At 65.6% G+C, this 109,794-nt stretch carries 111 protein-coding genes and 1 pseudogene (1 of these 112 running past the window's edge); 51 read left to right on the forward strand and 61 right to left on the reverse strand.

The genetic code is table 11. The features are described 5' to 3' along the window. Positions 1-683: the 3' portion of a DNA polymerase III subunit delta gene (gene holA / locus WBP06_RS16410; protein ID WP_395329887.1), read on the forward strand. Its footprint begins 382 nt before the window's first position; the window shows 683 of its 1,065 coding nt (coding positions 383-1,065); its start codon lies off the left edge, out of view; it ends in the stop codon at positions 681-683. A gap of 140 nt (positions 684-823) precedes the next feature. Then, the gene (locus WBP06_RS16415; protein ID WP_395329889.1) at positions 824-2,224 is read left to right on the forward strand and encodes a sugar transferase; all 1,401 of its coding nucleotides are present in this window, start codon (positions 824-826) and stop codon (positions 2,222-2,224) included. 233 nt (positions 2,225-2,457) lie between these two features. Here WBP06_RS16415 and WBP06_RS16420 read toward each other — a convergent pair whose 3' ends face one another. From WBP06_RS16420 to WBP06_RS16430, 3 genes are read right to left on the reverse strand one after another with little or no spacing between them, the layout of a single operon-like run. Next, a complete protein-coding gene (locus WBP06_RS16420) occupies positions 2,458-2,967 on the reverse strand; it encodes an LptA/OstA family protein (RefSeq protein WP_395329891.1) in 510 nt (169 codons plus the stop codon). After that, on the reverse strand, positions 2,964-3,611 hold the full coding sequence (lptC, locus tag WBP06_RS16425) for an LPS export ABC transporter periplasmic protein LptC (protein WP_395329893.1): 648 nt from the start codon (positions 3,609-3,611) through the stop codon (positions 2,964-2,966). The genes WBP06_RS16420 and lptC overlap by 4 nt, the downstream gene beginning before the upstream one ends. 25 nt (positions 3,612-3,636) lie before the next feature. Next, a complete protein-coding gene (locus WBP06_RS16430) occupies positions 3,637-4,260 on the reverse strand; it encodes a ribonuclease D (protein WP_395329895.1) in 624 nt (207 codons plus the stop codon). Between the two features lie 94 nt (positions 4,261-4,354). On the opposite strand from WBP06_RS16430, the gene ung reads away from it, so the two are divergent. After that, the gene (gene ung, locus WBP06_RS16435; RefSeq protein WP_395329897.1) at positions 4,355-5,044 is read left to right on the forward strand and encodes a uracil-DNA glycosylase; all 690 of its coding nucleotides are present in this window, start codon (positions 4,355-4,357) and stop codon (positions 5,042-5,044) included. A 21-nt stretch (positions 5,045-5,065) separates the two neighbouring features. Here the strand turns inward: ung and WBP06_RS16440 are convergent, their stop codons facing one another. The 5 genes from WBP06_RS16440 to WBP06_RS16460 all read right to left on the reverse strand — a co-directional run bounded on the left by WBP06_RS16440 (position 5,066) and on the right by WBP06_RS16460 (position 15,456). Then, the gene (locus tag WBP06_RS16440) at positions 5,066-5,374 is read right to left on the reverse strand and encodes a putative quinol monooxygenase (RefSeq protein WP_395329899.1); all 309 of its coding nucleotides are present in this window, start codon (positions 5,372-5,374) and stop codon (positions 5,066-5,068) included. 150 nt (positions 5,375-5,524) lie between these two features. Then, a complete protein-coding gene (locus tag WBP06_RS16445; protein ID WP_395329901.1) occupies positions 5,525-6,958 on the reverse strand; it encodes a glutamate synthase subunit beta in 1,434 nt (477 codons plus the stop codon). 16 nt (positions 6,959-6,974) lie between these two features. Further along, entirely contained in the window at positions 6,975-11,612 is a 4,638-nt protein-coding gene (gltB, locus tag WBP06_RS16450) for a glutamate synthase large subunit (protein ID WP_395329903.1), read from the reverse strand. Between the two features lie 441 nt (positions 11,613-12,053). Continuing rightward, complete coding sequence (locus tag WBP06_RS16455) at positions 12,054-14,165, reverse strand: hypothetical protein (protein WP_395329905.1); 2,112 nt, start codon at positions 14,163-14,165, stop codon at positions 12,054-12,056. Positions 14,166-14,214: 49 nt separating this feature from the next. After that, a complete protein-coding gene (locus WBP06_RS16460) occupies positions 14,215-15,456 on the reverse strand; it encodes a TIGR04063 family PEP-CTERM/XrtA system glycosyltransferase (protein WP_395329907.1) in 1,242 nt (413 codons plus the stop codon). A 66-nt stretch (positions 15,457-15,522) separates the two neighbouring features. Between WBP06_RS16460 and WBP06_RS16465 the strand changes: the two genes are divergently transcribed. The 10 genes from WBP06_RS16465 to WBP06_RS16510 all read left to right on the forward strand — a co-directional run bounded on the left by WBP06_RS16465 (position 15,523) and on the right by WBP06_RS16510 (position 24,951). Continuing rightward, on the forward strand, positions 15,523-15,729 hold the full coding sequence (locus WBP06_RS16465; RefSeq protein ID WP_395329909.1) for a hypothetical protein: 207 nt from the start codon (positions 15,523-15,525) through the stop codon (positions 15,727-15,729). Beyond that, positions 15,722-17,110, forward strand: coding sequence for a putative O-glycosylation ligase, exosortase A system-associated (locus WBP06_RS16470; RefSeq protein ID WP_395329912.1), 1,389 nt, complete (start codon positions 15,722-15,724; stop codon positions 17,108-17,110). The genes WBP06_RS16465 and WBP06_RS16470 overlap by 8 nt, the downstream gene beginning before the upstream one ends. Positions 17,111-17,304: 194 nt before the next feature. After that, positions 17,305-18,000, forward strand: a complete 696-nt coding sequence (ctrA, locus tag WBP06_RS16475; RefSeq protein WP_132389726.1) for a response regulator transcription factor CtrA — start codon at positions 17,305-17,307, stop codon at positions 17,998-18,000. Between the two features lie 221 nt (positions 18,001-18,221). Continuing rightward, positions 18,222-19,433, forward strand: coding sequence for a PepSY-associated TM helix domain-containing protein (locus WBP06_RS16480; RefSeq protein WP_395329914.1), 1,212 nt, complete (start codon positions 18,222-18,224; stop codon positions 19,431-19,433). A gap of 33 nt (positions 19,434-19,466) precedes the next feature. Further along, positions 19,467-20,183, forward strand: a complete 717-nt coding sequence (locus tag WBP06_RS16485) for a tRNA (guanine(46)-N(7))-methyltransferase TrmB (RefSeq protein ID WP_395329915.1) — start codon at positions 19,467-19,469, stop codon at positions 20,181-20,183. Positions 20,184-20,244: 61 nt separating this feature from the next. Beyond that, positions 20,245-21,783: a peptide chain release factor 3 gene (locus tag WBP06_RS16490; protein WP_395329917.1), complete on the forward strand. Its 1,539-nt coding sequence runs from the start codon at positions 20,245-20,247 to the stop codon at positions 21,781-21,783. Positions 21,784-21,903: 120 nt separating this feature from the next. Continuing rightward, positions 21,904-22,608 (forward strand): endonuclease/exonuclease/phosphatase family protein, encoded by a 705-nt coding sequence (locus tag WBP06_RS16495; RefSeq protein WP_395329919.1) that lies wholly within the window; start codon positions 21,904-21,906, stop codon positions 22,606-22,608. Positions 22,609-22,759: 151 nt separating this feature from the next. Then, the gene (locus WBP06_RS16500; RefSeq protein WP_021232713.1) at positions 22,760-23,098 is read left to right on the forward strand and encodes a P-II family nitrogen regulator; all 339 of its coding nucleotides are present in this window, start codon (positions 22,760-22,762) and stop codon (positions 23,096-23,098) included. A 29-nt stretch (positions 23,099-23,127) separates the two neighbouring features. Next, positions 23,128-24,429 carry an ammonium transporter gene (locus WBP06_RS16505; protein ID WP_395329921.1) on the forward strand — a complete coding sequence of 434 codons (1,302 nt, stop codon included), beginning with the start codon at positions 23,128-23,130 and terminating at the stop codon, positions 24,427-24,429. A 183-nt stretch (positions 24,430-24,612) separates the two neighbouring features. Then, complete coding sequence (locus WBP06_RS16510) at positions 24,613-24,951, forward strand: P-II family nitrogen regulator (protein WP_395329923.1); 339 nt, start codon at positions 24,613-24,615, stop codon at positions 24,949-24,951. A gap of 26 nt (positions 24,952-24,977) precedes the next feature. Here the strand turns inward: WBP06_RS16510 and WBP06_RS16515 are convergent, their stop codons facing one another. Next, entirely contained in the window at positions 24,978-25,406 is a 429-nt protein-coding gene (locus tag WBP06_RS16515) for a TIGR01244 family sulfur transferase (protein ID WP_395329925.1), read from the reverse strand. Between the two features lie 300 nt (positions 25,407-25,706). Here WBP06_RS16515 and WBP06_RS16520 point away from each other — a divergent pair, with 300 nt between their 5' ends. From WBP06_RS16520 to queC, 6 genes are all read left to right on the forward strand, one after another. Then, positions 25,707-26,456 carry a cold-shock protein gene (locus WBP06_RS16520; RefSeq protein WP_395329927.1) on the forward strand — a complete coding sequence of 250 codons (750 nt, stop codon included), beginning with the start codon at positions 25,707-25,709 and terminating at the stop codon, positions 26,454-26,456. A 145-nt stretch (positions 26,457-26,601) separates the two neighbouring features. Continuing rightward, a complete protein-coding gene (locus WBP06_RS16525; RefSeq protein ID WP_395329929.1) occupies positions 26,602-27,792 on the forward strand; it encodes an aspartate aminotransferase family protein in 1,191 nt (396 codons plus the stop codon). Continuing rightward, entirely contained in the window at positions 27,792-28,718 is a 927-nt protein-coding gene (gene argF / locus WBP06_RS16530) for an ornithine carbamoyltransferase (RefSeq protein WP_395334227.1), read from the forward strand. The genes WBP06_RS16525 and argF overlap by 1 nt, the downstream gene beginning before the upstream one ends. Then, positions 28,715-29,623, forward strand: a complete 909-nt coding sequence (locus tag WBP06_RS16535) for an Hsp33 family molecular chaperone HslO (RefSeq protein WP_395329931.1) — start codon at positions 28,715-28,717, stop codon at positions 29,621-29,623. The genes argF and WBP06_RS16535 overlap by 4 nt, the downstream gene beginning before the upstream one ends. Positions 29,624-29,675: 52 nt before the next feature. Then, on the forward strand, positions 29,676-30,125 hold the full coding sequence (locus tag WBP06_RS16540) for a hypothetical protein (protein WP_395329933.1): 450 nt from the start codon (positions 29,676-29,678) through the stop codon (positions 30,123-30,125). A gap of 39 nt (positions 30,126-30,164) precedes the next feature. Next, positions 30,165-30,863 carry a 7-cyano-7-deazaguanine synthase QueC gene (gene queC / locus WBP06_RS16545; RefSeq protein ID WP_395334229.1) on the forward strand — a complete coding sequence of 233 codons (699 nt, stop codon included), beginning with the start codon at positions 30,165-30,167 and terminating at the stop codon, positions 30,861-30,863. A 147-nt stretch (positions 30,864-31,010) separates the two neighbouring features. On the opposite strand, the gene WBP06_RS16550 is transcribed toward queC, so the two are convergent. From WBP06_RS16550 to WBP06_RS16640, 19 genes are all read right to left on the reverse strand, one after another. Beyond that, entirely contained in the window at positions 31,011-32,054 is a 1,044-nt protein-coding gene (locus WBP06_RS16550) for an OmpA family protein (protein WP_395329935.1), read from the reverse strand. Between the two features lie 191 nt (positions 32,055-32,245). Further along, on the reverse strand, positions 32,246-32,704 hold the full coding sequence (locus WBP06_RS16555; protein WP_395329937.1) for a DUF2793 domain-containing protein: 459 nt from the start codon (positions 32,702-32,704) through the stop codon (positions 32,246-32,248). A 42-nt stretch (positions 32,705-32,746) separates the two neighbouring features. Continuing rightward, a complete protein-coding gene (locus WBP06_RS16560; RefSeq protein ID WP_395329939.1) occupies positions 32,747-34,942 on the reverse strand; it encodes a phage tail protein in 2,196 nt (731 codons plus the stop codon). Positions 34,943-34,951: 9 nt separating this feature from the next. Next, positions 34,952-35,347 carry a hypothetical protein gene (locus WBP06_RS16565; RefSeq protein ID WP_395329940.1) on the reverse strand — a complete coding sequence of 132 codons (396 nt, stop codon included), beginning with the start codon at positions 35,345-35,347 and terminating at the stop codon, positions 34,952-34,954. Then, complete coding sequence (locus tag WBP06_RS16570) at positions 35,344-36,168, reverse strand: DUF2163 domain-containing protein (protein WP_395329942.1); 825 nt, start codon at positions 36,166-36,168, stop codon at positions 35,344-35,346. Before WBP06_RS16570 ends, WBP06_RS16565 begins: the two co-directional genes overlap by 4 nt. Continuing rightward, positions 36,165-38,522 (reverse strand): TIGR02217 family protein, encoded by a 2,358-nt coding sequence (locus tag WBP06_RS16575; protein WP_395329944.1) that lies wholly within the window; start codon positions 38,520-38,522, stop codon positions 36,165-36,167. Before WBP06_RS16575 ends, WBP06_RS16570 begins: the two co-directional genes overlap by 4 nt. 14 nt (positions 38,523-38,536) lie before the next feature. Next, entirely contained in the window at positions 38,537-39,121 is a 585-nt protein-coding gene (locus WBP06_RS16580) for a tail tape measure protein (RefSeq protein WP_395329945.1), read from the reverse strand. Next, positions 39,111-39,320 carry a phage tail assembly chaperone gene (locus tag WBP06_RS16585; RefSeq protein WP_395329947.1) on the reverse strand — a complete coding sequence of 70 codons (210 nt, stop codon included), beginning with the start codon at positions 39,318-39,320 and terminating at the stop codon, positions 39,111-39,113. The genes WBP06_RS16580 and WBP06_RS16585 overlap by 11 nt, the downstream gene beginning before the upstream one ends. Further along, entirely contained in the window at positions 39,317-39,631 is a 315-nt protein-coding gene (locus tag WBP06_RS16590; RefSeq protein WP_395329949.1) for a gene transfer agent family protein, read from the reverse strand. The genes WBP06_RS16585 and WBP06_RS16590 overlap by 4 nt, the downstream gene beginning before the upstream one ends. Continuing rightward, a complete protein-coding gene (locus WBP06_RS16595) occupies positions 39,628-40,035 on the reverse strand; it encodes a phage major tail protein, TP901-1 family (RefSeq protein ID WP_395329951.1) in 408 nt (135 codons plus the stop codon). Before WBP06_RS16595 ends, WBP06_RS16590 begins: the two co-directional genes overlap by 4 nt. Before the next feature lie 101 nt (positions 40,036-40,136). Next, positions 40,137-40,526 carry a DUF3168 domain-containing protein gene (locus tag WBP06_RS16600; RefSeq protein ID WP_395329953.1) on the reverse strand — a complete coding sequence of 130 codons (390 nt, stop codon included), beginning with the start codon at positions 40,524-40,526 and terminating at the stop codon, positions 40,137-40,139. 3 nt (positions 40,527-40,529) lie between these two features. Then, a complete protein-coding gene (locus WBP06_RS16605; protein ID WP_395329955.1) occupies positions 40,530-40,712 on the reverse strand; it encodes a hypothetical protein in 183 nt (60 codons plus the stop codon). Further along, positions 40,709-41,269: a hypothetical protein gene (locus tag WBP06_RS16610; RefSeq protein WP_395329957.1), complete on the reverse strand. Its 561-nt coding sequence runs from the start codon at positions 41,267-41,269 to the stop codon at positions 40,709-40,711. The genes WBP06_RS16605 and WBP06_RS16610 overlap by 4 nt, the downstream gene beginning before the upstream one ends. A 127-nt stretch (positions 41,270-41,396) precedes the next feature. Next, positions 41,397-42,536 (reverse strand): phage major capsid protein, encoded by a 1,140-nt coding sequence (locus WBP06_RS16615; RefSeq protein WP_395329959.1) that lies wholly within the window; start codon positions 42,534-42,536, stop codon positions 41,397-41,399. A gap of 76 nt (positions 42,537-42,612) precedes the next feature. Beyond that, positions 42,613-43,038, reverse strand: coding sequence for an HK97 family phage prohead protease (locus WBP06_RS16620; RefSeq protein WP_395329961.1), 426 nt, complete (start codon positions 43,036-43,038; stop codon positions 42,613-42,615). After that, complete coding sequence (locus WBP06_RS16625) at positions 43,011-43,319, reverse strand: DUF6127 family protein (RefSeq protein ID WP_395329963.1); 309 nt, start codon at positions 43,317-43,319, stop codon at positions 43,011-43,013. Before WBP06_RS16625 ends, WBP06_RS16620 begins: the two co-directional genes overlap by 28 nt. Continuing rightward, positions 43,316-44,488 carry a phage portal protein gene (locus tag WBP06_RS16630; protein ID WP_395329965.1) on the reverse strand — a complete coding sequence of 391 codons (1,173 nt, stop codon included), beginning with the start codon at positions 44,486-44,488 and terminating at the stop codon, positions 43,316-43,318. The genes WBP06_RS16625 and WBP06_RS16630 overlap by 4 nt, the downstream gene beginning before the upstream one ends. A gap of 52 nt (positions 44,489-44,540) precedes the next feature. Beyond that, entirely contained in the window at positions 44,541-45,869 is a 1,329-nt protein-coding gene (locus WBP06_RS16635) for a DNA-packaging protein (RefSeq protein WP_395329967.1), read from the reverse strand. Next, positions 45,856-46,365 (reverse strand): hypothetical protein, encoded by a 510-nt coding sequence (locus WBP06_RS16640; protein ID WP_395329969.1) that lies wholly within the window; start codon positions 46,363-46,365, stop codon positions 45,856-45,858. Before WBP06_RS16640 ends, WBP06_RS16635 begins: the two co-directional genes overlap by 14 nt. A 186-nt stretch (positions 46,366-46,551) precedes the next feature. Between WBP06_RS16640 and WBP06_RS16645 the strand changes: the two genes are divergently transcribed. The 3 genes from WBP06_RS16645 to WBP06_RS16655 all read left to right on the forward strand — a co-directional run bounded on the left by WBP06_RS16645 (position 46,552) and on the right by WBP06_RS16655 (position 48,467). After that, positions 46,552-47,190, forward strand: coding sequence for a YqaA family protein (locus WBP06_RS16645; RefSeq protein ID WP_395329971.1), 639 nt, complete (start codon positions 46,552-46,554; stop codon positions 47,188-47,190). A gap of 70 nt (positions 47,191-47,260) precedes the next feature. Further along, a complete protein-coding gene (locus tag WBP06_RS16650; RefSeq protein ID WP_395329973.1) occupies positions 47,261-47,806 on the forward strand; it encodes a nuclear transport factor 2 family protein in 546 nt (181 codons plus the stop codon). A gap of 112 nt (positions 47,807-47,918) precedes the next feature. Beyond that, complete coding sequence (locus tag WBP06_RS16655) at positions 47,919-48,467, forward strand: NADPH-dependent FMN reductase (protein ID WP_395329975.1); 549 nt, start codon at positions 47,919-47,921, stop codon at positions 48,465-48,467. Positions 48,468-48,474: 7 nt separating this feature from the next. Here WBP06_RS16655 and WBP06_RS16660 read toward each other — a convergent pair whose 3' ends face one another. From WBP06_RS16660 to WBP06_RS16675, 4 genes are all read right to left on the reverse strand, one after another. Further along, positions 48,475-49,254 carry a GDSL-type esterase/lipase family protein gene (locus tag WBP06_RS16660; protein ID WP_395329977.1) on the reverse strand — a complete coding sequence of 260 codons (780 nt, stop codon included), beginning with the start codon at positions 49,252-49,254 and terminating at the stop codon, positions 48,475-48,477. A gap of 34 nt (positions 49,255-49,288) precedes the next feature. Continuing rightward, complete coding sequence (gene spt / locus WBP06_RS16665) at positions 49,289-50,527, reverse strand: serine palmitoyltransferase (protein WP_395329979.1); 1,239 nt, start codon at positions 50,525-50,527, stop codon at positions 49,289-49,291. Positions 50,528-50,538: 11 nt separating this feature from the next. Continuing rightward, the gene (locus WBP06_RS16670) at positions 50,539-50,778 is read right to left on the reverse strand and encodes an acyl carrier protein (RefSeq protein ID WP_395329981.1); all 240 of its coding nucleotides are present in this window, start codon (positions 50,776-50,778) and stop codon (positions 50,539-50,541) included. A gap of 135 nt (positions 50,779-50,913) precedes the next feature. Continuing rightward, complete coding sequence (locus WBP06_RS16675; RefSeq protein ID WP_395329983.1) at positions 50,914-51,276, reverse strand: response regulator; 363 nt, start codon at positions 51,274-51,276, stop codon at positions 50,914-50,916. Positions 51,277-51,339: 63 nt separating this feature from the next. On the opposite strand from WBP06_RS16675, the gene WBP06_RS16680 reads away from it, so the two are divergent. The 5 genes from WBP06_RS16680 to WBP06_RS16700 are packed head-to-tail and all read left to right on the forward strand — an operon-like array spanning position 51,340 to position 54,624. Next, on the forward strand, positions 51,340-51,615 hold the full coding sequence (locus WBP06_RS16680; protein ID WP_395334231.1) for a DUF3572 domain-containing protein: 276 nt from the start codon (positions 51,340-51,342) through the stop codon (positions 51,613-51,615). Then, positions 51,612-52,250, forward strand: coding sequence for an HAD family hydrolase (locus WBP06_RS16685; protein WP_395329985.1), 639 nt, complete (start codon positions 51,612-51,614; stop codon positions 52,248-52,250). The genes WBP06_RS16680 and WBP06_RS16685 overlap by 4 nt, the downstream gene beginning before the upstream one ends. Before the next feature lie 16 nt (positions 52,251-52,266). Continuing rightward, positions 52,267-52,740: a RidA family protein gene (locus WBP06_RS16690; RefSeq protein ID WP_395329987.1), complete on the forward strand. Its 474-nt coding sequence runs from the start codon at positions 52,267-52,269 to the stop codon at positions 52,738-52,740. Beyond that, a complete protein-coding gene (locus WBP06_RS16695) occupies positions 52,721-53,491 on the forward strand; it encodes a glycerophosphodiester phosphodiesterase family protein (protein WP_395329989.1) in 771 nt (256 codons plus the stop codon). Before WBP06_RS16690 ends, WBP06_RS16695 begins: the two co-directional genes overlap by 20 nt. Next, positions 53,488-54,624, forward strand: a complete 1,137-nt coding sequence (locus WBP06_RS16700; protein ID WP_395329991.1) for a GNAT family N-acetyltransferase — start codon at positions 53,488-53,490, stop codon at positions 54,622-54,624. The genes WBP06_RS16695 and WBP06_RS16700 overlap by 4 nt, the downstream gene beginning before the upstream one ends. Positions 54,625-54,632: 8 nt before the next feature. On the opposite strand, the gene WBP06_RS16705 is transcribed toward WBP06_RS16700, so the two are convergent. Continuing rightward, entirely contained in the window at positions 54,633-54,968 is a 336-nt protein-coding gene (locus tag WBP06_RS16705; protein ID WP_395329993.1) for a hypothetical protein, read from the reverse strand. 320 nt (positions 54,969-55,288) lie between these two features. Between WBP06_RS16705 and dksA the strand changes: the two genes are divergently transcribed. The 5 genes from dksA to WBP06_RS16730 all read left to right on the forward strand — a co-directional run bounded on the left by dksA (position 55,289) and on the right by WBP06_RS16730 (position 58,762). Further along, positions 55,289-55,747 (forward strand): RNA polymerase-binding protein DksA, encoded by a 459-nt coding sequence (gene dksA / locus WBP06_RS16710; RefSeq protein WP_395329995.1) that lies wholly within the window; start codon positions 55,289-55,291, stop codon positions 55,745-55,747. 296 nt (positions 55,748-56,043) lie between these two features. Then, positions 56,044-56,409 (forward strand): PilZ domain-containing protein, encoded by a 366-nt coding sequence (locus WBP06_RS16715; protein WP_395329997.1) that lies wholly within the window; start codon positions 56,044-56,046, stop codon positions 56,407-56,409. Between the two features lie 132 nt (positions 56,410-56,541). Then, positions 56,542-58,113: an ABC transporter substrate-binding protein gene (locus WBP06_RS16720; protein WP_395329999.1), complete on the forward strand. Its 1,572-nt coding sequence runs from the start codon at positions 56,542-56,544 to the stop codon at positions 58,111-58,113. 83 nt (positions 58,114-58,196) lie between these two features. Beyond that, complete coding sequence (locus tag WBP06_RS16725) at positions 58,197-58,586, forward strand: DUF4112 domain-containing protein (RefSeq protein ID WP_395334233.1); 390 nt, start codon at positions 58,197-58,199, stop codon at positions 58,584-58,586. Continuing rightward, positions 58,586-58,762: a hypothetical protein gene (locus WBP06_RS16730; protein ID WP_395330001.1), complete on the forward strand. Its 177-nt coding sequence runs from the start codon at positions 58,586-58,588 to the stop codon at positions 58,760-58,762. The genes WBP06_RS16725 and WBP06_RS16730 overlap by 1 nt, the downstream gene beginning before the upstream one ends. Before the next feature lie 45 nt (positions 58,763-58,807). Here the strand turns inward: WBP06_RS16730 and arfB are convergent, their stop codons facing one another. From arfB to pabB, 4 genes are read right to left on the reverse strand one after another with little or no spacing between them, the layout of a single operon-like run. Then, positions 58,808-59,224, reverse strand: a complete 417-nt coding sequence (arfB, locus tag WBP06_RS16735; protein WP_395330003.1) for an alternative ribosome rescue aminoacyl-tRNA hydrolase ArfB — start codon at positions 59,222-59,224, stop codon at positions 58,808-58,810. Continuing rightward, positions 59,221-59,874 (reverse strand): RluA family pseudouridine synthase, encoded by a 654-nt coding sequence (locus tag WBP06_RS16740; RefSeq protein ID WP_395330005.1) that lies wholly within the window; start codon positions 59,872-59,874, stop codon positions 59,221-59,223. The genes arfB and WBP06_RS16740 overlap by 4 nt, the downstream gene beginning before the upstream one ends. A gap of 1 nt (position 59,875) precedes the next feature. Beyond that, positions 59,876-61,060 carry a pyridoxal phosphate-dependent aminotransferase gene (locus WBP06_RS16745; RefSeq protein WP_395330007.1) on the reverse strand — a complete coding sequence of 395 codons (1,185 nt, stop codon included), beginning with the start codon at positions 61,058-61,060 and terminating at the stop codon, positions 59,876-59,878. Between the two features lie 13 nt (positions 61,061-61,073). Then, on the reverse strand, positions 61,074-62,888 hold the full coding sequence (gene pabB, locus WBP06_RS16750; RefSeq protein WP_395330010.1) for an aminodeoxychorismate synthase component I: 1,815 nt from the start codon (positions 62,886-62,888) through the stop codon (positions 61,074-61,076). A 161-nt stretch (positions 62,889-63,049) separates the two neighbouring features. On the opposite strand from pabB, the gene WBP06_RS16755 reads away from it, so the two are divergent. From WBP06_RS16755 to WBP06_RS16765, 3 genes and pseudogenes are all read left to right on the forward strand, one after another. Beyond that, positions 63,050-64,648 carry a helicase HerA-like domain-containing protein gene (locus tag WBP06_RS16755; protein WP_395330012.1) on the forward strand — a complete coding sequence of 533 codons (1,599 nt, stop codon included), beginning with the start codon at positions 63,050-63,052 and terminating at the stop codon, positions 64,646-64,648. 275 nt (positions 64,649-64,923) lie between these two features. Beyond that, positions 64,924-65,832: pseudogene (locus WBP06_RS16760) on the forward strand (M1 family metallopeptidase); the annotation flags it as partial. A gap of 109 nt (positions 65,833-65,941) precedes the next feature. After that, on the forward strand, positions 65,942-67,309 hold the full coding sequence (locus WBP06_RS16765; RefSeq protein ID WP_395330014.1) for an ERAP1-like C-terminal domain-containing protein: 1,368 nt from the start codon (positions 65,942-65,944) through the stop codon (positions 67,307-67,309). Positions 67,310-67,459: 150 nt separating this feature from the next. Here the strand turns inward: WBP06_RS16765 and WBP06_RS16770 are convergent, their stop codons facing one another. The 7 genes from WBP06_RS16770 to WBP06_RS16800 all read right to left on the reverse strand — a co-directional run bounded on the left by WBP06_RS16770 (position 67,460) and on the right by WBP06_RS16800 (position 74,016). Beyond that, positions 67,460-67,642, reverse strand: a complete 183-nt coding sequence (locus WBP06_RS16770) for a hypothetical protein (RefSeq protein WP_395330016.1) — start codon at positions 67,640-67,642, stop codon at positions 67,460-67,462. Between the two features lie 84 nt (positions 67,643-67,726). After that, positions 67,727-68,236, reverse strand: coding sequence for a MarR family transcriptional regulator (locus WBP06_RS16775; RefSeq protein WP_395330018.1), 510 nt, complete (start codon positions 68,234-68,236; stop codon positions 67,727-67,729). Positions 68,237-68,540: 304 nt separating this feature from the next. Further along, positions 68,541-69,995 (reverse strand): sensor histidine kinase, encoded by a 1,455-nt coding sequence (locus tag WBP06_RS16780; RefSeq protein ID WP_395330020.1) that lies wholly within the window; start codon positions 69,993-69,995, stop codon positions 68,541-68,543. 13 nt (positions 69,996-70,008) lie between these two features. Next, entirely contained in the window at positions 70,009-70,743 is a 735-nt protein-coding gene (locus WBP06_RS16785; RefSeq protein WP_395330022.1) for a response regulator, read from the reverse strand. A 21-nt stretch (positions 70,744-70,764) separates the two neighbouring features. Further along, the gene (locus tag WBP06_RS16790) at positions 70,765-71,370 is read right to left on the reverse strand and encodes a hypothetical protein (protein ID WP_395334235.1); all 606 of its coding nucleotides are present in this window, start codon (positions 71,368-71,370) and stop codon (positions 70,765-70,767) included. Positions 71,371-71,700: 330 nt separating this feature from the next. Beyond that, positions 71,701-72,102 carry a cupin domain-containing protein gene (locus WBP06_RS16795; RefSeq protein ID WP_395330024.1) on the reverse strand — a complete coding sequence of 134 codons (402 nt, stop codon included), beginning with the start codon at positions 72,100-72,102 and terminating at the stop codon, positions 71,701-71,703. A gap of 81 nt (positions 72,103-72,183) precedes the next feature. Continuing rightward, positions 72,184-74,016 carry an aminopeptidase P family protein gene (locus WBP06_RS16800; protein WP_395330026.1) on the reverse strand — a complete coding sequence of 611 codons (1,833 nt, stop codon included), beginning with the start codon at positions 74,014-74,016 and terminating at the stop codon, positions 72,184-72,186. Between the two features lie 315 nt (positions 74,017-74,331). Here WBP06_RS16800 and WBP06_RS16805 point away from each other — a divergent pair, with 315 nt between their 5' ends. Together WBP06_RS16805 and WBP06_RS16810 are read left to right on the forward strand one after the other, a co-directional pair. Beyond that, positions 74,332-76,428 carry a S9 family peptidase gene (locus tag WBP06_RS16805; RefSeq protein WP_395330028.1) on the forward strand — a complete coding sequence of 699 codons (2,097 nt, stop codon included), beginning with the start codon at positions 74,332-74,334 and terminating at the stop codon, positions 76,426-76,428. Continuing rightward, a complete protein-coding gene (locus tag WBP06_RS16810) occupies positions 76,425-76,823 on the forward strand; it encodes an acyl-CoA thioesterase (protein WP_395330030.1) in 399 nt (132 codons plus the stop codon). Before WBP06_RS16805 ends, WBP06_RS16810 begins: the two co-directional genes overlap by 4 nt. Here WBP06_RS16810 and WBP06_RS16815 read toward each other — a convergent pair. From WBP06_RS16815 to WBP06_RS16825, 3 genes are all read right to left on the reverse strand, one after another. Continuing rightward, complete coding sequence (locus WBP06_RS16815; RefSeq protein ID WP_395330032.1) at positions 76,810-78,546, reverse strand: diguanylate cyclase; 1,737 nt, start codon at positions 78,544-78,546, stop codon at positions 76,810-76,812. The two genes, WBP06_RS16810 and WBP06_RS16815, sit on opposite strands and share 14 nt — an antisense overlap. Before the next feature lie 51 nt (positions 78,547-78,597). Further along, on the reverse strand, positions 78,598-79,713 hold the full coding sequence (gene ald / locus WBP06_RS16820) for an alanine dehydrogenase (protein ID WP_395330034.1): 1,116 nt from the start codon (positions 79,711-79,713) through the stop codon (positions 78,598-78,600). Positions 79,714-79,933: 220 nt separating this feature from the next. Next, positions 79,934-81,688 carry a cation:proton antiporter gene (locus WBP06_RS16825; RefSeq protein WP_395330036.1) on the reverse strand — a complete coding sequence of 585 codons (1,755 nt, stop codon included), beginning with the start codon at positions 81,686-81,688 and terminating at the stop codon, positions 79,934-79,936. A gap of 170 nt (positions 81,689-81,858) precedes the next feature. On the opposite strand from WBP06_RS16825, the gene WBP06_RS16830 reads away from it, so the two are divergent. Then, positions 81,859-83,466: a M20/M25/M40 family metallo-hydrolase gene (locus WBP06_RS16830; protein ID WP_395330038.1), complete on the forward strand. Its 1,608-nt coding sequence runs from the start codon at positions 81,859-81,861 to the stop codon at positions 83,464-83,466. Positions 83,467-83,827: 361 nt separating this feature from the next. On the opposite strand, the gene WBP06_RS16835 is transcribed toward WBP06_RS16830, so the two are convergent. Together WBP06_RS16835 and WBP06_RS16840 are read right to left on the reverse strand one after the other, a co-directional pair. Beyond that, a complete protein-coding gene (locus WBP06_RS16835) occupies positions 83,828-86,281 on the reverse strand; it encodes a DNA translocase FtsK (RefSeq protein ID WP_395330040.1) in 2,454 nt (817 codons plus the stop codon). Positions 86,282-86,367: 86 nt separating this feature from the next. Further along, positions 86,368-86,940: a thiamine phosphate synthase gene (locus WBP06_RS16840; protein ID WP_395330042.1), complete on the reverse strand. Its 573-nt coding sequence runs from the start codon at positions 86,938-86,940 to the stop codon at positions 86,368-86,370. Between WBP06_RS16840 and WBP06_RS16845 the strand changes: the two genes are divergently transcribed. After that, positions 86,939-87,601, forward strand: a complete 663-nt coding sequence (locus WBP06_RS16845) for a YggS family pyridoxal phosphate-dependent enzyme (protein WP_395330044.1) — start codon at positions 86,939-86,941, stop codon at positions 87,599-87,601. The two genes, WBP06_RS16840 and WBP06_RS16845, sit on opposite strands and share 2 nt — an antisense overlap. 146 nt (positions 87,602-87,747) lie before the next feature. Here WBP06_RS16845 and WBP06_RS16850 read toward each other — a convergent pair whose 3' ends face one another. After that, positions 87,748-88,377, reverse strand: coding sequence for a LysE family translocator (locus tag WBP06_RS16850; protein ID WP_395330046.1), 630 nt, complete (start codon positions 88,375-88,377; stop codon positions 87,748-87,750). A 7-nt stretch (positions 88,378-88,384) separates the two neighbouring features. Beyond that, complete coding sequence (gene pyk / locus WBP06_RS16855; protein WP_395330048.1) at positions 88,385-89,860, reverse strand: pyruvate kinase; 1,476 nt, start codon at positions 89,858-89,860, stop codon at positions 88,385-88,387. A 77-nt stretch (positions 89,861-89,937) separates the two neighbouring features. On the opposite strand from pyk, the gene WBP06_RS16860 reads away from it, so the two are divergent. Then, positions 89,938-90,249 (forward strand): DUF1244 domain-containing protein, encoded by a 312-nt coding sequence (locus WBP06_RS16860; RefSeq protein ID WP_395330050.1) that lies wholly within the window; start codon positions 89,938-89,940, stop codon positions 90,247-90,249. Between the two features lie 114 nt (positions 90,250-90,363). On the opposite strand, the gene sugE is transcribed toward WBP06_RS16860, so the two are convergent. Continuing rightward, complete coding sequence (gene sugE / locus WBP06_RS16865) at positions 90,364-90,681, reverse strand: quaternary ammonium compound efflux SMR transporter SugE (RefSeq protein WP_395330052.1); 318 nt, start codon at positions 90,679-90,681, stop codon at positions 90,364-90,366. 270 nt (positions 90,682-90,951) lie between these two features. Here sugE and WBP06_RS16870 point away from each other — a divergent pair, with 270 nt between their 5' ends. Next, positions 90,952-91,188 (forward strand): DUF2312 domain-containing protein, encoded by a 237-nt coding sequence (locus WBP06_RS16870; RefSeq protein ID WP_142636167.1) that lies wholly within the window; start codon positions 90,952-90,954, stop codon positions 91,186-91,188. A 114-nt stretch (positions 91,189-91,302) separates the two neighbouring features. Here the strand turns inward: WBP06_RS16870 and WBP06_RS16875 are convergent, their stop codons facing one another. Further along, positions 91,303-92,046, reverse strand: a complete 744-nt coding sequence (locus WBP06_RS16875) for a CPBP family intramembrane glutamate endopeptidase (RefSeq protein ID WP_395330056.1) — start codon at positions 92,044-92,046, stop codon at positions 91,303-91,305. Positions 92,047-92,333: 287 nt separating this feature from the next. On the opposite strand from WBP06_RS16875, the gene WBP06_RS16880 reads away from it, so the two are divergent. The 4 genes from WBP06_RS16880 (at position 92,334) to WBP06_RS16895 (ending at position 94,656) form a co-directional block, all read left to right on the forward strand. Continuing rightward, entirely contained in the window at positions 92,334-93,098 is a 765-nt protein-coding gene (locus WBP06_RS16880) for a YebC/PmpR family DNA-binding transcriptional regulator (protein WP_132468669.1), read from the forward strand. A gap of 146 nt (positions 93,099-93,244) precedes the next feature. Then, complete coding sequence (locus WBP06_RS16885; RefSeq protein WP_395330059.1) at positions 93,245-93,658, forward strand: hypothetical protein; 414 nt, start codon at positions 93,245-93,247, stop codon at positions 93,656-93,658. Positions 93,659-93,662: 4 nt separating this feature from the next. Next, positions 93,663-94,139, forward strand: a complete 477-nt coding sequence (ruvC, locus tag WBP06_RS16890) for a crossover junction endodeoxyribonuclease RuvC (RefSeq protein WP_086492366.1) — start codon at positions 93,663-93,665, stop codon at positions 94,137-94,139. Positions 94,140-94,158: 19 nt separating this feature from the next. Beyond that, entirely contained in the window at positions 94,159-94,656 is a 498-nt protein-coding gene (locus tag WBP06_RS16895; RefSeq protein ID WP_395330063.1) for a nucleoside deaminase, read from the forward strand. 25 nt (positions 94,657-94,681) lie between these two features. Here the strand turns inward: WBP06_RS16895 and WBP06_RS16900 are convergent, their stop codons facing one another. Further along, positions 94,682-96,193: a hypothetical protein gene (locus WBP06_RS16900; RefSeq protein WP_395330066.1), complete on the reverse strand. Its 1,512-nt coding sequence runs from the start codon at positions 96,191-96,193 to the stop codon at positions 94,682-94,684. Positions 96,194-96,326: 133 nt separating this feature from the next. Here WBP06_RS16900 and ruvA point away from each other — a divergent pair, with 133 nt between their 5' ends. Then, positions 96,327-96,935, forward strand: coding sequence for a Holliday junction branch migration protein RuvA (gene ruvA, locus WBP06_RS16905; RefSeq protein ID WP_395330069.1), 609 nt, complete (start codon positions 96,327-96,329; stop codon positions 96,933-96,935). A gap of 41 nt (positions 96,936-96,976) precedes the next feature. On the opposite strand, the gene WBP06_RS16910 is transcribed toward ruvA, so the two are convergent. Beyond that, positions 96,977-97,357, reverse strand: a complete 381-nt coding sequence (locus WBP06_RS16910; protein ID WP_395330072.1) for a GIY-YIG nuclease family protein — start codon at positions 97,355-97,357, stop codon at positions 96,977-96,979. Between the two features lie 95 nt (positions 97,358-97,452). Between WBP06_RS16910 and ruvB the strand changes: the two genes are divergently transcribed. Next, positions 97,453-98,487, forward strand: a complete 1,035-nt coding sequence (gene ruvB / locus WBP06_RS16915) for a Holliday junction branch migration DNA helicase RuvB (RefSeq protein WP_395330075.1) — start codon at positions 97,453-97,455, stop codon at positions 98,485-98,487. A gap of 547 nt (positions 98,488-99,034) precedes the next feature. Here the strand turns inward: ruvB and WBP06_RS16920 are convergent. From WBP06_RS16920 to WBP06_RS16930, 3 genes are all read right to left on the reverse strand, one after another. After that, positions 99,035-99,541: a hypothetical protein gene (locus WBP06_RS16920; RefSeq protein ID WP_395330077.1), complete on the reverse strand. Its 507-nt coding sequence runs from the start codon at positions 99,539-99,541 to the stop codon at positions 99,035-99,037. Between the two features lie 372 nt (positions 99,542-99,913). Next, on the reverse strand, positions 99,914-102,586 hold the full coding sequence (gene acnA / locus WBP06_RS16925) for an aconitate hydratase AcnA (RefSeq protein ID WP_395330080.1): 2,673 nt from the start codon (positions 102,584-102,586) through the stop codon (positions 99,914-99,916). Between the two features lie 174 nt (positions 102,587-102,760). Beyond that, positions 102,761-103,672 carry a DMT family transporter gene (locus WBP06_RS16930; protein WP_395330082.1) on the reverse strand — a complete coding sequence of 304 codons (912 nt, stop codon included), beginning with the start codon at positions 103,670-103,672 and terminating at the stop codon, positions 102,761-102,763. Between the two features lie 181 nt (positions 103,673-103,853). On the opposite strand from WBP06_RS16930, the gene WBP06_RS16935 reads away from it, so the two are divergent. The 3 genes from WBP06_RS16935 (at position 103,854) to WBP06_RS16945 (ending at position 106,141) form a co-directional block, all read left to right on the forward strand. Continuing rightward, positions 103,854-105,380: a L,D-transpeptidase family protein gene (locus tag WBP06_RS16935; protein ID WP_395330084.1), complete on the forward strand. Its 1,527-nt coding sequence runs from the start codon at positions 103,854-103,856 to the stop codon at positions 105,378-105,380. Positions 105,381-105,527: 147 nt separating this feature from the next. Then, positions 105,528-105,809, forward strand: a complete 282-nt coding sequence (locus tag WBP06_RS16940; RefSeq protein WP_395330086.1) for a hypothetical protein — start codon at positions 105,528-105,530, stop codon at positions 105,807-105,809. Positions 105,810-105,841: 32 nt separating this feature from the next. Further along, on the forward strand, positions 105,842-106,141 hold the full coding sequence (locus WBP06_RS16945) for a hypothetical protein (protein ID WP_395330089.1): 300 nt from the start codon (positions 105,842-105,844) through the stop codon (positions 106,139-106,141). An 11-nt stretch (positions 106,142-106,152) separates the two neighbouring features. On the opposite strand, the gene WBP06_RS16950 is transcribed toward WBP06_RS16945, so the two are convergent. Both WBP06_RS16950 and WBP06_RS16955 read right to left on the reverse strand, forming a co-directional pair. Continuing rightward, on the reverse strand, positions 106,153-106,605 hold the full coding sequence (locus tag WBP06_RS16950) for a YaiI/YqxD family protein (protein ID WP_395330092.1): 453 nt from the start codon (positions 106,603-106,605) through the stop codon (positions 106,153-106,155). A 45-nt stretch (positions 106,606-106,650) separates the two neighbouring features. Next, positions 106,651-107,136 (reverse strand): hypothetical protein, encoded by a 486-nt coding sequence (locus WBP06_RS16955; protein WP_395330094.1) that lies wholly within the window; start codon positions 107,134-107,136, stop codon positions 106,651-106,653. A gap of 123 nt (positions 107,137-107,259) precedes the next feature. On the opposite strand from WBP06_RS16955, the gene WBP06_RS16960 reads away from it, so the two are divergent. Next, the gene (locus tag WBP06_RS16960) at positions 107,260-107,910 is read left to right on the forward strand and encodes a glutathione S-transferase family protein (protein ID WP_395330096.1); all 651 of its coding nucleotides are present in this window, start codon (positions 107,260-107,262) and stop codon (positions 107,908-107,910) included. A 5-nt stretch (positions 107,911-107,915) separates the two neighbouring features. Here the strand turns inward: WBP06_RS16960 and recQ are convergent, their stop codons facing one another. Beyond that, positions 107,916-109,703 carry a DNA helicase RecQ gene (gene recQ / locus WBP06_RS16965; RefSeq protein ID WP_395330098.1) on the reverse strand — a complete coding sequence of 596 codons (1,788 nt, stop codon included), beginning with the start codon at positions 109,701-109,703 and terminating at the stop codon, positions 107,916-107,918. Positions 109,704-109,794: the final 91 nt, after the last annotated feature.

Here is a 109,794-nt window from a genome sequence, read left to right on the forward strand (position 1 = left end):
ACGATGCGCTGGTGACGATGTTTCATCCGCCCGATCTTGGCACCGTGGCCGCCGCCGTGCGCACGATGGCGAACGGCGCGGGGTTGAAGCTGGGCAGCGAACTGGCGGAACGGATCGCCCGCGGCGCCGGGCTCGACACCCGCCTGGCGCGCTCCGAAGTGACCAAGCTGGCGCTTTATCTGGATGCCATGCCGGAAACGCCGCGCGCGGTGTCGTCGGCCGATCTGGACGAGATCGGCGCATCGACCGAGGACGACGATTTTTCGCCGCTGGTCGACGCCGTGCTGGGCGGAAAGCGGGCCATGGTCGGTCCCGAACTGAAGCGCATGAAGGACCAGGGGATCAACCCGGTGGGGCTGCTGCTGGCTTTCGAACGCCGCGCCGCACAACTTGCCGGGCTCAACGCCCGACTCGGGCGCGGGGGGGATGTCGGCGCGCTGCTGGAGGCGGAAGCCGCAGCCCGCCGCGTGTTCTGGAAGGACAAGCCCGCGCTTTCGGCTCAATTGCGCATCTGGCGCGGCCCACGACTCGCGCGATTGGTGGCCCGCCTTGTTGCGATGCACCAATCCCTGCTTGGCAATAGTCAGGATTCGGAACTGTTATTGTCCCAGGGGTTACTGGAAATAGCGCGTACGGCCTGTCTTGATGTAGAACATCGGACAAATAGAACGGCTTACCCCTAAGCTTCTTCCCCAATAGATGCAGGCCTTATAGGGTCGTACACCTACTGCAATGCAGCATAATTCCCGTTCGCGTTGGTCGCGATAAGGAGTGGACGATGTCGTCTCCGAAACGGAGGTCGGCAATGGGGAGTGTTGAACGAGTGAACGCGCCATTCGCGGTATCTCAACAGGCACGACAAAGGTCGGAAGCGGACGAACTGTTGGTCGCTCCGTCGCTCGAACGTCGTCGTCTACAATGCTACCTCGTTCTAATTGTTTCCGATATTGTCGCACTGTCCTTGGCCTTCGTCGTTGCCGGCTGGCTTTACGACATGAACGATGGGGCGGTGCGATCGCTGGTCTATGGCCAGGTGCTGCTGCCGATCTTCCTCACTCTCGCGCTCTACAACGGTTCTTATTCGACCTGTTCGCTGCGGCAGGGCTGGCGCGGGGTGTTGCGGGCGCAGGCTGCGATAGTCGTTGCCGTGGCGGTGGTGGTCTTCGTCCAGTTCCTGATGAAGTCGTCCAGCGAATCGTCCCGCGGCGCTTTCAGCGGCGGCGTCATCCTGGCGATGGTGCTGGTGGCCTGGTCGCGGCTGCAACTGCGCAGTTTCGTGCGTTGGCGCTGCGGCGCCAATGTGATCAACGAACTGGTCATCGATGACGGCGGCCCGCAGCTTCGCCTGCCCGGTGCGATCCGGGTTTCCGCTGCGGCGATGGGGCTGCGGCCCGATCTGAACGATCCCAATGCGCTGGACCGACTGGGGCTGGTGCTGCGGAACATCGATCGCGTGGTGATCAGCTGCCCGGCGGATCGCCGCAGCAACTGGGCGATGATCCTCAAGGGCGCGAACGTCGACGGCGAAGTGCTGGATGACGAGGTTGCGCGGCTGGGTGCCCAAGGCGCGCGGGTGGCGGCCAATCACGGCCTGCTGCTGGTTTCCGCCGGGCCGCTGGGCCTGCGCGAACGCGCGATCAAGCGGATTTTCGACGTGGCTTTCGCTGGTTCCGCGATCCTCGCGCTGTCGCCGCTGATGCTGGTCGTCGCGCTAGCGGTGAAGTTCCAGGATGGGGGGCCGGTGTTCTTCACCCAGCGCCGGATGGGCCGCGGCAATCGCTTCTTCAACATGTACAAGTTCCGGTCGATGTCACAGGCCCTGTGTGACGAGAACGGCAATCAGTCCGCCTCCAAGGACGACCAGCGCATCACCGCGATCGGCCGGTTTATCCGCCGCACCAGCATCGACGAGCTGCCGCAGCTGTTCAACGTGCTGCTGGGGGACATGAGCCTGGTGGGCCCACGCCCCCACGCAACGGGATCGCTGGCGGGGGACAAGCTGTTCTGGGAAGTGGACCTGCGGTACTGGCAGCGCCATTCGCTGAAGCCGGGCCTGTCCGGGCTGGCGCAAGTGCGCGGGTTCCGTGGGGCAACCGATCACGAATCGGATCTGGTCAACCGCCTCCAGTCCGACCTTGAATATCTGGAAGGCTGGACGATCATGCGCGATCTCCAGATCCTGTTCCTCACGCTGCGGGTGCTGGTGCACGACCGGGCATTCTAGGCCGAGGCCAGCGCCCTGAGATCGTACCGCCCTGATTGGGCCTGGGTTCCCAAAACCGATCGCGAGAGGCGGTGGCGTAGCCACCGTGCATCTGGATGGGATTACTGGACATCGGGCACTCCTTTTCGAAGGGGCCCGACTCCAGATATGCACATCGCTAAGTGCAGGAAAATTCTTCAGCCTGACGCGACGAACGGCGCGTCTGCCCTTGCGAATGCCCCCTTAGGACGCGTTCAGTTCTTCTTGGGTACGTTGAAGGTGCCGGTAACGCGGCCGCCGGAAGCGGAGGAGACGCCGCTCTTCAGGTCGATCACGAAGCGGCCGCCGCGCAGGGTGTCGCCGCCGGCGCGCTTGAGCGTGGCGTTGCCGACCATGGTGATGATGCGCTGGTTCAGGTCGTAGATCGCAGTGTCGCCAGTGGCCGTCTGGTCCTGGCGGGTGACGACCACGCTGCCGCTGGCGGTGATGCGGTTGACCTGAAGCTGCTTGGCATTGGCCAGATCGATCACCGTGCGGGCGGCACGCATGCGCAGGTCGGTCTGCGTGATGTCGACATTTCCGGTCAGGACCACGCGGTTCTGCTTGTCCTGCATCTCGATGCGGTCGGCGCCGAAATCGACGGGCGCATTGCTGTCATGCCCGGAAAGGGCCTGGGCGCCGAGCTGCTGCGAGGCGGCAAGGATGGCAAGCCCCACAACCGGCAGAGCGACAGCGGTACGGAGGAGGCCGGAGCGAACGGTCATTGGGGAATCCTCAGCTTGCCGGGCGTGATGCGCATCCGCGCATTGCCTTCGAGCGTTACTGTACGGTTGTCGAGATCGGCGTGCATCGAATTGCCGCTGAAGGTGCCGCTGGGGCCACTGCCGGAGACGCCGCCTGTGGCAACCGCGGTCTTCTGCTTGACGTCGATGTCCACCTGCTTGGTGGTCATCTGGTAGCCGCCGGCGCCATTGAAGTTTACCGGGCCCGACACCTTCATGGTGTCCTGGTCGAAGTTGTAGGCCCCGCGCGGTGCGGCGATCGTCGCGGGGCCGTCCTTCATGTTCATCTTGGCGACCAGGTCGAGCATGTCCACCACCGGAATGTCCGGCGAATGCTGGACGGCGGTGCCGGCAGTGACGACGAAGTCGCGGCCCGAATTGTCCTGACCGCGATAGGCGGCGTTGGATACGGCGACGCGTTCCTGCGTCACCGCAACCTTGTTGCGATCGAGCAGGAAGCTGATCTCTCCGCGTGGAGAGAGCGGGATCAGGATCATCACCGCCGCGACCAGGCCGATCCCGGTGGGCAGCGCTTTGGCCAGGAAGCCCACCAGGCGATCGTGCGAACCGCCGGGCGCGGCGAAATGCCGGCGGCGATTGCGGATCTGGATGGCTTCTTCGGACATGCGCGCGTGCTCTCCGGTTTAAGGGTCAGGCGGCTTCGTGGCTGAAGATGTCATGGTCGGGCCAGCCGGCCAGATCCAGCCGCGCGCGGGCGGGCAGGAAGTCGAAACAGGCTTGCGCGATCTCGGTGCGATTCTCGCGCGCCAGCCGCACGACCAGGATTTCGTGCATGGCGTGGAGGTAGCGCACGTCCGACGCCGCGTAGTCCTTCTGGGCGTCGGTCAGTTCGGCGGCGCCCCAGTCGCTGGACTGCTGCTGCTTGGACACTTCCTTGCCCAGCAGTTCGCGCACCAGATCCTTCAGGCCGTGGCGGTCGGTATAGGTGCGGACCAGCTTGCTGGCGATCTTGGTGCAGAACACCGGCGCAGCGGTGACGCCCAGGTAGTGTTCGATCGCGGCAAGATCGAATCGCGCGAAATGGTAGAGTTTCAGGCGCGCGGGATCGGCCAGAACCGCCTTCAGGTTCGGCGCGTCATAGGCGCTGCCGGGGGCGAAGCGGACGAGATGCTCATCCCCCTTGCCGTCGGAAATCTGGACCACGCAAAGGCGGTCGCGCGGGGTGATCAAACCCATCGTCTCGGTGTCGACGGCAACGGGTCCCGGCGCAAGCACGCCTTCGGGGAGATCTTCTTCGTGGAGATAGACAGCCATGGTCCGGAAATGCTTAGGGACTGGCCCAGGTTTTCGCAATGGTCGGATGCCCCTGCGGGTTGCCCGATATCGACAATTCGGGAGTAAGTCAGCGATGGAAGCAGCAGAAGCCATGCAGGGCGTGCCCCCATCCTGGCAGGATGCGCTGGGTCCGGTGCTGGCAACGCCCGAGTCGCGCCGGTTGGGCGGCTGGCTGAAAGCGGAGGAAACCGCCGGCAAGACGATCTATCCTCCCCGCGAAAGCCGGCTGCGCGCGTTCGAGTTGACGCCGCTGGACGAAGTGCGGGTGGTGATCCTGGGGCAGGATCCCTATCACGGCCCCGGCCAGGCGCATGGGCTGGCGTTTTCGGTGATGAACGGCGTCAAAGTGCCGCCCTCGCTGGTCAATATCTACAAGGAACTGGCGACCGATTGCGGCGTCACCGCGCCGGGCCACGGCAATCTGGAGCATTGGGCGCGGCAAGGCGTGTTACTGCTGAACAATGCGCTGACGGTGGAAGCGGCGCAGGCCGGATCGCACCAGAATCGGGGTTGGGAGGCGATCACCGACGCCGCCGTCGCCGCCGTTGCCGCCAAGCCGGAGCCTTGCGTGTTCCTGCTCTGGGGCAGTCATGCAAAGAAGAAGGCAATGCGCGTGCCCGGACTGGCATCGAGCCACCATCTGGTGCTGACGGCGCCGCATCCCAGCCCGCTGTCGGCCTATGCCGGCTTTTTCGGATGCCGCCATTTCAGCCGTGCCAACGACTTTCTGGAAGCCAACGGACGCGGCCGGATCGACTGGTAGGCGCCGATTGGCCGGGGGTAGTCAGGCGGAGAGTCCGGCTACCGCGTCATCCATTTCGTAGTGGTGCATGGTGCCGCCGATGGCTGCGTCGCCGAAAGCGGCACGGAAGCGGTCGAAACTGTCCAGTTTGCGCGCGGCGATATGCGCATCCATCGATGTCCAGACGACATTGAAGGTGAAGCGCGAAGGATTTTCCACGCCGCGCCCGAAACGGATCGAGACCACGCCTTCGCAGGCCGCGAGTTCGGGAACGCCGGTTTCGCGCATGGCCTTGGCGAAGGCATCTTCCGCTCCGTGACGAACGTCGATTTCGGCGATTTCCAGCAACATCGTATCTCTCCCGTAATCACGGGAATCTCGGCCTCGGCCTCGCGCGGGTCAAGCATGGGGCCATCGCCCGGACGGCTTCCTGCGTCGCGCAGATAAGAAAAGGGCGCCCGGTGAGGGGCGCCCTTTCCTGATTGCGATGTCGCGATCCGATCAGCGGGGCAGTTCGGAAACGCCCATCAGTGCTTCGTCCACCGCGCGGGCGCACTGGCGGCCTTCGCGGATCGCCCAGACCACCAGCGACTGGCCACGGCGCATGTCGCCGCAGGACCAGATGGCCGGGTCGCTGGTGCGGTAGTCGGCCATGGTCGCCTTGACGTTGCCGCGCGCGTCCAGTTCGACGCCCGACTGGTCGAGCATCCCGGCCTTGCGCGGGCCGACGAAGCCCATGGCGAGGAAGATCAGGTCGGCCTGGAGCGTGAATTCGCTGCCGGCCACTTCCTGCATCTTGCCATCCTTCCACTCGACGCGAACGCATTCGAGGCCGGTGACGTCATTCTCGCCGACGACGCGCTTGGTCAGCACTGCCCAGTCGCGTTCGCAGCCCTCTTCGTGGCTGGACGACGTGCGCAGCTTCAGCGGCCAGTTCGGCCAGGACATCGCCTTGTTCTCGTGAACCGGCGGCTTGGGCATGATTTCCAGCTGGGTGACCGAAAGCGCGCCCTGGCGGTTGGAGGTGCCGACGCAGTCCGAACCGGTGTCGCCGCCGCCGATGACGATGACGTGCTTGCCGGTCGCCGAAAGCGTGCCGCGGGGGGCGGCGCGCATTTCGTCGTCACCGGCGTTGCGCTTGTTCTGCTGGGTCAGGAACTCCATCGCGAAGCGCACGCCCGGCAGTTCGAAGCCGGGGATGTTCAGCGGACGGGGATCCTCGGCACCGCCGGCGAAGACCACGGCGTCGAAGTTTTCCTTCAGCGAAGCCACCGAAACCGTCACGCCGACTTCGACCGAGGTGCGGAACTCCACGCCTTCGGCCATCATCTGCACCATGCGGCGGTTGATGAGGTGCTTCTCCATCTTGAAGTCGGGGATGCCGTACCGCATCAGCCCGCCGACGCGATCGTTTTTCTCGAACACCGTCACCGAATGGCCGGCGCGGGCCAGCTGCTGGGCAGCGGCCAGGCCCGCCGGGCCCGAACCGACGACCGCCACCGACTTGCCGGTACGCTTGGTCGCCACCTTCGGCGTGATCCAGCCTTCGGCCCAGCCCTTGTCGACGATCGCGCATTCGATCGACTTGATGGTGACCGGCTGGTCGATGATGTTCAGCGTGCAGGCCGCCTCGCACGGGGCGGGGCAGATGCGGCCGGTGAACTCGGGGAAGTTGTTGGTCGAGTGGAGGACTTCCAGCGCGTTGCGGAAGTCATCCTCGTAGACCAGGTGGTTCCAGTCCGGGATGATGTTGTTGACCGGACAGCCGGTGTGGCAGTGCGGCACGCCGCAGTTCATGCAGCGCGATGCCTGAGCCTTGAGCGTCTCGGTCGAGAGCGGAACGACGAACTCCTTGTAGTTCGTCAGACGCTCGGCCTTGTCGCCATACGTACGGTCCTGGCGGTCCAGTTCGAGGAAGCCGGTTTCCTTGCCCATTTCTATTACCTTCGAATTATTCTGCGGCCACCGAAGCGGCTTCAAGCCGCTCGGCCTCGAGTTGGCGAAGTGCCTTGGCGTAGTCGCGCGGCATCACCTTGACGAACTTGGAAACGGTCGTCGCCCAGTCGTCCAGCAGCGCACGGGCCCGCTTGGAACCGGTGTGCAGGTGGTGCCGTTCAAGCAGTACGCGCAGGCGTTCCGCGTCGTGGCGCAGCATGTCGCCCATGCCCAGGTCGGTGACGCCGTTAGTCCGCTGCTGCGGACGGCCGGCACCGTCTTCCTCGTCGGCTTCGGTCGAGAACTTCACGAGATCGACCATGGCGGGATTGCACAGCTTTTCGAACTGGCCGTCCTCGTCATAGACGTAGGCGACGCCGCCCGACATGCCTGCCGCGAAGTTGCGGCCGGTCTTGCCCAGCACGGTCACCACGCCGCCGGTCATGTACTCGCAGCCATGATCGCCGCAACCTTCGACCACCGTGACGGCGCCCGAGTTGCGCACCGCGAAGCGTTCGCCGGCGACGCCGTTGAAGAACGCTTCGCCGGAGATCGCGCCGTAAAGCACGGTGTTGCCGACGATGATGTTCTGCAGCGGATCGCGGTTCACGTGGCCCGGCTGGCGCACGATCACGCGGCCGCCCGACAGACCCTTGCCGACATAGTCGTTGCCGTCGCCGGTCAGGTCGAGCGTGACGCCGTGGGCAAGCCAGGCGCCGAAGCTCTGGCCGGCAACGCCGGTGAGCTTCACGTTGATCGTGTTGTCCGGCAGGCCGGCGTGGCCGTAGCGACGGGCCACTTCGCCCGAAAGCATGGCGCCGACGGTGCGGTTGACGTTGATCACCGGCTTTTCGATCCGCACCGGCTCACGCTTTTCCAGCGCGTCGGCGGCGGCTTCGATCAGCACGTTGTCCAGCGCGTGCTCCAGACCGTGGTCCTGCGTCTGGCTCCAGTTGAGCGACGGACTGTCACCCAGCGGGGCCTGATAGAGCACCTTGGACAGATCGACGCCCTTGGCCTTCCAGTGGGTGATCGCCTTCTTCATGTCGAGACGGTCGACGCGGCCGACCATCTCCGCGATCGTGCGGAAGCCCAGTTCCGCCATGATCGCGCGCAGCTCTTCGGCCACGAAGAAGAAGTAGTTGATCACGTGTTCCGGCTGGCCGGTGAAGCGCGCGCGCAGTACCGGGTTCTGGGTGGCCACGCCGACCGGGCAGGTGTTTAGGTGGCACTTGCGCATCATGATGCAGCCGGCTGCGATCAGCGGGGCGGTGGCGAAGCCGAACTCGTCGGCGCCGAGCAGCGCCGCGATGGCCACGTCACGCCCGGTGCGCAGGCCGCCGTCGGCCTGAACCACCACGCGGCTGCGCAGGTTGTTGAGCAGCAGCGTCTGCTGGGTTTCGGCCAGGCCGATTTCCCAGGGCGAACCCGCGTGCGTCAGCGAGGTCAGCGGCGAAGCGCCGGTGCCGCCTTCGTAGCCCGAGATCGTGATGTGGTCGGCACGTGCCTTGGAGACACCTGCGGCCACCGTGCCGACACCGACTTCGGACACCAGCTTCACCGAGACTCGCGACGTGGGGTTCACGTTCTTGAGGTCGTGGATGAGCTGCGCGATGTCTTCGATCGAGTAGATGTCGTGGTGCGGCGGCGGCGAGATCAGGCCGACGCCCGGCGTCGAGTGACGGGTCGCGCCGATCGTCTTGTCGACCTTGTCGCCGGGCAGCTGGCCGCCTTCGCCGGGCTTGGCACCCTGGGCCATCTTGATCTGGATGTCGTCGGCGTTGACCAGGTACTCGGTAGTGACGCCGAAGCGGCCCGAGGCAACCTGCTTGATCGACGAACGCATCGAATCGCCGTTCGGCAGCGGCTTGAAGCGGCTGGGATCCTCGCCGCCCTCACCGGTGTTCGACTTGCCGCCGATGCGGTTCATGGCGAGCGCCAGCGTGGTGTGCGCCTCCCACGAGATCGAGCCGTAGCTCATCGCGCCGGTGGCGAAACGCTTGACGATATTGGCGGCCGATTCGACCTCTTCGAGCGGTATCGAAGCACCGGGCACGAAGTCCATCAGCCCGCGGATGGTCAGCAGGCGGCTGGACTGGTCGTTGATCGACTGCGCGAATTCCCGGTACTTTTCGGGCACGTTGCCGCGCACGGCGTGCTGCAGCGCGCCGATGTTCTCGGAAGACCAGGCGTGTTCCTCACCGCGCACGCGCGATCCGTAGATGCCGCCCACGTCGAGCATGTTCGCGTAGATCGGATCGTCGCCATAAGCCGAAGCGTGGCGGCGGACGGTCTCTTCCGCGATCTCGGTCAGGCCGGCGCCTTCGATGGTGGTGGCGGTGCCGGTGAAGTACTTGTCCACGAAGGCGCTCGCCAGGCCGACGGCGTCGAAGATCTGCGCGCCGCAGTACGACTGGTAGGTCGAGATGCCCATCTTGGACATGACCTTACGGATGCCCTTGCCGATCGCGTAGATGTAGTTCTTGCGCGCCTGCTCGGCGGTTACCGGCAGGTTCTTGCGGGTGCGAATTTCCTCGATCGTCTCGAACGCGACGTAAGGGTTGATCGCTTCCGCGCCGAAGCCGGCCAGTACGCAGAAGTGGTGCACTTCGCGCGCTTCGCCGGTTTCCACGACCAGGCCGGTTTGCATGCGCAGGCCCTGGCGAACGAGGTGGTGGTGGACGGCAGCCGTCGCCAGCAGCGCCGGCATCGGGATGCGGTCCGGGCCCTGTGCACGGTCGGACAGGACAAGGATGTTCTTGTCCGCCAGCACGGCTTCCGTGGCCGCCCAGCACATTTCCTTGATCGCCATCTCCAGACCGGTGGCGCCGGCTGAGGCGTCCCAAGTCATGTCGATGGTTTCGGTGCGGAAGGCCCCATCCAGCGCGGCTTCGACCGAGCGGATCTTGGCCAGATCCTCGTCCGTGAGGATCGGCTGGCTGACTTCCAGACGCTTGTGCGAACCGGCGTCATGGCCCAGCAGGTTCGGGCGCGGACCGATCATCGAGACGAGGCTCATGACCAGTTCCTCGCGGATCGGGTCGATCGGCGGGTTGGTGACCTGCGCGAAGTTCTGCTTGAAGTAGTCGTAGAGCAGGCGCGAACGGTTCGACAGCACCGGGATCGGCGTGTCGGTGCCCATCGAGCCGAGCGGGTCGTCCGCGGAAACGGCCATCGGTTCGAGGAAGCGTGAAGTGTCTTCCTGCGTGTAGCCGAACGCCTGCTGGCGATCGAGCAGCGTGCCGGTCGGTTCGGGGATCTGGGCCAGTTCGGGCTCGATCACGTCAAGGTCGGCGAGGTTGTACTGCGCCATCTCAAGCCACTTCTCGTAGGGCTCTTCGCCTGCGAGCTGGTTCTTGATTTCCTCGTCCTCGATGATGCGACCTTCTTCGAAGTCGATCAGCAGCATGCGGCCGGGCTGGAGGCGCCACTTGCGGACGATGTTGTCTTCCTTGATCGGAAGCACGCCCGATTCCGACGCCATGACGCAAAGGTCATCGTCGGTGACGAGGAAGCGCGCGGGGCGCAGGCCGTTGCGGTCCAGTGTGGCGCCGATCTGGCGGCCATCGGTGAAGGCCACGGCGGCCGGGCCGTCCCACGGCTCCATCAGTGCGGCGTGATACTCGTAGAACGCGCGACGTTCCGGGGTCATCAGCGGGTTGCCGGCCCATGCCTCGGGGATGAGCATCATCATCGCGTGGCTCAGCGAGTAGCCACCGGCCAGCAGCAGTTCCAGCGCGTTGTCGAGGCACGCAGTGTCCGACTGGCCGTGTGGGATCAGCGGCCACATCTTGTCGAGGTCGGCGCCGAGCAGCTCCGATTCCATGGTGCGGCGGCGGGCGTTCATCCAGTTCACGTTGCCGCGAACCGTGTTGATTTCACCGTTGTGCGCCATGAAGCGGAACGGGTGCGCCAGCTTCCAGCTCGGGAAGGTGTTGGTGGAAAAGCGTTGGTGCACGAGGCCGAGCGCCGAGACGAACTCCGGGTTGCGCAGGTCGTCGTAGAACGAGCCGACCTGGGTCGCCAGCAGCAGGCCCTTGTAGACGATCGTGCGGGTCGAGAAGCTGGGCATGTAGAGCTCGGTGAGCCCCGGCATGTTGTGCTTTTCGGCCATGGCCGTCAGCGGGTTCTGCGTCTGCTTGCGGATCGCCAGGATCTTGCGTTCGAACGCGTCCTGATCGGCGCAGTTCTCGCCACGGCCGATGAAGCACTGGCGGATCACCGGCATCGATTCGAGCACGGTCTTGCCAAGCCCATCCAGCGTCACCGGTACGTCGCGCCAGCCGATCAGCGACTGGCCTTCCTTGGCCACGAACTTTTCGAAAGTCTGCGTGATGAGGTCGCGGCAGGCGGTGTCCTGCGGCAGGAAGCACATGGCCACGGCATAATCGCCGGCCTTGGGCAGTTCCACGCCGGTGGATGCGGCCCAGCTGCGGAACAGCGCATCGGGAAGCTGAGTCAGGATTCCTGCGCCGTCACCCAGCAGCGGGTCGGCGCCCACCGCACCGCGGTGGTCGATATTTTTCAGGATTTCCAGTGCCTGGGTAATAATGGCGTGGCTTTTGTTCCCTTTGATATGGGCGACAAAGCCCACACCACAGGCATCGTGTTCATTACGCGCATCATAAAGGCCCTGGGGCTTAGGAAATCCCATCGATAAAACCCATCCTGTCGTTGTCCGGGGTTCGCACCATGCGCCTCGCTCTGGCGCGCGCGAATCGCACGCGGCCAAAATCCGCCATGGTGTCCCCTAAGCGCCCCCATGACGATTACGGGACGCTTTTGCAACCGCGAAGGCGCGTGCTGGCGAAGATTTAGTGCGTTGACACGGTAAAAATGGGAATTTTGTTGTCCATTTCGGATGCCCGTTTCGCGATCATCGACGGGGCGAATGCCCAAATCGGCAGATTTCGGCCATTGTCGCGACGGATCGGGCGCTTTGCCGCCATTGGCGGTGAAAAGGGCCAATTGAAGGGCGCGCAAAGTGGCACCCAGGCCCTTCGGGAAGCGGCGGGTCAAGCCGGCAAATCGCAAACGAAAGGGGCGGGAGACCGAAATCTCCCGCCCCTTTTCGCTTTCAACCGATGGCGATAGTTCAGGCCGCGCCGCTCATCCGCTGGAGTGTGGCCAGCGCCGCACGCAGGGCCTTTTCGGTTTCGGCGGGGTCCGGGCGGCCCGGGGGATCGAACAGTCGCGCGCCCGGGAGCGACGGCTGTGCGCAGGGTTGGGGCGCCTCGTCCGTGGCGGCGAAAGAGTAATCCTCGGTCTGCGTGCCTGCCATTGCCTGGCCTGCCATTGCATGAGCGGAGCCCTCAGTGCCGGCTTCCTCATCGAAGCCGGTTTCGTCTTCGATGCTGATGGGACGGCTGCGGGGTTCGGCGCGGCGCTGAAGGCTCAGCAGCGAAGAGTAGCCTTCGTCCAGCACGCCTTCTTCCACGATGTCCTCGCCGTCATCGGCGAATGCGTCCTCGTCCGCGAAGGAGGCCAGGGACTCGTCGTCGTCGTCTTCCCCGTCCGGGTCGGGCGCGAAATCGTGACCGCCTGCGAGTCCGGCCAGGGGGCGCTCGCCGCTGTGGCTGGTTTCGGTGTCGGGCACATCTGCGGCGCTGGTCGGCGCGCTGGGCATGATGATGCGGCGCGGCGGGATATAGCCCGGGATGGTGTCGTCTTCGTCGAAGGCGATGGTTTCCACCGGGCGCAGCGCGGCCGGCACCGGAACCGGGGCGGAAGGCTCTGCATCGGTGCGTTCCGGGGTCTCGGCCTGGGGCGAGGCTTCCACGATCGCGGCGCCGCCGTCCGACCAACCGCCGATGGCGTCGGTTTCACGCGGCGCGTCAGATGCGAAGTCCGCCCCCGGCTGCACCGGCTCGTCGCCGGGTTCGGCTGCGGGGAGCGGCTGGCGCGCGCCGAAGGGCGGCGGCGCAAAGGGCGGCGGAGCGAACGGAGCAGTCGCGCCGAGCGAGGACAGCCGCTGGAGAATCGGCGCCACCGGCGGAGCTTGCGGGGCCGGATCCTGGGGGGCGGCTTCGATGTCCTCGAAGTGCTGCGTTTCCGGGGCGCCGGCCACATCGCCTGAATCGAGTTGCGTGCCCTGCGGCGCCTTGGTGGCGAAAGGCACGACCGAGAACGAGGCCGCCTGGGCGAGCGCGCGCTTGCGGCGCTGCTCTTCCATCGCCAGGGCCAGCCGTTCCAGAAGTTCGACGGGCGAGAGATCGTCAAGGTGGGCGGCAGCGATGCGCTCCGCACCCGGCGATGCTGGCTGAACATTGGGCGGCGGCATGGCAGCTTCCACGCGCTCCGACGCGGCCGATTCCGGAGTTTCCTGCTCCTGTTTTGGCAGGGCCGGCGCCGCAGCGGTCCCAAGCTCCTGTTCCGCCTCGGCAACGGCGAGATCGCGGGCCTCGAGAGTACGGGCATAGGCGTCGAAGAGCCGAGCTACTGGGGCACCTTCGTCCTCGTCTTCGTCCTCATCCTCGTAGTCGCCCACAATCTCGCCAATCTCCGGCGAATGGATGGGATCGGCCCAGGCCGCGGGAGAGAAGGCGTCGGTCAGGTGTGCGGGCGTCGCGTCATCGTCGTCGCTGTCGTAACCGGGCACGATGGCTTCGTCTTCATCGATTTCGGGTTCGATCGGCGTGAAGTCAGGAACCCGAGCGGCTGCCAGCGCGGCGGTGGCTCGGGCATCAAGATCGTCATCTTCAAGGTCGGAAAGCTGGAAAATACCCGATGCCGGCGCGGGCGCGGCAGAGGGTTCCGACGCTGCCTCGTCGACGGGTTCGATGGGGGTGGTGAAGCTGCGGCGACGGCCGGGCAGGCGGCCGACGGCGGCAGGCTCGTCTTCTGCTTCCTCGATTTCGCCGCCGGTAAGGTCGTGCATGGCTTCCGCGCGCGGGCTGTTGCGGGCGGAAAGGCGCAGGCCGATCAGTGCGCCGACAAGGCCGCCGATCCCGGTCAGCCCCAGCGCAACCAGCAGCCGCGCGGTGCTGCCCAGCGGCGGGGCCGCCATCGGGATCGCCTTGGCAAGGCCGGTGGCGGCAACTGCGCGCTCTATGGTGGGGGTGCCCAGCAGCACGCCGACGACGCCGAACAGCGCGGCGAACCACAGCGCGACGATTGCCGGAAAGAGCGGATGGCGGGTGATCGGCTGGCTGGTGCTGCCGGCATTGCCGCCTCGCTGCGGGTTGCGTTCCTGTTTCGCCACCTTCATGACCCCGTGCTGATCTGCGGTTTGCGACCTGGCTTTATCCGCGCGCCGTTCATGCCGCGGCATCAAGCCCGTCTCGAACCCTATCGACTGGCAGGATTTGGTAAACGTCTCGATAACGGCGAACATTGCAAGCCCAATCGTGACCGGAGCGGACATGTTCCAGCCCTGCCGCGCGTATCCGGTCCCAGCCTTCGCGATCGGCGAGCAGATCGGCAAGGGCCGTGGCGCAGGCCGCCGGATCGTCGGGCGCGAACAGCGTGCCGGTCACGCCATGCTTCATCAGTTCGCGATGCCCGCCTACGCTGCTGGCCGCCACCAGCTTGCCCTGGGCCATCGCTTCCAGCGGCTTGAGCGGGGTGACAAGGTCGGTCAGGCGGCTTTTCTTGCGGGGATAGGCCATCACGTCGCAGAGCGCGTAATAGCGATCGACCTCATGGTGCGGCACGCGGCCGATGAAGCGGATGGCATTGGCGGCGCTGGACGCTTCGGCTTGCGCGCGCAGCGCCTCCTCGCGCGGGCCGCCGCCCACCATCAGCAACCGCGCGTCGGGCTGACGTTCCAACAACAGGGGCATGGCGGCGATCAGGTCGCCCAGCCCTTCGTAATCGTAGAAGCTGCCGATGAAGCCGATCACCGGGCAGGGCCTGCCGTCCGCCTCGAACCCCAGTTCGCGGGCCAGCGCGGCGTCGCGCGGCATGGGTTCGCCGAACAGCGTCAGATCTACGCCGTTGGGCGATACGGTGATCTTTTCCGCCGGCGTTCCGCGCGCGATCAGATCGTCGCGCAGGCCCTGGCAGATGGTGACGACCGCGTCCGCCCGGGCGATGACCCGGTTTTCCAGCGCGCGAATCAGGCGATATTTGAAAGAGCCTTCGGTCCCCGTGCCGTTGCCGACGGCGGCGTCTTCCCAGAAGGCGCGGATTTCGTAGACGCAGCGGATGCCGTGGCGCCGCGCGACGCGCAAGGCGGCGGCGCCGCACAACGCGGGGGAATGCGCATGGATGACGTCGGGGCGCCATTCGCGCACGGCGGCCTCGATACCCTGTTCGAACAGCGCAATCTCGCGCCATTCGCGCCACAGCGGCGGTCCACCGGCCTCGCCCGCGCTGCGATGGAAGGTCAGCCCGTCGAAATGCTCGCACGGGGCCGCGCCCGCGTGGTAGCGGGGGCCGGTGACCCCGCGCACTTCCCAGCCCATGGCCTCCTGCGCCTTGAGGATGGCGCGGGTGCGGAAGGTGTAGCCGCTGTGCAGCGGCAGCGAGTGGTCAAGGACGTGGAGAACCCGGGTCATGGCGGAAATGGCTAACGAAGAACGCTTAACGCGGCGTCAACCCGGCACTGATAGCGGTTGCGGATCATGGTCGACATATTCGCCTTAGCTCTCAGCCACGGCCTGCTGGCACTGGCGGCCTGGCGCCTGTTACTGCGTCCCGATCTGGACGTCGAGGGCGCACGGCTGGAGAAGACGGATCCAGCGGGAGCCGAAAAGCTGCCGCGCGTCGGTTCGGAGCGTGCGGTGCGGCGGGGCGTGACCTGGAATCGCGGGAAGGGCGAGGATGCTTGATCTCGGCCTGACGGCATTCCTCGGCACGTTGCTGGCGCTGGGCTTTCGGCGCCCGTTCCTCTGGGTGCTGTGTTATCTCTATGTCGATATCGTCTCGCCCCAGCAGATATCCTGGGGGATTCTGTCGCACATTCCCGTCTCGTTGATGGCGTTCGCGGCGGCGTTCGGCGGTTGGCTGCTGTTCGACGACAAGCGCGACGTGCGGTTCAATCTCCGGCAGGGGCTGTTGACCGCGTTGTTGATCTATTGCGCGATCTCCACCTTCACCGCGGTCTACCCCGATGCGGCGCAGGAGAAATGGGCCTGGGTATGGAAGGCGCTGGTCTTCGCGATCTTCCTGCCGCTGACCTTGCGCACGCGCCTCAGGATCGAGGCGGTGGTGCTGGTCATGGTGCTGTCCGCCAGCGCGCTGATCATCGACGGGGGGATCAAGACGGCGATGGGCGGCGGCGGCTATGGTTCGTTGCGAATCTTCGTCGAAAGCAACACCGGCCTGTTCGAAGGCTCGATCCTGTCGAGCGTCGCCATCTCGATCATTCCGCTGATCCTGTGGCTGGCGAAGCACGGCACGATCTTTCCATCGGATTGGCGGGTAAAGACGTTCGCCGCTGCGCTGATCTTCGCTTGCGCGCTGATCCCGGTGGGGACGCAGGCACGCACCGGGCTGGTCTGCCTGGGGGTGCTCTGCCTGTTCTATCTGCGCACCGCGAAACACAAGGTATTGATTGCCGGAGGAATGGCGATCGCGGTCATGCTGGCGGTGCCGTTCCTGCCGCCATCGTTCCTGGCGCGCATGGGCACGATCGAGAATCACCAGGCTGATCAGTCCGCCAGTACGCGAATCGGCGTGTGGAAATGGACCTGGGATTACGTGAAGCAGCATCCGATGGGGGGCGGCTTCGTGGTCAACATCGCCAGCAAGGTCTCTTACGACACGATTTCGGCAAGCACCGATGGCGGCAACACCACGATCACACGTACGCGCGTGGTGGAGGAAGGGCGCGCCTTCCATTCCAGTTATTTCGAGATGCTGGGAGAGCAGGGCTTCCCCGGATTTGCACTGTGGATCGCGCTGCAACTTACCGGGCTGGTGCAGATGGAGCTGATTCGCCGCCGCTGGAAGAATCGCAAGCAGCCGGATGAGGCTTGGGCCGCCCCCCTGGCGGTGGCGCTGCAACTGGCGCAGATCGTCTATCTGATCGGCTCGCTGTTCGTCGGCATCGCGTTTCAGCCGTTCATTATGATGCTGGTCGGCCTGCAGTGCGGGCTATGGACCTATCTCCAACGGATCGGCCGCCGGCACCCGGTCAAGCGCGGTGGAAAGGCCGAAATCCGCGCATCGAAACCAGCCCGTGCTGCCCTTTCCCTACCACCTACGTAGTATTCCCATCGGGCCGTTGCCTTATGATCCATTGCGGATCGCAGAATGGTTTGCGTTTTACGGCAAATTAACCTTTAACCTTCATAGGTCATATGGTTAATACACGGCAATGTCCGTTTAGGCCCGGTTAGCGTGGCGCTTTGGTAGCGTTGATGCAGGCAAGGCGGACAGAGGGGCAAAAGGGGGGCAACCCAATGCGAGTGCTGTTGATCGAGGACGAACCCACCACGGCGCGTGCGATTGAGCTTATGCTCACCGCCGAAGGGTTCAATGTTTACTCCACCGACCTGGGCGAGGAAGGCCTGGATCTCGGTAAGTTGTACGATTACGACATTATCCTGCTCGACCTGAACCTGCCCGACATGCACGGGTACGATGTTCTGAAGAAGCTGCGCGTGGCCAAGGTGCAGACGCCGGTTCTGATCCTTTCGGGCATTTCGGAAATGGATTCGAAGGTTCGTTCGTTCGGCTTCGGCGCCGACGACTACGTGACCAAGCCGTTCCACCGCGAAGAACTGATCGCCCGCATCCACGCCGTGGTGCGCCGTTCGAAGGGCCATTCGCAGTCGGTCATCCGCACCGGCAAGCTGGTCGTCAACCTCGATGCCAAGACGGTAGAGGTCGATGGCGCGCGCGTGCACCTGACGGGCAAGGAATACGCGATGCTGGAGCTGCTCTCGCTGCGCAAGGGCACCACGCTGACCAAGGAAATGTTCCTGAACCACCTTTATGGTGGCATGGACGAGCCGGAACTGAAGATCATCGACGTCTTCATCTGCAAGCTGCGCAAGAAGCTCGCGCATGCCTGCGGCGGTGCCAATTACATCGAAACCGTCTGGGGTCGCGGCTATGTGCTGCGCGATCCGGACGAACTGGCCGAAGTCGCCTAATCGCGACGCACACGGTCTGATTTTCCGGTTGGGGGACCGGAACCGGATTGCGATCCCCTCGCAGTGAGTGAAAACGGCCTGCCTTTCGAGGTGGGCCGTTTTTCGTTGGTTGCTCCGGCGGGAGTGGGTGGACCCGTCCATAGGTGAAATCTGGACGTTTCAAAGGGCCAGCTTGCAACGGAAACCCATGACCCTGCCGACAGGAGGGGTATAGGTCCATCATGAAGTCCGTTCCGCGTTCACCCTGGATCACGCTGCACCGCTATCTTGGCTTGCTGGCGATTCCCTTTCTGTTCATCGCCGCCGTCACCGGATCTGTCTTGTGCTTCGTGCGACCGTTGGATGCCTGGCTGAATGCGGATCTGTTTCGTCAACCGATAGCCGTCGCGCAACCGCCCGAAGTTGTCGGGATGATGGATCGCTTTGCGCCGGCGCATACCGAATGGACCGTGCGCAGCTTCCCCATCGCAGTGCCCGGCGATTCGCGCATTCCGGTGAAAGTGGAGGCTGCGCCAGGAAATCTTCAGCGCGACGTGGATCAGATATTCCTGGACCGGGCGACGGGTGCGATTGTCGGCAGCCGTTCGACGGACGCCGCGTTCAATCGGCGCGGCATGGCCGAGTGGCTGGTCGATTTCCATTCGAAGCTGGTGCTGGGAATCTGGGGGCGCTGGTTCATGGGGACTGTGGCGATCGCCTGGCTGATCGGCCATCTGATCGGCTTCTACCTGACCTTCCCGCTGAAAGGGCCGTTCTGGAAGGGGTGGAAGAAGAGCTGGAAAGTCAGTTTCCGCTCGCTCCTGGCCAAGTTCATGCTCGATTGGCACAAGGCGAGTGCGCTCTGGCTTTTCGTGCCGCTGACCGTGTTGGCGCTGACCTCGATTGGCTTCAACTTCTTCAGCGAAGCCTATGCGCCGGCGGTCGAGGCGCTGTTCGCCAAGGACAAGCCTGAGGCGGTCCAGGCGCGGCCGCAAGCGCATGAAATGACTTTTGCCGACGCGGTCGCCGCCGGTCGTGCCGAAGCCGAGCGGCAGAAAATCGACTGGCAGCCGGCCACTGTGCTCACCGATCCCAAGGAGGGCACCGTGGGCGTGACGCTGACCGACGATGGCCGGCTCAATTATCACCGGTTGGGGCCGATCTATTATTATTTTGATCGAAAGAGCCACGCGCTGGTCGAAACGCTCGATCCCTATCACGGGAACACAGAATTGGCCGGGTATCGCCTGCTCTACCCGCTGCACAGTGGTCGTGTGGGCGGCAATATCACGATCCTGCTGGTCTTCCTTTCCGGACTGGCGACGGCAGGGCTCTGCATCACCGGTGTCTACGTCTGGTGGAAGAAGCGGCAGTCGCGGGTCGCGGCGCGGAGGGCGCAGGCGCGGCGGTTGGCAGTGACGGATGGCGCAGGTGCGCTGCCTGATCCACGTTGACCTTGCGCGGCGTTGGTGTCACTGCGCCGCGCCATGACGGCACATAAATCCGGCGATCCGACCACGCTCAACCGCCTCTATGGCCGCGCCAAGGGCAAGCCCCTGCGCGCAGGCCAGCAGGCTCTGGTCGACAATCTGCTGCCACGCATCGCGGTTCCGCTCGAAGGTCCGGTCACCGCCGTGGGCTTGTTTGGCGACGATCGCCCGATGCATTTCGAGATCGGCTTCGGCGGCGGCGAGCACATGGCGCAGCGTGCCGACATGCTGCCCGATCACGGCTTCATCGGCTGCGAACCGTTCATCAACGGCGTCGCGCAGGCGTTGACCCACGTAGCGGGCGACAATGGTGCTCATCCGCCGATCGGCAACGTGCGCATCCATCATGGTGACGCGCTGGAAGTGCTGGCGCGGATTCCCGATGGCTCGCTGTCTATGCTCTATCTGCTGCACCCGGACCCCTGGCCCAAGGCGCGCCATGCCAAGCGGCGCATGATGAACGATGGCCCGGTCGACATGTTTGCGGCCAAGCTGAAGAAGGGCGGAGAATTCCGCTTCGGCACCGATCATGACGTCTACTTGCGCCATGCGCTGATGGTCATGCAGCGGCATACGGACCAGTTCGAATGGTTGTGCGACAAGCCTGCCGATTTCCAGAATCGCCCCAGCGGCTGGCCGGAAACGCGGTATGAGACCAAGGCGCGCACGGTTTATGGCCATGAAGTCTGGTACTTCCGCTATCGCCGCAAGTAAGCGTCACGCCGTCGACGAAGCGGGAGTTGCGGGATATCGCGCGCGCCACTAAAGCGCGCCGATGAGCAACTCTCGCCGTACTTTCGCGATCATCTCGCACCCGGACGCCGGTAAGACCACCCTGACCGAAAAGCTGCTGCTGCAAGGCGGCGCGATTCACCTTGCCGGTGAAGTGAAGGCGCGCGGCGCTGCCCGCCGTGCCCGGTCGGACTGGATGAAGATCGAACAGCAGCGCGGCATCTCGGTCACTAGTTCGGTCATGACGTTCGAGCGTACCGACGCCGAAGGCAACACGGTTACCTTCAACCTGCTCGATACGCCGGGCCACGAAGACTTCTCCGAAGACACCTACCGCACGCTCACCGCTGTCGATTCGGCGATCATGGTGATCGACGCGGCCAAGGGCATCGAGCCGCAGACGCGCAAGCTGTTCGAGGTGTGCCGCCTGCGTTCGGTGCCGATCATCACCTTCATCAACAAGGTGGACCGCGAGGGCCGCGCCTGCTTCGATCTGATGGACGAAGTGGCGGACATGTTGGCGCTGGACGTCTGCCCGATGTCCTGGCCGGTGGGCATGGGGGGGCTGTTCGAAGGCATTCTGGATATCGCCAGCGGCAAGGTCAGCCGCCCCGAAGGACCGAGCAAGGAATTCCGCGGTCACGTCGATGAGAACGCCACTCTGCCCGATGCGGTGGCCGAGGAACTGGAATTGGCCCAGGCCGGCTATCCGGAATTCGACATCGACGCCTATCGCGGCGGCGACCTGACGCCGGTCTATTTCGGTTCGGCACTGAAGAATTTCGGCGTGGCGGAACTGATCGATGCGATCGCGAAATTCGCGCCGCCGCCGCGTCCGCAGCCGTCGGAAATCGGCACGATCGAGCCGGAGAACAAGGAAGTCACCGGCTTCATCTTCAAGGTGCAGGCCAACATGGATCCGATGCACCGCGACCGTATCGCGTTCATGAGGCTGGTTTCGGGCACCTTCAAGCGCGGCATGAAGCTGACGCCCTCGGGTCTCGGCAAGCCGATCGCAGTGCACTCCCCGATCCTGTTCTTCGCCCAGGACCGCGAGATTGCCGACAGCGCCGAGCCTGGCGACATCATCGGCATTCCCAACCACGGCACCTTGCGCGTGGGCGATACGCTGTCCGAGAAGAATCAGGTGCGCTTCACCGGCCTGCCTAACTTCGCCCCGGAAATCCTGCGCCGCGTGGCACTGAAGGATCCGACCAAGACCAAGCAGTTGCGCAAGGCGCTGGACGATCTTTCGGAAGAAGGCGTCATCCAGGTGTTCTATCCGGAGATTGGCTCGCAGTGGGTGGTCGGGGTGGTCGGCCAGCTTCAGCTTGACGTGCTGATCAGCCGCCTGGAAGCCGAATACAAGGTCGAAGCGGTTCTGGAGCCGTCACCATTCGACACGGCACGCTGGATCAAGGGCGACGACAAGGCGCTGCGCGACTTTGGTGAGTTCAACAAGATGAACCTCGCCAAGGATCGCGATGGGGATCCGGTGTTCATGGCGCGCTCGGCCTGGGACGTCGGCTATCAGCAGGAACGCAATCCGGAACTGACCTTCAGCGCCACCAAGGAACGCTGACGCGACACGCGCGCGACGGGAACCGTCGGCGGGCTTCGCGAATTGGATGCTTCACCGCCTTGGCATGACCGGGGCGGCGAGCCTAAGCTTGCCAATTGCAGTCCGTCGCGGAAGCCATCGTTGCAGATCACGTTCGCCAGCTACAACATCCACAAGGCCGTCGGGCTCGACCGGCGCCGCGATCCCGAGCGCATCCTGACGGTTCTGCGCGAGATCGATGCCGATGTCGTCGCCCTGCAGGAAGTGGACCGCCGCTATGGCCGGCGGATGGCGGCGCTGCCGCTCGATGCGATCCACGGCGCGTCCGATTACGTGCCGGTGCCGCTGACGATGAAGCCGGACAGTCTGGGCTGGCATGGCAATGCCATCCTGGTGCGCAAGGGCATTGAATTGCGCGATGCATCGGCGGTACCTCTGCCCGTGCTGGAGCCGCGTGGGGCCGTGAGGGCTGATCTGGAACTGGAGGGGCACCGCTTCCGCGTCGTCGGCATGCATCTCGATCTCTCGGGCCTGCGTCGCAGGTTGCAGGTGCGAAGTGTGCTGGCCCATGTCGCCGAATGTGATGCGCATATCCCCACCGTGCTGATGGGCGATCTCAACGAATGGTCGCAGCACGGCGGGTGTTTTCGTGAATTCGCCAAGCCTTGGCATGTGCTTGCGCCCGGGCGCAGCTTCCCGTCCCGCCGTCCGTTGGCGCAGCTAGACCGTATCATCGTGTCCAGCGAATGGGGCGTTGTTGGAACAAATGTCCATCACAGCCCGCTCTCCGCGACAGGATCTGACCATCTGCCGGTTTTTGCCACGCTGAAGCTGCCTAAAAAATAGGCATCTGCACAGGAATCGGGCGACGGCTCGTGCTGCATGTGCGAGCGTTAGATAAAAATCACGCCCAATCCTGCCGTTTGGTAAATTGGCACACCCCTTGCATCACGTAATTGCAGCCGGTGCTGGGGCCGGTGGCAAGCAGGGGATAGGCATGAAGTTCATCATAGCCATCATCAAGCCCTTCAAGCTCGACGAAGTTCGGGAAGCGCTGGGCGCGATCGGCGTCGCCGGCATGACCGTTACCGAAGTGAAGGGCTTCGGCCGTCAGAAGGGGCAGACGGAAATCTATCGTGGGGCCGAGTATTCGACCAACATGCTGCCGAAGGTGAAGATCGAGGTCGCCGCTCCGGACGATCTGGCGCCGAAGATCGTGGAAACGATCCAGCAGGTCGCCAGCACCGAAGCCATCGGCGACGGCAAGATCTTCGTCCTCGACCTCGCCTCGGCCGTGCGCATCCGCACCGGCGAATCCGGCGACACTGCGCTTTGACCGGCGCTTCCCACAGGAGGGATTCCACGATGAACCGCAAGATTCTTTGCGGCGCCGGCGCTCTGACAGCGTCGCTGTTCGCCGCCATGCCTGCCTTCGCGCAGGCTGCCGCCACGCCGACCATCGACAAGGGCGACACCGCCTGGATGCTGACGTCGACGTTGCTTGTCTTCCTGATGATCCTGCCCGGCCTGGCGCTGTTCTACGGCGGTCTGACCCGCTCCAAGAACATGCTGTCGACGATGACGCAGATTGGTGCGGCCGCCAGCCTCGCCATGTTGATCTGGGTGATGTGGGGCTACACCATGGCCTTCGGCGATGGCGGCAATGCCTTCGTGGCCGGCTTCGGCAAGGCTTTTCTTAAGGGCGTGACCCCCGATTCGGTTTCGGGCACCATCCCCGAATACGTCTTCGCCTGCTTCCAGATGACCTTCGCAGCGATCACCGTTGCATTGGTGCTGGGATCGACGGTTGAGCGCATCAAGTTCTCAGCCGTGATGGTTTTCGCAGTCATCTGGCTGACGATCGTCTATTTCCCGATCGCGCACATGGTATGGGCACCGACCGGCTACTTCTTCGGTCTCGGCGCGCTCGACTATGCGGGCGGTACCGTCGTTCACATCAACGCCGGCGTTTCCGCCCTGGTCGCCGCGATCATCCTCGGCAAGCGCAAGGGCTTCCCCAACGAGCCGATGCCGCCGCACTCGCTGACGCTGACTTTCGTCGGCACCGGCCTGCTGTGGGTGGGTTGGTTCGGTTTCAACGCCGGTTCGGCACTGGCGGCCAACGGCGCTGCCAGCCTGGCCATGATCAACACGTTCGTCGCCACCGCTTCGGCAGGTCTGTTCTGGATGCTTGCCGAGCGTCTGGCCGGTCACAAGGGTTCGGCTCTGGGCTTCTGCTCGGGCGTCGTCGCCGGTCTGGTCGCCGTCACGCCTGCCGCCGGTAATTCGGGTCCGTTCGGTGCGATCGTGCTGGGTGCGGTTGCCTCGATCATCTGCTTCCTGGCCGTCAGCAAGCTCAAGCCCGCGCTCGGTTACGACGACGCGCTCGACGCTTTCGGCGTCCATGGCATCGGCGGCATCATCGGCGCGATCGGTACCGGCATTGTCTACTCGCCGGCGCTTGGTGGCCCCGGCAAGGCGGACTTCGACATGGCACACCAGCTCCTCGTGCAGGTCGAAGCAGTGCTCAGCACGGTCGTCATCTCCTCGATCGGCACCGTGATCGCGATCTTCATTGCCAAGGCAGTAACCGGCCTGCGCGTCACTTCCGAAGTCGAACTGGAAGGTCTCGACATCGGCGAGCACGGCGAGCGCGCCTACAACTAAGTTTTCGAGTTTGGCGGCGGCAGGAACTCCTTCCTCTCCTCCTCCCCGCTGCCGCCTACCGGTGTTCCTCCTGCGAACACAAACTCAAGGGCCGGAGCCAGCCGCTCCGGCCCATTTTTCTTTGAGATGGGGAGGGCTTTGTGTGATGTTGCACGCATCACTCACCCGGCCAGGGAGATGGGCGTGAAATACATCATCGCGATCATCAAGCCGTTCAAGTTCGCCGAAGTGAAGGACGCGCTCTCCAGCGCGGGCGTCTCCGGCCTGACGGTTTCGGAAGTGAGTGGTTTCGGCCGCCAGAAGGGCCAGACCGAAATCTATCGCGGCGCGGAGTATTCCTCGAGCCTGGTGCCCAAGATCAAGCTGGAGATCGCGGTGTCCGACGCCTTCGCCGGGACGGTGGTGGAGATCATCGGGAACACCGCGAGCACCGACGAGATAGGCGACGGGAAGATCTTCGTCTTCGATCTGGCCGAAGTATTGCGCGTGCGCACCGGCGAGCAGGGCGATATCGCGCTGTAAGCGAAACCGCCGGCTCGCCCGGGATTTCAGCCGCCGGCCGAGAGCATCTCGATCAGCTGGCGGACGGGGGTGACATCATAGCCGGCCGCGGCGGCCTTCGAGGCGATCACCGCAGGATTGTCACCAGCCTTGGCGCGCGCCAGCGCCCAGAGCAGCGTTGAGCGCGTACCGGAGCGGCAATAGGCGAGAACCGGGCCCTCGGCGCTGTCGAGCGCTTGCGCCATCGCGTCCACTTGTGCCTGGCTGAAACCGGCGTGAGTTACCGGGATCGCCACGTAGTCCATCCCCGCTTCACGCGCGGCCGCTTCGATTGCGTCCCCGGGAATCTGGTCGTCGCTCTCGCCTTCGGGGCGGTTGTTGATGATTCGCACGATGCCCAGCGCCTTGGCTTCGGCAATAGCCTCGATCCCGATCTGCGGACTGGCGAAGACGGATTCGGTGACCTGGCGAAACATCTGTGAAACTCCCACGCATGAGCAGCGGTGTGGCCGCGGTTGAGCCTGAAATTCGTCTGCGTCAAGCACATAGTTTCGACAAGATAGGGGCGCCGACCCCGTCAAAATGCGGCCTTTCGGATACACGGTCGCAAAAAGAGGCGTAATTGTGTTCGCCTTGCCCATATGACTCGTGTATGACTCGGCATTGCAGGTGGCGGGAGAGTTGCGTCTCTTCCGTTTGTCTGACGGTCGGCACGGTTCGTCCACGTGTTCGGGTGAATGCTTTTTTTGGGGCGCAGCGAAGGTACGTTCGTAGACATGGGTTTTGACAGAGGTCGTCGCGGAAGGGGACGCGACAAGCGCGATGGTGGTTTCGGGGAGAACGAATTCGATCCGTTCTTCGCCGGGCAGGATCGTTTCGGAGGCGGTGATCGCTTCGGTGGCGGCGACCGTTTCGGTGGCGGCGGTGGTGACCGTGGCGGCTTCGGCGGCGGTGATCGCGGCGGCTTCGGCGGCGGCCCACGTGGCGGCGGTGGCGGCTTCGGCGGCCCGCGCGGCGGCGGTGGCGGCGGAATGCCGGCTCAGGTCGTTGGCCAGGGCAAGGGCGTCGTCAAGTTCTTCAACGGCGCCAAGGGCTTTGGCTTCATTCAGCGCGAAGAAGGCGGCGATGATGTGTTCGTGCACATCAGCGCGGTCGAGCGTGCGGGCCTTGAAGGTCTTGCCGAGGGTCAGCAGCTCGAATTCCAGCTGGTTGATCGCGGCGGCAAGATTTCGGCCAGCGAACTCGTCATCCTTGGCGACGTGATCCCTGTTGAGAAGCGCGAACCTGCGCCGCAGCGTCAGCTGACCGGTGAAAAGGCCAGCGGCACGGTCAAGTTCTTCAATTCCATGAAGGGCTTCGGCTTCATCACCCGTGATGATGGCCAGCCGGATGCATTCGTGCACATCAGCGCTGTCGAACGTTCGGGCCTTGCGGGCCTCAACGAAGGCGATCGCGTGGAGTTCGATATCGAGGTCGATCGACGAGGCAAGTACTCGGCGGTCAACCTTTCGGCGCTCCAGGGTTGATCTAGCCTGCACCTCCCCGGTGGTTTGACCGGGGTAATGCAAAAGCATAGAAGCGCGCAAATGGCGGTCCGGATAGGGCCGCCATTTGTCGTTTTCCGATTCCCGATCTTTTTCGCTTCACTGATTCGTTTCGAGGAATAACGTCATGTCGATTACGCCACTGATGCCCGTGTACCCCCGGTGCGGCGTCCGCCCCGTTCGCGGCGAGCACTGCCATCTCATCAGTGAAGACGGTCGCCGATTCCTCGATTTCGCGAGTGGTATTGCCGTGAACCTGCTGGGACATTCGCATCCGGGCCTGATCGGTGCGATTCAGCAGCAGGCTGAAACGTTGATGCACGTGTCCAACCTCTACGGCAGCCCGCAGGGCGAAGCAGTGGCGCAGCGGCTGGTTGACCTGACCTTTGCCGATACCGTCTTCTTCACCAATTCGGGTGCCGAGGCTGTCGAATGCGCGATCAAGACCGCGCGGGCCTATCACCAGCATGTCGGCAATTCCGAGAAGTATGAACTGATCACGTTCAATAACGCCTTCCACGGGCGCACGATGGCGACGATCAGCGCTTCCAATCAGGAGAAGATGCACAAGGGCTTCCTGCCGCTGCTACCGGGCTTCAAGTACGTCGAATTCGACGATCTCGAAGCGGCCAAGGCGGCGATCGGCCCGAACACCGCAGGTTTTCTCGTTGAGCCCATCCAGGGTGAGGGCGGCATTCGCATCGCCTCGCAAGAGTTCATGCAGGGACTGCGCGACCTTTGCGACGAGCATGACCTGATGCTGGTGCTCGACGAAGTGCAGAGTGGCGTTGGCCGCGCGGGTACCTTCTATGCCTACGAACAGTACGGCATCCTGCCCGACATCATGTCGACGGCCAAGGGCATCGGCGGCGGCTTCCCCGTCGGCGCGTGCCTGGCAACCGAAAAGGCCGCGCGCGGCATGGTGTTCGGCACGCACGGGTCCACCTATGGCGGCAACCCGTTCGCAATGGCGGCGATCAACGCCGTGCTGGATGCCGTTGCGAACGAAGAATTTCTCGCCGACGTTCGCGCCAAGGGCGAGCGCCTGATGGCGCGCCTTGAACAGTTCATCGGCAACTATCCGGAACTGTTCGATTCGGTTCGCGGCAAGGGTCTGTTCATTGGCCTGAAGCTGAAGGTCGAACCGCGTGCTTTCGTGGCCCACATGCGCGACAATCACAATCTTCTTACGGTTTCGGCCGGCGACAACGTGGTTCGCGTGCTGCCGCCACTGGTGATCGACGACAGCCATATGGATGAGTTCATGGAAAAGCTGTCTGCCGCGGCTGCGAGCTATCAACCTGAAGAGGTGGTATGATGCAGCGGGATTTCCTCAGCCTGGGTGATGCCGGCGGTGATGCGCTGGCGGCGATGATCAACGACGCCATCGACCGCAAGGCGGCGCGCAAGGCTTGGCCGAAGGCGCGTCCGGATGCGGATGCGCCGCTGGCGGGCCATGTTCTGGCCATGATCTTCGAAAAGAACTCGACCCGGACGCGCGTTTCGTTCGACATGGCGATGCGCCAGTTGGGTGGCAGCGCCATGATCATGGAGGCCGGCAGCACGCAGATCGGGCGGGGCGAGACGATCGCCGATACGGCCCGCGTGCTCAGCCGCATGGTCGATGCGATCATGATCCGTACCGACGATCACGCCAAGATCGAGGAACTGGCCCATTACGCCGACGTTCCGGTGATCAATGGCCTGACGGACCTTTCGCATCCCTGCCAGATCGTCGCGGATCTCCTGACTATCGTCGAGCACGGCTTCGCCTTACCCGGCCTGCAGATGGCCTGGCTAGGCGATGGCAACAATGTCGCCAATTCGCTCATCGAGGCGGCGGGGCTCATGAAGTTCACGATCCGTATCGGCGGACCGGCCGGCTATGAGCCGGATCAGGCGTTCGTCGAGCGTGCCCGTGCCGCCGGCGGCGAAGTCATCCTGACGCACAGCGCCGATGAAGCGGTTGCCGGCGCGCAGGTCGTGGTTACCGATACCTGGGTTTCCATGGGGCAGGCTGGTGGCGAAAAGCACATCGCCGCGATGCAGCCCTATCAGGTCAATGCTGCCCTGATGGCCAAGGCCGCCCCGGGTGCGAAGTTCCTTCATTGCCTCCCCGCACACCGTGGCGAGGAAGTGATGGACGAGGTGATCGACGGGCCGTATTCGGTCGTGTGGGATGAGGCCGAAAACCGCATCCACGCACAGAAGTCGGTGCTGCTGTGGGCGCTTGGCCAGCTGTGAGCGACGACCTGTCCATCCGCAGCGACGATACCGGCTTCGATCGCGTGCTGGCGTTCACCGTGCCGTCGCGCAATGCGCGCGGCCGGGTGGTCAGGCTTGGCCCAGTGCTGGAAACCGTGCTTTCGGCGCATACCTACCCGAAAGTCGTGAAGCACGTTTTGGCCGAAGCACTGGTCCTTTCGGCGCTGATGGGATCGCTGCTGAAGGATGAAGATGCGCAGTTGACCTTCCAGGCGCAGGCCGAAGGTGGCGCGGTGGACCTGCTCGTCTGCGACTATCGCAATGGCGAACTGCGCGGATATCTGCGTCACGATCCGGATCTTGCCGAAGCGTTGGAGGAAGGCTGTTCGCTCGAAGCGATTTTCGGGACGGGCTATCTCGCCATCACTTTCGATCTCGCGGCCACCGGTGCGCGTTATCAGGGCATTGTTCCTCTCGAAGGGGAATCGCTGGCGCAGGCGTGCGAAACGTACTTCGCACAGTCCGAACAAGTGCCGACCCTGATCCGGGTGTCGGTGCGCTCGAACGAGCCTCGCTGCGTGGCGGGCGGCCTTCTGGTCCAGCATTTCCCGGATGGGGAAGAAGGGCGTGAGCGCCTGCATGTGCAGGACCAGCACCCGGATTGGGAGCATGTTGCCGTCATGGCCGGCAGCATTCGGCCGGAAGAACTGGTCGACCCCGTGCTCAATCTGGAGGAACTCGTCTGGCGGATCTTCCATGAGGAAGACGAAGTCAGGGTAGAGCCCTTGCTTCCGCTTCAGCGCGGGTGCCGATGCACGGTGGAATACTATCGCGAAATCCTGTCGCGATTTCCCGAGGCTGAGCGGTTGGACATGCGTGATGAGACCGGCATGATCCCGGTGGATTGCGCCTTCTGCTCGAAAATCCTGCATATTCCGGCCTGACCGTCTTCGCCGGCGGTTGTGGGAGCCTGTCAGGTTGGTCTAGGAGGCTGCCATGACCATGACGGAAGGCCAGATGTCGCGATTGTACGGAAGCTCCGTCCTTGGCGTGGCGGTCAAAGCAGGCATGGCCGGACTTGTGTGTATTGGCCTGACCGCTGCCGTGCCGGGCATGGCGCAGAAGAAGCCTCTGGCCCTGCTGGATCAGCTTGAGCGTGGAAGCTGGGAGCTTCGCGGCTTGGGTGATGCCGGTAAGCTGTGCCTGCGTGGCGGGCGTGAACTCATCCAGCTTCAGCATCCTGGCGAGGCGTGCAGCACCGTGGTCGTCGATGACAAGGCGAATGAGGTGACGGTGCAGTACACTTGTCCGGGTCATGGCTATGGTCGTACGCATATCCGGCGGGAGACCAATGCTCTCGTCCAGATCGACAGCCAGGGCATCGCCAATGGCCGGCCTTTCGCTTTCGCCACCGAAGGGCGCCACGTAGGCCACTGCGGCGGCTGATGGTTGTCATCGCGCGTGGGAAAGCCTAGCGCGGTGGACATGCAAGACAGCTCTCCCTCCACATCGCCCCGTAAGGCGGTTGTTCTCCTGTCCGGCGGTCTAGATTCCATGGTTTCGGCCGGCCTTGCGCGCGAAGCCGGTTTTGAGATCAATGCCCTGACGATTGACTACAACCAGCGGCATCGCCGGGAAATCGACGCGGCCCGGCATATCGCCCGGGAACTGGGTGCAAAGCGCCACGTCATCCTTCCGCTCGATCTGCGCCAGTTCGGCGGATCGGCACTGACCGACGAGATTGACGTTCCCAAGGACGGGTTGGAGCCGGGTATCCCGGTTACCTATGTCCCGGCGCGTAATCTGGTGTTCCTTTCCCTGACCCTGGCATGGGCAGAAGCGATTGGCGCTTCCGATATCTTCATCGGCGTGAATGCTCTCGATTATTCCGGCTACCCGGATTGCCGGCCCGAGTTCATTTCGGCATTCGAGAACATTGCCACTCTTGCCACCAAGGACGGTGACGAGGGAACGAAGTTTAATATCCATGCGCCGCTGCAGTTCATGGGCAAGGCCGATATCGCGCGCGAGGCGGACAGGTTGGGTCTGGAGGCCGGGATGAGCTGGTCATGCTACGATCCGCAGCCCGACGGCAGCGCCTGTGGCTTGTGCGACAGCTGTCGCTTGCGCAAGGCAGGCTTTGCCGAGGCAGGTTTGGTGGATACGACACCCTACGCGGCCTGATCACCGTCCGATCGAGGCAAAAGGAAAAGGCCCTGCTCGTGAAGAGCGGGGCCTTTTCTTTGGAGCCCACTGTTTGGGCGTGAGGCAGGCAAAAGAAAAGGGGGCCGGATTGCTCCGACCCCCCAATCTCTACCGTTGCCGGTTCGCTTACATGCCCGAGCCCGGACCGTAAGTGATTTCGACGCGACGGTTCTGCAGTTCGCGCACGCCGTCTGCGGTCGGAACGCGCGGCTGCGTTTCGCCGAAGGCCTGGCTGGTGATCGCGCCATCGGGGATACCGTGGCTGGTCAGGTAAGCGCGGACCGAGTCGTTACGACGAGCCGAGAGGCCCATGTTGTACTTCGGCGAGCCCGAACGGTCGGTGTGACCGGCAAGCATGATCGGAACGCTGTTGCAGTTGCCGTATGCCGTGATCGCGCTGTCGAGAATGGTCGCGGCTTCCGGAGTGACGTCAGCCTTGTCCCAATCGAAGAACACGATGTACGGGCCCTTGTTGCAGACCACCGGCGGCGGCGGCGGGGGCGGGGGCGGGGGCGGCGGCGGCGGCGGCGGCGGCGGCGGCGGCGGCGGAGCAGCCGGTTCGCCGAAGTTGTAGGCCAGCGTCGCCATCAGCGAGTGCGAGCGCCAACGGGTCTTCAGATCGTCGCCAGCGGTGGTGACGACCTTGACGTTGTCGACGTTCATGAAGCGGTACTTCAGGCCGAGGTCCACGTGCGAGCTGAGCGGCGCGCGGATACCGGCGAGAGCCTGCCAGGCGAAACCGGTGTCGGAATCGTCGACATTGTCGAGGTCGACGCGAGCGACGCCCGCACCGCCGCCGACAAAGCCCTGAAGGCCGTCGTCGGGACCGAAGTCGAGCAGGCCGTTGACCATGAACGACAGGTTGCTGGCGTTGCCGGTACCCTTCAGCGGGCCAGCGGCGTCAGTGTACGTGCCGATCTTGGCCTGACGGTAGCTGGCTTCGGTTTCCAGACGGAACCCACCGAAGTCATAACCGATCACGCCACCGCCATCGAAGCCGGTCTTGAAGTCATAATCGCCGGCATGGCTGACACCATTGATCTTGGCGCTTGCGTCTTCGACGATCATGCCGCCGAAATCGAGTTCCAGATACCAAGCGTCGTCGCGCGCGAACGCGGGCGTGGCGATAGCTGTCGAAGCCAGCGCCAGTCCGATGACGAGTTTCCTCATACGTTTCCCCTACTAAGAGATTTGGAGCCACCGAGTGCCGTAAGTGTCTACCCCCACAACAAACTGCGTGCAAGCGCACAATGACGACATGTGTTGCAAGAATGTCGCGTTTTCGGGGCCTTGGCACCGTCTTGTGACTCCGTTCTTCGAAATCGACGGCATCTTGTTCACCCCAGTTGCATTGGCGCCGGTCACGCCGAAGGCAGGATACCCACGGCTTGCAGGGACGCCACCAAGTTGGTGATGGCAGCCCGAGCTTCCCCATCAACGGTCGAACCGCCAACCGGTTCCGGGATTGCGGAAGCTTTTCTCCAGGAACCGAAAAACAGCCTGTCGCGACCCGAAGAGCGGTCGAACACGCGCATGCCGTCTCGCGGGGTGATGAAGATCCAGTTGCCGGCGGCGCGGCAGGCGATCGTGCCGTCGCGTCCGGACCAGTCGCCCGATGCGCTGTCGGCGACGATCCAGGCCCGTCCGTCTTCGGAATTTTCGGGGGGTGTGGCGCGTTCGCCCTCGACGGCGCAGTGCAGCAGCACGTCCGTCCGGATCAGCGCTTCGTTGACGAAGGCCTCCTTGTGCGCCTGCCCGGTGTAGAGCAGCGGAAGGGCGAAGCGCGATGTGATGCTATCGAATGCGATGGGATCGGTCATGTCCTGGCCTTGCATGAGGTAGTTGAAAGTGGGCGGGAAACGTCAGTTCAGCGCAACCAGGGCAACAGCGTCCGAGAGGGCGTAAGTTCCCTGCTGGGCAACGTGCAGCCACTGCCCCGGCGATTGCGCCGCGAGTTGCCTGCGGAGGATCGCGGGCAATTCGATCCAGGGCTGTCCGGTCGTCCACATCGCGATCGGCGCGTCGATGGGGCCGAACGTCACGAGATAGCTTTCCGTTTCCTCGACCAGCGGAACGTCGACGCCGTCCTGCCACGGCATCATCCCACGCGCGCGCCGTGTCCATTCGATGCGCCAGACGTCGTCCGAGGTGACCGTCAGGCGCGGATGAACCGGGGACAGGGGGCGCAGGGTGACCCCGGCGAGCCTTGGGGATGCGCGCACGCCTTCGCCGTCCCCGCGCCCGATGGCGACCACGTTGCGTGTGGCGGCGGTTCCCAGCGCCGCAGGATCGATGGCGGTGGCCCGTCCATCGATCAGCACGAATTCCTCACCAGCGGCGTGGCCGGCAATTCCCGCCTCCGTGCCGCCACAGCCGCGCACGAAACCTTCGAGTGACCATGAGCCATCGCCCAGCGAAGTCGCCCGTGCGAACTGGAGCAGCTCGTTGCCCAGGAGCGCGAGGTTGGCACCTTCGGCCAACTGGCGTGCATTTGCCGTGGCAAGCTGCATCGACGGTTCGGCCATCCGCACCGTCACGCGCGAGGTCCGATCGAAGACCAGACTGCTGCCCGGTGCCAGAGCCGTGATCGCCTTGCCCATCATGCTGCGCGTTCGGCCGCTGGGGCCGAGCGGCTGCAATTGCCCGTCGCCGCGATCGGCATAGAGCGCCGCGCCGCCCCAGTTCGATTGGGCCGAAGAGACGGCGGCGTAGGGCCTCGCCTGGCCGGCTGCGGTGCCGCTGGCGGGATCGAAAGGAAGCTCGAATGCAGCAAGAAGTGTTGTCGCCAGCGGAAGGTCGACTTGCGGATGGACCTGCCCCGGATCGCTGGGTGGTACGGGGATGGCGTCTGCCGTTGCTGGCGCGACGCGTTCCACGGAAATTTCCACCCCGGTATCGCGCCACTCCCACGCCCGCACACGCCAGGTGCCGGCGACGCCCGGGACCAGGACATGCGCGCCGGGGGCAATGGCGGCATCCAGTTCGGCCGTACGCCAGGACACGGTATCGCGGCTCCAGTCGAGCCGCCGGGCGGTGCGTTCGATCAGGGCCCGGGCATCGGCGGCACCCAACGCTGCGGGCAGTTCGATCACGCGGGGCTGGCCGGGCGCGGAACGCCCGGTGGCGTATTGGATCCCGGGCAGATAATCGCGGGCGGGTTCATAATGCCGCAACGCCGCCACCGGTTGGTCGGTGACTTGCGCGCGATGTCGGGCAAAGCCCGTTGCCGTGCCGAATTCGTCGTCATCTACCGCCGCGGCGGCCTCCCCCAGGCTGACCGGCGATGCCTGCAGTTGGCCACGCCCGATCACCAGCCGTTCGCCAGCGCAATCGACGTCGAGCGGAAGCACCGGATCGAGCATCTGGATCGTGTCCGCCAGTGGCCCATCGTTCGACAGGCCGACGAAACCGTCCAGCGGAACCGCTGCATCGATGTCCTCGATCACGTCTCCCATCACGGTGGCCAGATCGAAGCCATCGTCGGCCATGATCTCGAAGGTCAGCGACGGGATGCGGTTATAAAAATCGGCAAGGTCCAGATCTTCGAACACCACATAGGCAAAATCGCGATAGGCGGGGCTACGATTGCCGTCCGCCGCCAGCAGCAGCGGATCGGCCGGCTGGTCGCCGTGACCGGTGTGGATGCGCAAGGCGCCGGTTGTCTTCAGGTCCCCCGCTGCGCCGCGCAGCAACTTGCCGTCCGCCCAGATGCGGCCGAGATCGCGGATCGGCCGGCTGGACAGCGCCACCGCAAAGCTGGCGGTGTAGCTGTAGTTCGTGACCGTTGCCGCGCCCTTGCCGCCGCCCAGCACTTCGCTGTGTTCGACAAGGTCGGCTGCCCAGATCATCTGGCCGGCCACGCGCATCCACCCGAAGTACCGGGGGATCGGCTGGCCATAGCTCGACGTCGTGACGTCCAGTTCCTTGAGGCGCGCGCCTTGCCGATTGGGCGTGCCGAAGATTGCCGTATCGAACTGGTTGCCGACCAACGATCCCACGGCCCCGCCGACCGGCCCGCCCACCATGTTGCCGATCGCGCTGAAAACGAGAGTTGCCATGTCGATTCCTCAAGAATGGAGACGCCAGTGCCCCAGGATCGGCCACTCGACGGGAAGCGGCGTGCGGGCGACGCGGCGCAGGCCGGCGTGGGCGTGGACAATTGTTTCGGCATCCAGCGCGATGGCGAGATGGTGCTGGCAAGGGCCGGGCTTCAGCAGCAGGACATCACCGGCTGCAGGAAGGCCGTGGGCCGGTTCGAGGCCCAGCGTCGCGGCAAGACGCGCGGCGTTGTCGCGGTCTCCCCCGCGCATCCGATAGCCGTTCGGCAGGCGCGCCGTCTCTTCCAGCGTCACGGCCAGAACGCCGACGCAATCGAGGCCGATCCGGGGATCGCGCCCGTGGAGCAGGAACGGCACGCCGACCAGCGCACTGGCGGCCCGGGCCAGTTCCGTTCCGCTGGTCACGACGAGGGCGTGGGATAGCTGGTGAGCAGGTCGTTGCCCGGTAGGAAGGGCTCGCCGCGAAAGTTCAGCGCATTGCCAAAGCGCGACGCACAAGTGTCCAGCGTATGATCGCACCCTTCGCGCAGGCGCGCACGGGCCCCGGCGGGTATGTCTGCGTCGATGGGGGCGTCGACCATCACGGCGCCCTCGGCGTTGACGGCCATGATGCCCATTTCGATCCCCGCCATCGGCCCATCGATCCAGCGCAGCGTGCCGCCGGTGTGGCGTGCCGCGCTTGGGAGGGCGTCGAACCTTACGGTGTTGGCCAGGGCGTCGACGCCGGTCGCGCGCATTTCGCGGGTGAAGGCCCGGGCGTTCAGATTGCAGCCGGGTCCACAGAAGCCGGCCCGACAGGACGGGCTGGTGCGTGGAATCGGATCGCGCTGCAGTTCCGCCTTGCGGGATGTGAGATCGGCCGAAAAGCCGTCATCCTGCGTGCCGATCGAGCCCAGGGTGCCGGCATAGAGAAGCTGCGATTCCCCCGTTTCCCAGTCGATCAGGCCGATGCGCACCGCCGCCCCGTCGAACCGGCCTGCGGTGAGATCGGCAGCGGTAATCGCCTCGTGCGCGAGGGCGCCCTGCACTTCGGCGCTGTCCGCCTCCAACCCCGCAGACTTGCGGATCGATGAGGGGACCATGCCGGGCGATGCCCGATGCAGCACACCGTCGAACCACAAGTCCGCATCGTGCGTGGTGAAGCCCAGGGTTACGCCGTCGCGGCGCAGCAGGCGCCAGAACGTTGCGACCGTTTCAAGGTCGGAAGAAAACCAGGTCCGGGTCATGACGCCTCCCGGATTTCGACCACGGGCACGCTCGGGGCCTCGCCCGCGGCAAAGGCGGCGCCGGCGATGTCCAGACTGTCGGCGGCAAAGCGCACGGGCACGTCGAATTGGAAGCCGGCGCGTACCGCCGATCCGGCAGCGGGAGCGGAAGCGAACCGCACCACCCCCATCTCGCCAAGCGACCAATTCCCCGCCTGAACCTTGCCGTCTATCGAAACGAGCAGGGTGGCGAAATCGGGGCGGGTGATGCGCCGGACCTGCGCGGCCTCACCACTGCCATAGTGCTTTACCAGGGCGAAGTCGGATCGAAGGCCATCGCCGGTTCCGATGGTCTGGTCCATCGCGGTTGGCACGCCTGTCATTCCGTTCGAACTGAAGTCGCTGGGATCGCGCAGGCGAAAGCCCCGCGCGGGGCCGCGCCGGGCGCGGAAGAAAGCGATCAGCGCACCCAGTTCGGCGTCGGATCGGACGCCGGGGCCAACGTCGAAGCGCAGCCGCGCATTCGACCACAGGCTGTTGCGCCGTTCGAAGCCCGATGCGGTGACCGAGATCGTGGTCGAGAATTCGGGAGTCACGGTGGCGTCGCGGCCCAATGCGATCGGATAGGGCACATCGTCGAATGCCTGCATGGCGTTGATTCCTGAACTGTCGGTCGTGGGGAGCGGCAGGCGCACGAAGCCGTCGCGCGTGATCTGTGGCAGTGCCCAGACCACGATCTCATGCGGCGCGCGGGTCAGCGCCTCGTCGATCCCGGCATCGATCTGCCGCCATCGGTCGGCGCTTTCGGCGTCGGGGACGAAGCCTGCCAGATAATCCTGTTCCTCGGCCGGATAGCCCAGCCGCTGGTCGATGACCTGATAGGCATGGCGCCGTGCCGCGTCGGCCCCGGCGGTGAGCCAGTCGTAGTCCTCCACCTGCAGGCGGTCGAACGCGGGGGCGGCCCAGCCGAGCGGAAGGTTGGCGCGCCTCAGTTCCGGCATGGCGGGATCGAGCAGCGTGGGCGTGAAGACCAGCGCCAGTGCCTCCACCGGCTGCCCGGCGGCGGCCGTGCGAACGGCAGCGATCAGGGCTGCGGTCGATTGCGCCAGCAACGCCCCGGCCGCATCGAGCAGGGCCTTCTGGCTGGCGTCCAGCGCCGCGCGCATGTCGTGAATGGCCGGCGGTGATCCGCCGAACGCGGCCCGCGCGGCGGCGTCGTAGAGGCAGATGCGCCCATCGGCGAATGTCCACCACCACGGCTCCCCCACCTGAAAGCGCACGGGCGCGCCGGCGGCGATCATCAGGCCGGCGATCGCGGCACTCACCGACTGCAGCCATGCCATGGCCGCGGCATGGGCCGGCGACAGCAGGGTAGAGGGCGGATACCAGCCGGTGAGCGCCGGATTGCCGTCCAGATCGCGCTGCTTCCAGTCCTGCGGGACGTGCTCGTCCAGCGCCTCGTAGGAAAGCGAGGCCACCGGGCTAAGGCCGTGATCGACGCATTCGGCGAAAAAGGCCCGGTGCCATGCGCGGCAGGGCGCGTTCAGCGGATCGTTCCCGGCGTCGATCTTAGGGGCGAGCAGATAGCCGTCGGGCCCGTGGGCGAGCCGGAAATAGTGGCTCATGCCGACATAGTGCACCACCGACCCGCGATAGCCGAGCTGGAGGATATTGCGGATCAGCCGGGCGGGGGTCTGCACGCCCTGATCGTCGAAGCCGGTGGCGATGGCGAGGCCGTGGGGTGGCACGATCACGTCGCCGATTTCCAGCATGGCTCGCCCGCCGTCGGCCCGGATCTCGCTCATCTCGATCCAGCCTTCCGCCTCCGCCGGCAAGGGATCGGCGCTGCCGTCGTAACCCGGCGGCGCGAAGGAGATGAACAGCCGGTCGATCGCTTTGGGCCAGACCGGATCGGCCTGCGACGGCAACATGAAGCCGCCGTCCAGCTGCGAGAATTGCAGGGTGATCACGGCATCCTCGCCCGTGCCCTGGGCATAGTTCCACAGGCGCACGTACCAGGTTCGCGCATTGCCGGCCTGATCGCGGCCCTCCACCGTCAGCGTGGGGCCATAGACGTCGTTGAGCGGCAGCACGCCCGAGGATCGCCAGCGAAAGCGGAGCGAGGTGTACGCATAATCCCGGTCGGTCTTGTAGGCGAGCAATGGATGGTCGTGCCGATCCTCGCTTTCCCAGATCAGCCCGCCCAGATCGCCCTTGCGCAGAAACGCGGCATCGACGCGCAGCGAATCTGGCCCGGTCGAGATCACCGTGGCCATCATCGGGCGCGGGAAATTGACCGTCCAGAAACGCGGATCGAAGCGCTGAATCCAGTCGCTCGTCTGCCCTTCTCGCTTTTTCGCGAGCCAGAATGCCATGGAACTTACTCCGATCAGCGGGTGGAGAGGGCGCGGCGCACGGCGCTGGCGACCTGGCGCGAAGAGCGCTGGAGCGACTGCGGCGCGCTGCTTCCGCGCGGGCTGGTGAGATTGATGGCAACCCGCACGTCGCGGCCGGCGGACCCGGCCCCGCCGACATTGCCGGTCTCGATCCGCCCGGCCGATGTGGGCACGAACATTTCCGGCCCGCGCTCCCCCACCAAATAGCCGCGTCCGGGCGAGACATTGCCGCCGGTGGCGCGGCCAGGCAGGCCAAGCAGGCTGGAGAACAGGCCGGAAAGGCCAGTTGTGGTCGCGGCAGCGGTGGTTCCGCCGCTGCTTGACGCGGCGAACAGGCTTTGCACCGATTGCGCGGCAATTTCGGCCAAGGCACTGGTCGCCACGCGCCTGAGGTCGTCGAAGCCCAGGCTGCCGCGCCGGATCGCGCCGGTCAGGCTCTTTTCCAGCGTTTGCCCGGCCTGCGTGAAGCCGCCGACGAGATCGCCGTCGATGCTCGATCGCATCGTCGCGATATCGCGTGCGAAGCCATCCGTACTGGCGCGGACGTCCACCAGCAGGCTGTCGATTTCATCGCTCATGATCGTGCTCCATCAGCTTTTCGAGCGTCTGCCGGTCGATCCCGGCCGTCACGTCACCCGGCGCGGCGCCGTTCGGCTCACCCAATGCGGTGGCCAGTTCGGCTGGCGTCGCTTCCCAGAAATCCCGTGGCCGCCAGCCCAGTGCGCGGGCGGCGAGTGGGCAGAGCGCCAGTGCGGCGCTGGCGAAATCGCCCGTCACGCCGCGCCCTTCAGGATCTGGCCGAGCAGCACGCGCAGCGGCGCGGCGCAGGCGGCCAGGCCTTGCGCCACCACGGCGTCACCCACGGCGTCACGCGTCAGCCCTTCGCGATGGACGAGGCAGTGCCAGAACAGCGCAGCCAGTTCCGAAAGCCGCAACTGGCCCGCACCGGCCCGCTCGACGAGGGCGAAAAGCGGGCCGAGTTCCTCTTCGGCGGCGACCAGCGCGGTGAAACTGGGGCGCAGCAGATGCGCAGTGCTGGCGATCTCCAGCAGGGCTTCGCCCCGCAGTGGATTGGGCCGCGGAGTCATGCCGAGGCAACCCGGCCCGAGCTTTCGAGCTGGAGCGTGTAGTTGCGTTCGCCATTGAAATCGCCAGCATAGTCCAGCCGCTGGACAAGGAACTTGCCGCGCAGCCGGTCGCCGTCCTCGAAGCTCAACTCGTAGTCGTCGAGCGTTCCGGCCATCGCGTTGGCGCGGATTTTCGCTTCGGCCGTGCTGCCCAGGAAAATGCCTGCCGCGCTGACCGAGACCGCACGCGCGCCGGCGCCCGAAAGCAGTTCGCGCCAACCGCCGCTGTCCTTGCTGGTGACGACCACGGTGTCTCCGGTCACCGACATCTGTGTGGTGCGCAGGCCGGCGACGGTCTGATAGGTGGCAGGGGTGGCGCCATCGCTGATCTTCAGCAGGAAGGCGCTGCCGTTCTGGGCGGGCATGATGAGGCTCCTTTCGATGGGATGGTGTCCTCCCCGGCACGGGGAGGTGGCAGCGCGAAGCGCTGACGGAGGGTATTTTCGGCATGGCGCAGGGTAGGGACTTATTCGGCCATGAGGCGGAAGCGATATTCGAGCAGGATCGCGCGGCGGCTTTCGCCGCGCTGTTCGGCGCGGGCACGCAGGAACTGGATGCCGACGATCCGAAACGCGGCCTGATCGCGCGGCAGCGCTTCCACCCTGCCTTCGATCGCGGCGACAAGCATGGCCGCCGTGTCGGGCGCGTCGCCCCGGCAGTGGAGTTCCAACGCGACGCGCACCTCGCGGCCCGGTGCGGTCTTGCAGCTCCAGTCGGCACTCGCACTGGAAGCGATGGCGAGCCAGGGCAGGCTGGTGCGCGACGGCGCTTCCTCCACCACGGCGTTGAGTTCGGCGCCGAGCAGGGGATCGGTGGCCAGCCAATCGACCAGTGCCGCGCGAAGGGCGATTTCCATGGGCTATCCTTTCGCGAAAAGCGGCCAGACCAGTCCGGCGCGACGCCACCGGCTTTCGTCCGCCCGCGCGATGAGCGCCTGCGTTTCGGCATAGGCGGTGGCGAGCGCGGCGGCCCGCGTGGCGAGGCGCCGGGCCAGCGCGTCGAACGCCTTGTCTGCGTCTGCCGCGATCATCGGTCTGCTCATGCCAGTCGCATCCGCCGCCATGGGCGCCATAACGCGCAGACCGAGGCGGGAGGCAGCGGCGAGGCGCCGTCGCCTTCCCGCGCGCGGTGCTGGTGCGCGGCCAGGCGGATCATGCCGTGGCGCAAGGCGTCGGGCAGGCCGTCCCAATCGGGTGCGAGCCCGGCGGTGAACCGCACGGCGACGCGCGTTGCACCTGCGGGCGTCAGCACGGAGAGGGGCAGGCGCACCCTGCCCGAACCATCGGCGCCGAGGTCGACTTCGTAGGCGCCGGCCGGCAGAGCGGCGCGGGTGCCATCGGCGGCGATCGCGGATAGCGTGGTGATCGCCTGCACCGGACGGGTGGAAAGCGGGTTCCAGCCGGCATGGGCGGCCACCACTTCCTCGCAATCGGCGGTAAAGGGCATCTGGCCGGTGAAAGCCTCGAAGATGTCGAGCGCGCTGGCGAGCAGGGCCGAGAGCGGCGCGTCATCGCGTGCGGTGGAAATTCCGAGCCACTGCTTGAGCTCGGCAAGCGCCGAGGACGGCAGCGCGGCCGGCGTAAGGATGACCCGGTTCATGGGCTTCTCCGATTCAGAATGGAAATGAAGGCAGGGGGCGACCAATGACGGACGGCCGGGCCGCCCCCTGCGCGAAAGCGGGGCATCGGGGAGAGGAAGGCGGCCCCCCGATGCGCATCCGCCCTCGTCAGGCCGAGATCTTGAGCAGCTTGATCGCGTCCGAATCGAGCACCTGCCCGCCGATCCGCTTCGTCGCGTAGAAGTTGACGAAGGGCTTGTTGGTATAAGGATCGCGCAGGATCGAGGTGGTGCTGCGTTCGGCGATCAGATAGCCGGCGCGGAAGTTGCCGAAAGCGATCGGCACGGCATTGGCGGCCACATCGGGCATGTCCTCCGCCTCTACCACCGGATAGCCCAGCAGGCGATTCGGCTGGCCGTCCATCAGCCCGGGCTGCCAGAGGAACGAACCATCCGCCGCCTTCAGCTTGCGCACCACCGCCAAAGTCTTCGAATTCATCACCCAGTTCGCGCCCTGGCGGTGGCCGCCCTTCAGCGCGTGGACAAGGTCGATCAGCTTGAGTTCGGGCGCGGTATCGAAGCCGCTGGCATTGCCGGAGACAAGGAACTGCAGCGTGCCGAAGGCGCGGGCCGCATCGTCGGCGGAGCTGGTGGGCGCGGCCAGGAAGCCCTTCGGCTGGTTGGTGCCGGTGCCGTTGATGAAGGCGGCGCCTTCGGCCCGGGCGAATTCCATCGCGATCTCGTCCGCCAGCCACGACTGCACATCGAACATGGCATCGTCGAGCATGGCCTGGCTGGCCGCCGGATTGGCGTAGAGTTCACCGGTGGGCGGGGCGATCTCGGCCAGGCTGGGCGTGGCAGTTTCGGTGCGGGCGCCGGTCTCGCTCACCCAACCGGAGGCGGTGCCGCCCACATTGATCAGCTTGCGATAGCCGGCGGTGCCGGTCTGGACGACCTGGGCGATCGAACGGATCGGGCTGACTTTCTTGAGCCGGCTGGAGATCAGCGCATCGATCTCACGCGGGACCGCATAGCCGCCGTCCGAGGCGACCATGCCGGACATCGATTTCAGCTCGGTCTCGCGGCCCATGCGCAAGTAACCGTCGACGAAACCCTTGACCTCGACGCTGGCCGCCGGGGTCGCGCCTTCGATCAGGGGGCGGGCAGCGGCGCGGCCGACGCGGTCGAGGCGCGATTTCACCTCGTCCACATCAACGCGCAGCGCATCGACGGCGGCATCGGTGGCATCCTGACGGGCAACGAGGTCGAACGAGACGTCGAGCGCTTGGACCGGGGGAGTGGATTCCATGGGGCATTCACCTTTCGCTTGGGAGCCGCCGATCGGGCGGCGGAAATGGGAGTCGAAAATCGGGAGGGCAGGGGTGTCAGGAAACCAGGTGCACCCGCGCGCCATGCTGCATCGGGTGGGTGACCAGGCTGACTTCGAAGAGTTCGACATCGAGCAGTTCGCGCCCCTCCGCGCCGGTGCGGCTGGCGATTGCGCGGTAGCCGAACGACAGGCCGGTCACCCCGCCACGCTTGAGGGCGAGCCCGGCGGCACCGTCCGGATTGTCGATCCGGGCGACGACGCGCAGGCCGCGGGCATCCTCGGCCGCGGTTTCGACCCAGCCGATCCGCAAGTCCGGCTGGTGCTGCCAGAACAGCGGCAGTGGATCGCGGCGCTGCGCCAGCGTGCGTGCGAAGGCGCCGGGACGGATGGTGTCTCGCCCGGAATCGCGCCGGTCGAACAGCGCGGCATAACCGGCGAAGCGCAAGTCGCCGCTCAACGGAGCAGGTCCGTGGTGCCGCATCGCACGGCAAGGCCCAGCAGCAGCGCGGCGAGCAGCGCGCGCACGAACCAGCCGATGGCGGCGGCGCGGGCGCTCGCCTTGGCATCGCGCCAGGCCTGCAGCAGTTCGCGCAATTCGGAAAGGTCGTTCGGCGCGGTGGCATCGTCGAGGCCGATGCGCGTCAGCATCCGTCGCGCGCCGACCTCGCTGGCTTCCTCGACGATGGCGCGCAGCGTCACCAGTTCGCCACCTTCGGAGGCCGCCTGGGCTAGCAGGCCGGCAAGCATGTCCTGTTGGTTCATGATTTGTTCTCCAGTTCCTTCGCGGATGGCGGGCGTTCGGGCAGGCCGAGCAGCGCGCGCTTCTCGTCGGGGTCGAGGAAATTGGCGGCGTTGACTTGCGCCCAGAGCCGCTCCCGGTCCTCCGAAAGCGCGGGCACGCGATCGAGGTCGATGGCCAGGCACCCTTCGGGGAACCAGGGCGCCAGCCCCTCGCAGAGCGCCGCGAAGATCTTGCTCGCCAGCGGCAGCAGCGTCAGCCGCCAGAGCGCGCGGTTGGCTTCGCGATAATTGGCATAAGTGGCGTCGCCCGGCAGGCCCAGCAGCATCGGCGGCACCCCGAAAGCCAGCGCCACGTCACGCGCGGCGGCGGCCTTCAGCGTGGCGAAGTCCATGTCCGCCGGCGTCAGCGCAATGGCTTGCCACTTGAGGCCGCCTTCCAGCAGCATCGGCCGCCCGGCATTGTGCGATCCGGCATAGGCATGGGTCAGTTCGCTCCGCAGGCGGTCGAACTGCTCGGCGGTCAGCGTGTTGCCGCCCTCCGTCTCGTAGACCAGCGCGCCGGAGGGGCGGGCGGCGTTTTCCAGCAACTGGCGGTTCCACTGCGCGGCGGCGTTGTGCGTGGCGATCGCCTCGTCGGCGGCGGCAAGGCAGCCGGCGCCATAGTGGTCGTCCGCCGGGTGGAAGTGGCGGATGTGGATCAGGTTGGGCGCGGCGTCCTCATCCAGCAAGGGGATCGCAAGGCGGCGTCCGGCCACGTCATAGGCATAGGCGGACGGCCAGCCGTCCTCTCCGGCAACGATGGTGACGCGTTCCGGACGCAGCGCGAAGAGTTCGACCGGCCGGCCGCGTGCGTCCTTCAGCACCTGCACATAGGCATTGCCATGGAGCAGCAGGTGGCAGGCCAGCGTCTCCAGCAGCGACTGGCCGCCGCTGGTCTCACCGACGAGGGCGAGAAGGCGCGCGTCGGCGTCTTTCAGGGGCGCGCCTGCGATCCCTTCGGCCACCAGGCGCACGGCGCGCTGGGCCACGGGGTTTTCGAGATAGGCCCGGCGCACTGCCGTGGCATATTCGAAAGGGGCACGCCCGCCGCCGCTATCGGCGAAGAACCATGGCGAAGCCGGCCCCCGCGCCAAGGGCACGCGGGCACTCTCGCCCTTGAAGGCGGCGACGAGCGTATCGATGAAGGACACGTGGGGTTCCTTTCAATGGGGATGGTGCGGCCGAAACCGCGATTGACGTCTTTCAGGGCAGCCTGACTTGCGGGTCCGAAGCCCTGCCGAGCATCAGCTCGGTCAAGGCCCAGACCAACGCATCGGCGCGGTCCGGGGAGCGGCCGGGGCCTTGATAGGAGCCGCCGGCGACCAGCCCGCACATCTCGTCCTCCAGTGCCGGGAACAGCCCAGCATGGCGGACGCGGCCGGCCTCGTAGAGCGCGGCGACGGGTTCGGCGCGGGCGACTTTGCCCCGGCTGGCATGGACCAGCCGCAGCGGCAGTGAAATTTCCGCCGCGCGCAGGACCGAGGCGACCATGGCGCCGCCCTGATTGGCCTCGGCCACGACACGATCGGCAGACCACGCCTCGGCCGCTTGCGCCACGGCGCGGGCCCAGCGTTCGGGGCCGGCTTTCTCGACCGAGGCGTCCGCCAGCACATGCGCGGTCTCTTCCGGCGAGAGCCCGACCACCACGATCCCGCAGGCATCGCCGCCGGCCGAAGCGGGCGGATCGACGCCGACGACCACCCGGCTGCATTCGGGGGCGGCCGGTTCGCGGCATTGTTCGAGCAAGGCACGCGTCCACAGCGCGCCCTCGATATCGGCGATCAGTTCGCCGTCGATCTCCTGCCGGCCGAGCAGGCTGCGGCCGAAATTCCGGCGCATCGCCGAAAGGAACCGCGCGGGCAGGTTGGCGGCATTGTCGAACGTGCTGCCCCGCGTGACCACGACTTCGCCCGAGGCGGCATCGGCCATCAGGCGTGTGACCAGCGGCATGGCACGCGGCGTCGTAGTGGCGACCACGCGGGGGTCGCTGCCGAGACGCAGGCCCATCAAAAGGTTGTCCCAGCTCGACGTGGCGCGTCCGGCGGCATTGTCCCACTTGGCGATCTCGTCGCACCAGGCATGGCTGTGCTGTGGGCCACGCAGCGATTCGGGCTCGGCCGCCGAATAGAGCGTGGCCTGCGCCCCGTTGGGCCAGGTCAGCCGCCGCAGCGAAGGCTCGAACACCGGCCGCCGCCACGGCGCGCCGACCGAGAGCAAGCCGCTCTCACCCTCGACCATCACCGCGCGGGCCTCGCCCAGGTTCGCGGCGACGAGTGCGATGCGGGCAGTGGAATTCTCTTCCGCCACCAGCCGGACCCATTCCGCCCCGCAGCGGGTCTTGCCGAACCCGCGTCCGGCCATGACCAGCCAGACGCGCCATTCGCCCGCCGGGGCGCGTTGCGACGGCCGGGCGCGGAGCGCCCAGTCCCACCGCCATTCGCGCCGCTCCTTGCGGTCCAGCCCGGCCATGAACGCCTCGATTTCCGGGCCTTTGGCCGTGACCAGCCATTGCAGGGGATCAGCCTCGATCATGACCGGGCTCCTCTTCGGCGGCGCGGCGCGCGGTAACCTGTTCGCGAAGCTGGGCGAGCTTGGCCTGGATCGAGGCGCGCACGGCACCGATATCCTCATCCTCACGCATGGCCCGTTCGCGCGCCACCGTCTCGCGGTGAAGGCCCAGCAGGCGCAGGGCATTGGCATTGTCGAACTTCACGTCGCCGTCCTTCGCCTCGCCGAAGCGCAGGCGCTGGAGCATCTCCATTTCCAGGTTCTCGTATCCCTCCAGCAGGGCGCCGCGCCATTCGCGGGCGAATTCGGGTTCCAGCCGACGCACTTTGTAAGGGCGTGTCGGGTGGACGCCGGCGGTGGCGGCCGCGGCGGAGACGTTCGAGGTTTCGGCCAGCGCGGCCAGGAATTCGGCGCGCCAGTGGCGGTTGGACTTGTCCTCGCCCTTGGCGAGATCGGCATTGATCTTCGTCCGGGGCCTGCGCGAAGCGGCACCGGCCGAAGCGCGCTTCGGCTCCACCATGCGGAAAATCCTGTTGTTTTGAGGTTCGCGAGGGGAGCCGCCGGGCGACTCGGTATTTCGCGATGTTCCTGATATGTACCCAATCGGCGTGACGCTGTCAATAGAAATAACCAAATGGGTTACAGGCTTGCCGCGATGCTGCCCCGCCCCTAAGCACGCGGCCGGGATCATTTTGCGGAGAATTCGATGCTGCGGCGCCTTTACGACTGGACCATGGCCAAGGCGTCGCACCGCCATGCCGGATGGTGGCTGGCGCTGTTCGCGTTCATGGAAGCCAGTTTCTTCCCGGTGCCGCCGCATCCGCTGCTGGGCCTGATGTGCCTGGCCGAACCGAAGAAGGCGATTCGCTATGCGGTGATCGCCACGCTCGCTTCGGTGACGGGCGGCTTGCTCGGCTATGCCATCGGCCACTTCGCCTATGCCGCGTTCGGCGAAGCATTGCTGCGCGCGCTGCATCTGGCCGACAGTTTCCCCAAGGCCGCCTGTTATCTGCGCGAATACGGCGCGGAAATCATCATCGTGAAGGGCGCGACGCCGATCCCCTTCAAGCTGCTGACGATCACCGCCGGCTTCATCGGCATGAACATCTTCGTGTTCCTGGGCGCCTCGATCATCTCGCGCTCGATCAGCTTCCTGATCGTCGGCGTGCTGTTCCGCCTGTTCGGTGCGCCGATCAAGGCGGTGATCGACAGGCATCTGGGCAAGGTGACGGTGGCCTTCGTCGTGGCGGTGGTCGCCGGCTTCCTGGCGGTTTCGTTCCTCAGCGGGGGCGGCAAGCAGGCCAGTCAGAAGTGCGACATGATCGTGGCGGCGAACAAGGCATAACCCCGCTTATCGGGCCGCCGCCGCTCGGCTAACCTCGCGCCAGACAAGGCTGGCGCGAGGGAGAGACGCGGTGACCGATCCTGCATCCACGGATTCCCGCTTGGCCGAACTGGTCGACCGGCACGAGATTCATCAGGTCATGCTGCGCTATGCGCGCGGGCTGGACCGGTTGGACAACGCGCTTGCCCGCTCATGCTACTGGGACGATGCGATCGAGGATCACGGCCACTTCGTCGGCAGGCCGGGCGATTTCATCCCCTGGGCCGACGGCACCACGCTTCGCTTCGCCGCCACGCAACATGCGATCCTCAATCACTTCTGCGACCTGCAGGGGGATGAGGCGTTCTGCGAAACCTATTACCACTTTTCCGGCACCGCTGCCGAAGGCCCGCACTTCATGTCCACCGGGCGCTATGTCGATCACTTCCAGAAGCGCGGCGGCGAATGGCGGATCGCCAACCGGGTCACCATCGTGGAGGGGGTCTACGACGTGCCCCGCGCCGCTCTCGCTCCCGATCCAGCGAGTGCCTACACGGCGGCCCAGCCGTGCCAGGCCAGCCGCGATCGCGGCGACGTCAGTTATCATCGCCCGCCGGTGCCGCGCCGGCCCGGATGATTCGCGACCGGTTTCACGGTTGGACGCCAAACCTTTGCGATCATGGGGACTTCAAAGAGTCTCCTTTTGCACGGATACTCCGCGCGAAAGCCACCAGCCGTGAGGAGTCGTCATGTCGAAGATCGCCGTTGTCGTCGGAAGCCTGCGGGCCGAATCCTTCAATCGCCAGTTTGCCGAGGCGCTGATCCGCCTGCCGGCGGCGTCGGGCCATGAATTCACCTTTGCCGATATCGGTTCGCTGCCGCTCTACGATCAGGACGATGACGGCGATCAGGCGGAATCGGTCAAGACGCTGAAAGCGTTGATCAAGGGTTCGGACGGGGTGATCTTCGTGACGCCGGAATACAACCGCTCGATCCCCGGCGTGCTGAAGAATGCCATCGACAACGCCTCGCGCCCCTATGGCCAGAGCGCCTGGGCCGGCAAGCCGGCGGGTGTGATCGGCGTATCGATCGGCGCCATCGGCACCGCGCTTTCGCAGCAGCACTTGCGCAACGTGCTGGCCTATCTGGACATGCCGACGCTGGGCGCGCCGGAGGCGTTCATCCAGTGGAAGGACGGCCTGATCACGCCGGAAGGCATGATCGGCGAACAGTCGGCGGGATTTGTCGGCAGCTGGCTGGAAGCGTTCCTGAAGCTGGTGGATCGCCACAAGGGCTGAGCACGATTCACTGCGCCGCGATCTGTCTGCGGCGCAGTTCCGCCTGCGAAAGCGCGGTGCGGAATATCGGTTGCATCGCTGCATAGCCCGCCGCGTTGGGATGCACGCCGTCGACGAACAGATCCTCGCGGATCGACCCGTCGGGCCGGACCAGCGCGGCGTGGTAGTCGGCAAGGATCAGGCCTTGCTGCCGGGCGATCTGGCGCAGGCGCGCGTTGACGCGGTCGATGGCGGGGGTGGGATCGGCTTCGAACAGGCGGCCGAAGCCTTTCGACGGGGGCAGGGTGCCCACGATCAGCACCGCACCGTGCAGCCGCGCCTGTTCGGCCATGGTGCGCACATTGCCGTCGATCTGGTCAAGCGTGACGGGGCCGGTGAGCCCGAAGACGTCGTTGCTGCCGAGCAGGAGGTGGATGATGCGGGGGCCGAGGTCCAGCGAGTCCTGCCGGAATCGCAGCAGGATCTGGCTGCTGGTCTGGCCGCCGATGCCGCGATTGACCACTTGGGTGCCCAGCGTCGGCCAGCCCATCGTGATCGAATCGCCGATCATCACCACGTCGGGATGCAGCCCCTCGCGGCGCAGCGCGGCATTGCTGGTGCGGTAGAAGCACAGGCCGCCCCAATCGTCGTAGTCGCTGCCGGTGACCGAGCGGCCGGCTGGGGTGCAGGCGGTGTCGGTCAGTCCGACAAGGCGCGCGCGGCGCTGGTTCTGCCAAAGGCTGTGCCCCACGAGGACCAGCCCGGCAAGGAAAAGCCCGAGCACGAGGATGCGAAGCCGCACCACCATGCCCGGGCCTTTGCCTGGATCGCTCAAGCGCGGCTTAGGCGAGGATGCCGGCCGTCTTGCCCGCGCGGGTGAACATGCCGATGATCTGCTGGACCTGTTCGGCCGAGTGTTCGGCGCAGAGCGAGCAGCGCAGCAGCGTCATGTTGGCGGGGGTTGCCGGCGGACGCGCCAGGTTCACGTAGAGACCTTCGTGCAGCAGCGCTTCCCACATCATCGCGCCGCGTTCGAGGTCGGGCATGATGACGGCGATGATCGCGCTCTGCGGCTCCTCGGTGCCGAGCTGGAAGCCGGCGTCGGTCAGCCCCTTGTGCAGGACCTTGGAGTTTTCCCAAAGATGCGCGCGCTTGTCGGCGGCGTGCATCAGCTTGCGCACCGAAGTGGTGGCGGTCGCGACGACGCTGGGCGGCAGGCTGGCGGTGAACACGTAAGGACGGCAGACCAGGCGCATGATCTCGAACTTCGGGTGGTTCGAAACGCAGAAGCCGCCGACGGTGCCGACCGACTTGGAGAAGGTGCCGATCACGAAGTCCACATCGTCAAGGCAGCCCTGGTCCTCGGCCACGCCACGGCCGTTGGGGCCGATGAAGCCCATCGAGTGCGCTTCGTCCACCAGGACCATGGCGCCGTACTTCTTGGCGACGGCGATCATCTCCTTGAGCGGGGCGATATCACCCAGCATCGAGTAGACGCCTTCCAGCACGACCAGCTTGCCCGCGCCTTCGGGAATGCGGCGCAGGCGCTTTTCCATCGCTTCGATATCGTTGTGCTTGAACGGCACGACTTCGGCGTCGCCCATCTTGCAGCCGTCCCAGATCGAGGCGTGGCTGTCGATGTCGAGGACGATGTAGTCGCCCTTGCCGGCGATCGTCGAGATGATGCCGAGGTTCGCCTGGTAGCCGGTGGAGAACACCATGGCGTGCTTCATATCGTAGAAGTCGCAAAGCGCTTCCTCGACCGCCTTGTGTCCGGCGTAGGTGCCGTTGAGGACTCGGCTGCCGGTGGTGCCCGAACCGAAGTCGTCCAGCGCCTGCTTGCCGGCCGCGATCACGTCCGGATCGAAGGTCATGCCCATGTAGTTGTAGGTGCCGAGCAGGATCGTCTCGCGCCCGTTGCACAGGGCGACGGTGGGCGAGATCACCTTTTCCATGACGAGGCCGAACGGATCGGTGACGCCGGTGGACAGCAGACCCTGGCGCATCTCGATCAGGGGATCGAACTTGCTGAACAGGTCGGCGTGGACCTGCGTTTCGTTTTCGCTGAGCATGTCGGTCATGACGGAGTCCTTCAGCCCTGAAGCTTGACCACGGCGTCGACGAGCTGGCCGTAATTCTCGATCTCGGCCTGCTGGTTCATCGAGATGATGATGTCGAACTCGTCCTCGATCGCGGCCACGAAGTCCATGACGGTCAGGCTGTCGAACTCAAGGTCGTCGGTGAAGCGGGTCGCATCGGTCACGGCCACGCCCTTCTTGTTGAAGGGCTCGATCAGCGCGGCGATGCGGGTCGAGGTCTCTGCGCGGTCCATGGTTCTTCTAACTCCGGTAATTTCGGGCGGCGCTCTGGCCGATAATTGCGGCGCAAAAGCGGCGGCGGGGGGTAAAGTCAAGCACAGGCGCGTCGGGAAGCGTCACACCAGCGCCCGGATCGCCTGCGGGAAGGGTCACACAAGCGCCCGGACTGCCTGCATGAAGGGGCCGATCGACACCGGCTTGGCGAGATATCCTTCGGCGCCCGCCTCGCGGATGCGCTCCTCGTCGCCCTTGCCGGCATAGGCGGTGACGGCCAGCACGGGGATCGTCCGCAGTACCGAATCCTTCTTGGCCGCTTCGATCAGGTCCAGCCCGGAAACATTGGGCAACTGGATGTCCATGATGACCAGGTTCGGCACGAATTCGCGCGCCCGGTCGAGCGCGTCCAGCCCGTCCGCCACCGGCTCGACGGAGAAGCCCTGGCTCCTGAGCACATCGCAAAAGAGCTTCCGGTTGAGGTCGTTGTCCTCGACAACAAGGATTCGCTTTGCCATTCCGCGCCTGAACCCCATCTTGCGGCTGAAACACCGCTCTAGGACAGGCAAGCGAGGCTGACAATTCTCGGAAGTTCCCCTTCCTCATCGCAGGATGCCGAAACGCTGGCGCTCAATGCGCTGGGCTGGGTGCTGGTCGACGGCGACCGGGCCGAGCGATTCCTGGCGCTGACGGGCCTGACGCCCGATCACTTGCGCGCTTCCTTGGGCGAGCGGGGCACGCTGACGGCCGTGCTCGATTTCCTTTGCGCGCATGAGGCGGATCTCGTCGCGGCGGCCGATACCCTTGGCGTAAAGCCCGAGGAACTGGCCGGTGCGCGCCAGAGGATCGGCCGATGACCCGCCCGCTGCTGATCACCGATTGCGACGAAGTGCTGCTCTACATGGTCAGTCATTTCCGCGACTGGCTGGCCGAGGACGAGGGCGTGAGCTTCGACATGTCGCGCGGCGATTTTTCCAGCGCCATGCGCCACACGGATTCGGGCGCGCTGCTCGAACAGGCGGAAATGTGGTCGCTGCTCAACAAGTTCTTCGATGGGCAGATGGCACGGCAGACGGCGGTGGAAGGCGCGATCGAGGCGATTCGCGCGATTGCCGACCATGCCGACGTGGTGGTGCTGACCAACCTGATGGATTTCCGGCAGGAGGCGCGCCGGCGTCAGCTGGCCGATCACGGCGTCGAACTGAAGGTCTATACCAATCAGGGGCCGAAAGGCCCGGCGCTCAAGGCGATCCTCGACGAATATGCGCCCAGCCGCGCGGTGTTCATCGACGATCTGGCCCAGCATCATGGATCGGTGGCCGAATTCGCGCCGGATATCGGCCGCCTGCACCTTTGCGCGGAGCCGCTGCTGGCGCCGCATATCACCTGCGCCCATGCGGCGGGACATGCCCATGCGCGAATCGACGACTGGAAGAGCGCCACGCCGTGGCTGCTCGACTGGTTGACCACCCCCGACTCTACCCAAACCTAGAGGGAACTGCCCCATCATGACTGAGATCGAAACTCGCCTTGCCGCCCTTGGCCTGACCCTTCCCGAAGCGGCGGCCCCGGTTGCCGCTTACGTGCCGGTGGTGATCGCCGGTGACACGGCCTACATCTCGGGCCAGCTGCCTTTCGTCGACGGCAAGCTCGTCACCGGCCGTCTGGGCGAGGATGTCAGCCTTGAAGCCGGTGTCGAGGCGGCGCAGGCCTGCGCGGTGATGATCCTGGCGCAACTGAAGGCCGCGCTCGGCTCGCTCGACCGGGTGGAGCGCGTGGTCAAGCTGGGCGCCTTCGTCAATTCGACCGGCGATTTCACCGATCAGCCCAAGATCGCCAATGGCGCTTCGGAACTGATGGTTGCGGTGTTTGGCGATGCCGGCAAGCATGCCCGCAGCGCGGTCGGCGTGCCGGTGCTGCCGCTGGGCGCCGCCGTCGAAGTAGACGCCATCGTGACGCTTCGTGCTCCTCGCCTCGATTGATCGATGGCTGGCGCCGGCCCCCGATCCCAGGCGGGTCGGGTGGATCGGCGCTCGCGACTATGCGCACCGGGGCCTGCATGGCGCGGGTATCCCGGAAAACTCGCTGGCCGCGTTCGACGCGGCGCTGCGCGGCCAGTTCGGGATCGAGCTGGACGTGCAGCGCGCGGGTGATGGCACGCCGGTGGTGTTCCACGATGCCACGCTGGATCGCCTGACCGGTGAGGGCGGGCCGGTGTCCCGCCGCAGCGCCGCCCAGCTTGGGGCGATGATGCTGACCGGCAGCGACGAGACGATTCCCACACTGCGCCGCGTGCTCGACCGGGTGGCCGGACGGGTGCCGGTGCTGATCGAGATCAAGTCCGGCCGCGCCGTTCGCGTGGCAGCCCTGTGCCTTGCGGTGCGCCGCGTGCTGGAGGGCTATGCCGGCGACTATGCGGTGATGAGCTTCGATCCGCGCGTGGCGCATTGGTTTCGCGTCCATTCGCCGCTGACCGTGCGCGGGCTGATCGTCAGCGAGGGCGAGGATCGCGCGCTGCCCGGCGCGATCCGTCGCCATCTGGCCTTGTGGAAGGCACGGCCCGACTTCCTGGCCTACGATGTGCGCGACCTGCCAAGCCGCTTTGCGCGGGCCCAGCGCGAACGTGGGTTGCCGGTCGCGAGCTGGACGGTGCGCACCGACGAGCAGCAGGACCGCGTGCGCGAATACGCCGATGCCGCGATCTTCGAGCAACTGGCAGAGCCGGCTGAATGAGCGAGGGCGAGTTCACCGCCCGGATCAACGGCAGCGTTTCCGCGCTGTCGGCGGACGAATGGGACGCGCTGGGAGATGGCGGCAATCCGTTCGTCAGCCACGCTTTCCTGTCCGCGCTCGAAGCCTCGGGCAGTGTCGGCGGGCGCAGCGGCTGGAGCCCGGTGCCGATCACCATCGAAGGGCCCGACGGTCGGCTGGCGGCAGCGCTTCCTGCCTACCTCAAGGAACATAGCCAGGGCGAATATGTCTTCGACCATGCCTGGGCGGATGCCTGGCATCGGGCGGGCGGCGCCTACTATCCCAAGCTGCAGATTTCGGTTCCCTTCACGCCCGCCACCGGGCCGCGCCTGCTGACCCCGCATCCCGAGCTGCGTCTGCCGCTGCTGCGTGCGGCGGAAACGCTGTGTCGGGAGCATGGCCTGTCCTCCGCCCACGCGACGTTCATCGAGCCCGATCAGGTTCCGGTGTTCGAAGCGGCCGGCTGGCTGCTGCGCGAGGATATCCAGTTCCACTGGGAGAACCGCGACTACGCCAGCTTCGACGAATTCCTCGGCGCGCTGTCGTCGCGCAAGCGCAAGGACATTCGCAAGGAACGGGAGAAGGCGCAGGAAGGCGTCGAGATTCGCACGCTGAGCGGCACCGATTTGCGCGAAGAGCACTGGGATGCCTTCTGGTCGTTCTATCAGGACACCGGCGCGCGCAAGTGGGGCCATCCCTATCTGACCCGGCAGGCCTTTTCGCTATTGGGCGAAACCATGGCGGACCGCATCCTGCTGGTCATGGCCTATATCGACGATCAGCCGGTTGCCGGTGCGTTGAATTTCATCGGCAAGGATGCGCTCTACGGCCGCTATTGGGGCGCCGTGGTGGAGAAGCCGTTCCTGCATTTCGAGCTGTGCTACTATCAGGCCATCGACGCGGCCATTGCGCTGGGCCTGTCGCGCGTGGAGGCTGGCGCCCAGGGCGGGCACAAACTAGCGCGCGGCTATGAGCCGGTGCGGACGGTTTCCGCGCACTACATCGTCCACGACGGGCTGCGCGCGGCGATTGCCGACTATCTCGAACAGGAACGGGCGGGAATCGCGCAGGACCAGATCTGGCTGGGCGACCGCACGCCGTTCCGCAAAACCTGAAAGCGCGATCAGGCCGCCTTGCGCGTGCTGGCCGTCAGCCACTGGCGCGCGCGGCGCTGCGCTTCGGCAATCTCCCGTGCGGTCATCTCGTCCGACACTTCGGCGCGGCAGGCAGGTGCTTCCTCGTGGCCGGCAACGGCGGCGAGGTTGAACCACTTGTGCGCTTCGATCAGATCGCAGGGCACGCCCTGGCTTCCGGTCGAATAGGCGACGCCAAGGTCGAAGTAGGCCGAATAGTCACCCTGCGCCGCAGCGGCGAGCCGGTCGGCGACCAGCAGGTTTTCGGCGTTGATATCGGCTTCACATGCGGTGATGCCATGACCGTTGATCCAGACAGTACCCATAGTAACCCCCTTCGTCAGACCGTTCCCGCGGCCTTTCGATGGGATGAGGTTGCGCCTTTCATGGTCAACAAGTCGTTAACGACAATTCGAAAGCCGCTGTGGGCATTTGGGGTGGCATTCCCGCGTGTAGTTTCGGACACAGCTTTTCCGCTTATCGAACAGCCATTCAGGTTTTTTGTGGAAGGCTTTGGTTATGACCTTGTGCAGCCGGAATGCCGGCCTTATAGGCCGCCGCACCACGGTTTGCCGGGAGGTCACTGGAAAAATCCGGGGCCGCAGGGCGTAAGCAGGCCGCGGGGATACGTGCGGAGATTCTCTGGATGGCAACGGCCCTAGCTGACGAAATTGATGTCCTCGCCAAGGCCAAGCGTATGCTTGGCGGTTCCTATGTTCCCGCTGAGAACGAGCCCTACATGTGCGAGGCTCAGCAGGATTACTTCCGGCGTCTTCTGCTCGCCTGGAAAAAATCGATCCTCGATGCCTCTGCCGGAACGCTGGCGCAGTTGCAGGACGGCCCGATCCGGGAGCCCGACCTCAACGACCGCGCTTCCAGCGAGACCGACTGGGGGATCGAACTGCGTACTCGCGACCGGCAGCGCAAGCTGATCGCCAAGATCGATTCGGCGCTGCGCCGGATCGAGGAAGGCGAATACGGCTATTGCGAAGTGACTGGCGAGCCGATCGGCCTCGGTCGCCTCGAAGCGCGCCCGATCGCGACGATGACGGTGGAAGCGCAGGAAGCGCACGAGCGCCGCGAAAAGGTCTCGCGCGACGATTGATCCCGCGCGGATGGGGGACCCGAAGCGCGTCCGGCGCGGCGGGTCGCCTCACCGACCTAAGTACCTGAGTTGAAAGCGCGATAGCGGATGAAATTTCGCTTGCCTCGATGCTCCGGGCATGACCACATTTTAACCGTGTTTTGGCGCGGCGGGGGCTGGCATCGGATCGCCATTAAGGCTTTCTTGGTGACTGCCCCTTAGAACGTGGTGGCAATCGTGTTAGGCTTGCGCGGACAGGTGCGTCCGCACCACCTATGCGGTGCCTGGCGGATGCCTTGAATACCGGACGAGAATGCATGACCGAAGAAAATCGACAGATCGCACGTGACAGCCTGTTTCTGATGGCTGACCTGCGCGTCGATGGCTTGGACGGTGAAAACCGCATCAAGGTCCGCAACCTCTCGCCCGGCGGCATGATGGGCGAAGGCATGGTGCGCGTCGTTCGCGGCACTGCGGTCAAGGTCAATATCCGCAACATCGGCTGGGTTCCCGGTTCGATCGCCTGGGTGCAGGACAATCGCTTCGGCGTCGCGTTCGGTGTGGAGATCGATCCCAAGCTGGCCCGTGTCGTCGTGAATGCCGCCGAAGACGCGACGCCGCGTTTCGTGCGCAATCACGAAGCGCTCTATTCCCCCGATACGGCGGCCCTGCGCAAGATTTGAGGGCAGCCGGCGATATCGCTGGGGTTACGCCACCGGCAGGCGTGGCCCGATCCTTGCGATCCTTGCGCTTTTTCCCGAAGATGGATGCAGCGCCCATTTGCGGACCTGCCGAAATCGACTAGTCCCAAAGGCATGACCGCTTTGCGCAAAGGTTCTGCCGCGTTCGGCCTTCTGGCTGCGTTGGCGCTTGCCGCGTGCGGCTCGTCGAGCAATTCGGCGCTCAGCGTGGCGGTGATCGGCAAGCCGAACGATCCTTTCGAAGCTGGTCCGAACCGCCCGCTCGCCGGCCAGCTCACCCGGGCGTCGACAACCGAGGGGTTGATCTCGTTCGACGAAAAGGGGCGCGTCATTCCCGCGCTGGCCGATCGCTGGATCGTCACCGACGATGGCCTCAGCTACATCTTCCGCTTGCGCGACGGCAACTGGCTCACGGGCGATCCGCTAACGGCCCAGTCGGCCAAGCGCGCACTCGATTCCGCGCTCGATGCGGTCAAGGATACGCCGCTCGGTCTCGACCTTGCTGGGATCGACGAGACGCGCGCGATGGCCGGGCGGGTTATCGAAATCCGGCTGACCCGGCCGATGCCCTATCTGTTGCAGCTGATCGCCCAGCCCGAACTGGGATTGGTGCACAAGGACCGGGGCGCCGGGCCGATGAAGTTGGAGCGGGAGCAGGCAATCGCACGATTGGTGCCGATCGACCCTTCGCATCTGGGCCTTCCCGCGATCGAGAACTGGTTGCGCCGCACGCGCCGCGTCGACGTGCACGCGCTGGGCGGTTCGGCGGCGGTAGAGGCGTTCAACGATGGCAAGGTCGATATCGTCATGGGCGGGGAAATCCAGGATTTTCCGCTCACCCGTTCGGTCGGCATCTTGCGCGGCACGATCCAGCTCGATCCCGTGATCGGTCTGTTCGGGCTGCAAGTGATGAACGACCGCGGCTTTCTGGCTGATCCGGCCAATCGCGAGGCGATTGCCATGGCGATCGACCGCGATGCCCTGATTGCGCCCTTCGGCGTGGGCGGCTGGACACCGACGACCCGCATCGTCTCGCCTGGCCTCGACGGCGACCTGGGCACCATCGGCGAGCGTTGGGGGAATCAGTCCATCGATGAGCGCCGCGCCGTAGCGCAGGGGCGCGTTCGCAAATGGCAGGGCAATCCGACACCCGTGCCTGCCGCCGCGCCCAGCACGCCGATGCGCGCCGCGCGCAAGATTTTCCAGCGCGCCCCCAAGGCGGCTGCGCCTGCCGATCTGGCCGACCGTGCGCCCCGCCTTGCGATCTGGCTGCCGGCCGGGCAAGGTTCCGACACCTTGTTCGGCACGCTGGCGTCCGACATGGCGACCATCGGTATTCGCCTGACGCGTACGCAGGATGAGGCGGCGGCCGATCTGATGATGGTCGATGCCGTGGCCCGCTATCCGCGCGCGGCATGGTTTCTCAACCACCTGTCCTGCCGCGCGCGCATCGGCATCTGCTCGGCCGATGCCGATGCGCGCGTGACGGAGGCGGCGGTGGCGGAGACTCCGGCGCAGCGCGCCGCCCTGCTGACCGAGGCGGAGGCGGAATTGACTTCCGCCAACGTCTTCATTCCATTCGGGACGCCGATCCGCTGGTCGCTGGTGCGCGGCAGCGTGGATGGCTTCGCACCCAATACCTGGGGCTGGCACCCCTTGATGCCGCTGGCCTGGGTGCCCAAATAAGTTCGACGGAGCTTCTCCATCGAGGGGCCTGCCGTTCGAGGAGAGAGACGACTTTGGCGACTGGACAGGCTTCTGCCCGCCGCATGGAAATGGACCTGCCGCTGGGGTCCGATCCGGTTTCCATCACCCGCCGCGTGGAGATGGTGGAGCGCGTTCTGGAAAACGCCTTCACGATCCCCGGCCTACGCCGCAAGGTGGGCCTGGACGCGGTGGTAGGACTGGTTCCGGTGGCGGGCGACGTGATTACCGCGCTGATGGGCCTGTACCTCGTGTGGGAGGGCCGCAATCTCGGCATGTCGAAATGGCAGCTGGCCCGGATGACGGCGAATGTCGGCGTCGATACGTTGCTGGGCGCGATCCCGGTGGTGGGCGATGCGTTCGACTTCCTGTTCCGCTCCAACACGCGCAACCTGAAGATCATTCGCAGGCACATCGCCAAGCACCATCCCCATGCGCAAGTGATCGAGGGCTGATGAAAGCGCGTTTCTGGCTGGCGGCCCTTGTGCTGCCTTTGGCAGGCTGCGGATCGTCGGATCCGGTTCCCGCCGCCGTCACTTCGGATGAGGCAACCGCGCTCGATCAGGCGGCGGAGATGTTCGACACGCGGCCCTCGGAAACGCCCGTAGACGCGACGAACGCGGCAAACTAACATCTGAGGGCAGTGGATCCGATGTAATCGGATTGGAAAACCGCCCTAATCGAAGCTGACCTTGCCGCGCCCGGCCTTGACCGATCCGCGCAACTTCTTGCCCTTCAGCCGCTGTTCCTTGCCCACCCGGTTCAGGCGGCTCTTGGCCCGCTTTTCGGGCAGTTTGTGGGCATCGCGCAGCATTTCCGCCAGGCGTTCGCGCGCATCGGCACGGTTGGCTTCCTGCGTGCGGAAACGGCGGGCGGTGAACATCAGTTCGCCCGCCGCCGTCATCCGGCTGCCCGCCAGTTCCTTCAGTCGCGCAAAGACCGGTGGCGTCAGCCGCAGGGCATAGACGTTGATCCGCAGCTGGACCGCCGTGGCGACCTTGTTGACGTTCTGACCGCCCGGCCCGGTGGAGGCGATGAAGCTTTCGCTCGCCAGGGCCTGGGCGCGGTCTATCGTGGCTTCAACCTCGCTCATTCATCGCTGAAGCCGAGCGCGGCGAAATCGCGCGGCAACGGTGCCACGGCGACGATCGGCTCCTTGTCGCCGCGCGGCACGGTCAGGCCTGCTGCGTGCAGCATCGTGCGCGGCGCGCCCTTGCTGGAACCGTAGACCGGATCGCCCAGCAGCGCATGGCCAAGGCCGGAGGCGGCATGGACGCGGATCTGGTGAGTGCGGCCGGTTTCCGGGCGGAATTCCACCAGCGTCAGGCCGTTCTTCTCATCCAGCTTGCGCCAGTGGGTGACGGCGGGCTTGCCCTTCTTCGCCGGGATCATGCGCCAGCCATCCTTGGCGGTGCTGACCTTGGAAAGGTTGAGCGCGATCGTGCCTTCCTCTTCCGCCAGCGTACCCGCGACGATGCCGAGGTAGCGCTTCTCGACCAGCTTCTCCTCGAAGGCGGCGGAATAGCGCTTCAGCGCCTTGGGATTGCGGGCCAGCAGCAGGCAGCCGGACGTGTCGCGGTCGAGCCGGTGGACCGGGGTGGGATGGCGATGAAAGCCGAGCTTCAGCTCGTCCAGCCGGTCTTCGAGGCTCGGCCCACCGGCGCGCGGCGTGTCGAGCGGGAGGCCGCCGGGCTTGTCGATGACCAGCGCTTCGCCGTCCTCGAAGAGGATTTCCAGTTCCATGTTACGTCAATGCTTTCTCTATGCGCCGCAGCGCTTCTTCAAGCCGCGCGTCGTCCGCGGCGAAACTGATGCGGAAGCCGTCATGCCCGCCGAAGGCCGAGGCCGGGACCAGCGCCACGCCATGCTCCAGCAGGTGCAACGTCAGCTTCACGTCGTCCCCGTCGAAGCGGTCCATCAGCGGCGTCGCGTCGATCATGCAATAGAATGCGCCGTCGGGCGAGGGGGTCGACAGGCCGGGAATCGCGTTGATTGCGGCCACTACCTTGTCGCGACGTTGGCGGAAGCGCTCGCGCCACTCGTTCAGGAAGTCCTGCGGGCCTTCGAACGCGGCAACGGCGGCGGCCTGGCTGATCGAGCAGGGATTGCCCGAGGAGTGCGACTGGAGCTTTTCCATCGCCTTGATCAGCCACTGCGGCCCGGCGGCAACGCCGATGCGGAAGCCGGTCATCGCGTGGCTCTTGGACACGCCGGAAACGGTCAGGATGCGGTCGGCCAGATCGGGGCAGAGGTTGGCCAGCGTGGCGTGGGGGCGGCCCCCATTACCATCAGACGTATAGTTGATCGGCGCGTAGATATCGTCGGACAGCACCATCACGCGCGGATGGTGGCGCAGCACTTCGCCGATGCCACGCAGCATGTCCTCGGGGTAATAGGCACCGGTCGGGTTGCCGGGGCTGTTCAGCAGCACCCAGAGCGTGCGCGGCCCGATCTGCGCTTCCAGATCGGCGGGCGTGAAGCGGAAGTTGTCCTTGGCCGAGGTGCGCAGCGGCACCACTTTGCCACCTGCAAAGCGCACGATTTCCGGATAGCTGACCCACCAGGGGGAGGGCACGATCACTTCGTCGCCCTCGCCGATCGTGGCCAGCATGGCGTGGAAGATCGCCTGCTTGCCGCCGGCGCTGACCGTCACTTGCGAAGGCGGAACCTCGATGCCGAGGTCACGCTTGAAGTGCAGCGCGGCGGCCTGCTTCAGTTGCGATGTGCCGCCGACCGCGGTGTACTTGGTCTGCCCTGCGTCCAGCGCGGCCTTGGCCGCTGCGATTACATGGGGCGGGGTATCGAAATCGGGTTCGCCCACCGAAAGCGAGATCACGTCGCGGCCGGCTTCGCGCAGTTCGATCGCGCGGTCGGTCATCGCGGTCGTCCCCGAAGGGGCGATGCGGGCAAGGGCAGCAGAAGTGTGCATCAGGATCGCGCCGTCACTTTAGAAGCTGCGCAGGCATCAGGCCGCGCAGCGCATTGCCGATCAGGAAACCGTCCGCCAGATCGTCCAACGTCAGGTCCGTTTCCACCGCGCGGCCCTGCTCGATCAGCGAGCGACGCAGCACGCCGGGCAGCAGGCCCAGCGCGGCGGGCGGGGTCAGCAACATGCCGTCACGCTCGACGAAGAGGCTGGTGAAACTGCCTTCGGTCAGCAGGCCGTCATCGCGCAGGAACAGCACTTCCTGCGCGCCGGCCTTCATCGCGATGGCACGACCGGCTTCGTAGAAGGCGCGGTCGCTGGTCTTGTGGCGCAGGCGCCAGTCGCCGCTATCGATCGGAAGCGGCAGCACGCCGACCGTCACCGGGCCATCGAATGCGGCCGGCAGTTCCGCCAGTTCCAGCGCATAGGCGCCGCTGCGCGCGGAAACGAGGCGCAGCTTGGCAGGCGCATCGGCATCGAAGCAGAGCGCCTGGATCGCATTGCGCACGGCATGGCGGTCGAAACTGAAACCCAGCGTTTCGGCGCTGGTGCGGACCCGCTCCAGATGGAGTTCCAGCAGCGGGATGCCCTCTTCGGGCGTAAAACGCATCGTCTCGATCAGGTCGAAACTGGCGGGTGAAGTTGCCCCTGCCGAATCTCGCACGAAACCCCCTTTGACCAGGCATTCCCGCCATTCGGGAAGCGCTTGTGAATCGGCGACGACCGCCGAACCGACGCCGAGCACTGCCCGGCCTGTTATGCTTTCACCACCCGCCGTTCCCTTGCCATCCGGCATCAGGCGTAACGTGCGGATTGCCACATTGAACGCGGCATCGCCAGAGGGTTCGATGAAACCGATCGAACCGCAATAGGGCCTGCGCGCGTGGCGTTCCACTTCGGCGATCAGCTCCATCGCCCGGATTTTGGGCGCACCGGTGATCGATCCGCAGGGGAACAGCGCGCGCAGCAGGTCTGCCGCGCCCTTGTCTGGCGAGAGGCGCGCGTGGACGGTGGAGACCATCTGGTGGACGGTGGGATAGCTTTCGATCGCGAAGGGGGTTTCCACCCGCACGCTGCCCGCCTCCGCCACGCGCGACAGGTCGTTGCGCATGAGGTCCAGGATCATCAGGTTTTCGGCGCGATCCTTGGTGCTGGTGGCCAGTTCCTCGCGCAGGTGCGCGTCCTCTTCCGCGTTCTGTCCGCGCGGGCGCGTGCCCTTCATCGGGCGGACCGTCACCCTGCCTTGATCGAGGGCGAAGAACAGTTCGGGGGAGAAGCTGAGCAGCCAGTCGGCCCCGTCGCAGATCGCCGCACCATATCCGGCGGCGGCAGCGGGGCGGATCGCGGCGTAGAGCGCCAGCGGATCGCCGTGCCATGGGCCTTCCAGCAGCATCGTCAGGTTGGCCTGATAGATGTCGCCCGCCTCGATCGCGGCGTGGATCGTGTCGAACGCGCGGGTGTAGTCGCCGGTCGAGATCAGCGGATCGAGCGGCCCAATGCCGAGCGGTCCGGGCGCGGCCTGTTCGGCCAGCCAGTGCGGGATATCGGCAGCGGGAACCGTCTCGAAGCCCTTGAAGGCGCCGAACCAGATCAGCGGACCCTCAGCCTTGCGCAGTCCGGCAAGGCGCGGCTCCAGCGCCTGCCCCGCCTCATAGGCCAGGTATCCGGCCAGATGCAGTCCGTCGGCCACCAGCGCCTCGATCCGGGCGAGCGCAGGCAGCACCTCCTGTTCGGTGTGCGCGACGATGATCTCCACCGGATCGCGGTAGATGCGCGCATCGGCCGCACCCTCCGGGCGGGCGTCGTCGAAAAGAAGGAAGGGTTGGGGCATGGTTGCGACTGCGCCTTTAGCGCCCGATTCCCGGTGGCACCAGTGCGCTTTCTCGCACCGCACTGTCCCCTCCGGGCGATCAAGTGGATGGCCCGCCAAAATCCCTCTCGCCCTTGCCCAAGGTGCGCTCTATCACTTTGGAACGGTGCAAGGAGGCATGAATGGAAGAGATTTTCCTGGGACTCGGTGCCAACGGCGAACGGCAGGTCCTGCACCTCGGCCGCGCCAATCGCCACGGCCTGATCGCGGGGGCCACGGGCACCGGCAAGACGGTGACGCTGCAGACCATTGCCGAACAGTTTTCCGCCGCCGGCGTGCCGGTATTCCTGGCCGACGTGAAGGGCGATCTTTCGGGCATTTCCATGTCCGGCAGCCCGCAGTTCAAGAACGCCGCGATCCTGGAGGCGCGGGCCAGGGAAATCGGCCTGATCGACTATGCCTATTCCGACAATCCGGCGATTTTCTGGGATATCTATGGCGAGCAGGGCCACCCCGTCCGCACCACGATCTCCGAAATGGGGCCGCTGCTGCTTTCGCGGCTGATGGACCTTAACGACACGCAGGAAGGCGTGCTCAACGTCGTCTTCCGCTATGCGGACGAGCAGGGGCTGCTGCTGCTCGACCTGCCCGATCTGCAGGCGATGCTGACTTACGCGGCGGAGAACGCGGCGGAGCTTTCCACCAAGTACGGCAATGTCACCAAGGCCAGCATCGGCACGATCCAGCGGCAGTTGCTGGCGCTGGACAGCCAGGGCGCGGCGCGGTTCTTTGGCGAGCCGGCGCTGGAAATCGCCGATTTCATCCGCTGCGACGACAAGGGACGCGGCTACATCAACATCCTGGCTGCCGACAAGCTGATGCGCAGCCCCAAGCTTTACGCCACGTTCCTGCTCTGGCTGCTGTCCGAACTGTTCGAAGTGCTGCCCGAGGTGGGCGACCCCGACAAGCCCAAGCTGGTGTTCTTCTTCGATGAGGCGCACCTGCTGTTCGACGATGCACCCAAGGCCCTGCAGGACAAGGTGGAGCAGGTGGTTCGCCTGGTCCGATCGAAGGGCGTCGGCGTCTACTTCATCTCGCAGAATCCCATTGATATTCCTGAAGATATTGCGGGGCAGCTGGGCAATCGCGTGCAGCATGCGCTGCGGGCGTTCACGCCGCGCGACCAGAAGGCGATCAAGGCGGCTGCGGATACCTTCCGCATCAATCCCGCGCTGAACGTGGTGGAAGCGATCACCGAATTGAAGGTCGGCGAAGCGCTGGTTTCCACGCTCGATGACGAGGGGGCACCCTCGATCGTCCAGCGCACCCTGATCGCGCCGCCGCGCTCTCGCCTTGGGCCGGTGGATCCCAAGGAGCGGGCGATCATCCAGTCGATCAGCCCGTACCAGGGCAAGTACGACACCGCCGTGAACCGCGAAAGCGCCGAGGAAGTGCTGGCTGCCAAGGCCGCCGATGCGGCCGCGACCGCGCAGGAAGTGGCGGAAAAGGGCGCTGCCGAGGTCGGCAAGCAGGAGCGCAAGAGCCCCAGCCTGTGGGACGGGCTTGGCGGCAAGGTGGCCAAGGCGGCGGCGGGCGCGGCGGCGGCAAGTGCCGGGTCGATCCTGGCGCAATCGATGCAGGGCAAGAAAAGCCGCGCGAATCCGCAGGCTTCGGCGGTCAGCGCGGCGGCGGGGACGATCGGCGATTCGCTGGGCAAGGCCATCGGCTTTCCCGGCCTTGGCCGTTTCGCGCGCAATCTTATCGGCGGCCTGATGCGCTGACTTGATGCGGGTTTCCTGTCGTCTGGCCATGCTTGCGGCGCTGCTTCCAGCGCCGGGCGTGGCTTGGGCGCAGGAGCCGGCATCTGCGCCCGCTCCCGCAGCGCAGCCGGCGCCGGACCTCCCGTTCGGCCGCCTTGGCGATTCCGTCCGGCCCACGGCCTATCGGGTCGATCTTACGCTCGACCCGAAAAATCCGCGCTTTTCGGGTCGCGTCGAGATCGACCTTAACGACGCGAAGTGCACCTAAAGTGTACCTGCATGGCCGCAATCTCGACATGGGCACGGTCACCGCACGGGTGGGCGGCGAAAGCCTTGTCGGTCGTTGGCGACAGCTGGATGCGAACGGTCTGGCAGAGGTCGTTTTCGATCATGACCTGCCGGTCGGGCCGGCGACGCTCTCGTTCGATTACACCGCTGCCTTCTCCGATGGCCCCTCCGGCCTGTTCCGCGTCAACGTCGAGGGGGCGTGGTATGTCTGGAGCCAGTTCCAGTCGATCGATGCCCGCGCCGCCTTTCCCGGTTTCGACCAGCCCGGTTTCAAGACGCCGTTCACGCTGACCCTGCGCACGCCGCCCGGCCTTACCGCGATCAGCAATGCGCCGGAAATGGGGGCGCCGCAGGTCGAGAACGGCCTTGCCGTCCATCGCTTTGCGCCCAGCCTGCCGCTGCCGACCTATCTGCTGGCGGTGATGGTCGGGCCTTTCGCCACGCTGGAGGGGAGCGTTCCCGCCGATGCCGTGCGTGCGACGCCCCTGCCGTTGCGGATCGTCTCGACGCGGCAGAACGCCGCCAACCTGGCCTTTGCGCTGGACGGCAGCGCCAGGATCGTCACGCAGTTGGAGGACTTCTTCGGCGAGGCGTTTCCCTTCCCGAAGCTGGACCAGATCACCAGCCCGATCCTGCCCGGCGCCATGGAGAACCCCGGGGCCGACCTCTATCGCGACGATATCCTGGTGATGGATGCCGCCGCCCCGGTGGAGCAGCAGCGCCAGTTCGGCACCATCGTCGGGCATGAGCTGGGCCACCAGTGGTTCGGCGATCTCGTCACCCCGGCATGGTGGGATGATATCTGGCTGAACGAGAGCTTCGCCAACTGGATCGGCTATCGCATGGGCGACCAGTGGCGGCCGGACCTGGGCATTGCCGGTGACGCATTGCAGGCCGGGTTCGAGGCGATGGAGACCGATGCCCTGGTCGCCGGGCGGCCAGTGCGCCAGCCGATCGCCACCAGCGACCAGATCGATTTCGGCCTTCGATGCGATCACCTACGGCAAGGGTGGGCAAGTCGTCGGCATGATCGCCGCCTGGCTGGGGGAGGACCGCTTTCGCGAGGGCGTGCGCCGCTACATCGCCGCGCATCGTGGCGGCAATGCCACCAGCGACGATTTCTTCGCGGCGCTGGCCGAAGTGGCGGGCGATCCCCGGCTGGTGCCGGCCTTGCGCAGTTTCGTGGAACAGCAGGGTGTGCCGTTGCTGGCACTGCGGCAGCAGGGCGACCGGGTGGCGGTGACCCAGCTTCGCTACACCACCGCGGGAATCGCACCGCCGCCGGGGCACTGGATCATCCCGCTGTGCTTTCGCCGGGGGCCGCAGACCACCTGCACGATCATGGACCGGCAGAACCAGTCCTTCGCCGTTCCCGGCACCGGGCCGGTGTTCCCCAACGCCGGCGGCACCGGCTATTACCGCTTCGAACTGGCCGCCGGGCACTGGCAATCGCTGATCGCCGGGGCCGGCAGCCTGCCCGCCGGGGAGGCGCTTTCGCTGGTCGATTCGCTCGATGCCTCGATCCGGAGCGGGCGCGGCAACATTGCCGAGATGGCGCTGCTGGCCCGGGCGCTGATCCGCCACCCCGATCCCCATGCCGCCGACGCGCCGTTCGAGGCGCTGTCGCGCTACGTCATGCAGGGCCTTGTCACCGGGCGAGGGCGGCTGGGGTTCAATGTGCTGCGCGAACGGCTCTATGTGCCGCTGCTCAAGGAATATGGCTTCGATCCGCGCGCGGGCCTCTATGCGCACGAGGCCCCGGCGCGCATTCAGCGCCGCGTGCAGGTGGTGGAGGCACTGCTGGCGACCAGCCGCGGCGGCAAGCTGCGCGACCAGCTGGCGCAGGCGATGCAGGCCTATCTCAAGGGCGATACCGCCGCGTTGGACCCGGCGTGGATGGATCACGCGCTGGACGTCTACCTGTTCCAGAACGGCGCCGATGCCGCACGCGATCTGGTGGAGCGGGCATTGTCCTCGGACGATCCGGTGTTTCGCCCGGCGGCGCTGGCGGCGGCGGCGCGCACCAGCGATCCGAAGCTGGCGACATGGCTGCTGGACTTGCAGGACCCGCGCCTGCGCGATGGTGAGCGGCTGAGCTTCCTCGACGGGGTGATGGCCCGCAGCGCCACGCGCGACATCGGCTATCAGTGGGCGCTGGCCCATCTGGACGATCTGGGCGGCGGCCAGTTCTTCGCCAAGCGCCTGCCGCAGATGCTGGGACACTATTGCTCGGTCGAAAAATCAGCGCAGATCACCCATGACTTCGCGCCCAGCCTGGCGGGCACGCCGGGCGCGCTGGAACTCGCCCGCGCGAGCGAGCGGGTGCGCAATTGTGGCTTGCTGGACGATCTGGTGGGCGCGCAGATCGACGCGGATTTCGTGGCGATGAAGTGAAAGGCGGAACAGGGACAGTCCGCGCTGCCCTGTTCCGCTGGAATAAATGGCGATTACTTCGACTTACCTGATGACGCGGAAACTGCTCTAAGATTTTGGTTTATCGCGTTTTCCGAGTCATCAGGTGATTCCACCTGATTAGAAAACGCTCTAGCTCGTCACGCTGGCGGGATGCTCGTCGGGCATGCCTGCTGCCTGACGCAGAACGTCGAGTGCGTGCTGGACGTAGACGGCAGCGATGGATTGTCCGCAGGCATCAAGGCGTGCGAGCATACCGACCAGCGAGGCGGCAATATCCTGCAATTCTAAAACCTGCTCGCCCTGCCGAACCATGTCCTGTCTCCATTATTCCGCCATGATCCGTTGAATTTTTGCATAGAAGAATGAGTAAATGGTAGCGGCTATCTGTAAATGAATTCAATCACGTTTCAGGACGTCCAGAAAATAGTTCGTTAACATCGATTTGGATTTTTCAGTAAGGTGAAGGTATCGCCGTCGCGCATCCGCAGGATCTTCGGTTCGTGAAACCATACCCTGTTCTTCAAGGACGGTAATCCAGCGAAGCGCTGTGGTAGGCGGTACGCAGGATGCCAGCGTGGCGGATGTTACCGAAATGAGGCGATCCTGATGTTCGTGGATGTAAAGGTCCACCATCATGTCCCACGCCGCTTCGCCGAACAGGGCGTCGTCGAAAAAACGATTCCGTCTGCGGCGACGTTCATAGATCTGCTTCGCGACATCAAATGCGGCGCGTTCTTCCGTTTGCTTGGATTCAATGCCGTTCAGTCGCGCCAACTGTAATGGCGGTGGAATTTCTTCACCCGGTAAAAGTGAACCCAGTTGGCGAACCACTTCCCTGATCGTGTCGCGAAAAGTTTCTTGCAGATTCGGCAAATCTGATCGCGCGGATGCATGCGATTGTTGCACAGAGAATCACCCCCCATTGGTGCCCCGGATATTGATGGGGCGAAGTGTCCTATAGGAAGCCCGAGTTTGGGAGTGATTTGGCGCACACTTTCACATTATTAATGTGGCGCAATTTTGTGGCATTGTGACGAGTATTATTTCGTTTAATTGCAAATAGTTAAATCCTTTACGAAAGGCGTGCTCATTTCTCGGGCGTGTCATGGCCCGTGAAGCCGATGATCCGAGGCTGTTCGCCGCTGGCTTGCAGCGACAGTCAAGGCATTCAGGAGCAACACCTTGATGCCCGTCGGATCCGATCCACGGATCACCCCATCGGCAGTTCGACTTTCGCGCGCAGCCCTTCGACCGTTCCGTCCGCCGCCACGCGGTTTGCCAGCACCAGCGCGCCGCCGTGCTGTTCGGCGATGGCGCGGGCCAGTGCCAGGCCCAGCCCGGCACCGCCGGTGGCGCTGTTGCGCGATGGGTCGCCGCGGGTGAAAGGGTTCATCATCGCGTGGATCTGGTCTTCGGGGATGCCCGGGCCGTCGTCGTCGATCACGATCACGGCGTTGCGGCCCTCGCGAGTGAGCGAGACGCGGGCGCGTTCGCCATAGCGCAGGGCATTGCCGATCAGGTTGCGCAGCGCGCGGCGGATCCAGGTGGGACGCAGTTCCAGCGCCATGCGCGCGGTATCCCCCACTTCCACCGGTTCGCCCATATCCTCGTACTCCTCGATGACGGAGAACATCAGCGCGGAGAGTTCGGTGCGCTCCAGCGGGTCGCTCGGGCGGCCGACGCGGGCGAGGGAGAGAATGTCGTCCAGCGTGTGGACGATGTCCTCGATCGTCGTGGCCATGCGGCTGCGCTCGACATCGTCGGACACCGATTCGATGCGCACGCGCAGTGCCGCCAGCGGGGTCTTGAGATCGTGGCCGATGGCGCCCAGCATCACGTCCTTCTCGTCCAGCAGGGCGGCGATGCGCGATTCCATGGCGTTGTGGGCGACGATCAGGCGCTGCATGTCCTCCGGGCCGGAGGGGGGCAACTGGCCGTCGAGATCCTGCGTGGCGGCGAAGCGCTCAAGCCGGCGGGTCAGCGCGGCGAGCGGGCGGGTGATGCGCCGCAGGATCAGCGTCACCGCCACCATCAGCACCACGTAGATGCTCAGGGTCTGGATCAGGATCGGTTTCAGCAGCACGTTTTCGGGGCGCGGCGCGCGCACGCGGGCGACGATCCAGCTGCTGTCCTCGCTCGTGCGGACGCCCACCACCATCAGGTTCGAACGCATCAGGCCGGAGGTCTCGTCGTGCGACAGGCCATAGCTTGCGGCGCGGCGCAGCAACCCGCGGCGGGCGTAGCGATCGTTGCCGGCGGCGCGGTGGACGACGACGACGTCACGCACCGCGAAGTCCTGATCGGCAAGGATTCGGGCCAGATCCGCCTCCGCCTCGGCATCGCGGGCTTCGCCGTGCATCGCCGGCGAACTGGTGCTGTATTCGAGGTGATAGCCCTTGGGCGGCGGGCCGGAGAGCGGGCCGGGCGCGCCGGTGGGACGGCCGTTCTGGTGGCGCATCAGGCCCCGGGGGCCGCGCGTTTCCATGATCAGGCGGAACACCGCGGCGTTGAGCATCCCCGCCTCATACCCCTCGCGCTGGGCGCGGTAGACGAGGAAGGCGCCAAGGCCCTGGACCAGCAGCAGCGCGGCGGCGACCGCAAGCAGCATCTGGCCCATCAGGCTGTGGGGGCGGGGCAAGCGCAGGTGCAGGCGGGTGGACGTCATGACGGGGGCGGGCTCAGTCCGCCGGGGCGGTCATGCGGCGCACGTCGGCGGCCAGCATGTAGCCGCCGCCCCAGACCGTCTGGATCAATTGCGGGTTGCGCGAATCGACCTCGATCTTGCGGCGCAGGCGGCTGACCTGGTTGTCCACCGCGCGGTCGAACAGATGGGCTTCGCGCCCCTGCACCATGTCGAGCAGGCGATCGCGGTTGAGCACCTGGCGCGGGTGCTCGAGGAAGGCCATCAGCAGGCGGAATTCGACGGAGGAAATCGCCACCGAGGCACCTTCGGCATCGGTCAGGCGGCGCTTCAGCGGATCGAGCAGCCAGCCTTCGAACGCGAAAACCTCATTCTCCGGCGCGGAGGCGACGATGCGGTTGGCGCGGCGCAGCACGCTGCGGATGCGGGCGACCAGTTCGCGCGGTTCGAACGGCTTCACGACATAATCGTCCGCGCCGATTTCCAGGCCGACGATGCGGTCGGTCGCCTCGCCCCGCGCGGTCAGGAAGATCACCGGCACGTCCTGCGCTTCCACCAGATGGCGGCAGAGCGAGAGGCCGTCCTCGCCCGGCATCATGATGTCCAGCAGGACCAGATCGGGCTTCTCGTCGCGCAGCAGGGTGCGCGCTTCGGCGGCGCTCTGGGCCTGTTTCACGGCGAACCCCTGGCGCGAGAGGTACTCGGCCAGGGGTTCGCGCAGGGCTGCCTCGTCATCGACGAGCAGCAGTCGGGCAGTGGCGGTATCGTTCATCGCTATCCGTTCAGGCGGCGCTTACTGCGCCGGAGTGGCGGCAGGTGCCGGCGGGGGAGGAGGCGGCGCGCCTTCCGGCGGGCCGCGACGTCCGCCGCGCATCTTCTGGTGGGCGGCCTGGCGTTCTTCCTTGGTGACCTGCCCGTCGTGGTTGGTGTCCATCGCGTCGAAGCGCTTCATGGCGGCGGCCATGAATTCGGCCTTGGTGATGGAGCGGTTACCGTCGGCGTCGGCCATGCCGTACATGTCGCCGGGGCCACGTCCGCCCCAGTGGCCGGGGCCGCCATGATCAGGGCCGCCGTGATCGCGCATCGGGCCGTGCTTGCCCGGCGCGCCTGCGGGGGGCGCGGCGCCTTCGGGCGGGGGCGGCATGTCGGGGCGGCCTTCGGGACCGCCGCGCTGCCAATCCTTCGGGCCGCGATCGGCCATGAATTCGGCCTTGGAGATCACGCCGTCGTTGTTGGTGTCCAGCCGCTTGAACTGCTCCTCGCGCATCTGGGTGCGGCGGGCGTCGCGGTCGGCCTGGTCGATCTTGCCGTCCTTGTTGACGTCGAGTCGGGCGAACTGGGCTTCGGCGGCGGCCTGCGCCTCGGCGCGGGTAATGGTGCCGTCGCCATTGGCATCCATGCGGAAGTCACCCCCGCGCGGCGGAGGCGAGGAGGGCGTCTGCGCACAGGCAACGCCGCCGATGGCGAGCGCCGCGGCAGACAGGCCGATGGCAAGCTTGGTCAGGCGGTGGGTCATCGTGGTCCTCAACTCTCCCGTACGGGATTCTTGCGCCAAAAACAGCGAAAGCTACGGGGCGGGGGAAGGGAGGGGGAAGAACTGCCCCGCAGCTTTCATGAGGCTTTCTACCGGCCGCTTGTCGCGCAGTTGTGCCGCTCCGCTGGATTATTGTCGTCAATTGTCACAAGTTTGGACCGGCGTTCAGCCGGATGCAAGCTTTGGCCGGCCCCGCTAGCGCGGGCGGTTCTGCGTGCCTTCGCCGGCCGTCACGAACAGGGCGGACACCGGCCCGGACACGTCGGCGGTGTGCCAGGCACCGGGGGGATTGATCGCATATTGCCCCGGGCCGATCGTGACGCTGCGTTCGGTACCGTCGCGCAATTGCTGGTGCAGGGTGATCTCGCCGGAAAGGCAGACGACCAGTTCGTCGCCGGCGGGATGCATTTCCCACGAATCCCAGCTTTCGGAAAAGTCGTACATCGACACGAGCCGCCCTTCGGCCCCGTCCGCGGCGGTGCGCGCGGAGTAGGCGGCGTACCATTCCATGCCGGTGAAGGCGGGCTGGGCTTCGGCTCTGGCGCCAAGGCCAAGGTGGACCGGATGGGTCCTCAGGTCATGAACGGAATCGGTCATCGGCGCCTCCTTCCGGCAATGCGCTTGCCGGAAGGAGGCTACCGCTGCGGGCCTCTGCCTACAAGGTCAGAGAGGCGCCAATCAGAACGGCCGGCACTGCGCTTCCAGCCATTCCAGCGTCGCCGCATCGTCGGCGCCGGAAAGCTGCGGGCCGATCACCTGCAGCACGCGGGCGTGATAGGCGTTCCACCACGCGGTCTCGTCTGCCGTGAACAGCGCGGTATCGACCAGACGGCGCTCGATCGGCGCGAAGGTCAGCGTTTCGAAGCCGTAGTATTCGCCGTCCGCGCCGGGGAACTCGCGCTTTACCACCAGCACCAGATTCTCGATGCGGATGCCGTATTCGCCGGCCTTGTAGTAGCCCGGCTCGTCGCTGAGGATCATGCCGGGGATCAGATCCTGCGCGGTGCCGGCCTGTCCGCCCGCCGACTTGGCGATGCGCTGCGGCCCTTCGTGGACCGAGAGGAAGCTGCCGACGCCGTGGCCGGTGCCGTGGGCATAGTCGAGGCCGACCGACCAGAGGAACTGACGGGCCAGCACGTCGAGCTGGCTGCCGGTGGTGCCCTTGGGGAACACGGCGCGGTCGATGGCGATGGTGCCCTTCAGCACGCGGGTGAAGCGGTCCTTCACTTCGGCCAGAGGGGTACCGTTTCCGATCCACACGGTGCGGGTGATGTCGGTGGTGCCGCAGGGATACTGGCCGCCGGAATCGACGAGGTAGACGCTTTCGGGAACCAGCGTCAGGCTCGATTCGTCGGACACGCGGTAGTGCGGGCTGGCGGCGTTGGGGCCGGCGCCGGAGATCGTGTCGAACGACAGATCGCGCAGGTCGCCGCAGCGCTGGCGGAATTCCAGCAGCTTGGCCGCCGCGCTCATCTCCGTCACTTCGCCCTTCGGCCCTTCGACCGAGAGCCAGTGGAGGAACCGCGTCATGGCCACGCCGTCGATCGCCTGTGCATCGCGCTGGCCCTGCTGTTCGACGGCGTTCTTCACCGCCTTGGGCAGGATGGTGGGATCGCGGTTTTCGACCACGGTGGCGTTCACGCCCTTCAGCGTTTCGAAGATGGCGGCCACGGCATTGTCGGGATCGACCGAAACGCGCTTGCCGGCCAGCGTCTGCAGGCCGGCCACGAAGTCCGCGCGGGCCTTCACGGTAACGGCATTGCCCAGGTGCTGGCGCAGATCCGCTGTCACCTTCTCGTCGGCGATGTAGAGATCGGCGGTGCCATCGGCATGGGCGACCACATAGGACAGCGCCACCGGCGTGCGCTCCACATCGGTGCCGCGCAAGTTGAGCAGCCAGGCGATCGAATCGAGCGCGGAGATCACCGTCGCGTCGAGGCCCTGTGCGGTCAGCCATTCGGACACGGCGGCGCGCTTGGCCTTGCTCGATTCACCGGCGAACTTGTCGTCATGAACCAGCGCCGGGGCGGGCGAGGGTTCGGGCTGGTCCTGCCACACCGCATCGATCGGATTGCCGTCCACCGGCACCAGCGTCGCGCCCCTGGCGGCGAGGGCGGCCTGCGCGGCCTCCACCCACTTCGATCCGTGGAGCCAGGCATCGTAGCCGATCTTCGCACCCTTCGGCGCATTCTCGCCCAGCCAGCGGGCGGCGCTGGTCTGCGGTACGCTTTCATAGGCGTAGAACTTGCCGTCCACCTGTTCGCGCACCTGCAGCGTGTAGCGACCGTCGACGAACATCGCCGCCGCCGGGGAGAGCGTGGAATCGGTCAGCACCACGGCGGTGCCGGCTGAACCGCCGAAGCCGGTCAGCCAGGCGAGGCGCTGGGCATAGGCGCCGACATATTCGCTCATGTGTTCGTCACTGATCGGGATCACGAAACCGTCGAGGCCGCGCGACTTGAGTTCCTGGCGCAGGGCATCGAGCCGCGCCTCGTGGGTATTCATCAACATGGATTTTGTATCCGGCTTGCGGGGGTCATGGGCGCAACATAGGGCCTGTGCCGTGGAAGGGAAAGCATCGGGGCGGCCAATTTGCTGCGCAGAAATCATGCCCGGTACGCTGCGAAAAGCCCGCATCAAGCACTTCGTCGTCCCCGCGAAGGCGGGGATCCCGCTGCCTTTCTTCGCGCCGCAAGAAGCGGGGCCCCCGCCTGCGCGGGGGCGACGGGGTTGTGTTGAAAGGCCCGTTGATCGGTGACAGCCAACGCTCTGTTATCGACAAGCGCGCCACTTCCACTTTCGCGGGACAGGCCCTAGATCGTGCGCATGGCAGATTCCACCCAGACCCTTTCAGGTCCTCCACAGGCGGCGAAGAAGCCGCACAGCTTCACCCGCCACGGCGTGACCGTCGAGGACGACTACGCATGGCTGCGCGATGCCGGCTATCCCGAAGTCACCGACAAGGAAGTCCTCGCGCATCTTGAGGCTGAGAACCAGTGGTTCGAACACCGCATGGCCGGCCAGCAGGACAAGATCGACCTGCTGTTCAAGGAGATGCGGGCGCGGATCAAGGAAGCCGACAAGTCGGTGCCGCAGAAGGATGGCGACTACCTCTACTGGATCGAGTTCGAGGAAGGCGCCGAATACAAGAAGTGGTGGCGCAGGCCCGTCGCCGCCAAGGATGACGGTTCCGCGGATGAGCTGATCCTCGACGAAGTGGCGCTGGCGGAAGGCAAGGACTACTTCAACCTGGGTGCGATCTCCACCAGTGCGGACGGCAAGCTGCTGGCCTATTCGGTGGATGACAACGGTTCCGAGCGCTTCACCGCGCGGATCAAGGACCTGACCACCGGCGAACTGCTGGCAGACGAGATTCCCGGCACGCTCTCGGCGCTCGTCTGGGTCGCGAACGACAAGGGCCTCGTCTACTCACTCGCCAACGAGCAGTGGCGGACGGACAATGCCCGCCTGCACTGGCTGGGCCAGCCGCTGGAAAGCGATGTCGAACTCTATCACGAGGATGACGAGGGCTTTCGCGTCGGCTCCTCGCTTTCGTCCAACGAGCAGTGGCTGCTGATCGGCACCAGCGATCACGAGACCAGCGAATGCCGCATGGTCCGCGCCGACGATCCGCTGGGCGAACAGATCCTGGTCAAGCCGCGCCAGAAGGGCGTGGAGTACGACGTCGATGAGCGCGAGGGCGTGCTCTACGTCCACACCAACGACACGCACGAGAACTTCCGCCTGGCGACGGCGCCGCTGGCCGATCCGGGCGAGTGGACGACGCTGATCGAGGGCACGGACGCGTTCTACCTGACCGGCGCCGATCTGTTCCGCGACTTCTACGTGATCGAGGGGCGCCGTGCGGGCCTCGATCAGATCGAGGTGCGGTACTACGACGATCCTGCCCGCGTGGAGCCGATCGCGTTCCCCGAAGCGAGCTATTCGGCGGGGCTTTCGAACAACCCCGAATGGCACGTGACGACGCTGCGCCTGACCTACGAATCGATGGTCAGCCCCTCGACCGTCTACGACTACGACGTGGCCGCGCGCACGCTGGACGTGCTGAAGGTTCAGGAAATCCCCTCGGGCTACGACGCGTCGCTCTACGCGACCGAGCGGCTGGAGATCGAAGTGCGCGATGGCACGATGGTGCCGGTCTCGGTGGTCTATCGCCGCGATCGTGCCAAGATGAATGGGGCCGGTGCCGGGCCGCTGCATCTCTATGCCTATGGCGCCTACGGCATCTCGATCGATCCGGGCTTCTCCACCACGCGGCTCAGCCTTGTCGATCGCGGGTTCGCCTATGCCATCGCGCATATTCGCGGCGGCGACGACCTTGGCCGGGCCTGGTACAAGGCGGGCAAGCTGGAGAAGCGCACCAATACCTTCAACGATTTCGTCGACTGCGCGCGCGGGTTGATCGCGCGCGGCTTTACCGAGGCGGGCAAGATCTCGATCTCGGGCGGATCGGCCGGGGGTGAGCTGATGGGCGCGGTGGCGAACTCCGACCCTGACCTGTTCGGCGCGGTGGTGGCGCATGTGCCCTTCGTGGATGTGCTGAACACGATGCTCGATGACAGCCTGCCGCTGACGCCGGGCGAATGGCCGGAATGGGGCAACCCGATCGAGGACAAGGCCGCTTTCGAGCTGATCCTCAGCTACTCGCCCTACGATCAGGTCTCGGCCCAGGCCTATCCGCCGCTGATGGTGACCGCCGGCCTCAACGACCCGCGCGTGACTTATTGGGAACCCGCCAAGTGGGTGGCCAAGCTGCGCGAGGTGAAGACCGACGGCCATGAACTGATCCTCAAGACCAACATGGGCGCGGGCCACGGCGGCAAGTCGGGCCGGTTTGAAAGCCTGAAGGAAACGGCGGAGGAGTTCGCCTTCATCCTCTGGCAGCTGGGTGTTGAAGCTTGAGCGACCGCTTTTCCAAGACCTTCACGGCGACGGCCCATGACATCGACGTCATGGGCCACGTCAACAATGCCGTGTGGGTGCAGTGGATGGAGGCGGTGGCCACCTCGCACTGGGAGGCCGATGCCACGCCCGAGCAGGTCGAGAAATACGTCTGGGTCGTGACCCGGCACGAGATCGATTATCGCGGTAATGTGACCGAGGGTGAGAGCGTGTCGGCGGAAACCTTCATTCCCGAAGGGCCGACCGGCGCGCGCTTCGTCCGCCATGTCGATTTCCGCAATTCTGCCGGAAAGGTGATCGTCTCGGCCAAGACGACATGGGCGATGATCGACAGGGAAACCGGCCGCATCATGCGCGTGCCCCCCGACGTAACCGCCCGCTTCAGTGCAGGCTGACGACGTTCTGTTCGGGCTCTGACGGCGGCAGCCCGATGGTCGGCGCGGCAGCGGAGAACGTGCGCATTTCGGTGCGGTTCCGCCCGGCTGCCTTGGCATCGTAAAGCAGGCGGTCGCACTTGCGATAGAGGTCGGCGAAACGCATCGGCGGGGCGCCGGTGACCAGTCCCATGCTGGCGGTGACCGGCCGGTCCAGCAGCGGCACTTCGGCGGCGATGCGCGCCGGGATCGCCTGGCGCCGACGCTCGGCCCGCTCGGCCCCGTTGCGGCCGCGCAGCAGCAGCAGGAATTCCTCGCCACCGATGCGGACGACCACGGTGTCCTCGTCCGGCATCAGCGCCAGCGCCACGGCGCGCAGCACCGCATCGCCGGTGGCATGGCCGCGCGTGTCGTTGATCGACTTGAAGTGGTCGAGGTCGAGCACCGCCATCGTGCTGAAGCCATCGAGCACGAGGCGGGTGTAGCGCTCCTCGAACCCGCGGCGGTTGTAGAGGCCGGTCAGCGGATCGCGCTCCGCCAGGCTTTCCAGGACGCGTGCCTGCGTCAGTGCGCGATCGCGCTGGTCCTTGATCGCCATGAAGCGGTCCGCCGCGCCCAGCGTGGTGACAAGCACCTCGAACGCGACGGAAAAGTGCTGCGCGCTCATCAGCCCCATCGGCGTGTCGGTGGCGCCCAGCATCGAACCAATCCGCACCACGCCCATGGTGATCAGCGGCGCCCAGCCGACGATCTGGAACCACACCGTGCGGCTGCCGCGCATCGCCGCCGTCGTCATCGTCCAGCCCAACAGGATCATGAAGGGCAGGAATGAGGCATAGTAGATCGACGCCGCGCTGGAGAGCAGCGGCCCGCCGGCCAGATTGTAATAGGCCGACCAGAACAGCACCCAGGGAACCGCCGCCACCAGCATCTGTTTCTGCCGCTTGCCCAGCATTCCGGGTTCCAGCAGATCGTCGAAGAAGCGGGAGGCGGCGATGATCGTCAGGCTCCAGCTCAGCGACGAAAGCAGGCAGATCTGGGTGAGCGATAGCGAGACGAAGCGATTGACGATGCCGCTGCCCACTGCCGTCTGCATCAGCATCGCGAAGACGCCCAGCGCGTGCCACAGCGCGAAGGGCTGGCGCAGCACGCGGTAGATCGCGAAGTTCAGCGCCAGCGGCATCAGCATCAGCCCGCAGATCGCGGCCAGCAGCAGTTCGTCATTCCCCACCGCGCGCTCATCGGGCGCGGCGGCGATCTCGACATCGGAGAGCAGGCCCTTGTGGCGCGCGTCGATCACCTTGACAACATAGGCCTGCACCGGCGCGCCGCTTTCCAGGCGGGGCAGCGGCATGCGCATCGTCCACGATGTGGAGGCGAAGCGCAGGTCGTCATGCGCGATTTCCCGCGTGACGGTGCTGCCATCGGTGCCGATCGCGGTGATCCACAAGGCGCCGAAGCGGGTGAGGCGGGTGTTGAGCGTTGCGTCCGCGGCCGGTGCGCGGCCGGTCATGTCGATCCGCACGAAGCTGGCGGCATTGCCGTCGATGCGCCAGCGGGCGCCGTTGCATTGCCAGCGGTCGGAATCGCGGACCAGCGCGGCTGCCGATTCGCTCTCCGGCGCCAGCGTCGTGCACAGCGATCCGGGCGCAAACCCCGCCGCAGAGGCCGTGGGGGCCGCCAGCAGCGCAAGGATTGCGCCTGCAATCGATATCAGGAAGTGCCGTGCCCCAGGAAACATCATTGTTCCCTTGATAGCACGGCACTCAAGATATGGTTAACCGCTAGGCAAAAATTACCGCAGGAGACGATCCGTAGAGATGTAATCGTAGCCCAGCTCGGTCGCCACGGCTTCGAAAGTTACGTGGCCGGCGTGGACGTTCAGGCCCGCCGCCAGATGCGGATCGGCCTTCAGCGCGGCCTGCCAGCCCAGGTTGGCGATGGCGAGGGCGTGGGGCAGCGTCACGTTGTTCAGCGCATACGTGCTGGTGCGGGCGACGGCGCCGGGCATGTTGGCCACGCAGTAGTGCACCACCCCGTCCACCACGAAAGTCGGGTCGGCATGGGTGGTGGGGTGGCTGGTTTCGAAGCAGCCGCCCTGATCGATGGCGACGTCCACCAGCACGGCACCGGTCTTCATCGTCTTCAGCATTGCGCGGCTGACCAGCTTGGGCGCGGCGGCGCCGGGGATCAGCACCGCGCCGATCACCAGATCCGCCTCGGCCACGCTCTCGGCCAGGTTGGCGGTGCTGGAAAAGCGCGTCTTGGCGCGCGCTTCGAAGTGGATGCCCAGGCGTTCCAGCACATCCGGGTTGCGGTCGAGAATGGTTACGTCTGCGCCCAGGCCCACGGCCATCTGCGCCGCGTTGAAGCCCACCACGCCGCCACCGATCACGGCCACCTTGCCGGGCATCACCCCCGGCACGCCGCCCAGCAGCACGCCGCGCCCGCCATGGGCCTTTTCCAGCGCGGTGGCGCCTGCCTGTATCGACATGCGGCCCGCCACCTGGCTCATCGGCTTCAGCAGCGGCAACTGGCCGCCGGGGCCGGTCACCGTCTCATAGGCGATGGCGGTCACGCCCGACTTCACCAGGTCCGCCGTCTGCTCCGGATCGGGCGCGAGGTGGAGGTAGGTGAACAGGATCTGCCCCGCGCGCAACATCGCGCGCTCGGCCGCCTGCGGTTCCTTCACCTTCACGATCATCTCGCAGCCCGCGAAGACCTCGGCCGCGGTCTCGATCAGCGTCGCGCCCTGTTTCGCATAGGCTTCGTCGCTGGCGCCGATGCCAAGGCCGGCGCCTTTCTCGACCCAGACCTCATGCCCATGGGCGACCAGTTCGCACACACTCTCCGGCGTCAGGCCGACGCGGTATTCGTGATTCTTGATTTCCCGGACGGTTCCGACTCGCATCGTTTCGACTCCGCTTAAGGACTCTCCTGCCCGATGGAATACACCCGGTTGGCGGGATTTCATCACGATTAGAAGATCATGGGGGAAGGCTGGATGATGGGCAGGGGGAAGCGCGCCTTCATGCGAAGTTTGCGCAAACCGTGCTTCCCTTCCACCGCCGTTCCTTCGACAAGCTCAGGATGAACGGGGCGGTCCCCACTCCGTGCCGGGGAGGCCCCCCTCAATGCGCGTCGCGCAAGTCCTGCGTGATGATGCGGTCGCGCGCGGCGCGGATGTCGCCGGTTTCGTACTGGATCGACAGGCGCTCCTTGTCGCTGGCGCGGTAGGTGCTCTCCGCCGCGTCGATCTGCTCGCCGGAAAGGCCAAGGTCTTCCAGCGCCTCGCGCGCCATGGCGACGGCGGACTCCATCACTTCGCGCACCATGAAGGTGACCGGCGCATCCATCAGCCGGATCATCGTGCGCCGGTCATAGACGCGGGCGAGGATTCGCGCTTCGGGGAAGGCCTCGTGCACGCCGTGCAGGAAGCTTTCGGAAAGCTGGTCGCCATCGATGCAGAAGACGATCATCTTCGCCTCGCCCGCGCCGGCCTGCCGCAGCAGGTCGATGCGGGTGCCGTCACCGAACCAGACTTTGGCGCCGAAGCCACCGGCCACGTCGATCATCTCGATATCGGTATCGATCAGCGTCACTTCGATCTCGGCGGCGATCAGCACTTGCGCCACGGTCTGGCCGAAGCGGCCATAGCCGACCACCAGCGCGCGGGCGCCGTCCTTGCGCGGGCCTTCGCGGGTTTCCTTGCTCGTGGGCATCTCGCGGACGCGCGCGGTGGCCATCATCAGGAACGGCGTGGTGACCATCGACAGCGTGACGATGGCGCTGAACAGGCTGGCGGCGCTGGGGTCGATCAGCCAGGCGTCCCTGGCCTGTGCGAACAGCACGAAGCCGAATTCGCCGCCCTGGCTCAGCAGCAGGCCGAGCGCCAAGGCACTGCGCCAGTTCATACGGAACGCCAGTCCGATCAGGAAGATCACGCCGCTTTTCACCGCGATCAGGGCGATAGCCATGGACGCCACGAACAGTGGCCGCTCGGCAATGGCGGAAAGGTCCAGCATCATGCCCACGGACATGAAGAACAGGCCCAGCAACAAAGTGCGGAACGGCTCCACGTCGGCTTCGAGTTCGTGGCGATAGGGTGTATCTGCCAGCATGACGCCGGCGATGAAGGCGCCCAGCGCGGTGGACAGGCCCAGCGACTGCATCAGCGCGGCTGAGGCGATCACCGTGAACAGCGCCGCGAACACGAACATCTCGCGCTCGCCCAGGTTGCCGATCAGGCGGAACAGGGGGCGGATCACGAAGCGGCCGGCCAGGATCAGTCCGGCGATGGCGGCCAGTGTTTCCAGCACCAGAATCCAGCCCGGAGGGCCTGCGGGCAAGTGCGGATTGCGATTCATGGCCGCGATGATCGTGATCAGCGGAATGATCGACAGGTCCTGAAACAGCAGGATCGCGAAGGACCGCTCGCCAAACGGTGTGTGCAGGCGGCCCTCGCTCTGCAGCAGCGGCAGGACCTGCGCGGTGGAGGAAAGGCCCAGCGGCAGGCCCAGCGCCAGCGAGGCGGCAATGCTGAAGCCGGTGGAGTAATAGATCACGGCCGTGATCGCCAATCCGCAGAGCGTGACTTGCAGCATGCCCAGCCCGAAAATCTCGCTGCGCATCCGCCACAGTCGCCGGGGCGCCAGCTCCAGGCCGACGATGAACAGCAGGAAGGTGATGCCCAGTTCGGCGATACCCAGCTTGTTTTCGGGATCGCCGACAAGGTTCAGGATGAAAGGCCCCAGGATCGCGCCCGCCAGCAGGTAACCCAGCGTGGCACCCAGCCCCAGGCGGCGGAACAGCAGGACGAAGGCAAGCGCGGTGCCGAGCAGCAGGAAGCCGTCGCGCAACAGGAATGCCTGGGAATGATCTTGCATCGGGTCCTTTCGGGGGCGGGGACGTTTTCGCCGGCCTCAGGGTAGGGACTTGCGCGGGGAATTGTAAGGCTCGCGTTCGGATAGCTTGACCTTGTTCCGCAATCCCGCTTTCCCTTGTGGAATCCGGGGCTTGCGACGGCCCCTGTTCAGGCATCTCAAGGGGGTATCCGATGCGTGCCATACTTCTGGCCGGGGCTGCGGCTCTGGCAACGCTGCCGCTGGCCATGGCCGATGCGCAGTCCACTGATGCGCAGATCGACAAGGTGATTGCCGAAGGGCTCAGCCATGGCGAGGCGATGGCCAATGCCTCCGAACTGATGGACGGCATCGGCCCGCGTCTTTCGCACTCCGAAAATCTGGAGAAGGCGCAGGCATGGGCGATGGCGAAGTTCAACGGCTATGGCCTCAGCAACGTCCACAAGGAGCCGTTCCGTTTCGGCATGGCCTGGAATCTCGATTCCTGGTCGGCATCCATGGTGTCGCCGCGCGGTCTGGTGATGCGCGCGATCCCGGTGGCGTGGTCACCGGCGACGTCGGGCACGCTTCGCGCGCCGGTGATCCTGGCGCCGATGAGCAAGAAGGAACACTTCGACGCATGGCGCGGCAAGCTGGCGGGCAAGATCGTGATGGTCAGCCTGCCCGGCACCGGCAGCGAGCCGGACAAGGCGGCCTTCCGCCGTCTCGAATCGGCCGATATCGCCAAGAAAGACCACTTCGACTTGCCTGCGGACGAGGACGACGAGGACGCCCGTTTCGTGAAACGGGTGCTGTTCGCCAAGGAACTGTCGGAATTTCTGAAGTCTGAAGGCGCGGTGGGCATGGTGCGGATCAGCTACCGCGATGCCGGGCTGGTGCATGGCGAGGGCTATAACCTTGCGCCCGATCAGGGGCTGGCGCTGCCGTTCATGGAATTGGCCGCCGAAGACTATCGCCGTCTCGCCCGGCTGGAAGTCACCGGAAAAGCGCCGACGATGGAAATGGCCATCGCCGCGCGGTTCGATCGCAGCAACCTGGACGACGCCAACGTGATCGCCGACATTCCGGGCCGCGATCCCAAGGCGGGTTACGTGATGGCGGGCGGCCACTTCGACAGCTGGATCGCCGGTGACGGCGCCAGCGACAATGGCGCGGGCAGCGTGGTGGTGATGGAGGCCGCGCGCATCCTGGCCAAGATGCCCAAGCCCCGGCGCACCATCCGCTTCGCGCTGTGGTCGGGCGAGGAACAGGGCCTGCTCGGCTCGATCGCCTATATCGAACAGCACATGGCGACGCGCGGGCTGGATCCGAATGTCTCCGGGCTGGACCGCATGGCGCAGTGGACCGCGGCATGGCCGATCACCACCAAGCCGGGCTATTCGGAGATGAAGGCCTATTTCAACCTCGACAACGGATCGGGCAAGATCCGCGGCATCTATGGAGAGGGCAACATCGCCGCGATCCCGACGCTGGAAAAGTGGCTGAAGCCCTTCGCCTCGATGGGCGCGACCGACGTAGTGGCTGGCAAGACCGGCGGGACGGACCACCAGTACATGCAGGCGGTGGGCTTGCCGGCCTACCAGTTCGTGCAGGACCCGCTCGATTACGGCAGCCGCGTGCACCATTCGAGCATCGATACCGTCGATCACATGAAGGTGGACGATATCCGTCAGGCCGCGACGATCATGGCGGGGATGCTGTGGCAGGCCGCCAATTCCGAAACCGAACTGCCGCGCCCGCCGCTGCCGCTGAAGCCGGGCAAGTCCGATCCGTTCAAGGTGCAGGACCCGGACGAGAAGTAAGGGGACTGAGGTTTCCTCCCCTGCAAGGGAAGATGGCAGTCGCGAAGCGGCTGACGGAGGGGTATCACCGGTTCGGTAGCGCGGAACCGGGAGGCTGACACCCTCTCCCCGCCGTCATTCGACAGGATAAGCGGGGGGTGGTCCCCCTCCCCCAGTGGAGGAGGATTTCAAGCCAGGCTTTCGTCGCCCCCGCGAAGGCGGGGGCCCGCTTCCTTCACGCACCGAAGCAAGAACAAGCGGGATCCCTGCCTTCGCGGGGATGACGGGGGTTTTTAGCCGGTATTGGCAAGTGGGGCCGGCACGATGCTGGCGCCTTGGAGGTGAGATGGGGGAAGCCCACGCTCCCCCATCTCACCTGCGCTTAAAGCGGCGCCCCGTTCTCGTCGCGGTAGATGTCGCGGCGGCCGACATGGTTTGCCGGGCCGACGTAGCCGTCCTGCTCCATGCGCTCCACCCACTTGGCGGCGGTGTTGTAGCCCACGCCCATCTGGCGCTGCAGCCACGAGACCGAGACCTTCTGGTTCTCGAACACCAGCTGGCACACCTGACGGTACTTGCGCTCTTCCGGCTGGTCCGATGCCGTGGCGTCGAGGTCGTCGAAGCCGAACGAGCCTTCCTCCGGCTCGTTGGTGACGGCATCGACGTAGTCCGGCTTGCCCTGCGCGCGCCAGTGATCGGCCACGTGCTCCACTTCCTCGTCCGAGACGAACGGACCGTGGACGCGCTTCACCGGGTCGGAACTGGGCTTGTAGAGCATGTCGCCCTTGCCCAGCAGCTGTTCCGCGCCCTGTTCGCCCAGGATGGTGCGGCTGTCGATGCGGCTGGTGACGGCGAAGGATACGCGGGTGGGCAGGTTGGCCTTGATGACGCCGGTGATGACGTCGACCGAGGGGCGCTGCGTCGCCATGATCAGGTGGATGCCCGCCGCGCGGCTCTTTTGCGAGAGGCGCTGGATCAGCACTTCGATTTCCTTGCCGACGGTGACCATAAGGTCAGCCAATTCGTCGACGATGAGGACGATCTGCGGCAGCGTCTCGTAATCGAGCTGGCGGTCTTCATACAATTCTTCGCCCGTGTCGGGGTCGAAGCCGATCTGGATGCGGCGGCCGAGCGGCTTGCCCTTGGCGGCGGCGGCGCGGACCTTCTCGTTGAAGCTGGCGAGGTTGCGGACGCTGATCTCGCTCATCTGGCGATAGCGGCGTTCCATTTCCTCCACCGCCCACTTCAGCGCGCGCACGGCCTTGGGCGGCTCGGTCACCACCGGCGAGAGCAGATGCGGAATATCGTCGTAGCTCTTGAGTTCCAGCACCTTGGGATCGACCAGGATCAGGCGGCACTGCGCCGGCGTCAGGCGATAGAGCAGCGAGAGCAGGATCGTGTTGAGACCCACCGACTTACCGGAGCCAGTCGTACCGGCGACCAGCAAGTGCGGCATCGTCGCAAGGTCCGCCACCACCGGTTCACCGGCAATATCCTTGCCCAGGATGATCGGCAGCATGCCCTTGTGCTCGGCGAAGGCTTCGGACGCGACCATCTCCTTGAAGGAGACCATCTGGCGGTCCGCATTCGGCAGTTCGATGCCCATGACGGTGCGGCCGGGAATCGAGGACACGCGGGCCGAGATCGCCGACATGTTGCGGGCGATATCGTCGGCCAGGCCGATCACGCGGCTGGACTTGATGCCCGGCGCCGGTTCCAGTTCGTACATGGTGACGACCGGGCCGGTGCGCACGGCGGTGATCTCGCCCTTCACATTGAAGTCGTCCAACACGGTTTCCAGCAGGCGCGCGTTGCGTTCCAGGCTGAGCTTGTCGATCTTCGGCTGCGAGTTCGGCGGCGGGTCTTTCAGCAGTTCCAGGCCCGGCAGCGCGAACTTGTCGAACATGTCCTTCTGGCGATTGCCGATGTTGAGCTGCGCGGGGGTGGCGGCTGCCTTGGGGTCGCTGATCTCGGGCGCCTTGCGCGGCTTGGCGGTGGGTTCGCGAGTGGTTGCAGCCGGCTCGTCGTCGAAATCGTCGCCCATGAACGGTGCGGATTGCGCTTTCGGGGCCTTTTCGCGTGTTTTCTCGCGCGCCTTTTCCGGCTCGGCGGTGCGGGCCGACGCTTCGTCCCGTGTGGGCAGGCGGCCGATGCGGCCGGGCAGGGTGAGCAGACGGCCCCAGTCCCACGCGAACACGCTGCCCGCCAGCAGCAGCCCGCCGCCCAGGCAGACCACGGCAATGACGAAAGCCGCCCAGGTGGCGAACAGGCCGGGCAGGAAGCCGGTCAGGGTCTCGATCGCCCATGCGCCCAGCAGGCCGGAAATGCCGCCCATCGAAGCGGGCAGGGTGCCGCCGGGCTGGACATAGGTGAGGCCCAGCAGGGTGCTGGTCGCGCCCGCCTGCGGGAACGCAAGGCTCAGCACCGTGGCGATCAGCACCATCGCCAGCGCCAGCACGAAAACCGGGCGCCACCAACGCTGGTTCGAATGCTCGATCTCGCTGTCCTCTTCCTCCACCAGCAGCCAGAGCTTGCGGGCGAAGACGTAGAGCAGCGGCACGAACAGCGCCGAAACTGGGCCGAACAGCAGCAGCACACGCTCCGCCACCCAGGCGCCAACCGGGCCCATCCAGTTCTCCGCCGGTCCGCCGGCGGCGGTGGAGGCGGAAGGATCGGTCTGGTGGTAGCTGAGCAGTGCGAGTGTCAGAAAGGCCATCGCCGCGAAGAGCAGCAGGGCGCCGCCCAGTTCGCCCGCGCGGCGCAAGGACCGCTTGAGCACTGCGCGCCAGTCCGGCTTGGCGATTCGCCGTCCGGGTGCGAGGGGCCGTGTCGCCATTGGAAATTCCCTTGATTTCGGCCCGTTATATTGCGTCGGCGGGGGACTCGCCGTCAAGAATGGATCGGGAACAAGGCTGTGAACGGTTACGTAAACGCCTGAATCGCGGCCCATTTGCGGGCAGGCAAAGTGCGGGCGCAGTGCGGTGTCATGCCGCCCAGCGCGATCACCGGCACTTGTGAGCGCGCCGCCAGCAGGCGGAAACGCGTTGGGCCAAGGGTCTTGCCGCCGGGGTGCGAGCGGGTGGCGAAGACGGGTGAGAGCAGCACCACGTCAGCCCGCGCGCGATGGGCGCGGCCAAGTTCGTGCAGGGAATGGACGGTGACGAGCCGCAGGATCGCCGGGCCATGGGTAAGCGTTCGCGGTGCGCCATAGGCCCCGTCCGCGCGCCATTGCCGCGCCTCGCGGGGATTTCCGGACAGGACGATGCAGTGGCCGAAGCGCCGGGCCACGCGTTTCAGCGCTGCGAACCGCGCGCGGCGTTCGGCGGATGGCAGGTGGTAGTGGCGGAACACCAGGCCCGATCCGCGCGGCAACCGGGCCAGCGCCGTTTCGAGTGCGGCGTCGTTGCGCGCGTCGCTGATGAGCCAGATGTCTGGCCAAGAGTCAGGACATGGTGGCTGGCGGTTCGGCACGGGGACGCTATAGCAGCGCGCCATGGATCAGCCAGCTTCTCCTCTCGCGACCGTTCGCGCCCAGATCGCCAATGCCACCCGCATCGCCGGGCGCGCGCCTGCGGACATCGAACTCGTCGCCATTTCCAAGACCCATCCCGCCGAAGCCATCCTGCCCCTGATCGCAGAAGGTCAGCGCGTGTTCGGCGAAAACCGCGTGCAGGAGGCCGAGGCCAAGTGGCCCGCCCTGCGCGAGGCGCATCCCGATGTGGTGCTGCACCTTGTCGGCCAGCTTCAGTCCAACAAGGCCGAGGATGCCGTCGCGCTGTTCGACTGCATCCATTCGTTGGACCGCCCGTCGCTGGTTGCGGCGCTGGCCAAGGCGATGGACAAGCTGGGCCGCCGGGTCCCTTGTTTCGTGCAGGTGAATATCGGGGCGGAAGAGCAGAAGGGCGGTTGCCCGATTGCCGAAGTGCCGGCGCTGCTGGCCGAAGTGCGCGCGGCGGATATTCCGCTGGCGGGCCTGATGTGCGTGCCGCCGGCGGGGATCGAGGCGGCGCCGTTCTTCGCGCTGCTGGCCAAGATTGCGGTGGACAATGGTGTCTCGGGCCTGTCGATGGGCATGAGCGAGGATTTCGAGACCGCGATCATGCTCGGCGCGACGCATGTGCGCGTGGGCAGTGCGCTGTTCGGCGCGCGGGGGTGAATTGAGCCTCTCCGGCACGGGGAGGGGGACCGCCCGAAGGGTGGTGTAGGGGGACTCGCGGTTTAAACCGTCGTTGCGCGGAGACGAGAATCCCCTCCGTCAGTCCTGCGGACTGCCACCTCCCCGTGCCGGGGAGGACAGGCTTCTCAAGCCGCGCGGAAGGCAAGTAATGACAGACCGAACCCGGCGAACAGCCCGCCGGTCAGCCGGTTGAACGCCCGCTTCACCCCGGCGCGGCCGAGGTGGCGTGAAAGAGCGCGGCCGCTGCCGGCGTAGACCGAGTACCAGAACGCCTCGATCACCGCGAAGACCGCCACCAGAATCGCGAACTGCGGTGCTTGCGGGCGGGCAGGGTCGATGAACTGCGGCAGGAAGGCGGCGGCGAAGACGATCGCCTTGGGGTTGCTGATTGAGATCGCATAGCCGCCCCGGAACAGCGCCAGCCACGAAACCTCAGGCCGGACGGCCGACGTTTCGGCATCGTCCTCGCTCACCGGCGCGCGCCAGGCTTTTACCGCCAGGAACAGCAGATAACCCGCTCCGGCGATGCGCAGCGCGGTGAACGTGCCCGGCAGCGCATGAAGCAGCGCGCCAAGGCCCACGGCGGACGCCGTCAGCAGGGTCATGAGGCCCAGCAGGCAGCCCGCCATGGTGGCCAGAGTGCGCTTCACGCCCAGTTCCACACTGCGCGACAGCACGTGCAGCATGTTCGGGCCCGGCGTCGCGCTCAGTAGAAAGACCGCGACCGCGTAGATCCAGAGGGTGTGAAGCGCCATCGGGTCCTCAGTCCAGTTCGTTGCCGGTCAGGGTGACGACGTGGAGCAGGTTGGTGGAGCCGGGCACGCCGAACGGCACGCCGGCCAGCGCGACAAGGCGGGTGCCGGCGGCGCCGAAGCCGTGGCGCAGCGCCATGCGCTTGCCCTTGGCGATCATCTCCTCGAAGCTGCCGATGTCCCGCGTGGTCACCGTGTGCGCGCCCCAGAGCAGGGCGAGGCGGCGCGCGGTCTTCTCTGCCGGCGTGAGCACCAGCATCGGCGCGGCGGGGCGTTCGCGGGCCACGCGGCGGGCCGATCCGCCCGAACCGGTGAAGACGATGATGCCTTCGATCGGCAGGGTATCGGCGATCGTCGCGCAGGAGGCCGAAAGCGCGTCGGCGGTCGTGGCATCCGGCGGGGTGGCGGCAAGGTGGATGCGCTCGCGATAGGTCGAATCGGTTTCCACCGAAACGGCGATGCGGTCCATGATCGTCACCGCTTCCACCGGCCACTGGCCGGCGGCGGTTTCGGCCGAGAGCATCACCGCGTCGGCACCGTCATAGACCGCGTTGGCGACGTCGGACACTTCGGCGCGGGTGGGCGAGGGGCTGGTGATCATCGATTCCAGCATCTGCGTGGCCACCACCACCGGCTTGCCGCTGGCGCGCGTCTTGGCGACGATGTGCTTCTGGATCGGCGGCACCTGTTCGGGCAGCAGTTCCACGCCCAGATCGCCACGGGCGACCATGATGCCGTCCGACAGTTCGATGATCCCGTCGATCGACTGCACGGCGGCGGGCTTTTCGATCTTCGACATCAGCGCGCAGGCGCCGCCGATCAGGCGGCGTGCCTCGGCCACGTCCTCGGGGCGCTGCACGAAGGACAGGCCGATCCAGTCGGCACCCTGGTCCACGGCGAAGGCCAGATCGCGGCGATCCTTGTCGGTCAGCGCCGGCACCGGGACGATCGCGTCGGGCACGTTCACGCCCTTGCGGTCGGAAATCGTGCCGCCCACTTCGGCCGAGCACAGGATGCTGTCCGCTTCGGCGCGGAGGACGACAAGGCGCAGCTTGCCGTCGTCGATCAGCAGGCGCTGGCCCTTTTCAAGGATGCCGAACAGTTCGGGGTGCGGCAGGCAGACGCGGTTTTCGTCACCCGGCGTCGGATCGCGGTCCAGCGTGAAGTGCGCGCCGTGGCGCAGGAAGGCCTTGCCCTCGGCAAAGGTGCCCACGCGCAGCTTGGGGCCCTGCAGGTCGCACAGGATGGCGATGGGGCGCATCGAATCCTTTTCCACCGCGCGGATGTTGGCGATGGTTTCGCGATGCGTGTCGTGATCGCCATGGCTCATGTTGACGCGGAACGCATCGGCGCCGGCTTTCAGCAGCTTCTCGATGGTTTCCTTGTCACGGCTCGCCGGGCCCAGCGTGGCAAGGATCTTGACCTTGCGCTGGCGCTTGATGCCGCGATGGTGGGGCGAACGGCGGAACGGGGGAGTAGTTGCCAAGGTCAGTGTGCCTCTTCCTGTATCGGTGCGACCTATGGCAAAGGCTGTCGGACAAACCAAGGACCAAGCGACGCGCCATGCACGAAAACAACTCTATAGACGCTCTTGATGACGCGGTTGCGGCATCGGCCTTTCGCCGCCTCGTCAAGCACCTGCAGCAGCGCCACGATGCCGAGAACATCGATCTGATGGGATTGGCCGGATTCTGCCGCAATTGCCTGGCCGACTGGATCCGCGACGCGGGCTTCGAAGGCGACAAGGCCGCCGCGCGCGAAGTGATTCACGGCATTCCGTTCGACGAATGGAAGGCGAAATATCAGAGCGAGGCGACCCCCGAGCAATTGGCGCGGATGGAAGAGAGTCTGAAGAAGAACGGCGGAGCGCACTGAGGCGCCGCCGCGCGATCTGTCAGACAAATTGGGGTTTGTTTGAAATTCGCTGAAGGCGAATTTTGGCCGGTGCCGCATGAAAATGCCCTCCCGGGCATTTTCTCAAAGCTCCCCTCAGGAACTGGCCAGCTTCATCAGCACCAGCCCGCCCAGGATCAGTCCGGCGGCGGCAAGGCGCAGGGGGCTGGCCGATTCGCCCAGGAAGGCGATGCCGACAGCAAAGGCGCCCAGCGCGCCGATGCCGGTCCAGACCATGTAGGCCGTGCCCAGCGGCAGCCGCTTCATCGCCCAGGCCAGCAGTGCGAAGCTGGCGAACATCGCGGTAATCGTGATCACGCTCGGCCAGAGGCGGGTGAAGCCTTCCGAATGCTTCATGGCCGAGGCCCAGACGACTTCGAACAGGCCGGCGATGGCAAGAACGATCCAGGACACGACTGCGGGCAACCTCCTAAGCGTGGTTGCCGGGCCGTCCCGGTCTTGAAGCTCCGCCCATCGATCCGAAAGGGGGAGGCGGGAACGTGGTCGCCGCATGGGCCAGATAGGCGGTGGGGGCGGGCAAGGCAACCGATGGCGGCGACCGGTGGACTTATCCCGCGATACGCACAGGATTTCCACAGCTCCCGGCTTTGCCCGAATCCCCGGGAGCCGCTATCAGCGCCCGCCAACTGAGATTCATCACGATATATTCCGGAGCTTTACCCGATGGCCGAAACCACCGACGATCGCCTGCGCCTCCTGATCGAGCGCGTCGAGCGCCTCGAAGAAGAAAAGAAGGGCATCGGCGACGATATCCGTGACGTCTACAACGAAGCCAAGGCTGTCGGTTACGACGTCAAGATCATGCGCCAGATCGTCCGCATCCGTAAGATGAAGCCGGACGACCGTCGCGAAATGGACATGCTGCTCGATACCTACAAGACCGCGCTCGGCATCGACTGATCCTGTCCGGCCTAACGGCCGGAAAGCGGCACCGGCCCTCTCCCCCACCCGACCTTCCCTACCGGGTAGAATTCGGAAGGTCGGGTGGGGGAGAAGGCCGGTGCCGTAAAATTCTTACCCCCCAAGATGCACCAGCAGCATGGTCGCCGCATTGGCGCCCGCGTGCTGGAGCATCGCGGCGGGCAGGCCGATCCGCTGGCGAGTGAAGCCCAGCATCAGCGCGGCCCACAGTTGCGGCAGGACCAGCGGCAACGACCATGGCGAGACGCTGGGATAGTTCGTCAGGTGCACACCGGCGAACAGCAGCGCCACCACCCAGAACACGATCGGATAAGCCGCGCGATAGAGCGCCGGCGTTTCCCGTTTGCGCAGGACGATCCAGCCGACCAGCGCGGCAATCGCAAGCGCCAGCAGCGAACCCGCCAGAACGAGCGGCGCAACCGCCTTGGCGCCGACCACCAGAATCGCGAACAGTCCCGTGCAGGCGAGCAGCCACAGCGCGCGGGGGCGGCCGGTCTGCCAGCCGCGAAACACCATTTCTTCCGCCACCGGCACGATCGCCACCGTGAACGGCAACAGCCAGCCCGATGGCAACTTGTCGAAGGCATCGGGCGCCGGCAGGTGCATGGCCTGTTGCCACAGGCCGATCAGGGGCAGCACCACCAGGAAAAGCCCGGCGATGTGGAGGGCTTCCATCGTACCCAGCGCCGCCCAGCCGCTGCGCGACCGCAGGCCGATCGGCGTCAGGACTGCCGGGCGTCTCAGGAAGGCCGGAAGCCCGCGCACTACGTCGAGTGCGTGGGCTGAAGGGCGGGCCGAAGGGCGATCAGGGGCGGCGATGTCGATCCGTGTTGCCATGGGCGATGTGCTAACCTGTGTATCCTTGCCAAATCCTTTGGGCCAAATCCTTTGGGCCAAATCCTTTGGGCCAAATCCTTTGGACCAAAACCTCTGGACCAAAACCCTCGGCCCCTCGTTCGTGCAACGCGACCCCGGGGCGCCATGGGTGCGGCACCGGAACGGGCCGGTTGCCCTTGGGTGCCGGCCTGTTGTAAGGCGCCCCCCACATCATTCACCGGACCTCATTCTCCGGCCCGTGCGGACCCGTCCGCAGGCAGGCAGACGAGCGAAGCAAGAGCGGACCCATGGCAGGCCATTCCAAATTCAAGAACATCATGCACCGCAAGGGCGCGCAGGATAAGAAGCGCTCGGCGCAGTTCAGCAAGCTCAGCCGCGAAATCACCGTCGCCGCCAAGATGGGCATGCCCGATCCGGACATGAACCCGCGCCTGCGCGCCGCCGTCAACGCGGCCAAGGCCCAGTCGATGCCCAAGGACAACATCCAGCGCGCAATCGACAAGGCCAGCAAGGGCGATGCCGAGAACTACGAGGAAGTGCGCTATGAAGGCTACGGCCCCGGCGGCGTTGCCCTCATCGTCGAGGCGCTGACCGACAATCGCAACCGCACTGCCACCAACGTGCGCACCGCCTTTTCCAAGAACGGCGGCAACCTTGGCGCCTCGGGCGCGGTTTCGCACGGTTTCGAACGCCTCGGCCTGATCGAGTACCCCGCCAGCGTGGGTGACGAGGACAAGGTCCTCGAAGCCGCGATCGAAGCCGGCGCCGACGATGTCGAGAGCGATATGGGCGATGGCGACGAGAACCCGGGCAGCCACCAGATCTGGGTTTCGGTCGATTCGCTGCACGAAGTCGCCCGCGAGCTGGAAAAGGTCCTTGGCGAGGCCGAAGGCGTGAAGCTGGCGTGGAAGCCCAACCTCACCGTCGATGTCGATGCCGACACCGCCGGCACGCTGATGAAGCTGGTCGACACGCTGGAAGACGACGACGACGTCCAGACCGTCTGGGGCAACTACGAAATCTCGGACGAAGTGATGGAGAAGCTGGGCTGACCAGCTTTTCCGTCGGCATCGCGACCCCGGCGCTGGCCATCGCCGCGCTGGGGGCTGCCTGGCTGGCGTTCGCGCCGGCGATTGCCGAAAGCGGTGCGGCGCGCTCAAGCTCTTCCGTTGCCAACCACTGCGCGGCGAACGAGCAGGTGCTCTATTCCTGCGTCTTCCCGCGCGGGGTCGGTTCGCTCTGTGCCGACGGCGCGGCGGTGCACTACCGGTTTGGGCCGCGCGGCAAGGCGGATCTCGACCTTGCCAGCCGGCCGGACTGGTCCAACGTGCATCAGGGCGATGTGCGCGGGCAGGGCAATGGCTATCAACGCCATGTCCGCCTGACCAACGGCCGCTTCCACTACGTCGTGTTCGAAGGGATGGACGGCAACCTGACCGACAATCCCGGCCACACCTATTCGGGCATCGCCGTGCTGGAAGGCCCGAAGGGCGAGCGGGCGGTATCGACGTTGAACTGCCCCGGGCGCTCGGTCCACGATCTCGACACGCGGCTGATTCAGGAACGCGCCGGGGCCGAGGAAGAGAACGGCCCTTTCGACATGTGGTACTGACGTCATGATCATCATCGGCCTCGATCCGGGGCTCACCTGCACCGGCTGGGGCATCGTCGCCAAGAGCGGCAGCCGTCTCAGCCATGTTGCCAACGGGCAGATCCGCACCGACGCCAAGGCCGGCATGGCCGAGCGGTTGGTGGAACTGGACGCCGCACTGACCGACGTGATCCTGCACCACCGGCCCGATGCCGGCGCGGTAGAGGAAGTCTTCGTCAACGTGAACCCGCAGTCGACGCTGAAGCTGGGGCAGGCGCGCGGCGTTGCCATGCTGTCGATCGCGCGGGCGGGCCTGCCGGTGGCGGAATATTCCACCAAGGTCATCAAGAAGGCGCTCGTCGGCACCGGCGGGGCCGACAAGAAGCAGATACAGCACATGCTGAAGGTGCTGCTTCCCGGCGTGAAGCTGGCGGGTGAGGATGCGTCGGACGCGCTGGCCGTCGCCATCACCCACGCCAACATGCTGGGCAGCCATCGCTAAGGCAGCGCGTTGTTCGCGCATGGACGCGCGCAACGATGAAAGCTGGATGGCCGAGGCGATCCGCCTTGCCGTGCAGGAGAAGGGCAGCGATCCTGCCGATACGCCGATCGCCGCATTGGTGGTGCTGGATGGCCGCCTGATCGCGGCGGGCGTCAATCGTACCGAGGAATGCTGTGACGCCACCGCCCATGCCGAGATCGAGGCTTTCCGCGCGGCCGGCAAGGCGCTTGGATCGATGCGGATCGAGGGCGCGACGCTCTATTCCACGCTACAGCCCTGCGGCATGTGCACGATGGCGGCGATCTGGGCCGGCGTCAGCCGCATCGTCTATGGCGCTGGTCGGGACGATGTGCACCCGATGTATTTCGAGGCACGGCATCTTTCCACGTTCGACTTCGTGACGGATGCCTGGAAGGACGACCTCGCGCTGACTGGCGGTGTGCTTCGCGCGGATTGCGCGGCACTGTACTATCGTCCTTGGGATGACGTGCCTGAGAGGCAGCAGGCGAACAGCTGAGTGATGCCGCTGCGCCTTTGGTGCTTCAGCGTTGGTTCGGAGAGCCGTGTCCCGCCCGTGTCGCCTGATCTACGTCGCCATCGATCATCTTCTGGTAGGACCATGCGGGCGCAGGCGCGCACCCGCCGCTGCGGCGGAAAAGACAGGCTTGCTGGTCACCCATCGCATCGCACGCTTCGCGCCGCCAGCCGGGAATCGGCGGTGGCGATGAACCCAGAATCAACGCGTTGGCGCCTTGCATCAATCCCTGGGGAAGAGGGCCGGACACCGTTCTGCCTTGCGTGGGGAGCAACAGAATGGGAACCGGCCGGGGCAGCAGGGCCGGCACGAGATGCGCCTTGAGTTCGAAATCCAGCGCGATCGCGCAAGTGCGCGGATCGTCCAGCGCGCGCAAGGCGAGCCGCGGTACGGCACCGCCACCGCGCAATGCCGAATAGCCCCCGCTCTTGTATTCCGACGCGCATGAGGCAGCCAGCCAGACCAGGCAGACGATCGCGATGCCGGCAGGACCGGCCGCGCCCTTGCGTCGTTCGGCAATACGGTCCGCCAGCCGTACCGTGGCGATCGCTGCCAGAATCAGGATCGTCAACGTGGTCAGCCAGACGAACCGGTATTCCTTGTGGGCGATCATGCTGTGGAACAGGGCGTTCGCCGCGGCTGCCGCCATCAGCGGCCAATAGCGTCTGCCTGCCAGAAGCGCGGCGATAACCGCCGGCACCATGATCGGTGCAAGGTGCGTGTAGAGCCCGATCGCATAGGCGAACGGACCGGACACCCCGAAACGAGCCGCCATGCCCTGACCGATGTTCATCGAGACGTTGACGGCAATCCATGCGAAGGGCACGCGGCCCATGGCAAGATCGCTCGCCGCCCCCACAAGCGCGGCGGCCAATCCGCCCAGCACGACCGGCTGCCAGCGCCGCCAGTCCAGTCGCAACGATCCGACAGCCAGAACCGCGACGAACGGCGCATACTGGATCCGCGCCAACAGGCCGAGGCCAAGCAGGAAGCCGCTTCCCGCCCGCGATCGGCTGCTCGCGGACGTGCCATCGGCCAGCAGCGGCGCGGCGGCCAGCAGAAGCAGCGCGCTGGCCAGGCTTTCGGAAAGCAGCAATTCGCTGAACAGCACCGATTCCCACCAGATTCCCACCACGAACAGGGCAACGAGGGCATGGCGGCGTGATGTCAGTGCGCCCAGTTTCCAGGCTGCGGGCAGGATCAGCAAGGTAACCGCGCCAAAGGCGATCCGCGCCGTCATCACTGCAAAGATCTGATCGCCCGAAAGCGCGTGCCCCACCCACAGGAACAGGGCCATGAATTGTTCGATAAGGCCGTTGCGCAGGCCGAAATGCGCTTCCCACGGTATCAGGCCTTGCCCGGTGACCAGTCGATTGCCCTGTTCGAGATACTGCATCAGCTCATCGGCGTGCATGATCTCGAAAGGCGCGAAATGCAGGATGCGCAGCGCGATCGCCGCGATAACGACCGGCAGAGCAGTCCATAGCGGCCACCGATGATCCCCCGCCCCCGCGGACATCGTGTTCGTTCCCATATTCCGGGCGTTAGCACGCATGATTCGCGCTGTCATCGGACCGGGCGAACGCAGTTCCGGGGGACAGTCGATGAACGCCCTTGCCGCGCGACTCGGCTTCGTGCCATAGGAACAAACCATGATCGCCAAGCTCACAGGTCTGCTCGACGACACCGGTCCGGACTGGGCCATCATCGACGTGAACGGTGTGGGCTATCTCGTCCACTGTTCGGCGCGCACGCTCGATCATCTCGGCATCCGGGGCGACAAGGTGGTCGTCCATACCGAGATGCAGGTCAGCGAGACAGATCAGCGCCTGATCGGGTTCACCAGCGGGGCGGAGCGCAACTGGTTCCGTCTGCTGACGGCGGTGCAGGGCGTGGGATCGAAAGTGGCGCTGGCGATCCTTTCGGCGCTGACGACCGAAGAATTGCAGCGCGCCTGCGCCGGTGGCGATTCCGCGATGGTCGCGCGCGCCAACGGCGTTGGCCCGAAGCTGGCCAGCCGCATCGTCAACGAATTGAAGGACAAGGCGGGCGGCATGCCCACCGTGCCCGGTGCGCCCGGGATTGCCGCCGTGGCTGCGCCTGCCGGATTTTCCAGTGCCGATGCCATCTCGGCGCTCCAGAACCTGGGGTTCAAGCCTGCGGTCGCCAGCGTGGCGGTGGGCAAGGCGGTCGAGGAACTGGGCGAGGATGCGGGCCTCAACGACCTTGTCCGTGTGGCGCTGAAGAGGGCGGCGGGGTGAACGTCCCACTCCTTCAGAAGCCACGTCATCCTGAACTTGTTTCAGGATCCATCTTTCGGCTTGCCCGGAGCCATCGCCGGCAAGCCCAACTCTGCCGTCAAGTCCTGCCATTCCGGGTTTGCCGCATTGATGAGGTTGATCTTCCACTGCCTGTGCCAGTTCTTCAACTGCTTCTCGCGGGTGATGGCGCGCTCCATGTCGCCGAACAGCTCGAAATGGATGAGGCGGTGGACATGGTATCGTTGCGAGAATCCGGTAAGCGCGTCGCTGCGGTGCTGCCAGAGGCGACCGGCGAGGTTGGAAGTGACGCCGATGTAGAGCGTGCCGTAATGCCCGCTTGCAAGAATATAGGTGCAAGGCTGTCGCTCTTTCCGCATCCTCCGGTGAGTGCGGAGCCATGGATGCTGAAACAAGTTCAGCATGACGGGATTGCCAAGTTTTCATCGTCGGGCTTTTGGCCAGGGCATCGTCGTCCTGCCTTCGTTCCCGCCTTCCTTTCTCGCCAGACGCCGAGCCAATGACCGATAACCCCATCCTCACCTCCACCCGCCAGCCCGAGGACGCCGACGCGGCGTTGCGGCCGAAGACTTTGGCCGAATTCGTTGGGCAGGCGGCGGCGAAGGACAATCTTCGCGTGTTCATCGAAAGCGCCAAGTCGCGGCGCGAGGCGATGGATCATACGCTGTTCTTCGGCCCGCCCGGCCTTGGCAAGACCACGCTGGCGCAGATCGTCGCGCGCGAGCTGGGTGTGGGATTCCGTGCCACCAGCGGGCCGGTGATCGCCAAGGCAGGCGATCTGGCCGCGCTGCTGACCAATCTCGAGCATGGCGACGTGCTGTTCATCGACGAAATCCACCGCCTCAATCCCGTGGTCGAGGAAGTGCTCTATCCGGCGATGGAGGACCGTGCGCTGGACCTCATCATCGGTGAGGGGCCGTCCGCGCGTTCGGTGCGGATCGATCTGCCGCCCTTCACGCTGGTGGGGGCGACGACGCGGCAGGGCCTGCTCCAGACGCCGCTTCGGGACCGTTTCGGCATTCCCGTGCGGCTGCAGTTCTACACGGTGGAGGAACTGGAAAAGGTGGTCACGCGCGGTGCCGGCCTGCTGGGCATCGGCATGGACAGGGGCGGGGCGACCGAAATCGCGCGCCGCTCGCGTGGAACCCCGCGCGTGGCGGGGCGCCTGATGCGCCGTGTGCGCGACTTTGCCCATGTTGCCGGTTCGGACGTGATCACCCACGCCATCGCCGACGATGCGCTAACCCGGCTGGAAGTCGATTCGATCGGTCTCGACGCGCAGGACCGGCGCTACCTGCGGATGATCGCGGATATCTACAAGGGCGGCCCGGTCGGCGTGGAGACGCTGGCGGCGGGCCTGTCCGAACCGCGCGACACTATCGAGGAAGTGATCGAACCCTACCTGATCCAGCTGGGCCTGATCGCCCGCACCGCGCGGGGGCGCTGCCTCAATGATCGGGGCTGGACGCACCTGGGAATGACGCCGCCGCAGCAAGCTGGGCAGGGCGGACTTTTCGATTCGCAGGTGGACTGACCCACCGACGGCGTGATCGTGCACCGGCCGGTTCGGGGCCGGGTTGAGGGCCGGGTAAGGGACCGAAACTGTCGGGTCAGTTTACAAACCGGGCTTACGGTAGTCCCGCTTCGGTACAGTCTTGAATCCGATCGTCAAATCGGGTGCGTTTTAACGCGTTCTTAGCCATGAAACCCGGTTAACGGCATTGTTCCCTTAACCCAGCTCTGCGCTTTGTAGGGAACAAGTTCGGTCTGATGCGGCGCCGGCCGCTGTCGGGAGGTCCGAGGGAAGAGAGAGACGGTATGTCGGTTCGAATGGCTTTGGCGAAACTGTCTGCCTGTGCGGCAGGCTGTGCGATCATTGGCGGCGGCGCGGTTCACGTTGCCGAAACGCAGGCCAGCGGCGTGGAATACCACAAGCTGAAGCAGGCCAAGGTGGCGAAGGTCGCCAAGAAACCGGCCCGCCGCGCGATTCCTCCCCGTGCCTCGGCCGGCACCCCGGTCCATGCCCGTCGCGATATCCCGCGCCCGGTAGAACCCGTCATGGCGGCCGCATTGCCGCCGGCCTACATTCCGCCCGCGCCGATTGCCGCGCCTGTCGTTTCCGGCGGCGGTAGCGTCGCGCCGGTCGTGATCGGCGGCGGCGGATCGAGCGGTGGCTTCGGCGGCGGGTTCTTCGGCGGGTTCTTCGGCGGCGGCGGTAGCGGATCGAGTGGCGGCAACGTCGTTATCAGTTCCACGTCGACTTCCACCGGTTCGACATCGACGTCTTCCGGCGGATCCAGTTCCAGCAGCAGCGGCGGTTCGACCTCGTCTTCGTCCTCCACCGGCGGTCTCACCTCGACCACCTCAACGGGCGGCGTCACTTCGACCACGTCGACGGGCGGGATCACTTCCACGACGACCACCGGCGGGATCACCTCGACCAGCTCGACATCGGGCGACGTTTCGACCAGCACGTCCAGCTCGGGCAACGTCTCGAGCAGCACCAGCACGTCGAGCTCGTCCTCCACTTCGTCGTCGACGTCCTCTTCCACTTCGAGTTCGACGTCTTCGTCGACCTCGTCGAGCACCAGTTCCTCCACGTCGGGTGGGTCGGGCGGTCCGCCACCGCCGCCGCCGCCACACGACGTCCCTGCGCCGCCGATGCTGATCCTGTTCGGCGCCGCCGCTGCTGCCGTGATCGGCCGTCAGCGGTTGGCAAAGAAGGGATCCGCCTGAGGGCGCGGGTCCGGGCCGAGCCGACCCAAGGCGGCCGGTCTGGAGAAAGGGGTGTGCGTCGGGGGGCGCTCACCCCTTTTTCTTTGGTTTGTTGGAAATGCCTGCGGCATTTCCATGCGGCACCGCAAAATCCGCGTGTCGCGGATTTTCACGGCAAAGAAAAACCCCGCCCCGCACGAGGCGGGACGGGGCTTCCTTCTTGAGCCGGTAAGGCGGCTGGTCGCTTAGGCGGCCAGCTTGCGCAGCACGTACTGCAGGATGCCGCCGTTGTTGAAGTATTCCACTTCGTTGGCGGTATCGATGCGGCACAGCGCGGTGAAGGTGAAGGTCGAACCGTCTGGACGGGTCACTTCGACTTCCACGTCCTGGCGCGGCTTCAGGCTGGCAACGCCCTTGATCGTGAAGGCGTCGTCGCCGGTCAGGCCCAGGGTCTGGCGGGTGTCGCCATCCTTGAACTGCAGCGGCAGCACGCCCATGCCGACCAGGTTCGAACGGTGGATACGCTCGAAGCTCTCGACGATCACGGCGCGGACGCCCAGAAGGTTGGTGCCCTTGGCCGCCCAGTCGCGCGACGAACCGGTGCCGTACTCCTTGCCGGCCACGACCACCATCGGGGTGCCCTGCTCCTTGTACTTCTGCGCCACGTCGTAGACCGGCAGAACCTCTTCACCGAAGCGGCTCATGCCGCCTTCGATGCCGGGGACCATTTCGTTGCGGATGCGGATGTTGGCGAAAGTGCCGCGCATCATGACTTCGTGGTGGCCACGGCGCGAACCGTAGGAGTTGAAGTCCGCCTTGGCGACCTGGTGCTCCATCAGCCACTGGCCCGCCGGGCTGTCGGCCTTGATCGAACCGGCCGGCGAGATGTGGTCGGTGGTGATCGAATCGCCGAGGATCAGCAGCGGCTTCGCCTCGATAATGTCGTTCACCGGCGCCGGGGTCATTTCCAGGCCTTCGAAGTACGGCGGGTTGGCGACGTAGGTCGAACCGGCGCGCCACGAGTAGGTTTCCGAACCGGTGACGTTGATCGCCTGCCAGTGCTTGTCGCCCTTGTAGACGTCGGCATAGCGGGCCTGGAACATCGGACGGTCCATGCAGGTGGCCATGGTTTCGGCCACTTCGTTGTTGGTCGGCCAGATGTCCTTCAGGAACACGTCGGTGCCGTCCTTGCTGACGCCGATCGGGGTGGTGGTGAAGTCTTCCACCACGGTGCCCTTCAGAGCGTAGGCGACGACCAGCGGCGGCGAGGCCAGGAAGTTCGCGCGCACGTCCGGCGAGACGCGGCCTTCGAAGTTGCGGTTGCCCGAGATCACGGCGCTGGCGACCAGGCCGTTCTCGTTGATCGCCTTCGAGATCGGTTCGGCGAGCGGGCCCGAGTTGCCGATGCAGGTGGTGCAGCCGTAACCGACCAGGTTGAAGCCGATGTTGTCGAGGTGCGACTGCAAGCCGGCCTTGTTCAGGTAGTCGGTGACGACCTGCGAACCGGGGGCGAGCGAGGTCTTCACCCAGGGCTTGGGCTTCAGGCCCAGCTCGTCTGCCTTCTTGGCGACGAGGCCGGCGGCGACCAGCACGCTCGGGTTCGAGGTGTTGGTGCAGCTGGTGATGGCGGCGATCATGACGTCGCCGTCACCGATGTCGAAGTCCTTGCCTTCGACCGGAACGCGCTGGGCCGACTTCTTGTAGGTCTCTGCCATGTCCTTGTTGAACACGTCGTCGACGTCGGGAAGGGCAACCCAGTCCTGCGGACGCTTCGGGCCGGCGAGCGAGGGCACGACGGTCGAGATGTCGAGTTCGAGGGTGGACGAGAAGATCGGATCGGCAGCGCCGGCTTCCATCCAGAAGCCCTGTTCCTTGGCATAGGCTTCGACGAGGGCGATCTGCTCTTCCTCGCGGCCGGTGAGGCGCAGGTAGTCCAGCGTCTTGTCGTCGATGCCGAAGAAGCCGCAGGTTGCGCCGTATTCGGGGGCCATGTTGGCCAGCGTCGCGCGGTCGGCCAGCGACAGCGAGGCAAGGCCGGGGCCGAAGTATTCGACGAAGCGGCCGACGACGCCGTGCTTGCGCAGCATCGAGGTGCAGGTGAGGACGAGGTCGGTGGCGGTGACGCCTTCCTTCAGTTCGCCCACGAACTTGAAGCCGACGACTTCGGGGATCAGCATCGAGACCGGCTGGCCCAGCATCGCGGCTTCCGCCTCGATGCCGCCGACGCCCCAGCCCAGCACGCCCAGGCCGTTGACCATGGTGGTGTGGCTGTCGGTGCCGACGCAAGTGTCGGGATAGGCAACCGTTTCACCGTTCTGGTCTTCGCTGGTCCACACCGATTTGGCGATGTTTTCCAGGTTCACCTGGTGGCAGATGCCGGTGCCCGGGGGAACCGCATAGAAGTTGGCGAGCGACTTGGAACCCCACTTGAGGAAGTCGTAGCGCTCCATGTTGCGCTGGTATTCGATCTCCACGTTCTCTTCGAACGCCTTGGGGTGGCCGAATTCGTCGACCATGACCGAGTGGTCGATCACCAGGTTCACGGGGACCAGCGGGTTGATCTTACTGGTGTCACCGCCGAGCTTGGCGATCGCGTCGCGCATCGCGGCAAGGTCGACCACGCAGGGCACGCCGGTGAAGTCCTGCAGCAGAACGCGCGCGGGACGGTACTGGATCTCGTCACCGGTGGTGGGGTTCTTCTGCCAGTCGACCACCGCTTGGACGTGATCGGTCGAAACGGTGAAGCCGCCGTCTTCGAAGCGCAGCAGGTTTTCCAGCAGCACCTTCATCGAGAACGGCAGGCGGCTGATGTCGCCAAGCTTCTCGGATGCTTTCTTGAGCGAGTAGTAGGCGACCTGCTTGTCGCCGACGGTCATGGTGCTGCGGGTACCGAGCGTATCCTGTCCGACCTGGGTCATTTGGGTATTATCCCCTTCTGTATGGAGCCTGCCGCCAATAGCGCGGCCCCCTTCACGGAACCGAACTGGCCAGGTCCCGAAAAGGATCGCCGTGCTGCATCGCGACAAAGCGGAGTCTGCGGCCCCGCCGATGCGCGTTCCGGACCATAAGGTCAAGGGGGGGCGGGTACTGACCTACGATGTGTGACTTGCGTTTCTTGCACCGATCCAGCAGCCCGCAACGATCAGCAATGTGCCTGCAACGGTGGCCATGCCCAGCCGCTCTCCGAACATCAGCCAGCCCAGCAGCGCGGCCCAGAGGAAACCGGTGTACTCGATGGGGAGCAGCACTTGCGTTTCGGCGCGGGCGTAACCCCATGAAAGAAAAAGCAATGCACTGGTCGCCAAGGCCGCGCCGGCAAGGATGAAGCCCAGGCTGCGAAGATCGGGAACGACCGCCAGCCAAGGCGAAAAAGCCAGGAAAATCAAGGTTACGCCAAGGTTCTGGAACATCGCCACTTCCACCGGCCTGGCCAGCAGGGCCTGCTTCCGCTGGAGCACGAGGTTCACCGCATAGAAGACCGAGGAGACGAGGACGGCCACCGTTCCCTGCACCGCCTGCTGCGAATATTCGCCGCCGCCCAGCTTTCCGGCCAGTATCACCACGACGCCGACGACCCCGAGCAACGAGGCGAGGATAGCCTGCGGGCGGATCTTCTCGCCCAGAAGCAGCGCTGCGAAATAGAGCGCGATGATCGGCGAGAGGAAAGACAAGGCCATCCCCTCGGCCATAGGAATTCGTGCAAGGCCATAGAAAAAGAGTGCGGCCATGGCCGAAGTGATCGCCGCGCGCTGCACATGGACCGTCAGAACCGGGCGTGTGGGGGTGGGCCTGCCGGCCGCCAGCCATAGCGGAAAGGTCATCAGCGTGCCGAACAGGTTGCGCAGCAGCAGTGCGGTATAGACGCCCACGGCCAGCGAGGCGCCCTTGATCGTCGCGTCCATCATGCTGAACGTGGCGATACCGGCGACGACTGCCAGCACGGGCGCGGATCGCGCGAACAGCGATTGGTGGATCGGAGAGGAGGAGGGCGCCGGCGCGTGCATGACCGCTTGCCTGTCGCCCCCTGCAAGCCTGCGCGCAAGCAATTCATCGCAGGGTCAGGCGAAATCCTTGAATTGGGCACTATATGGGGGCAAAGCGGATTTATCCGGCAGCCGGTTTTCGCGGCCGCGGTTCCCCCATGCATGACGACGTGGGCTTTATGACAGACAGGTTCAGGACAAGATGGCGAGTTTGAAGCGGTTCGGTTGCAGCGTGCTGGCGGTTGTCGCGGCAACGGGCCTGGTGGCGCAGCCCGTGGTGGCTCAGAAAACGGACACCACGGCGACCCCGAAGGCCAAGAAGCTTTCGACGCCCACCTCGATCCTGCCCGCCGCGCAGGCAACACCGCAACCTGCCGCGACCGCGCAACCCAAGGCTACGCCCTCCTCGGCACCGACGCCGAAGGCTACGCCCTCTTCGGTGCCAACGGCCGCTCCGACGACTGGGCCAACGTCCGCCCCCGGCGGCGTGCCCCCGGTGGTGCCGATTGCGGCGCCCGCGCCCGGTCAGCCTGGTCAGCACGACGCGCTGCTGGCGGAGCCGGTGATGTCGTGGTCTTTGGCGGACGCCAAGGCACTGCTCCAGACGATCGGCTATATCGGCAAGGAAGGCCTGGTTCCGGCAGATTACCAGCCCGCCGCGTTGAAGGCGGCGATCGCCAAGGGCGAGGGTGACGAGCTGGACCAGCTGGCCAGCCGCGTGTTCGGCTGGTTGATCGAGGATCTTCGTGATGGCCGCACGCCGATGACGGCGCGCGTGCAGTGGTTCGCGGTCGATCCCGATCAGGACGTGATGCCCACCGCGCAGCTCATGGCGCAGGCACTTTCGGACCATGACATCGCCGGCGTGGTCGACAAACTGGCGCCCACCAATCCGGACTATGCCGCGCTGAAGGCCGCGTACAATGCCACGCCGGCGACGGACAAGGCGAAGCGCGCGCTGATCCAGGCCAACATGGATCGCTGGCGCTGGCTCGCCCGCGATCTGGGCGACGTCTACCTGATGACCAACGTGCCGGAATTCCAGCTTCGCCTGGTGGTGAAGAACAAGATCATCCGCACCTACAAGACGGTGGTCGGCAAGCCCGGCCGCACGGCGACGCCGCAGCTGGCCGAAACGGTGACGGCGGTGGTCTTCAACCCCACCTGGACGGTGCCGCAGTCGATCGTGAAGGGCGAAGGGCTCGGCGCGAAAGTGCTGAACAATCCGGGCTGGGCGAAATCGGCCGGCTACAAGGCGACCAAGAGCGCGGACGGCGTGATCACCGTGGTCCAGCAGCCGGGGCCGGGCAACTCGCTGGGCCTGATGAAGATCGACATGCCCAACCCGCACGCGATCTACCTGCACGACACTCCATCCAAGCAATACTTCAATGCCGACGTGCGCGCGTTCAGCCACGGCTGCATCCGCACCGAGCGCGCGGTGGAACTGGGCATGACGATGGCGATCCTGGGCGCGCAGAAGACCGCGACCGAAGCGGCTGACATCTCGCGCTCCGGCCAGTATACCAAGGTGGAGATGACGCGGACCTTCCCGGTCTACATCTCGTACTTCACTTTCGCGCGCGCGATCGACGGCCAACTGACGTCGTTCAACGATATCTACGGCCGGGACAAGCCGGTGCTCGACAGCTTCAACGCCCCGCGCCAGCTGAAGACCACCCAGCGCGCGAGCGAGGAAGAAGTCATCAAGCTGGATAACCCGCTTTAAGGCCCGAATCTGCGGCAGGCCGTTCGTGGATGCGAATGGCTTGCCGCCGCCCAAACTCAACGTGTGGGCGATTGGCGGGGCTTCGGCCTTGCCTCGCACGGCATCGGTAGCCACCTAGGCGGACGTTATCTGCCGAGGACACCGATCATGAGCGAGAACACCGACCGTATTGGTGAGGCGACCGCCCGGATCGTCGAACTCGAAGCCGAGCTTGAAGCCTCGGGCACCACCACCCGTGCCGAAGCCGAGTTGGCCCGCGCCAAGGCGCTGCTGCACGAATGGGTGGACAGCGTGGTGGCCGTGGTGGCGACGCCCGGCGTCGGCCGCGCGGTGCTGATCCACGATAACGGCACCGAATCGCGCATCGCCTCGCCCGATCTGCCGTTCCGGCTCGCAGTGCCGGTTTCCTTCGACCAGCGGGAAAGCTAAGCCGTCGCATACCCACCGATGGGAGTGCGACGATGGTCTGGGATTTGCGGCGCGCCCTGCTCCGCAAGGAAGAGTTTGAATCGGGGCGCCTCACCGATTTCGAGTTTCGCGAGACCGTTCGCACGCTCAAGCTGATGGCGCGGGCGTTCGGCGCTGATGAGGCGCCGGTTCTCGATGCGCTGATCGAGCATGGTTTCGAAGCCGCGCTTCACGGTTTTCCCGAAATGCTGGGCGAGGAAATGCGCGAAGCGGTTTCCCTGCGCCTGCGCAAGGAAGCGCGCCAGATGTTGACCCGCGAACGCGGCGATCCGACGCCCTATCGGCTAGGCTGACGAGTCTTCGGTCAGCCGCGCCGCTGCAACTTCACCAGCACCTGGTCCAGACTCGACAGGAACCGCGAACGGTCCTGTTTGCTGAACGGCGGCGGTCCGCCGATCACGTCGCCGTCGGCGCGCAAGTCCGCCATGATCGCGCGGGTGGCGATGGCGCCGCCGATAGAGGCCATGGTGAAGGGCTTGCCGTTCGGCGCCAGAACGTCCGCGTCCAGCTTCAGGCAGCGATCGGCCAGCAGGATATCGGCGGTGATCACCACCGTCCCCGCCGCGGTGTTCTCCACGATCCAGTCGTCGGCGGCATCGAAGGCGTCGCTCACCAGCTTGCGCGCGATGAGCGCCGATTGCGGCACCCGGATCGGGCTGTTGCTGACGACCACCACCGGCACTTTGTAGCGCTCGGCGACGCGGTAGGTTTCGTCCTTCACCGGGCAGGCGTCGGCATCGATCAATATGCGGATCATGCCGTTCTATACTGCATGCGGGGCAAATGACGAACTGCCGTATTCCTAGGGTGGTGTTTTGGCCAGCGGCAATTCGTCCTCACCCCAGCCGATGCGTGAAGGGCGCACGGAATGCGCGAGTCTGGCAAGTTTGTAGCCGCGTGGCAAAGCGCTTTGCAGGCATTGGGCGCTCGCATTGGTGATGCCGCTCATGAAGAAGCGGTCCGGCATGTCGTAAAGCTGCCCGGATGGAGTTTCATAGGAACGGATCGAATAGGCCGTTACTTCACACTTGGCCGCGATCCTTGAAAACAGCGCGAAACCCTGCCCATTTTCGGAGATTGTAAGAGGCGGATATTCGGGGTCGTAGGAATGCGATGAGCGCAGGAAATTGATTTTAGCCTTGCGCTGCTTCGCCTCAAGTTCCGGCATGAATGCCACCCAATCCGCGTTGATTTCTTGGTCCGCGGTATCGCGCGGCGTAAACAGGTAGAGTCCGTCCGCGAACGCCAGACTTATGGCAAGAACAACGAGTAAGGTTCGCCTTTTCATTGGCAAATGATGCCTGCGGCCTGTTTGTGCCGCAATATGGGAAGGTCATTGAACAGGGGACGCTCCCTATTGCCGAACGGCCGTGCGCCGCCCATCATGCAGTGAAACCGGAGAGCCGCCATAATGCAGCAGCCGACGATCACCGCCTTTGCCTGCTCGCCGGATCGCGGGCGGGGCCTCGCGCGCGATATGGCCGTGCGTTGGGCACTGGAGGAAGTGGGCCAGCCCTATGCCGTGCGGCTCGTCTCGTTCGAGGAGATGAAGCAGCCGGCGCATCGCTCGCGCAATCCGTTCGGCCAGATTCCGACCTACGAACAGGGTGATCTCGCGCTGTTCGAGTCCGGGGCTATCGTGCTGCATCTAGCGCAGACTCATGGCGGCTTGTTGCCGGAGGACGGCGATGCGCGGATGCGGGCGGTGATGTGGATGTTCGCGGCGCTCAGCACGGTGGAGCCGGTGATCGTGCAGCGCTCCGAGGTCCTGTTGTTCGAGCGCGAGCGTCCCTGGTATGAAACGCGCCTGGCTTCCATCGAGGAGCGGATCGCCGCGCGGCTGGCCGAACTCGCCACGCGTCTCGGCACGGAGGAATGGCTCGACGGCTATTTCAGCGCGGGCGATCTGATGATGGTGCAGGTCTTGCGGCGGCTGGGCGGTTCCGACCTGCTGGCCGCCAACGAGACCGTGCTTGGCTATGTCGCGCGAGGCGAGGCGCGGCCTGCCTTCCAGCGGGCCTTCGCCGCCCAACGTGCGGTGTTCGTGGACGCGGCCAGCTAAGGACTTCAGTGCTGGCGGATCACCGCCAGGAATTCCTCGCCATAGGCTTCCAGCTTGCGCGCGCCGATGCCGCCGATCGCCCCCATTTCGGCCAGCGTTGCCGGACGGGCATTGGCCATTTCGCGCAAGGTGGCGTCGTGGAAGATGACGTAGGGCGGCACGCCGGCCTGCTGGGCGAGATCGCGGCGCAGCGCGCGCAGCGCTTCGAACAGCGGATGGCCGACCGGGTTGGCGCCACTGTCGCTGCCGCCGCCGCGCCTTTTGCGCTCACGCTTGGGCGGCACGACGATGGCGACGGCGGCCTCTCCCTTCAGGATCGCGCGGGCGTCGCCGCCCAGCGACAGGCCGCCATGCTCGGTGGGCAGCAGGCTACCGCGTGCCTGAAGCGCGCGGGCGAGCGATTTCAGCAGCGGCTTTTCGTCTTCGGTCAGGATGCCGAAGACCGAAAGCTGATCATGCCCGCGTTGCAGCACGCGGTCGTCGCTGATCCCGCAAAGCACCTTTTCGAGATGGCCCAGGCCATAGCTCTGCCCGGTGCGGTACACGGCGGAAAGCAGCTTGCGGGCCAGTTCGGTGACGTCGACGACGCCCGCCGGTTCCAGGCAGTTGTCGCAATTGCCGCAAGTCTGCGCGGGCGTTTCGCCGAAGTGGCGCAGCAGCACGGCGCGGCGGCATTCGGCGGTCTCGACCAGCGCAGCCAATGAATCGAGGCGCTGGCGCTCGCTCTGCTGGCGGCTGGGATCGACCTCGGAAAGCCGCTGGCGGGCGCGGGCGAAGTCGTCCGCTCCCCAGAACATCACCGCGACCGAGGGATCGCCGTCGCGACCGGCGCGGCCGGTTTCCTGATAATAGGCCTCGATCGACTTGGGGATGCCGGCGTGGGCGACGAAGCGTACGTCCGGCTTGTCGATGCCCATGCCGAAGGCGACCGTGGCCACCATCACCATGTCTTCGGATGCGACGAAGGCCGCCTGATTGCGCGCGCGCACTTCGGGATCGAGCCCGGCATGATAGGGCAGCACGCGGCGGCCGGTGGCGGAGGCCAGCGTTTCGGCCAGTTGCTCGACGCGGGCGCGGGTGGGGGCGTAGACGATGCCCGGGCCCGGGTTCTCGTCCATTACCGCCTTCAGCTGCCGCATCGCGTTTTCGCGCGGGCGGATGGCATAGCGGATGTTCGGCCGGTCGAACCCGGCGACGATCAGGCCCTCGTCCGGAATGCCAAGCTGGGCAAGGATGTCCGACCGGGTGTGATGGTCCGCCGTTGCCGTCAGTGCCAGCCGCGGGACGGTGGGGAAGGCATCGAGCAGCGGTTTCAACAGTCGGTAGTCCGGCCGGAAATCGTGGCCCCATTCGGAAACGCAGTGCGCTTCGTCGATGGCGAAAAGTGCGACGCGCGACTGTTCCAGCAGTTCGCGGAAATAGGGCTGGCTGGCGCGTTCGGGCGCGATGTAGAGCAAGTCCAGCTCGCCCGCGCGGAAGCGGTCCATGGTCTGGCCGCGATCGGCATCGGCGCTGGTCAGCGTGGCGGCGCGGATGCCGTTGGCGGTGGCCGAGCGCAACTGATCGTGCATCAGCGCGATCAGCGGGGAGACGACCACGCAAGTCCCCTCCAGCATGACGGCGGGAAGCTGGTAGGTCAGCGACTTGCCGGCGCCGGTGGGCATCACCGCAAGGGTGGAGCGACCCTCCAGCACGCGGGTGACGACATCCTCCTGCACGCCGCGAAAGGCGGAGAACCCGAAGGTCGCATGGAGCGCTTCGAGAGCATCAGGCAGAAGATCGGCATCGGGCACGGCCGGGCTTATGGCAGAGGCAGGGGGGCGCTGAAAACCGCTTGACCGATGATTTCCTCCGATTCCGCCCCTGTCCCTTGCGGTTTTGCCG

It is taken from the genome of Novosphingobium mississippiense (genome assembly GCF_044029535.1).
Classification (GTDB): Bacteria; Pseudomonadota; Alphaproteobacteria; order Sphingomonadales; family Sphingomonadaceae; genus Novosphingobium.

What these genes read in the sequence shown, in the direction of transcription:
- ruvA (WP_395330069.1), top strand. Translation starts at nt 96,327, where the DNA reads ATGATCGCCAAGCTCACAGGTCTGCTCGACGACACCGGTCCGGACTGG.
- WBP06_RS16615 (WP_395329959.1), bottom strand. Translation starts at nt 42,536, where the DNA reads ATGGAATCCACTCCCCCGGTCCAAGCGCTCGACGTCTCGTTCGACCTC.
- WBP06_RS16420 (WP_395329891.1), bottom strand. Translation starts at nt 2,967, where the DNA reads ATGACCGTTCGCTCCGGCCTCCTCCGTACCGCTGTCGCTCTGCCGGTT.
- WBP06_RS16850 (WP_395330046.1), bottom strand. Translation starts at nt 88,377, where the DNA reads ATGGCGCTTCACACCCTCTGGATCTACGCGGTCGCGGTCTTTCTACTG.
- WBP06_RS16795 (WP_395330024.1), bottom strand. Translation starts at nt 72,102, where the DNA reads ATGACCGATTCCGTTCATGACCTGAGGACCCATCCGGTCCACCTTGGC.
- ruvB (WP_395330075.1), top strand. Translation starts at nt 97,453, where the DNA reads ATGACCGATAACCCCATCCTCACCTCCACCCGCCAGCCCGAGGACGCC.
- WBP06_RS16935 (WP_395330084.1), top strand. Translation starts at nt 103,854, where the DNA reads ATGGCGAGTTTGAAGCGGTTCGGTTGCAGCGTGCTGGCGGTTGTCGCG.
- WBP06_RS16770 (WP_395330016.1), bottom strand. Translation starts at nt 67,642, where the DNA reads ATGGTTCGGCAGGGCGAGCAGGTTTTAGAATTGCAGGATATTGCCGCC.
- WBP06_RS16870 (WP_142636167.1), top strand. Translation starts at nt 90,952, where the DNA reads ATGGCCGAAACCACCGACGATCGCCTGCGCCTCCTGATCGAGCGCGTC.
- WBP06_RS16445 (WP_395329901.1), bottom strand. Translation starts at nt 6,958, where the DNA reads ATGGGCAAGGAAACCGGCTTCCTCGAACTGGACCGCCAGGACCGTACG.
- queC (WP_395334229.1), top strand. Translation starts at nt 30,165, where the DNA reads ATGCAAGACAGCTCTCCCTCCACATCGCCCCGTAAGGCGGTTGTTCTC.
- ctrA (WP_132389726.1), top strand. Translation starts at nt 17,305, where the DNA reads ATGCGAGTGCTGTTGATCGAGGACGAACCCACCACGGCGCGTGCGATT.
- WBP06_RS16440 (WP_395329899.1), bottom strand. Translation starts at nt 5,374, where the DNA reads ATGTTGCTGGAAATCGCCGAAATCGACGTTCGTCACGGAGCGGAAGAT.
- WBP06_RS16485 (WP_395329915.1), top strand. Translation starts at nt 19,467, where the DNA reads ATGACGGCACATAAATCCGGCGATCCGACCACGCTCAACCGCCTCTAT.
- WBP06_RS16645 (WP_395329971.1), top strand. Translation starts at nt 46,552, where the DNA reads ATGCTGCGGCGCCTTTACGACTGGACCATGGCCAAGGCGTCGCACCGC.
- WBP06_RS16745 (WP_395330007.1), bottom strand. Translation starts at nt 61,060, where the DNA reads ATGCACACTTCTGCTGCCCTTGCCCGCATCGCCCCTTCGGGGACGACC.
- WBP06_RS16430 (WP_395329895.1), bottom strand. Translation starts at nt 4,260, where the DNA reads ATGGCTGTCTATCTCCACGAAGAAGATCTCCCCGAAGGCGTGCTTGCG.
- WBP06_RS16950 (WP_395330092.1), bottom strand. Translation starts at nt 106,605, where the DNA reads ATGATCCGCATATTGATCGATGCCGACGCCTGCCCGGTGAAGGACGAA.
- WBP06_RS16945 (WP_395330089.1), top strand. Translation starts at nt 105,842, where the DNA reads ATGGTCTGGGATTTGCGGCGCGCCCTGCTCCGCAAGGAAGAGTTTGAA.
- arfB (WP_395330003.1), bottom strand. Translation starts at nt 59,224, where the DNA reads ATGAGCGAGGTTGAAGCCACGATAGACCGCGCCCAGGCCCTGGCGAGC.
- dksA (WP_395329995.1), top strand. Translation starts at nt 55,289, where the DNA reads ATGGCAACGGCCCTAGCTGACGAAATTGATGTCCTCGCCAAGGCCAAG.
- WBP06_RS16490 (WP_395329917.1), top strand. Translation starts at nt 20,245, where the DNA reads ATGAGCAACTCTCGCCGTACTTTCGCGATCATCTCGCACCCGGACGCC.
- WBP06_RS16595 (WP_395329951.1), bottom strand. Translation starts at nt 40,035, where the DNA reads ATGCCCGCCCAGAACGGCAGCGCCTTCCTGCTGAAGATCAGCGATGGC.
- ald (WP_395330034.1), bottom strand. Translation starts at nt 79,713, where the DNA reads ATGCGAGTCGGAACCGTCCGGGAAATCAAGAATCACGAATACCGCGTC.
- WBP06_RS16700 (WP_395329991.1), top strand. Translation starts at nt 53,488, where the DNA reads ATGAGCGAGGGCGAGTTCACCGCCCGGATCAACGGCAGCGTTTCCGCG.
- WBP06_RS16860 (WP_395330050.1), top strand. Translation starts at nt 89,938, where the DNA reads ATGCACGAAAACAACTCTATAGACGCTCTTGATGACGCGGTTGCGGCA.
- WBP06_RS16955 (WP_395330094.1), bottom strand. Translation starts at nt 107,136, where the DNA reads ATGAAAAGGCGAACCTTACTCGTTGTTCTTGCCATAAGTCTGGCGTTC.
- WBP06_RS16780 (WP_395330020.1), bottom strand. Translation starts at nt 69,995, where the DNA reads ATGACGTCCACCCGCCTGCACCTGCGCTTGCCCCGCCCCCACAGCCTG.
- WBP06_RS16880 (WP_132468669.1), top strand. Translation starts at nt 92,334, where the DNA reads ATGGCAGGCCATTCCAAATTCAAGAACATCATGCACCGCAAGGGCGCG.
- WBP06_RS16910 (WP_395330072.1), bottom strand. Translation starts at nt 97,357, where the DNA reads ATGCTGAACTTGTTTCAGCATCCATGGCTCCGCACTCACCGGAGGATG.
- WBP06_RS16640 (WP_395329969.1), bottom strand. Translation starts at nt 46,365, where the DNA reads ATGGTGGAGCCGAAGCGCGCTTCGGCCGGTGCCGCTTCGCGCAGGCCC.
- WBP06_RS16785 (WP_395330022.1), bottom strand. Translation starts at nt 70,743, where the DNA reads ATGAACGATACCGCCACTGCCCGACTGCTGCTCGTCGATGACGAGGCA.
- WBP06_RS16625 (WP_395329963.1), bottom strand. Translation starts at nt 43,319, where the DNA reads ATGAACCAACAGGACATGCTTGCCGGCCTGCTAGCCCAGGCGGCCTCC.
- WBP06_RS16570 (WP_395329942.1), bottom strand. Translation starts at nt 36,168, where the DNA reads ATGACCCGGACCTGGTTTTCTTCCGACCTTGAAACGGTCGCAACGTTC.
- lptC (WP_395329893.1), bottom strand. Translation starts at nt 3,611, where the DNA reads ATGTCCGAAGAAGCCATCCAGATCCGCAATCGCCGCCGGCATTTCGCC.
- WBP06_RS16815 (WP_395330032.1), bottom strand. Translation starts at nt 78,546, where the DNA reads ATGATGTTTCCTGGGGCACGGCACTTCCTGATATCGATTGCAGGCGCA.
- WBP06_RS16740 (WP_395330005.1), bottom strand. Translation starts at nt 59,874, where the DNA reads ATGGAACTGGAAATCCTCTTCGAGGACGGCGAAGCGCTGGTCATCGAC.
- WBP06_RS16835 (WP_395330040.1), bottom strand. Translation starts at nt 86,281, where the DNA reads ATGGCGACACGGCCCCTCGCACCCGGACGGCGAATCGCCAAGCCGGAC.
- WBP06_RS16790 (WP_395334235.1), bottom strand. Translation starts at nt 71,370, where the DNA reads ATGGATGCCAATGGCGACGGCACCATTACCCGCGCCGAGGCGCAGGCC.
- WBP06_RS16670 (WP_395329981.1), bottom strand. Translation starts at nt 50,778, where the DNA reads ATGGACCGCGCAGAGACCTCGACCCGCATCGCCGCGCTGATCGAGCCC.
- WBP06_RS16460 (WP_395329907.1), bottom strand. Translation starts at nt 15,456, where the DNA reads ATGACCCGGGTTCTCCACGTCCTTGACCACTCGCTGCCGCTGCACAGC.
- WBP06_RS16520 (WP_395329927.1), top strand. Translation starts at nt 25,707, where the DNA reads ATGGGTTTTGACAGAGGTCGTCGCGGAAGGGGACGCGACAAGCGCGAT.
- WBP06_RS16525 (WP_395329929.1), top strand. Translation starts at nt 26,602, where the DNA reads ATGTCGATTACGCCACTGATGCCCGTGTACCCCCGGTGCGGCGTCCGC.
- acnA (WP_395330080.1), bottom strand. Translation starts at nt 102,586, where the DNA reads ATGACCCAGGTCGGACAGGATACGCTCGGTACCCGCAGCACCATGACC.
- WBP06_RS16590 (WP_395329949.1), bottom strand. Translation starts at nt 39,631, where the DNA reads ATGACTCCGCGGCCCAATCCACTGCGGGGCGAAGCCCTGCTGGAGATC.
- WBP06_RS16805 (WP_395330028.1), top strand. Translation starts at nt 74,332, where the DNA reads ATGGCAGATTCCACCCAGACCCTTTCAGGTCCTCCACAGGCGGCGAAG.
- WBP06_RS16465 (WP_395329909.1), top strand. Translation starts at nt 15,523, where the DNA reads ATGGTCGACATATTCGCCTTAGCTCTCAGCCACGGCCTGCTGGCACTG.
- WBP06_RS16675 (WP_395329983.1), bottom strand. Translation starts at nt 51,276, where the DNA reads ATGGCAAAGCGAATCCTTGTTGTCGAGGACAACGACCTCAACCGGAAG.
- ung (WP_395329897.1), top strand. Translation starts at nt 4,355, where the DNA reads ATGGAAGCAGCAGAAGCCATGCAGGGCGTGCCCCCATCCTGGCAGGAT.
- WBP06_RS16540 (WP_395329933.1), top strand. Translation starts at nt 29,676, where the DNA reads ATGACCATGACGGAAGGCCAGATGTCGCGATTGTACGGAAGCTCCGTC.
- WBP06_RS16470 (WP_395329912.1), top strand. Translation starts at nt 15,722, where the DNA reads ATGCTTGATCTCGGCCTGACGGCATTCCTCGGCACGTTGCTGGCGCTG.
- WBP06_RS16560 (WP_395329939.1), bottom strand. Translation starts at nt 34,942, where the DNA reads ATGGCAACTCTCGTTTTCAGCGCGATCGGCAACATGGTGGGCGGGCCG.
- WBP06_RS16755 (WP_395330012.1), top strand. Translation starts at nt 63,050, where the DNA reads ATGGAAGAGATTTTCCTGGGACTCGGTGCCAACGGCGAACGGCAGGTC.
- WBP06_RS16830 (WP_395330038.1), top strand. Translation starts at nt 81,859, where the DNA reads ATGCGTGCCATACTTCTGGCCGGGGCTGCGGCTCTGGCAACGCTGCCG.
- WBP06_RS16825 (WP_395330036.1), bottom strand. Translation starts at nt 81,688, where the DNA reads ATGCAAGATCATTCCCAGGCATTCCTGTTGCGCGACGGCTTCCTGCTG.
- WBP06_RS16480 (WP_395329914.1), top strand. Translation starts at nt 18,222, where the DNA reads ATGAAGTCCGTTCCGCGTTCACCCTGGATCACGCTGCACCGCTATCTT.
- WBP06_RS16800 (WP_395330026.1), bottom strand. Translation starts at nt 74,016, where the DNA reads ATGTTGATGAATACCCACGAGGCGCGGCTCGATGCCCTGCGCCAGGAA.
- WBP06_RS16500 (WP_021232713.1), top strand. Translation starts at nt 22,760, where the DNA reads ATGAAGTTCATCATAGCCATCATCAAGCCCTTCAAGCTCGACGAAGTT.
- WBP06_RS16620 (WP_395329961.1), bottom strand. Translation starts at nt 43,038, where the DNA reads ATGCGGCACCACGGACCTGCTCCGTTGAGCGGCGACTTGCGCTTCGCC.
- WBP06_RS16895 (WP_395330063.1), top strand. Translation starts at nt 94,159, where the DNA reads ATGGACGCGCGCAACGATGAAAGCTGGATGGCCGAGGCGATCCGCCTT.
- WBP06_RS16720 (WP_395329999.1), top strand. Translation starts at nt 56,542, where the DNA reads ATGACCGCTTTGCGCAAAGGTTCTGCCGCGTTCGGCCTTCTGGCTGCG.
- WBP06_RS16580 (WP_395329945.1), bottom strand. Translation starts at nt 39,121, where the DNA reads ATGAGCGATGAAATCGACAGCCTGCTGGTGGACGTCCGCGCCAGTACG.
- WBP06_RS16635 (WP_395329967.1), bottom strand. Translation starts at nt 45,869, where the DNA reads ATGATCGAGGCTGATCCCCTGCAATGGCTGGTCACGGCCAAAGGCCCG.
- WBP06_RS16840 (WP_395330042.1), bottom strand. Translation starts at nt 86,940, where the DNA reads ATGGCGCGCTGCTATAGCGTCCCCGTGCCGAACCGCCAGCCACCATGT.
- WBP06_RS16575 (WP_395329944.1), bottom strand. Translation starts at nt 38,522, where the DNA reads ATGGCATTCTGGCTCGCGAAAAAGCGAGAAGGGCAGACGAGCGACTGG.
- pabB (WP_395330010.1), bottom strand. Translation starts at nt 62,888, where the DNA reads ATGCCCCAACCCTTCCTTCTTTTCGACGACGCCCGCCCGGAGGGTGCG.
- WBP06_RS16600 (WP_395329953.1), bottom strand. Translation starts at nt 40,526, where the DNA reads ATGGAAATCGCCCTTCGCGCGGCACTGGTCGATTGGCTGGCCACCGAT.
- WBP06_RS16685 (WP_395329985.1), top strand. Translation starts at nt 51,612, where the DNA reads ATGACCCGCCCGCTGCTGATCACCGATTGCGACGAAGTGCTGCTCTAC.
- WBP06_RS16550 (WP_395329935.1), bottom strand. Translation starts at nt 32,054, where the DNA reads ATGAGGAAACTCGTCATCGGACTGGCGCTGGCTTCGACAGCTATCGCC.
- WBP06_RS16515 (WP_395329925.1), bottom strand. Translation starts at nt 25,406, where the DNA reads ATGTTTCGCCAGGTCACCGAATCCGTCTTCGCCAGTCCGCAGATCGGG.
- argF (WP_395334227.1), top strand. Translation starts at nt 27,792, where the DNA reads ATGCAGCGGGATTTCCTCAGCCTGGGTGATGCCGGCGGTGATGCGCTG.
- WBP06_RS16660 (WP_395329977.1), bottom strand. Translation starts at nt 49,254, where the DNA reads ATGGTGGTGCGGCTTCGCATCCTCGTGCTCGGGCTTTTCCTTGCCGGG.
- WBP06_RS16875 (WP_395330056.1), bottom strand. Translation starts at nt 92,046, where the DNA reads ATGGCAACACGGATCGACATCGCCGCCCCTGATCGCCCTTCGGCCCGC.
- WBP06_RS16725 (WP_395334233.1), top strand. Translation starts at nt 58,197, where the DNA reads ATGGAAATGGACCTGCCGCTGGGGTCCGATCCGGTTTCCATCACCCGC.
- WBP06_RS16455 (WP_395329905.1), bottom strand. Translation starts at nt 14,165, where the DNA reads ATGAAGGTGGCGAAACAGGAACGCAACCCGCAGCGAGGCGGCAATGCC.
- WBP06_RS16900 (WP_395330066.1), bottom strand. Translation starts at nt 96,193, where the DNA reads ATGTCCGCGGGGGCGGGGGATCATCGGTGGCCGCTATGGACTGCTCTG.
- WBP06_RS16730 (WP_395330001.1), top strand. Translation starts at nt 58,586, where the DNA reads ATGAAAGCGCGTTTCTGGCTGGCGGCCCTTGTGCTGCCTTTGGCAGGC.
- WBP06_RS16715 (WP_395329997.1), top strand. Translation starts at nt 56,044, where the DNA reads ATGACCGAAGAAAATCGACAGATCGCACGTGACAGCCTGTTTCTGATG.
- WBP06_RS16940 (WP_395330086.1), top strand. Translation starts at nt 105,528, where the DNA reads ATGAGCGAGAACACCGACCGTATTGGTGAGGCGACCGCCCGGATCGTC.
- ruvC (WP_086492366.1), top strand. Translation starts at nt 93,663, where the DNA reads ATGATCATCATCGGCCTCGATCCGGGGCTCACCTGCACCGGCTGGGGC.
- spt (WP_395329979.1), bottom strand. Translation starts at nt 50,527, where the DNA reads ATGACCGACATGCTCAGCGAAAACGAAACGCAGGTCCACGCCGACCTG.
- WBP06_RS16960 (WP_395330096.1), top strand. Translation starts at nt 107,260, where the DNA reads ATGCAGCAGCCGACGATCACCGCCTTTGCCTGCTCGCCGGATCGCGGG.
- WBP06_RS16845 (WP_395330044.1), top strand. Translation starts at nt 86,939, where the DNA reads ATGGATCAGCCAGCTTCTCCTCTCGCGACCGTTCGCGCCCAGATCGCC.
- WBP06_RS16605 (WP_395329955.1), bottom strand. Translation starts at nt 40,712, where the DNA reads ATGAGCAGACCGATGATCGCGGCAGACGCAGACAAGGCGTTCGACGCG.
- WBP06_RS16930 (WP_395330082.1), bottom strand. Translation starts at nt 103,672, where the DNA reads ATGCACGCGCCGGCGCCCTCCTCCTCTCCGATCCACCAATCGCTGTTC.
- gltB (WP_395329903.1), bottom strand. Translation starts at nt 11,612, where the DNA reads ATGGGATTTCCTAAGCCCCAGGGCCTTTATGATGCGCGTAATGAACAC.
- WBP06_RS16610 (WP_395329957.1), bottom strand. Translation starts at nt 41,269, where the DNA reads ATGAACCGGGTCATCCTTACGCCGGCCGCGCTGCCGTCCTCGGCGCTT.
- WBP06_RS16505 (WP_395329921.1), top strand. Translation starts at nt 23,128, where the DNA reads ATGAACCGCAAGATTCTTTGCGGCGCCGGCGCTCTGACAGCGTCGCTG.
- WBP06_RS16705 (WP_395329993.1), bottom strand. Translation starts at nt 54,968, where the DNA reads ATGGGTACTGTCTGGATCAACGGTCATGGCATCACCGCATGTGAAGCC.
- WBP06_RS16765 (WP_395330014.1), top strand. Translation starts at nt 65,942, where the DNA reads ATGATCGCCGCCTGGCTGGGGGAGGACCGCTTTCGCGAGGGCGTGCGC.
- WBP06_RS16690 (WP_395329987.1), top strand. Translation starts at nt 52,267, where the DNA reads ATGACTGAGATCGAAACTCGCCTTGCCGCCCTTGGCCTGACCCTTCCC.
- WBP06_RS16555 (WP_395329937.1), bottom strand. Translation starts at nt 32,704, where the DNA reads ATGACCGATCCCATCGCATTCGATAGCATCACATCGCGCTTCGCCCTT.
- WBP06_RS16655 (WP_395329975.1), top strand. Translation starts at nt 47,919, where the DNA reads ATGTCGAAGATCGCCGTTGTCGTCGGAAGCCTGCGGGCCGAATCCTTC.